120 protein-coding genes, 3 tRNA genes and 1 pseudogene (1 of these 124 cut by a window edge) are annotated in these 114742 nt (G+C 50.0%); 78 read left to right on the top strand and 46 right to left on the bottom strand.

From position 1 onward, the window contains the following. The 20 genes and pseudogenes from ACJHX7_RS02765 to ACJHX7_RS02860 all read left to right on the top strand — a co-directional run. On the top strand, window positions 1-289 hold a 289-nt coding region (locus tag ACJHX7_RS02765), incomplete at its 5' end, for a phage portal protein (protein WP_268646609.1). Next, window positions 267-917 carry an HK97 family phage prohead protease gene (locus ACJHX7_RS02770; protein ID WP_001193631.1) on the top strand — a complete coding sequence of 217 codons (651 nt, stop codon included), beginning with the start codon at window positions 267-269 and terminating at the stop codon, window positions 915-917. The genes ACJHX7_RS02765 and ACJHX7_RS02770, both read left to right, overlap by 23 nt. Window positions 918-931: 14 nt before the next feature. Continuing rightward, window positions 932-2137 (top strand): phage major capsid protein, encoded by a 1206-nt coding sequence (locus tag ACJHX7_RS02775; RefSeq protein WP_000257489.1) that lies wholly within the window; start codon window positions 932-934, stop codon window positions 2135-2137. 51 nt (window positions 2138-2188) lie between these two features. After that, complete coding sequence (locus tag ACJHX7_RS02780; RefSeq protein ID WP_000601355.1) at window positions 2189-2377, top strand: hypothetical protein; 189 nt, start codon at window positions 2189-2191, stop codon at window positions 2375-2377. 11 nt (window positions 2378-2388) lie between these two features. After that, window positions 2389-2694: a head-tail connector protein gene (locus ACJHX7_RS02785; protein ID WP_000983037.1), complete on the top strand. Its 306-nt coding sequence runs from the start codon at window positions 2389-2391 to the stop codon at window positions 2692-2694. 8 nt (window positions 2695-2702) lie between these two features. Further along, window positions 2703-3041, top strand: coding sequence for a phage head closure protein (locus ACJHX7_RS02790; protein WP_064670758.1), 339 nt, complete (start codon window positions 2703-2705; stop codon window positions 3039-3041). Then, a complete protein-coding gene (locus ACJHX7_RS02795) occupies window positions 3041-3487 on the top strand; it encodes an HK97-gp10 family putative phage morphogenesis protein (protein ID WP_000347790.1) in 447 nt (148 codons plus the stop codon). The genes ACJHX7_RS02790 and ACJHX7_RS02795 overlap by 1 nt, the downstream gene beginning before the upstream one ends. Then, complete coding sequence (locus ACJHX7_RS02800; RefSeq protein WP_001209399.1) at window positions 3484-3828, top strand: DUF3168 domain-containing protein; 345 nt, start codon at window positions 3484-3486, stop codon at window positions 3826-3828. The genes ACJHX7_RS02795 and ACJHX7_RS02800 overlap by 4 nt, the downstream gene beginning before the upstream one ends. Before the next feature lie 59 nt (window positions 3829-3887). Beyond that, window positions 3888-4592, top strand: a complete 705-nt coding sequence (locus ACJHX7_RS02805; RefSeq protein ID WP_000097533.1) for a hypothetical protein — start codon at window positions 3888-3890, stop codon at window positions 4590-4592. Between the two features lie 14 nt (window positions 4593-4606). Then, a complete protein-coding gene (locus ACJHX7_RS02810; protein ID WP_000164661.1) occupies window positions 4607-4978 on the top strand; it encodes a phage tail assembly chaperone in 372 nt (123 codons plus the stop codon). Window positions 4979-5001: 23 nt separating this feature from the next. Further along, complete coding sequence (locus ACJHX7_RS02815; RefSeq protein ID WP_000978930.1) at window positions 5002-5280, top strand: DUF4035 domain-containing protein; 279 nt, start codon at window positions 5002-5004, stop codon at window positions 5278-5280. Between the two features lie 46 nt (window positions 5281-5326). Next, a complete protein-coding gene (locus ACJHX7_RS02820) occupies window positions 5327-8554 on the top strand; it encodes a phage tail tape measure protein (RefSeq protein ID WP_089518165.1) in 3228 nt (1075 codons plus the stop codon). Next, entirely contained in the window at window positions 8532-8888 is a 357-nt protein-coding gene (locus ACJHX7_RS02825) for a phage tail protein (protein ID WP_040079256.1), read from the top strand. Before ACJHX7_RS02820 ends, ACJHX7_RS02825 begins: the two co-directional genes overlap by 23 nt. After that, a complete protein-coding gene (locus ACJHX7_RS02830) occupies window positions 8888-9586 on the top strand; it encodes a phage minor tail protein L (RefSeq protein WP_001152456.1) in 699 nt (232 codons plus the stop codon). The genes ACJHX7_RS02825 and ACJHX7_RS02830 overlap by 1 nt, the downstream gene beginning before the upstream one ends. A gap of 4 nt (window positions 9587-9590) precedes the next feature. Continuing rightward, window positions 9591-10334 (top strand): C40 family peptidase, encoded by a 744-nt coding sequence (locus ACJHX7_RS02835; RefSeq protein ID WP_064732855.1) that lies wholly within the window; start codon window positions 9591-9593, stop codon window positions 10332-10334. Continuing rightward, a complete protein-coding gene (locus ACJHX7_RS02840; protein WP_012311734.1) occupies window positions 10232-10879 on the top strand; it encodes a tail assembly protein in 648 nt (215 codons plus the stop codon). The genes ACJHX7_RS02835 and ACJHX7_RS02840 overlap by 103 nt, the downstream gene beginning before the upstream one ends. A 60-nt stretch (window positions 10880-10939) precedes the next feature. Further along, window positions 10940-14353, top strand: a complete 3414-nt coding sequence (locus tag ACJHX7_RS02845) for a host specificity protein J (RefSeq protein WP_410231521.1) — start codon at window positions 10940-10942, stop codon at window positions 14351-14353. A gap of 70 nt (window positions 14354-14423) precedes the next feature. Then, window positions 14424-15023 carry an Ail/Lom family outer membrane beta-barrel protein gene (locus tag ACJHX7_RS02850; RefSeq protein WP_032265607.1) on the top strand — a complete coding sequence of 200 codons (600 nt, stop codon included), beginning with the start codon at window positions 14424-14426 and terminating at the stop codon, window positions 15021-15023. A gap of 64 nt (window positions 15024-15087) precedes the next feature. Next, window positions 15088-18372, top strand: a complete 3285-nt coding sequence (locus ACJHX7_RS02855; protein WP_410231522.1) for a prophage tail fiber N-terminal domain-containing protein — start codon at window positions 15088-15090, stop codon at window positions 18370-18372. Between the two features lie 48 nt (window positions 18373-18420). Next, window positions 18421-18531, top strand: a pseudogene (locus tag ACJHX7_RS02860) (tail fiber assembly protein); the annotation flags it as partial. Window positions 18532-20142: 1611 nt separating this feature from the next. Here ACJHX7_RS02860 and zinT read toward each other — a convergent pair. The 4 genes from zinT to hiuH all read right to left on the bottom strand — a co-directional run bounded on the left by zinT (window position 20143) and on the right by hiuH (window position 23212). Continuing rightward, a complete protein-coding gene (zinT, locus tag ACJHX7_RS02865) occupies window positions 20143-20793 on the bottom strand; it encodes a metal-binding protein ZinT (protein ID WP_054496455.1) in 651 nt (216 codons plus the stop codon). Window positions 20794-21049: 256 nt separating this feature from the next. Then, window positions 21050-21685: a protein-methionine-sulfoxide reductase heme-binding subunit MsrQ gene (gene msrQ / locus ACJHX7_RS02870; protein WP_094029885.1), complete on the bottom strand. Its 636-nt coding sequence runs from the start codon at window positions 21683-21685 to the stop codon at window positions 21050-21052. Further along, a complete protein-coding gene (msrP, locus tag ACJHX7_RS02875) occupies window positions 21686-22690 on the bottom strand; it encodes a protein-methionine-sulfoxide reductase catalytic subunit MsrP (RefSeq protein ID WP_094029886.1) in 1005 nt (334 codons plus the stop codon). It lies immediately after the preceding gene. 108 nt (window positions 22691-22798) lie between these two features. Further along, on the bottom strand, window positions 22799-23212 hold the full coding sequence (gene hiuH / locus ACJHX7_RS02880; RefSeq protein WP_000920132.1) for a hydroxyisourate hydrolase: 414 nt from the start codon (window positions 23210-23212) through the stop codon (window positions 22799-22801). Window positions 23213-23344: 132 nt separating this feature from the next. Here hiuH and hprR point away from each other — a divergent pair, with 132 nt between their 5' ends. Together hprR and hprS are read left to right on the top strand one after the other, a co-directional pair. Continuing rightward, entirely contained in the window at window positions 23345-24016 is a 672-nt protein-coding gene (gene hprR / locus ACJHX7_RS02885; protein WP_001362894.1) for a response regulator transcription factor HprR, read from the top strand. Further along, window positions 24016-25374, top strand: a complete 1359-nt coding sequence (gene hprS / locus ACJHX7_RS02890) for a two-component system sensor histidine kinase HprS (protein WP_094029887.1) — start codon at window positions 24016-24018, stop codon at window positions 25372-25374. The genes hprR and hprS overlap by 1 nt, the downstream gene beginning before the upstream one ends. Window positions 25375-25481: 107 nt before the next feature. Here hprS and hchA read toward each other — a convergent pair whose 3' ends face one another. After that, a complete protein-coding gene (gene hchA / locus ACJHX7_RS02895; RefSeq protein WP_094029888.1) occupies window positions 25482-26333 on the bottom strand; it encodes a glyoxalase III HchA in 852 nt (283 codons plus the stop codon). A gap of 590 nt (window positions 26334-26923) precedes the next feature. Beyond that, entirely contained in the window at window positions 26924-28111 is a 1188-nt protein-coding gene (ompC, locus tag ACJHX7_RS02900; RefSeq protein WP_000824416.1) for a porin OmpC, read from the bottom strand. 648 nt (window positions 28112-28759) lie between these two features. On the opposite strand from ompC (ACJHX7_RS02900), the gene drpB reads away from it, so the two are divergent. From drpB to vsr, 4 genes are all read left to right on the top strand, one after another. Continuing rightward, window positions 28760-29041, top strand: coding sequence for a cell division protein DrpB (gene drpB / locus ACJHX7_RS02905; RefSeq protein ID WP_243040254.1), 282 nt, complete (start codon window positions 28760-28762; stop codon window positions 29039-29041). A gap of 38 nt (window positions 29042-29079) precedes the next feature. Continuing rightward, the gene (locus tag ACJHX7_RS02910; protein ID WP_094029889.1) at window positions 29080-29775 is read left to right on the top strand and encodes a phosphohydrolase; all 696 of its coding nucleotides are present in this window, start codon (window positions 29080-29082) and stop codon (window positions 29773-29775) included. A gap of 66 nt (window positions 29776-29841) precedes the next feature. Next, complete coding sequence (gene dcm / locus ACJHX7_RS02915; RefSeq protein ID WP_410231523.1) at window positions 29842-31260, top strand: DNA-cytosine methyltransferase; 1419 nt, start codon at window positions 29842-29844, stop codon at window positions 31258-31260. Continuing rightward, complete coding sequence (gene vsr, locus ACJHX7_RS02920) at window positions 31241-31711, top strand: VSPR family DNA mismatch endonuclease (protein WP_000228678.1); 471 nt, start codon at window positions 31241-31243, stop codon at window positions 31709-31711. Before dcm ends, vsr begins: the two co-directional genes overlap by 20 nt. Here the strand turns inward: vsr and yedA are convergent. Then, window positions 31700-32620 (bottom strand): drug/metabolite exporter YedA, encoded by a 921-nt coding sequence (gene yedA / locus ACJHX7_RS02925; protein ID WP_001212219.1) that lies wholly within the window; start codon window positions 32618-32620, stop codon window positions 31700-31702. The two genes, vsr and yedA, sit on opposite strands and share 12 nt — an antisense overlap. Window positions 32621-32792: 172 nt before the next feature. Between yedA and ACJHX7_RS02930 the strand changes: the two genes are divergently transcribed. From ACJHX7_RS02930 to dgcQ, 3 genes are all read left to right on the top strand, one after another. Then, window positions 32793-33710 (top strand): DUF808 domain-containing protein, encoded by a 918-nt coding sequence (locus tag ACJHX7_RS02930; protein WP_000922683.1) that lies wholly within the window; start codon window positions 32793-32795, stop codon window positions 33708-33710. A gap of 78 nt (window positions 33711-33788) precedes the next feature. After that, window positions 33789-33971 (top strand): YodC family protein, encoded by a 183-nt coding sequence (locus ACJHX7_RS02935; protein ID WP_000009307.1) that lies wholly within the window; start codon window positions 33789-33791, stop codon window positions 33969-33971. A gap of 170 nt (window positions 33972-34141) precedes the next feature. After that, window positions 34142-35836: a cellulose biosynthesis regulator diguanylate cyclase DgcQ gene (dgcQ, locus tag ACJHX7_RS02940; protein WP_094029891.1), complete on the top strand. Its 1695-nt coding sequence runs from the start codon at window positions 34142-34144 to the stop codon at window positions 35834-35836. On the opposite strand, the gene ACJHX7_RS02945 is transcribed toward dgcQ, so the two are convergent. Both ACJHX7_RS02945 and yodD read right to left on the bottom strand, forming a co-directional pair. Continuing rightward, a complete protein-coding gene (locus ACJHX7_RS02945; RefSeq protein ID WP_001602776.1) occupies window positions 35833-36648 on the bottom strand; it encodes a mannosyl-3-phosphoglycerate phosphatase-related protein in 816 nt (271 codons plus the stop codon). The two genes, dgcQ and ACJHX7_RS02945, sit on opposite strands and share 4 nt — an antisense overlap. Before the next feature lie 297 nt (window positions 36649-36945). Then, complete coding sequence (gene yodD, locus ACJHX7_RS02950) at window positions 36946-37173, bottom strand: peroxide/acid resistance protein YodD (RefSeq protein ID WP_000844800.1); 228 nt, start codon at window positions 37171-37173, stop codon at window positions 36946-36948. A gap of 162 nt (window positions 37174-37335) precedes the next feature. On the opposite strand from yodD, the gene dsrB reads away from it, so the two are divergent. Beyond that, on the top strand, window positions 37336-37524 hold the full coding sequence (gene dsrB / locus ACJHX7_RS02955; RefSeq protein WP_000867217.1) for a protein DsrB: 189 nt from the start codon (window positions 37336-37338) through the stop codon (window positions 37522-37524). A gap of 43 nt (window positions 37525-37567) precedes the next feature. On the opposite strand, the gene rcsA is transcribed toward dsrB, so the two are convergent. The 14 genes from rcsA to fliF form a co-directional block, all read right to left on the bottom strand. After that, window positions 37568-38191 carry a transcriptional regulator RcsA gene (rcsA, locus tag ACJHX7_RS02960; RefSeq protein ID WP_000104001.1) on the bottom strand — a complete coding sequence of 208 codons (624 nt, stop codon included), beginning with the start codon at window positions 38189-38191 and terminating at the stop codon, window positions 37568-37570. 289 nt (window positions 38192-38480) lie between these two features. Continuing rightward, window positions 38481-39266 carry a flagellar biosynthetic protein FliR gene (gene fliR, locus ACJHX7_RS02965; RefSeq protein ID WP_000983972.1) on the bottom strand — a complete coding sequence of 262 codons (786 nt, stop codon included), beginning with the start codon at window positions 39264-39266 and terminating at the stop codon, window positions 38481-38483. An 8-nt stretch (window positions 39267-39274) separates the two neighbouring features. Continuing rightward, entirely contained in the window at window positions 39275-39544 is a 270-nt protein-coding gene (fliQ, locus tag ACJHX7_RS02970; RefSeq protein WP_000187358.1) for a flagellar biosynthesis protein FliQ, read from the bottom strand. A gap of 9 nt (window positions 39545-39553) precedes the next feature. After that, window positions 39554-40291, bottom strand: coding sequence for a flagellar type III secretion system pore protein FliP (gene fliP, locus ACJHX7_RS02975; RefSeq protein ID WP_001253450.1), 738 nt, complete (start codon window positions 40289-40291; stop codon window positions 39554-39556). Further along, window positions 40291-40656, bottom strand: coding sequence for a flagellar biosynthetic protein FliO (fliO, locus tag ACJHX7_RS02980; RefSeq protein WP_001302429.1), 366 nt, complete (start codon window positions 40654-40656; stop codon window positions 40291-40293). The genes fliP and fliO overlap by 1 nt, the downstream gene beginning before the upstream one ends. A 2-nt stretch (window positions 40657-40658) precedes the next feature. Next, window positions 40659-41072: a flagellar motor switch protein FliN gene (fliN, locus tag ACJHX7_RS02985; RefSeq protein WP_001282091.1), complete on the bottom strand. Its 414-nt coding sequence runs from the start codon at window positions 41070-41072 to the stop codon at window positions 40659-40661. Beyond that, window positions 41069-42073, bottom strand: coding sequence for a flagellar motor switch protein FliM (gene fliM / locus ACJHX7_RS02990; protein ID WP_001295641.1), 1005 nt, complete (start codon window positions 42071-42073; stop codon window positions 41069-41071). The genes fliN and fliM overlap by 4 nt, the downstream gene beginning before the upstream one ends. A gap of 4 nt (window positions 42074-42077) precedes the next feature. Continuing rightward, window positions 42078-42542, bottom strand: coding sequence for a flagellar basal body-associated protein FliL (gene fliL / locus ACJHX7_RS02995; protein WP_000133119.1), 465 nt, complete (start codon window positions 42540-42542; stop codon window positions 42078-42080). Between the two features lie 104 nt (window positions 42543-42646). Continuing rightward, window positions 42647-43774: a flagellar hook-length control protein FliK gene (locus tag ACJHX7_RS03000; RefSeq protein ID WP_094029892.1), complete on the bottom strand. Its 1128-nt coding sequence runs from the start codon at window positions 43772-43774 to the stop codon at window positions 42647-42649. Next, complete coding sequence (fliJ, locus tag ACJHX7_RS03005) at window positions 43771-44214, bottom strand: flagellar export protein FliJ (protein WP_220415627.1); 444 nt, start codon at window positions 44212-44214, stop codon at window positions 43771-43773. The genes ACJHX7_RS03000 and fliJ overlap by 4 nt, the downstream gene beginning before the upstream one ends. Window positions 44215-44232: 18 nt before the next feature. Next, window positions 44233-45606 (bottom strand): flagellar protein export ATPase FliI, encoded by a 1374-nt coding sequence (fliI, locus tag ACJHX7_RS03010; RefSeq protein WP_000213294.1) that lies wholly within the window; start codon window positions 45604-45606, stop codon window positions 44233-44235. Beyond that, window positions 45606-46292: a flagellar assembly protein FliH gene (gene fliH, locus ACJHX7_RS03015; protein WP_085455385.1), complete on the bottom strand. Its 687-nt coding sequence runs from the start codon at window positions 46290-46292 to the stop codon at window positions 45606-45608. The genes fliI and fliH overlap by 1 nt, the downstream gene beginning before the upstream one ends. Then, on the bottom strand, window positions 46285-47280 hold the full coding sequence (gene fliG / locus ACJHX7_RS03020) for a flagellar motor switch protein FliG (RefSeq protein WP_000067950.1): 996 nt from the start codon (window positions 47278-47280) through the stop codon (window positions 46285-46287). Before fliG ends, fliH begins: the two co-directional genes overlap by 8 nt. Then, window positions 47273-48931, bottom strand: a complete 1659-nt coding sequence (gene fliF / locus ACJHX7_RS03025; protein ID WP_094029893.1) for a flagellar basal-body MS-ring/collar protein FliF — start codon at window positions 48929-48931, stop codon at window positions 47273-47275. Before fliF ends, fliG begins: the two co-directional genes overlap by 8 nt. 214 nt (window positions 48932-49145) lie before the next feature. Here fliF and fliE point away from each other — a divergent pair, with 214 nt between their 5' ends. The 4 genes from fliE (at window position 49146) to ACJHX7_RS03045 (ending at window position 51653) form a co-directional block, all read left to right on the top strand. Beyond that, complete coding sequence (gene fliE, locus ACJHX7_RS03030; protein ID WP_001301376.1) at window positions 49146-49460, top strand: flagellar hook-basal body complex protein FliE; 315 nt, start codon at window positions 49146-49148, stop codon at window positions 49458-49460. 333 nt (window positions 49461-49793) lie between these two features. Then, entirely contained in the window at window positions 49794-50126 is a 333-nt protein-coding gene (gene emrE, locus ACJHX7_RS03035; RefSeq protein WP_001070440.1) for a multidrug efflux SMR transporter EmrE, read from the top strand. Between the two features lie 168 nt (window positions 50127-50294). Then, window positions 50295-50846 (top strand): Raf kinase inhibitor-like protein YbcL, encoded by a 552-nt coding sequence (ybcL, locus tag ACJHX7_RS03040; RefSeq protein WP_001613319.1) that lies wholly within the window; start codon window positions 50295-50297, stop codon window positions 50844-50846. Between the two features lie 9 nt (window positions 50847-50855). Further along, complete coding sequence (locus ACJHX7_RS03045) at window positions 50856-51653, top strand: helix-turn-helix transcriptional regulator (RefSeq protein WP_094029895.1); 798 nt, start codon at window positions 50856-50858, stop codon at window positions 51651-51653. A gap of 501 nt (window positions 51654-52154) precedes the next feature. On the opposite strand, the gene ompC (ACJHX7_RS03050) is transcribed toward ACJHX7_RS03045, so the two are convergent. From ompC (ACJHX7_RS03050) to yedE, 4 genes are all read right to left on the bottom strand, one after another. Continuing rightward, window positions 52155-53237 (bottom strand): porin OmpC, encoded by a 1083-nt coding sequence (gene ompC, locus ACJHX7_RS03050; RefSeq protein WP_000737290.1) that lies wholly within the window; start codon window positions 53235-53237, stop codon window positions 52155-52157. 512 nt (window positions 53238-53749) lie between these two features. After that, window positions 53750-54418: an SOS response-associated peptidase gene (locus ACJHX7_RS03055; RefSeq protein WP_410231524.1), complete on the bottom strand. Its 669-nt coding sequence runs from the start codon at window positions 54416-54418 to the stop codon at window positions 53750-53752. A gap of 106 nt (window positions 54419-54524) precedes the next feature. Continuing rightward, window positions 54525-54758, bottom strand: coding sequence for a sulfurtransferase-like selenium metabolism protein YedF (gene yedF / locus ACJHX7_RS03060; protein ID WP_000790504.1), 234 nt, complete (start codon window positions 54756-54758; stop codon window positions 54525-54527). Next, complete coding sequence (gene yedE, locus ACJHX7_RS03065) at window positions 54755-55960, bottom strand: selenium metabolism membrane protein YedE/FdhT (protein ID WP_000118897.1); 1206 nt, start codon at window positions 55958-55960, stop codon at window positions 54755-54757. The genes yedF and yedE overlap by 4 nt, the downstream gene beginning before the upstream one ends. A gap of 186 nt (window positions 55961-56146) precedes the next feature. Here yedE and yedD point away from each other — a divergent pair, with 186 nt between their 5' ends. Beyond that, window positions 56147-56560: a lipoprotein YedD gene (yedD, locus tag ACJHX7_RS03070; RefSeq protein WP_001295642.1), complete on the top strand. Its 414-nt coding sequence runs from the start codon at window positions 56147-56149 to the stop codon at window positions 56558-56560. Window positions 56561-56593: 33 nt separating this feature from the next. Here yedD and amyA read toward each other — a convergent pair whose 3' ends face one another. The 4 genes from amyA to fliD form a co-directional block, all read right to left on the bottom strand. After that, window positions 56594-58081, bottom strand: coding sequence for an alpha-amylase (gene amyA, locus ACJHX7_RS03075; protein WP_094029898.1), 1488 nt, complete (start codon window positions 58079-58081; stop codon window positions 56594-56596). Window positions 58082-58158: 77 nt separating this feature from the next. Continuing rightward, complete coding sequence (fliT, locus tag ACJHX7_RS03080; protein WP_001600051.1) at window positions 58159-58524, bottom strand: flagella biosynthesis regulatory protein FliT; 366 nt, start codon at window positions 58522-58524, stop codon at window positions 58159-58161. Continuing rightward, window positions 58524-58934: a flagellar export chaperone FliS gene (gene fliS / locus ACJHX7_RS03085; protein WP_000270665.1), complete on the bottom strand. Its 411-nt coding sequence runs from the start codon at window positions 58932-58934 to the stop codon at window positions 58524-58526. The genes fliT and fliS overlap by 1 nt, the downstream gene beginning before the upstream one ends. Window positions 58935-58958: 24 nt before the next feature. Further along, complete coding sequence (gene fliD / locus ACJHX7_RS03090) at window positions 58959-60365, bottom strand: flagellar filament capping protein FliD (protein WP_410231525.1); 1407 nt, start codon at window positions 60363-60365, stop codon at window positions 58959-58961. A 265-nt stretch (window positions 60366-60630) separates the two neighbouring features. On the opposite strand from fliD, the gene ACJHX7_RS03095 reads away from it, so the two are divergent. The 8 genes from ACJHX7_RS03095 (at window position 60631) to sdiA (ending at window position 68292) form a co-directional block, all read left to right on the top strand. Next, entirely contained in the window at window positions 60631-62448 is a 1818-nt protein-coding gene (locus ACJHX7_RS03095; protein WP_027662894.1) for a FliC/FljB family flagellin, read from the top strand. Window positions 62449-62612: 164 nt separating this feature from the next. Beyond that, on the top strand, window positions 62613-63332 hold the full coding sequence (gene fliA, locus ACJHX7_RS03100; RefSeq protein ID WP_001087467.1) for an RNA polymerase sigma factor FliA: 720 nt from the start codon (window positions 62613-62615) through the stop codon (window positions 63330-63332). A 45-nt stretch (window positions 63333-63377) separates the two neighbouring features. Next, the gene (gene fliZ / locus ACJHX7_RS03105) at window positions 63378-63929 is read left to right on the top strand and encodes a flagella biosynthesis regulatory protein FliZ (RefSeq protein ID WP_001306737.1); all 552 of its coding nucleotides are present in this window, start codon (window positions 63378-63380) and stop codon (window positions 63927-63929) included. Between the two features lie 87 nt (window positions 63930-64016). After that, the gene (gene tcyJ / locus ACJHX7_RS03110) at window positions 64017-64817 is read left to right on the top strand and encodes a cystine ABC transporter substrate-binding protein (RefSeq protein WP_001296168.1); all 801 of its coding nucleotides are present in this window, start codon (window positions 64017-64019) and stop codon (window positions 64815-64817) included. A 104-nt stretch (window positions 64818-64921) separates the two neighbouring features. Next, window positions 64922-65908: a D-cysteine desulfhydrase gene (gene dcyD / locus ACJHX7_RS03115; RefSeq protein WP_001128215.1), complete on the top strand. Its 987-nt coding sequence runs from the start codon at window positions 64922-64924 to the stop codon at window positions 65906-65908. 14 nt (window positions 65909-65922) lie between these two features. After that, window positions 65923-66591, top strand: a complete 669-nt coding sequence (gene tcyL, locus ACJHX7_RS03120; RefSeq protein WP_001158220.1) for a cystine ABC transporter permease — start codon at window positions 65923-65925, stop codon at window positions 66589-66591. Further along, the gene (tcyN, locus tag ACJHX7_RS03125; RefSeq protein WP_001272994.1) at window positions 66588-67340 is read left to right on the top strand and encodes an L-cystine ABC transporter ATP-binding protein TcyN; all 753 of its coding nucleotides are present in this window, start codon (window positions 66588-66590) and stop codon (window positions 67338-67340) included. Before tcyL ends, tcyN begins: the two co-directional genes overlap by 4 nt. Window positions 67341-67569: 229 nt before the next feature. Beyond that, window positions 67570-68292, top strand: coding sequence for a transcriptional regulator SdiA (gene sdiA / locus ACJHX7_RS03130; RefSeq protein ID WP_001154255.1), 723 nt, complete (start codon window positions 67570-67572; stop codon window positions 68290-68292). Between the two features lie 66 nt (window positions 68293-68358). Here the strand turns inward: sdiA and yecF are convergent, their stop codons facing one another. Both yecF and yecU read right to left on the bottom strand, forming a co-directional pair. Next, window positions 68359-68583 (bottom strand): DUF2594 family protein YecF, encoded by a 225-nt coding sequence (gene yecF, locus ACJHX7_RS03135; RefSeq protein WP_000106474.1) that lies wholly within the window; start codon window positions 68581-68583, stop codon window positions 68359-68361. After that, a complete protein-coding gene (gene yecU, locus ACJHX7_RS03140) occupies window positions 68570-68746 on the bottom strand; it encodes a protein YecU (RefSeq protein WP_001307856.1) in 177 nt (58 codons plus the stop codon). The genes yecF and yecU overlap by 14 nt, the downstream gene beginning before the upstream one ends. Before the next feature lie 295 nt (window positions 68747-69041). On the opposite strand from yecU, the gene uvrY reads away from it, so the two are divergent. From uvrY to yecA, 7 genes are all read left to right on the top strand, one after another. Next, window positions 69042-69698, top strand: a complete 657-nt coding sequence (gene uvrY, locus ACJHX7_RS03145) for a UvrY/SirA/GacA family response regulator transcription factor (RefSeq protein ID WP_000611328.1) — start codon at window positions 69042-69044, stop codon at window positions 69696-69698. Beyond that, entirely contained in the window at window positions 69695-71527 is a 1833-nt protein-coding gene (uvrC, locus tag ACJHX7_RS03150) for an excinuclease ABC subunit UvrC (RefSeq protein WP_001283421.1), read from the top strand. Before uvrY ends, uvrC begins: the two co-directional genes overlap by 4 nt. 56 nt (window positions 71528-71583) lie before the next feature. Then, window positions 71584-72132 (top strand): CDP-diacylglycerol--glycerol-3-phosphate 3-phosphatidyltransferase, encoded by a 549-nt coding sequence (pgsA, locus tag ACJHX7_RS03155; protein ID WP_001160187.1) that lies wholly within the window; start codon window positions 71584-71586, stop codon window positions 72130-72132. A gap of 151 nt (window positions 72133-72283) precedes the next feature. Next, window positions 72284-72359: transfer RNA gene (locus ACJHX7_RS03160), tRNA-Gly, on the top strand. 54 nt (window positions 72360-72413) lie between these two features. Then, window positions 72414-72487, top strand: a tRNA-Cys gene (locus ACJHX7_RS03165). 12 nt (window positions 72488-72499) lie between these two features. Beyond that, window positions 72500-72586 (top strand) — tRNA-Leu (locus ACJHX7_RS03170). Between the two features lie 195 nt (window positions 72587-72781). Continuing rightward, a complete protein-coding gene (gene yecA / locus ACJHX7_RS03175; RefSeq protein WP_000847882.1) occupies window positions 72782-73447 on the top strand; it encodes a UPF0149 family protein YecA in 666 nt (221 codons plus the stop codon). A gap of 49 nt (window positions 73448-73496) precedes the next feature. Here the strand turns inward: yecA and tyrP are convergent, their stop codons facing one another. Further along, a complete protein-coding gene (gene tyrP / locus ACJHX7_RS03180; RefSeq protein ID WP_000797560.1) occupies window positions 73497-74708 on the bottom strand; it encodes a tyrosine transporter TyrP in 1212 nt (403 codons plus the stop codon). Between the two features lie 190 nt (window positions 74709-74898). Here tyrP and ACJHX7_RS03185 point away from each other — a divergent pair, with 190 nt between their 5' ends. Next, window positions 74899-75138, top strand: a complete 240-nt coding sequence (locus ACJHX7_RS03185) for a YecH family metal-binding protein (RefSeq protein ID WP_000377224.1) — start codon at window positions 74899-74901, stop codon at window positions 75136-75138. 37 nt (window positions 75139-75175) lie between these two features. On the opposite strand, the gene ftnA is transcribed toward ACJHX7_RS03185, so the two are convergent. Continuing rightward, entirely contained in the window at window positions 75176-75673 is a 498-nt protein-coding gene (ftnA, locus tag ACJHX7_RS03190) for a non-heme ferritin (protein ID WP_000917208.1), read from the bottom strand. Between the two features lie 171 nt (window positions 75674-75844). Continuing rightward, window positions 75845-76168: a YecR-like lipofamily protein gene (locus tag ACJHX7_RS03195; protein ID WP_001237875.1), complete on the bottom strand. Its 324-nt coding sequence runs from the start codon at window positions 76166-76168 to the stop codon at window positions 75845-75847. 262 nt (window positions 76169-76430) lie between these two features. Here ACJHX7_RS03195 and azuC point away from each other — a divergent pair, with 262 nt between their 5' ends. Both azuC and yecJ read left to right on the top strand, forming a co-directional pair. Then, window positions 76431-76517: a stress response protein AzuC gene (gene azuC, locus ACJHX7_RS03200; protein ID WP_010723106.1), complete on the top strand. Its 87-nt coding sequence runs from the start codon at window positions 76431-76433 to the stop codon at window positions 76515-76517. Between the two features lie 114 nt (window positions 76518-76631). Next, on the top strand, window positions 76632-76883 hold the full coding sequence (gene yecJ, locus ACJHX7_RS03205) for a DUF2766 family protein YecJ (RefSeq protein WP_000082120.1): 252 nt from the start codon (window positions 76632-76634) through the stop codon (window positions 76881-76883). Between the two features lie 78 nt (window positions 76884-76961). On the opposite strand, the gene ACJHX7_RS03210 is transcribed toward yecJ, so the two are convergent. Then, entirely contained in the window at window positions 76962-77465 is a 504-nt protein-coding gene (locus ACJHX7_RS03210; protein ID WP_000179469.1) for a non-heme ferritin-like protein, read from the bottom strand. A gap of 795 nt (window positions 77466-78260) precedes the next feature. Here ACJHX7_RS03210 and araF point away from each other — a divergent pair. The 5 genes from araF (at window position 78261) to otsA (ending at window position 84201) form a co-directional block, all read left to right on the top strand. Continuing rightward, window positions 78261-79250 carry an arabinose ABC transporter substrate-binding protein AraF gene (gene araF, locus ACJHX7_RS03215; protein WP_000548675.1) on the top strand — a complete coding sequence of 330 codons (990 nt, stop codon included), beginning with the start codon at window positions 78261-78263 and terminating at the stop codon, window positions 79248-79250. Window positions 79251-79319: 69 nt separating this feature from the next. Beyond that, window positions 79320-80834: an arabinose ABC transporter ATP-binding protein AraG gene (gene araG / locus ACJHX7_RS03220; RefSeq protein WP_001187819.1), complete on the top strand. Its 1515-nt coding sequence runs from the start codon at window positions 79320-79322 to the stop codon at window positions 80832-80834. A gap of 14 nt (window positions 80835-80848) precedes the next feature. Continuing rightward, complete coding sequence (araH, locus tag ACJHX7_RS03225; RefSeq protein ID WP_001306740.1) at window positions 80849-81835, top strand: arabinose ABC transporter permease AraH; 987 nt, start codon at window positions 80849-80851, stop codon at window positions 81833-81835. A gap of 166 nt (window positions 81836-82001) precedes the next feature. Next, window positions 82002-82802: a trehalose-phosphatase gene (otsB, locus tag ACJHX7_RS03230; RefSeq protein ID WP_075861804.1), complete on the top strand. Its 801-nt coding sequence runs from the start codon at window positions 82002-82004 to the stop codon at window positions 82800-82802. Next, on the top strand, window positions 82777-84201 hold the full coding sequence (gene otsA, locus ACJHX7_RS03235) for an alpha,alpha-trehalose-phosphate synthase (protein WP_001361494.1): 1425 nt from the start codon (window positions 82777-82779) through the stop codon (window positions 84199-84201). The genes otsB and otsA overlap by 26 nt, the downstream gene beginning before the upstream one ends. Before the next feature lie 6 nt (window positions 84202-84207). Here otsA and uspC read toward each other — a convergent pair whose 3' ends face one another. Continuing rightward, on the bottom strand, window positions 84208-84636 hold the full coding sequence (gene uspC, locus ACJHX7_RS03240; protein WP_000122421.1) for a universal stress protein UspC: 429 nt from the start codon (window positions 84634-84636) through the stop codon (window positions 84208-84210). Window positions 84637-85415: 779 nt separating this feature from the next. Here uspC and flhD point away from each other — a divergent pair. The 12 genes from flhD to cheZ all read left to right on the top strand — a co-directional run bounded on the left by flhD (window position 85416) and on the right by cheZ (window position 97220). Beyond that, window positions 85416-85766 carry a flagellar transcriptional regulator FlhD gene (gene flhD / locus ACJHX7_RS03245; RefSeq protein WP_001295647.1) on the top strand — a complete coding sequence of 117 codons (351 nt, stop codon included), beginning with the start codon at window positions 85416-85418 and terminating at the stop codon, window positions 85764-85766. Window positions 85767-85768: 2 nt separating this feature from the next. Then, on the top strand, window positions 85769-86347 hold the full coding sequence (flhC, locus tag ACJHX7_RS03250; RefSeq protein ID WP_001291591.1) for a flagellar transcriptional regulator FlhC: 579 nt from the start codon (window positions 85769-85771) through the stop codon (window positions 86345-86347). 126 nt (window positions 86348-86473) lie between these two features. Continuing rightward, complete coding sequence (gene motA, locus ACJHX7_RS03255; RefSeq protein WP_094029610.1) at window positions 86474-87361, top strand: flagellar motor stator protein MotA; 888 nt, start codon at window positions 86474-86476, stop codon at window positions 87359-87361. Continuing rightward, window positions 87358-88284 (top strand): flagellar motor protein MotB, encoded by a 927-nt coding sequence (motB, locus tag ACJHX7_RS03260; RefSeq protein ID WP_000795636.1) that lies wholly within the window; start codon window positions 87358-87360, stop codon window positions 88282-88284. The genes motA and motB overlap by 4 nt, the downstream gene beginning before the upstream one ends. A 4-nt stretch (window positions 88285-88288) precedes the next feature. Further along, window positions 88289-90253, top strand: coding sequence for a chemotaxis protein CheA (gene cheA, locus ACJHX7_RS03265; RefSeq protein WP_094029611.1), 1965 nt, complete (start codon window positions 88289-88291; stop codon window positions 90251-90253). Window positions 90254-90273: 20 nt separating this feature from the next. Continuing rightward, window positions 90274-90777: a chemotaxis protein CheW gene (cheW, locus tag ACJHX7_RS03270; protein WP_001430520.1), complete on the top strand. Its 504-nt coding sequence runs from the start codon at window positions 90274-90276 to the stop codon at window positions 90775-90777. 144 nt (window positions 90778-90921) lie between these two features. Then, window positions 90922-92583 carry a methyl-accepting chemotaxis protein II gene (gene tar, locus ACJHX7_RS03275; protein ID WP_410231526.1) on the top strand — a complete coding sequence of 554 codons (1662 nt, stop codon included), beginning with the start codon at window positions 90922-90924 and terminating at the stop codon, window positions 92581-92583. Between the two features lie 45 nt (window positions 92584-92628). Beyond that, a complete protein-coding gene (gene tap / locus ACJHX7_RS03280) occupies window positions 92629-94230 on the top strand; it encodes a methyl-accepting chemotaxis protein IV (protein ID WP_022645817.1) in 1602 nt (533 codons plus the stop codon). Between the two features lie 18 nt (window positions 94231-94248). After that, the gene (gene cheR / locus ACJHX7_RS03285) at window positions 94249-95109 is read left to right on the top strand and encodes a protein-glutamate O-methyltransferase CheR (protein ID WP_094029613.1); all 861 of its coding nucleotides are present in this window, start codon (window positions 94249-94251) and stop codon (window positions 95107-95109) included. A 2-nt stretch (window positions 95110-95111) separates the two neighbouring features. Beyond that, complete coding sequence (gene cheB / locus ACJHX7_RS03290; RefSeq protein WP_000036371.1) at window positions 95112-96161, top strand: protein-glutamate methylesterase/protein glutamine deamidase; 1050 nt, start codon at window positions 95112-95114, stop codon at window positions 96159-96161. A gap of 14 nt (window positions 96162-96175) precedes the next feature. Further along, window positions 96176-96565 (top strand): chemotaxis response regulator CheY, encoded by a 390-nt coding sequence (cheY, locus tag ACJHX7_RS03295; protein WP_000763867.1) that lies wholly within the window; start codon window positions 96176-96178, stop codon window positions 96563-96565. Window positions 96566-96575: 10 nt separating this feature from the next. Further along, window positions 96576-97220 (top strand): protein phosphatase CheZ, encoded by a 645-nt coding sequence (cheZ, locus tag ACJHX7_RS03300; RefSeq protein ID WP_094029614.1) that lies wholly within the window; start codon window positions 96576-96578, stop codon window positions 97218-97220. Between the two features lie 87 nt (window positions 97221-97307). On the opposite strand, the gene ACJHX7_RS03305 is transcribed toward cheZ, so the two are convergent. Continuing rightward, window positions 97308-98060: a hypothetical protein gene (locus tag ACJHX7_RS03305; protein WP_001103661.1), complete on the bottom strand. Its 753-nt coding sequence runs from the start codon at window positions 98058-98060 to the stop codon at window positions 97308-97310. Beyond that, on the bottom strand, window positions 98029-99537 hold the full coding sequence (dgt, locus tag ACJHX7_RS03310) for a dGTP triphosphohydrolase (RefSeq protein WP_022645816.1): 1509 nt from the start codon (window positions 99535-99537) through the stop codon (window positions 98029-98031). Before dgt ends, ACJHX7_RS03305 begins: the two co-directional genes overlap by 32 nt. Before the next feature lie 236 nt (window positions 99538-99773). Here dgt and flhB point away from each other — a divergent pair, with 236 nt between their 5' ends. From flhB to flhe, 3 genes are read left to right on the top strand one after another with little or no spacing between them, the layout of a single operon-like run. Next, on the top strand, window positions 99774-100922 hold the full coding sequence (gene flhB, locus ACJHX7_RS03315) for a flagellar biosynthesis protein FlhB (protein WP_001278919.1): 1149 nt from the start codon (window positions 99774-99776) through the stop codon (window positions 100920-100922). Continuing rightward, window positions 100915-102993 (top strand): flagellar biosynthesis protein FlhA, encoded by a 2079-nt coding sequence (gene flhA, locus ACJHX7_RS03320; RefSeq protein WP_094029615.1) that lies wholly within the window; start codon window positions 100915-100917, stop codon window positions 102991-102993. The genes flhB and flhA overlap by 8 nt, the downstream gene beginning before the upstream one ends. Then, window positions 102993-103385, top strand: a complete 393-nt coding sequence (gene flhe / locus ACJHX7_RS03325) for a flagellar protein FlhE (protein ID WP_085458820.1) — start codon at window positions 102993-102995, stop codon at window positions 103383-103385. The genes flhA and flhe overlap by 1 nt, the downstream gene beginning before the upstream one ends. Before the next feature lie 52 nt (window positions 103386-103437). On the opposite strand, the gene argS is transcribed toward flhe, so the two are convergent. After that, a complete protein-coding gene (gene argS, locus ACJHX7_RS03330) occupies window positions 103438-105171 on the bottom strand; it encodes an arginine--tRNA ligase (RefSeq protein ID WP_001025308.1) in 1734 nt (577 codons plus the stop codon). Between the two features lie 215 nt (window positions 105172-105386). On the opposite strand from argS, the gene ACJHX7_RS03335 reads away from it, so the two are divergent. From ACJHX7_RS03335 to torZ, 4 genes are all read left to right on the top strand, one after another. Continuing rightward, window positions 105387-105953, top strand: a complete 567-nt coding sequence (locus ACJHX7_RS03335) for a VOC family protein (RefSeq protein ID WP_094029659.1) — start codon at window positions 105387-105389, stop codon at window positions 105951-105953. Between the two features lie 13 nt (window positions 105954-105966). Then, window positions 105967-106713 (top strand): copper homeostasis protein CutC, encoded by a 747-nt coding sequence (gene cutC / locus ACJHX7_RS03340; protein ID WP_094029616.1) that lies wholly within the window; start codon window positions 105967-105969, stop codon window positions 106711-106713. Window positions 106714-107099: 386 nt separating this feature from the next. Then, window positions 107100-108200 carry a NapC/NirT family cytochrome c gene (locus ACJHX7_RS03345; RefSeq protein ID WP_001214336.1) on the top strand — a complete coding sequence of 367 codons (1101 nt, stop codon included), beginning with the start codon at window positions 107100-107102 and terminating at the stop codon, window positions 108198-108200. Window positions 108201-108224: 24 nt separating this feature from the next. Beyond that, entirely contained in the window at window positions 108225-110654 is a 2430-nt protein-coding gene (gene torZ, locus ACJHX7_RS03350) for a trimethylamine N-oxide reductase TorZ (protein ID WP_032171425.1), read from the top strand. 34 nt (window positions 110655-110688) lie between these two features. On the opposite strand, the gene cmoB is transcribed toward torZ, so the two are convergent. Genes cmoB through ACJHX7_RS03375 form a run of 5 tightly spaced genes read right to left on the bottom strand, consistent with a single transcriptional unit; the run spans window position 110689 to window position 114270 of the window. Then, window positions 110689-111660 (bottom strand): tRNA 5-methoxyuridine(34)/uridine 5-oxyacetic acid(34) synthase CmoB, encoded by a 972-nt coding sequence (gene cmoB / locus ACJHX7_RS03355; protein ID WP_000564726.1) that lies wholly within the window; start codon window positions 111658-111660, stop codon window positions 110689-110691. Further along, window positions 111657-112400 (bottom strand): carboxy-S-adenosyl-L-methionine synthase CmoA, encoded by a 744-nt coding sequence (gene cmoA / locus ACJHX7_RS03360; RefSeq protein WP_000019588.1) that lies wholly within the window; start codon window positions 112398-112400, stop codon window positions 111657-111659. Before cmoA ends, cmoB begins: the two co-directional genes overlap by 4 nt. Window positions 112401-112440: 40 nt before the next feature. Continuing rightward, entirely contained in the window at window positions 112441-112836 is a 396-nt protein-coding gene (locus tag ACJHX7_RS03365; RefSeq protein ID WP_000252980.1) for an MAPEG family protein, read from the bottom strand. 52 nt (window positions 112837-112888) lie between these two features. Continuing rightward, on the bottom strand, window positions 112889-113707 hold the full coding sequence (locus ACJHX7_RS03370) for a DUF72 domain-containing protein (RefSeq protein WP_000639274.1): 819 nt from the start codon (window positions 113705-113707) through the stop codon (window positions 112889-112891). Then, a complete protein-coding gene (locus tag ACJHX7_RS03375) occupies window positions 113704-114270 on the bottom strand; it encodes a hydrolase (protein ID WP_000891624.1) in 567 nt (188 codons plus the stop codon). Before ACJHX7_RS03375 ends, ACJHX7_RS03370 begins: the two co-directional genes overlap by 4 nt. Before the next feature lie 309 nt (window positions 114271-114579). Here ACJHX7_RS03375 and aspS point away from each other — a divergent pair, with 309 nt between their 5' ends. Then, window positions 114580-114742: the beginning of an aspartate--tRNA ligase gene (aspS, locus tag ACJHX7_RS03380; protein ID WP_001258662.1), read on the top strand. 1610 nt of this gene lie beyond the right edge of the window; only the first 163 of its 1773 coding nucleotides appear in the window; the start codon lies at window positions 114580-114582; its stop codon lies beyond the right edge, outside the window.

A 114742-nucleotide genomic window follows, 5' to 3' on the forward strand; every position in this document is an offset into this window, starting at 1 on the left:
GCGGATCAACACCGGACTGGTACGAAAAAGTAAGCAGGGCGTTTATTACGCCAAATTTAACGCCGGGGCGTTACTGCGCGGGGATATGAAGTCCCGTTTTGAAGCCTACGCCACCGGGATCAACTGGGGAATTTACTCTCCCAATGACTGCCGCGACCTGGAAGATATGAATCCGCGTCCCGGTGGGGATGTCTATCTCACACCGATGAACATGACCACGAAACCATCCGATGGCAGTAAAGCCGGTAAGCAGAAGGATAACGCCAATGCAGACGAAACAACGTCTTGATGTACCGCTGAGTCTGAAATCTGTCAGTGACTCCGGTGAGTTTGAAGGGTATGGCTCCGTCTTTGGTGTAAAGGACAGCCACGATGATGTGGTGATGTCCGGGGCATTTGCTGCTTCACTGCGGGCGTGGAGTGACAGAAAAGCGTTACCTGCGCTGCTCTGGCAGCACCGCATGGATGAACCCATCGGTGTTTACACCGAAATGAAGGAAGACGATGTCGGGCTTTACGTCAGGGGACGGTTGCTTATTGATGATGATCCCCTCGCAAAACGCGCACATGCACACATGAAGGCCGGTTCGTTAACCGGCCTTTCTATTGGGTACGTCCTGAAAGACTGGGAATACGACCGGAGCAAAGAAGCCTTTCTGCTGAAAGAAATCGACCTCTGGGAAGTCAGCCTGGTGACGTTCCCGTCTAACGACGAGGCGCGGATCAGCGACGTCAAGAACGCACTGGCCCGCGGGGAAATCCCCGAACAGAAAAAAATCGAAAGAGTCCTGCGTGATGTCGGACTCTCCCGTACCCAGGCCAAAGCATTCATGGCCGGGGGCTATGGCGCACTGTCCCTGCGCGACGCTGAGGATGTGGGCTCTGCACTGAATGCACTGAAAAATCTAAACTTCTAATCAGGAGAAATACGATGGCGGTTGATATTAAAGATGTCGAACAGGTCGCGCAGGAGCTGCAGCAGAAGTTTGACGACTTCAAAGCAAAGAACGACAAGCGCGTGGATGCGATTGAGCAGGAAAAAGGCAAACTTGCCGGGCAGGTGGAAACCCTGAACGGGAAACTCAGCGAGCTGGAAAACCTCAAAAGCGATCTTGAAAAAGAGCTGCTTGAGCTGAAACGTCCGGCAGGTGGTGCGCAAAATAAACTGGCCACCGAGCATAAAGAAGCGTTTGTGGGCTTCCTGCGTAAAGGCCGTGAAGATGGTCTGCGCGATCTGGAGCGCAAGGCATTACAGGTGGGCACCGATGAAGACGGCGGCTATGCCGTGCCGGAAGCACTGGATCGCAACATTCTCACCCTGCTGAAAGATGAAGTGGTGATGCGCCAGGAAGCCACGGTGATCAGCGTTGGTGGTTCCGACTACAAAAAACTGGTGAATCTGGGCGGCACGGCTTCCGGATGGGTTGGCGAGACTGACGCGCGCTCCCAGACTGCCACCTCAAAACTGGGCCTGATTGAACCTTTCATGGGGGAAATCTACGGTAACCCGCAGGCCACCCAGAAAATGCTGGATGATGCCTTTTTCAACGTGGAAGCATGGATCAACAGCGAGCTGGCAACCGAATTTGCCGAACAGGAAGAAATTGCCTTTACCACCGGCGATGGTACCAAGAAGCCGAAAGGGTTCCTGGCGTATGAGTCCACGGATGAAACAGACAAGGTCCGGGCGTTCGGCAAACTTCAGCATATTGTATCCGGCGAAGCGACGGCGGTGACCGCAGATGCCATTATCAAACTGATTTACACGCTGCGTAAGGCACACCGCACTGGCGCGAAGTTCATGATGAACAACAACAGTCTGTTTGCCATCCGTCTGCTGAAAGACAGTGAGGGTAACTATCTGTGGCGTCCGGGGCTGGAGCTGGGGCAGCCGTCCTCTCTGGCGGGTTACGCTATCGCTGAAAACGAACAGATGCCGGATATTGCCGCTGATGCGAAAGCCATTGCATTTGGTAACTTCAAACGGGGTTACACCATCGTTGACCGTATCGGTACCCGCATTCTGCGTGACCCGTACACCAATAAACCGTTTGTCGGTTTTTATACCACCAAGCGCACCGGCGGCATGCTGGTCGATTCGCAGGCCATCAAACTGCTGAAGATTGCAGCGGCGTAATCATTCAGGGGGCGCAGAAGTGCGCCCCCTGTTCTGACAGGTGAAAGAATCATGATCCTGAAACAAGATCTGAAATGGTCACCGGACGGTATGCGTGTTGAGATTATTCGGGCCGGTGAGTATGAAGATAAAGAATTACCCGAACGGGTACGCGAAATTGCCACTGCAGCTGGGATTGTCTCTGATAAGAGAACACCTGTTGCGCGGGGGGCTGATAAGTCTAAAAAACAGCATTCATAGAGGTTGCCCAAATGATGCCCACTCTGGAAGAGCTTCGTGTTCAGTGCCGGATTGATGATGACAATGAACAGGAGAATTCTCTTCTTATGATGTATCTGGCTGCTGCCAGGGAAGAGGCTGAAAAGTTTTTAAACCGGACGCTTTACGATGAAACTGTTTCTGAGCAGGATACGACCGGGCTTGTAATAACACCTCTGATAAAACTGCGTCTTATGCAACTGGTTGGCTACTGGTACGAGAACAGGGAAATGCAGGATGCAGTGCCTGATTTTTTCTATACCGGACTGCGGATGTATCGATTTCATCCCGGAACATAGGAGGATTCATGCAGGCAGGAAGATTACGTGATCGTGTGGTTATTCTGAATGTCACCACCGCCCGCTCTCCGTCAGGGCATCCGGTGGAGACGGTGACGGAGGGAGCTACCGTATGGGCAGAAGTTAAGGGTATCAGCGGGAGGGAGATAATCTCAGGCGGAGCAGAAACCGCTCAGGCTACGGTCAGAGTCTGGATGAGATTCCGGCGCGATGTGACAGCGACTTCACGTCTGAAAGTGCTGACCGGTGCATTTAAAGGGGCCATTCTGGGTATAGAAGGTCCACCAATACCGGATGCACGCGCTACCCGGCTTGAAATACTCTGCAGCCTGAAGGGGAATGTGTGATGGATTTCAGTCTTGATTTTTCCGGCCTGGCGGATATTGCACGGGATTTGGAGACGCTCAGCAGGGCAGAAAACAATAAGGTTCTGCGCGATGCCACCCGTGCCGGTGCTGAAGTTATGCGGGATGCAGTTGTTGAACGTGCGCCGGAGCGAACCGGGAAACTGAAGAAAAATGTGGTTGTTCTCACTCAGCGTTCAAAGCGTCGGGGGGAAATTATCTCGGGTGTCCACATTCGTGGACGGAACCTGCGAACCGGAAACAGTGATAACAGCATGAAAGCCAGTGATCCCCGAAATGCGTTTTACTGGCGCTTTGTGGAGCTGGGAACGATAAACATGCCCGCGCATCCGTTCATTCGCCCGGCTTTCGATACGACAGAGGAACTGGCAGCACAGATTGCCATACAGCGAATGAATCAGGCTATTGATGAGGTCTTAAGTAAATGAGAGAGACCACACTGTATTCCCTGCTGTCTCAACTGGCCGGAGGACAGGTTTATCCTTATGTGGTCCCGCTGACGGAGGGAAAGCCTGCGGTATCTCCGCCATGGCTGGTATTTTCTGTGGTGTCTGACACTGCGTCTGATGTGCTTGATGGTCAGGCTGAATCCAGAATTACCGTGCAGATCGATGTCTGGGCAACAGTACCTGATGACGCAGATGATATCCGTGAGCAGGCGCTTGATGCGGTAAGGCAACTTGCACCCTCCGTTATTTCTAAAACTCAGGGTTATGATCCTGATTCCCGTCTGAGCAGAGCCACGCTTGAATTTCAGGTAATAGCCTGAGGTCGTTAATGATTTTACCCACCCGCCGCTGGCGGGTTTTTTATTTTCAGGAGACGAGTATGTCCTCTAATTTTGAGCGTTCGCAACTGACGAAAATTATGATTTCGTCTGCACCGGTAACAGCAGAAACCCTGGATTCTGCCAGCTATCTTGGCCTGAGCTGTACAATCAAAGAGGTGCAGTTTACCGCAGGACAAAAGCAGGATATTGATGTCACCACGCTGTGTTCTGTTGAGCAGGAAAATATTAACGGCCTTGGTGCCGCGTCAGAGATTTCCATGTCAGGCAACTTTTACCTCAATGCTGCCCAGAACGCGTTGCGCAGTGCCTATGACAATGACACCACGTATGGCTTTAAAGTTATTTTTCCGTCAGGCAACGGATTTACCTTTATGGCAGAGGTGCGTCAGCATACCTGGTCTGCAGGAACTAATGGTGTTGTGGCTGCAACGTTTTCCCTGCGCCTGAAAGGTAAACCTGTGCTGACGACAGAGCCGCTGAAAGTGAAGGTCGATTTAAACAGCACGCTGCAGGTTTCTGCCGGAGCGAAACTCGAAATGGTGGTTGAGGCTGCCGGTGGTGTGCCGCCTTATTCTTATGTCTGGAAGAAAGGTAGTTCTCCTGTTTCCGGACAGACGGCGGCAACATTCAGTAAGGCATCAGCAGCATCAGGTGATGCCGGTGCGTATACCTGCGAGATTTCTGATTCAGCAAGCCCTGTTAACAAGGTGACCTCCACTTCCTGCACTGTTACCGTCAGTTAATGAGGATAGATGTGATGACTAAAAATATCCGCAATCTGGCACTGGCAACGATGTCGGGGTTTCGCCATAAAACTGTTGATGTGCCTGAATGGGAAGGGGCAACGGTTGTATTACGGGAACCTTCTGCAGAAGCCTGGTTGCGCTGGCAGGAGATCGTTAAAGCAAAAGATGATGAGACACCGTTATCCGTTGCGGAGCGCGCCCGCCGAAATCTGGAAGCGGATGTTGAACTGTTCATCGATGTTCTGTGTGATACCGGACTGCAACCTGTATTTTCAGAGGATGATCGTGAACAGGTGATTGCCGTGTATGGCCCGGTGCATGCGCGGCTTCTTCGGCAGTCTCTGGAACTAATCAGTGATGCCGGCGAGGTTAAAAAAAAGTAGCGCTTCCGGGGATGCGTTTTCTGATGATGCTGGCGCTCAGGATGGGGCGCACATTGTCAGAGTTACGCCGGGAAATGTCCGCATCAGAAATCATGATGTGGGCAGAATTTGACAGGTTCAGCCCGCTGGGGGACGAACGGGCTGATATCCGGGCTGCCCAGATTGTTTCAGCTGTTTACGGTGCGCAGGGGGTCAAAGTGCCACTGAATGATGCGCTTCTTCAGTGGGAGAAGGAGCAGACAGAAGGCGTATCAGATCCATTTGCTGGACTGGAAAACGCGCTTTTAATAGTGTCTCAGTGAGTCAACATAACCGCTTCGGCGGTTTTTTTTCGTCCGGAGAATGAGTGTGGCGACATTACGTGAACTGATTATTAAAATCTCGGCAAATTCCCGGTCATTCCAGTCAGAGATCTCCCGGGCTTCGCGTATGGGGCAGGATTACTACCGTACCATGCAGAACGGAGGCCGACAGTCCGCTGCTGCATCCCGTGAAATGCGGCGTGCACTGGCAGAAGTGACGGATCAGATAAATACAGCTAAATCTTCGGCACTGAACATGGCGGGGGCATTTGCCGGGGCTTTTGCTACCGGTCATCTTATTTCTCTCGCCGATGAGTGGAATTCAGTAAATGCCCGTCTGAAGCAGGCCTCACAGTCCAGTGATGATTTTCAGTCATCACAGCGTGAATTAATGGCGATCAGCCAGAGAACGGGGACGGCGTTTTCTGATAACGCCAGCCTTTTTGCCCGTTCTGCAGCTTCCATGCGGGAGTATGGTTACAGTTCTGAGGAGGTACTGAAAGTCACCGAGGCGATCTCCACGGGCCTGAAATTATCCGGTGCCAGTACAGCAGAAGCCAGTTCGGTGATCACGCAGTTCAGTCAGGCACTGGCGCAGGGAGTGCTGCGCGGTGAAGAGTTTAACTCGGTGAATGAGAACGGCGATCGTGTTATTCGTGCGCTGGCTGCGGGAATGGGGGTTGCCCGTAAGGATCTGAAGGCCATGGCGGATAACGGAAAACTGACCGCCGATAAGGTTGTTCCTGCACTGATTAGTCAGCTTGGGGCGTTGCGTGATGAATATGCAGCAATGCCTGATACGGTTTCATCCTCTGCAACCAAAGTTGAAAACGCCTTTATGGCCTGGGTTGGTGGTGCGAACGAGGCAAGCGGAGTGACGAAGACGCTCTCCGGTGTGCTGAATGGTATTGCAGGCAATATTGACACCGTGGCAACCGCTGCTGGTGCTCTGGTTGCCGTCGGGGTAGCCCGATATTTTGGCAATATGGCGTCGTCTGCTGGATCTGCAACTGCCGGATTAATTACTGCAGCCAGAAACGAAGTGGCTCTTGCTGAAGTGCAACTTCGGGGGACACAGATAGCAACCGCCAGGGCGCGTGCGGCGGTTTATCGTGCGCAACAGGCGGTTGTTGCTGCTCGCGGTACCGAAAGGCAGGCCGCAGCAGAAGCGAAGCTGACAGCTGCCCAGGCGTCACTTACCCGTAATATTGCGGCCAGAACAGCGGCACAGACAACGCTGAATACTGTCACGTCAGTGGGGAGTCGTCTGTTAAGTGGTGCGCTGGGGTTGGTTGGTGGTGTGCCGGGACTCGTCATGCTGGGGGCGACGGCCTGGTACACGATGTATCAGAATCAGGAGCAGGCCAGAGAATCTGCACGCCAGTATGCCGCAACAATCGACGAAATTCGCCAGAAAACGTCGGCAATGTCGCTTCCTGAAGCGTCAGATAATGAGGAAAAGACGCGGCAGGCACTTGATGAGCAAAACAGGTTAATTGACGAGCAGAAAAGTAAGATTAAATCCTTACAGGAAAAAATTGCTGGCTATCAGTATGTGCTGGCAAACCCGGGCTGGACAACCGATAACGGTTTTATGATTAACCACATGACGTCGGTAAAAACTGTCACAGAAGGGCTTGCAGAAGCAACAAATCAACTGGCAGTTGAACAGTCCCGTCTCACACAAATGCAGGGCAAAGCGCAATCCATTCAGGATGTGCTTGCCGGGCTGGAGGAGCGACGGGTGGCGTTGATCCGTCAACAGGCCGCGGAACAAAACAAAGCGTATCAGTCCCTGTTGATCATGAATGGGCAGCATACCGAGTTTAATCGCCTTCTCGGGCTCGGTAATGAATTACTTCAGCAGCGACAGGGGCTGGTGAATGTACCGTTACGGCTACCACAGGCAACCCTGGATGATAAACAGCAGACCGCACTGAATAACAGTGAGCGCGAACTGGCTCTGTCCCGCCTGAAGGGGGAAGCCCGTGAGCGTGCCCGCCTGGGTTATGCTGCGGATGATCTCGGCTTTGTGGGAGAGGCGTATCAGACAGCCAGACAGAATTATATCAATAACTCACTGGATGCCTGGCGAAATAACCAGGCAAATAAACCCAAAGCGCATAAAAAGACCGAAGCGGAAAAAACAGAAGATATTTATAAACGGCTGATTAAACAGCAAAAAGAACAAATAGCACTGGCAGGGCAGAATACTGAACTGGCTAAGATGAAATATCAGGTCAGTCAGGGCGAATTATCAACCCTGTCAGAAGCGCAGAAAAAAACGCTTTTGCAGAATGCAGCACTCATCGACCAGAAAAAGATTCGTGAGCAGCTTGCTGCGTATGAGAGCAGTCTGGCGGACAGTAATGCCAGTGCCCGGGCATCTGACGAAGCGCAGTTGCTGGGATATGGTGAAGGCTCACGGATGCGTGAACGACTCCAGGAAATGTGGAGTATCCGGCAGGCGTTTGAGCAGAAAAATAACGAGTTGCTGAGACAGTATCAGGCCGGAGAAATTGAAGAAGCTCTGTGGAAACAGGAGAAAGAACTGAATAAAAAATATCTGGAAGAGCGTCTCAGCGATCAGCAGGATTATTATGCAAAGGCCGATGCTTTACGTAATAACTGGAATGCCGGACTCCAGGAGGGACTGACCAACTGGGCAGACAGTGCCACCGATTATGCTTCACAGGCGGCAGATGCTGTCGTTTCCACGATGGACGGGCTGGTATCAAATATTTCCGATGCACTGGCCGGGAATGTTGTGGACTGGAGGAACTGGGGGAGTTCAGTTCTCCGGGAAGTTTCAAAAATTCTGATGAATGCAGCCATTGTTAACGGACTGAAATCACTCTCCGGTGCCGGAGGGTGGCTTGGTACGGTCGGCGGATGGATTTCGGGGGCAGTGGCAAACGCAAAAGGTGGTGTTTACACATCGGCAAATCTGAGTGCTTACAGTAACACTATTGTGGATACACCGACGTATTTTGCTTTTGCGAAAGGTGCCGGGTTGATGGGCGAGGCCGGGCCTGAAGCAATCATGCCACTGACACGGGCAGCGGACGGCTCTCTTGGGGTCAGGGCCATTGGAAATGTGAATGGTGGCGGTGGATTTGTTTACTCTCCCGTGTATCACATCAGCATTCAGAATCAAGGGAGCAATGGCGAGATAGATGCGCGCTCAGCCAGGGGACTGGTGGATCTGATCGACAGCAGGGTTGTGTCAATTATGCAGTCATCGCGTCGGGATGGAGGATTGTACAGTGCCTGAGCCTGAAGTTTTTAACTGGATCCCCCGTGAGGGGATGGAGACGACACGAAAGCCATCAGTTATTACGGTAAAGTTTGGTGACGGATATGAACAGCGACGGGCTGGTGGTCTGAATGCGGATCTGAAAACGTTTAAACCGGTATTTCGTGTCACAGATGAATATTCCCGTGCCGCGCTGGACAGTTTTTTATCCCGTCATGCCGGGATTCGTGCTTTTTTGTGGCGTCCGCCAAAACACAACAGGACTGTCCGGGTTGTCTGCAGGGAGTGGAGCATTTCGGATAATACCATGTATACCGATTTTAACTGTACCTTTGAAGAGGTCACTCACTGATGCAGGATATACAGCAGGAAACACTCAATGAGTGCACTAAAACGGAGCAATCCGCGCTGGTCGTGCTCTGGGAAATTGATCTGACAGAAGTCGGCGGAGATCGTTATTTCTTCTGTAATGAGCAGAACGAAAAAGGTGAACCAGTCACCTGGCAGGGGCGGCAGTATCAGGCTTATCCCATTCAGGGAAGCGGATTTGAGATGAACGGCAAAGGAGCCAGTGCAAGGCCAACGCTTAAAGTCTCTAATCTGTACGGCATGGTCACCGGGATGGCGGAAGATCTGCAGAGTCTGGTCGGCGGAACGGTGGTCCGGCGTAAGGTTTACGCCCGTTTTCTGGATGCGGTGAACTTCGTCAACGGAAACAGTGACGCCGATCCGGAGCAGGAGGTGATCAGCCGCTGGCGCATCGAACAGTGCAGCGAACTGAGCGCGGTCAGTGCCTCTTTTGTGCTGTCCACACCGACGGAAACGGATGGTGCTGTTTTTCCGGGGCGCATCATGCTGGCCAACACCTGCACCTGGATCTACCGCGGCGATGAGTGCGGTTATGATGGCCCGGCGGTCGCGGATGAATATGACCAGCCAACGTCCGATATCACGAAGGATAAATGCAGCAAATGCCTGAGTGGTTGCAAGTTCCGCAATAACGTCGGCAATTTTGGCGGCTACCTTTCCATTAACAAACTTTCGCAGTAAACCCATGACAGAGACAGAATCAGCGATTCTGGCGCACGCCCGGCGATGTGCGCCAGCGGAGTCGTGCGGCTTCGTGGTGAGAACGCCGGAGGGGGACAGATATTTTCCCTGCGTGAATATCTCCGGTGAGCCGGAGGCGTATTTCCGGATGTCGCCGGAGGACTGGCTGCAGGCAGAGATGCAGGGGGAGGTTGTGGCACTGGTCCACAGCCACCCCGGTGGTCTGCCCTGGCTGAGTGAGGTCGACAGGCGGCTGCAGGTGCAGAGTGATTTGCCGTGGTGGCTGGTCTGCCGGGGGGCGATTCACAAGTTCCGCTGTGTGCCACATCTTACCGGGCGGCGCTTTGAGCACGGGGTGACGGACTGTTACACGCTGTTCCGGGATGCATACCATCTGGCGGAAATTGAGATGCCGGATTTTTATCGCGGGGATGACTGGTGGCGTAACGGCCAGAATCTCTATCTTGACAATATGGAGGCGACTGGTTTTTACCGTGTCGCACTGACAGAGGCGCAGCCGGGCGATGTGCTGCTGTGCTGTTTTGGTTCATCGGTGCCGAATCATGCCGCCATTTACTGCGGCGACGGCGAGCTGCTGCACCATATTCCTGAACAACTGAGCAAACGAGAGAGGTATACCGACAAATGGCAGCGACGCACACACTCCCTCTGGCGTCACCGGGCATGGCACGCATCTGCCTTTACGGGAATTTACAACGATTTGGCCGCCGCATCGACCTTCGTGTGAAAACGGGGGCCGAAGCCATCCGGGCGCTGGCCATGCAGATCCCGGCGTTTCGTCAGAAACTGAGTGACGGCTGGTATCAGGTACGGATTGCCGGGCGTGATGCAGGTGAAACCGAATTGTCTGCCCGTCTTAATGAGCCGCTGGCAAATGGTGCCGTGATCCACATCGTTCCGCGTCTGGAGGGGGCCAAAAGTGGCGGTGTGTTTCAGGCGGTGCTGGGTGCGGCGCTGATTGCGGTGGCATGGTGGAACCCTGTGGGCTGGCTGGGGGCCGCGGCTGTATCGGGTATGTATGCAGCAGGGGCCAGTATGATCCTGGGTGGTGTGGCGCAGATGCTGGCACCGAAAGCCAGGACGCCCACGGCAGCCAGTACAGATAACGGCAAACAGAACACGTATTTCTCGTCACTGGATAACATGGTTGCCCAGGGCAATGTTCTGCCCGTTCTGTACGGTGAAATGCGTGTGGGGTCGCGGGTGGTATCTCAGGAGATCAGCACGGCAGATGAAGGTGATGGTGGTCAGGTTGTGGTGATTGGTCGCTGATGAAAAATGTTTTATGTGAAACCGCCTCCGGGCGGTTTTGTCGTTTATGGAGCGTGAGGAATGGGTAAAGGCAGCAGTAAGGGGCATACCCCGCGCGAAGCGAAGGACAACCTGAAGTCCACGCAGTTGCTGAGTGTGATTGATGCCATCAGCGAAGGTCCGGTTGAAGGTCCGGTGGATGGATTAAAAAGCGTGCTGCTGAACAGTACGCCGGTGCTGGACAGTGAGGGGAATACCAACATCGCCGGTGTCACGGTGGTGTTCCGGGCTGGTGAGCAGGAGCAGACTCCGCCGGAGGGATTTGAATCCTCCGGCTCCGAGACGGTGCTGGGTACGGAAGTGAAATACGACACGCCGATCACCCGCACCATCACGTCGGCAAACATCGACCGACTGCGCTTTACCTTCGGTGTGCAGGCACTGGTGGAAACCACCTCAAAGGGGGACCGGAATCCGTCGGAAGTTCGCCTGCTGGTTCAGATACAGCGTAATGGTGGCTGGGTGACGGAAAAAGACATCACCATTAAGGGCAAAACCACCTCGCAGTATCTGGCCTCGGTGGTGGTGGATAACCTGCCGCCGCGCCCGTTTAATATCCGGATGCGCAGGATGACGCCGGACAGCACCACAGACCAGCTGCAGAACAAAACGCTCTGGTCGTCATACACCGAAATCATCGATGTGAAACAGTGCTACCCGAACACGGCACTGGTCGGCGTGCAGGTGGACTCGGAGCAGTTCGGCAGCCAGCAGGTGAGCCGTAATTATCATCTTCGCGGGCGCATTCTGCAGGTGCCGTCGAACTATAACCCGCAGACGCGGCAATACAGTGGTATCTGGGACGGAACGTTAAAACCGGCATACAGCAACAACATGGCCTGGTGTCTGTGGGATATGCTGACCCATCCGCGCTACGGCATGGGGAAACGTCTTGGTGCGGCAGATGTGGACAAATGGACGCTGTACGTTATCGGCCAGTACTGCGACCAGTTGGTACCGAATGGTTTTGGCGGCACGGAGCCGCGCATCACCTGTAATGCCTGGCTGACCACACAGCGTAAGGCGTGGGATGTGCTCAGTGATTTCTGCTCGGCGATGCGCTGTATGCCGGTATGGAACGGGCAGACGCTGACGTTCGTGCAGGACCGACCATCAGATAAGGTATGGACCTATAACCGCAGTAATGTGGTGATGCCGGATGATGGCGCGCCGTTCCGCTACAGCTTCAGCGCCCTGAAGGACCGCCATAATGCCGTTGAGGTGAACTGGATTGACCCGAACAACGGCTGGGAGACGGCGACAGAGCTTGTTGAAGATACGCAGGCCATTGCCCGTTACGGTCGTAATGTCACGAAGATGGATGCCTTTGGCTGTACCAGCCGGGGGCAGGCACACCGCGCCGGGCTGTGGCTGATTAAAACGGAGCTGCTGGAAACGCAGACCGTGGACTTCAGCGTGGGTGCTGAAGGGCTTCGCCATGTACCGGGCGATGTCATTGAAATCTGCGATGATGACTATGCCGGTATCAGCACCGGCGGGCGCGTGCTGGCGGTGAACCACCAGACCCGGACGCTGACGCTCGACCGTGAAATCACGCTGCCATCCTTCGGTACCACGCTGATAAGCCTGGTTGACGGAAGTGGCAATCCGGTAAGCGTGGAGGTTCAGTCCGTCACCGACGGCGTGAAGGTGAAAGTGAGCCGTGTTCCTGACGGCGTTGCTGAATACAGCGTATGGGGGCTGAAGCTGCCGACGTTGCGCCAGCGCCTGTTCCGCTGCGTGAGTATCCGTGAGAACGACGACGGCACGTATGCCATCACCGCCGTGCAGCATGTACCGGAAAAAGAGGCCATCGTGGATAACGGGGCGCACTTTGACGGCGACCAGAGCGGCACGGTAAATGGTGTCACGCCGCCAGCGGTGCAGCACCTGACCGCAGAAGTCACCGCAGACAGCGGGGAATATCAGGTGCTGGCGCGCTGGGACACACCGAAGGTGGTGAAGGGGGTGAGCTTCCTGCTTCGCCTGACCGTGGCAGCGGATGACGGCAGTGAGCGGCTGGTCAGCACGGCCCGGACGACGGAAACCACATACCGCTTCACGCAACTGGCGCTGGGGCGGTACACGCTGACAGTCCGGGCGGTAAATGCGTGGGGACAGCAGGGCGATCCGGCGTCGGTATCGTTCCGGATTGCCGCCCCGGCAGCGCCGTCGCGGATTGAGCTGACGCCGGGCTATTTTCAGATAACCGCCACGCCGCATCTTGCCGTTTATGACCCGACGGTACAGTTTGAGTTCTGGTTCTCGGAAAAGCGGATTACCGATATCAGGCAGGTTGAAACCACAGCCCGCTATCTTGGTACGGCGCTGTACTGGATAGCCGCCAGTATCAATATCAAACCGGGCCATGATTATTACTTTTATATCCGCAGTGTGAACACCGTTGGCAAATCGGCATTTGTGGAGGCCGTCGGTCGGGCGAGCGATGATGCGGAAGGTTACCTGGATTTTTTCAAAGGCCAGATAACCGAATCCCATCTCGGCAAGGAGCTGCTGGAAAAAGTCGACCTGACGGAGGATAACGCCAGCAGACTGGAGGAGTTTTCGAAAGAGTGGAAAGACGCCAACGATAAATGGAATGCCATGTGGGGCGTCAAAATTGAGCAGACCGAAGACGGTAAGCATTATGTCGCGGGGCTTGGCCTCAGCATGGAGGATACAGAGGAAGGCAAACTGAGCCAGTTTCTGGTTGCTGCTAACCGTATCGCGTTTATTGACCCGGCAAACGGGAATGAAACGCCGATGTTTGTGGCGCAGGGCAACCAGATATTCATGAACGACGTGTTCCTGAAACGCCTGACGGCCCCCACCATTACCAGCGGTGGCAGTCCTCCGGTATTTTCCCTGACATCAGACGGAAAGCTGACCGCTAAAAATGCGGATATCAGTGGCAGTGTGAATGCGAACTCCGGGACGCTCAACAACGTCACGATAAATGAAAACTGTACGATTAAGGGCATGCTGGAGGCGAATCAGGTCAGAGGTGATTTTGTTAAAACAGTATCCAAATCATTCCCGAAAAAGGCTGGTACGTGGGGTAACACGGAAACACCAGACGGGACGGTTACAGTCACCATCAGCGATGATCATAACTTTGACCGTCAAATCATTATTCCGCCCATTATCTTTAACGGTATAGCGTATGATGATCCGGGAAGTGGTGATAACCCGGGAGGTACAAGGTACACGGGGTATGGTTTTGAAGTTCGCAAAAACGGCGTATTAATCGCATCCAGAGAAACTAAAGGGGCCATTCCCGGTAGTTACAGTGCGGTTATTGATATGCCGAGTGGCAGGGGAAGCGTCACTCTGGAGTTTAAGATTTTCCAGAAAGGCAATCAGGGGGCAGGCAATATCACCGACTGTACGGTGATTGTGACCAAAAAGGCTGCTTCCGGCATCAGTATTCGTTGAAATTGTTATAACCCCAATAAAGGGCGTCAGGAATGACGCCTTTTTTATTGCAGAAAAGCGAGAGGTAATTATGCGTAAAGTTTGTGCAGCCATTTTGTCCGCAGCCATCTGTCTGGTCGTATCCGGTGCGCCTGCATGGGCGTCTGAACATCAGTCCACGCTGAGCGCGGGGTATCTTCATGCCTCGACGAACGTTCCCGGCAGCGATGATCTTAACGGGATTAACGTGAAATACCGCTATGAGTTTACGGACACGCTGGGGATGGTGACGTCATTCAGCTATGCAGAAGACAAGAATCGCCAGCTGACTCATTACAGCGATACCCGCTGGCATGAAGATTCCGTGCGTAACCGCTGGTTCAGCGTGATGGCGGGGCCGTCTGTGCGCGTGAATGAATGGTTCAGCGCGTATGCGATGGCGGGTGTGGCTTACAGCCGTGTTTCGACTTTCTCCGGGGATTATCTCCGCGTAACTGACAACAAGGGGAAAACGCACGAAGTGCTGACCGGAAGTGATGACGGTCGCCGCAGCAACACGTCTCTGGCGTGGGGGGCTGGCGTGCAGTTTAACCCGACCGAATCCGTGGCCATTGATATTGCTTATGAAGGCTCCGGCAGTGGTGACTGGCGCACTGACGGTTTCATCGTGGGTGTCGGTTATAAATTCTGATTAGCCAGGTAACACAGTGTTATGACAGCCCGCCGGTTCAGGCGGGCTTTTTTGTGGGGTGAATATGGCAGTAAAGATTTCAGGTGTACTGAAAGACGGTGCAGGTAAACCGGTACAGAACTGCACAATCCAGCTGAAAGCAAAACGTAACAGCACCACGGTGGTGGTGAACACGGTGGCCTCAGAAAATCCGGATGAAGCCGGGCGTTACAGCATGGACGTTGAGTACGGTCAGTACAGCGTTATTCTGATGGTGGAAGGCTTCCCGCCATCGCATGCCGGGACCATCACCGTGTATGAAGACTCACAACCGGGTACGCTGAATGATTTTCTCGGTGCCATGACGGAGGATGATGCCCGTCCGGAGGCACTGCGCCGCTTTGAACTGATGGTGGAAGAGGTGGCGCGTAACGCGTCCGCAGTGGCACAGAACACGGCAGCCGCGAAGAAGTCAGCCAGCGATGCCGGCACATCAGCCCGTGAGGCGGCAACCCATGCGACTGATGCTGCAGGCTCAGCACGTGCAGCCAGCACATCAGCCGGGCAGGCCGCGACGTCGGCTCAGTCAGCGTCTTCCAGCGCAGGAACGGCATCAACAAAGGCTACTGAAGCATCAAAAAGTGCTGCCGCTGCAGAGTCCTCAAAAAGCGCGGCGGCTACCAGTGCCGGTGCGGCGAAAACGTCAGAAACGAATGCTGCAGCGTCACAAAAATCTGCAGCCACTTCTGCATCCACCGCGACCACGAAAGCGTCAGAAGCTGCCACCTCAGCCCGGGATGCGGCGGCCTCAAAAGAGGCAGCGAAATCATCAGAAACGAGCGCAGCCTCGAGCGCCAGTAGTGCAGCCTCTTCGGCAACGGCGGCAGGAAATTCCGCGAAGGCCGCAAAAACGTCTGAGACGAATGCGGATAACAGCGCACAGGCGGCAGCGGCCTCACAAACTGCATCGGCAAACTCCGCGACAGCAGCCAAAAAATCAGAAACCAACGCGAAAAATAGCGAGGCAGCAGCAAAGAGCAGCGAAACTAATGCTAAATCCAGTGAAACAAACGCGGCGAAATCTGCAGCGGACGCACTTAATTATCGCAACCAGGCACAATCCGTTGTTGGTAACAATATTGGTCTTGGTGAAGTTGCTATGACCTGCACTGATATCTCTGTTGAGCCATCAGGTTATATTGGATTTATCAGGATTTACATCTCAGCGAAAGGTTATCCATCAGTAGCGTCTAGTGCCGGGGATAATCTTATTTCTGGTTATATAGTTAGATCAGAAGTGTCAACAAAAAGATATTCCGGTCTATTTGTTGGTTCAGATACAAAATCATTGTATTCGTACATTTACAGCCAAAGTTCTGGCCCGCAATGGATACGTCATACCCGCAGAGATGAATTAAGCCGCTTTGGTCAAAATGAATCAACAACTCGTATGTATGGTCCAACTGGTGATCGTTTCTTTGAAATCCATACTAACGGGAGTTGGGGGGTTTATGATTCTTCTTCTGGACAATGGTCTCCGTTAGGTTTAGCCCAGGGTGGTACTGGTGGAAGAACTATCGAGCAAGCACGTGCGAACTTGCGGGTAATGTATGAGCAAAAAGCTGGCCTTGCTAATACTGACCTAAACACCCTTACCGGTGAATATTCTGGTTTCTATCAACAACCAACGAGCGCTTACGCAACAGAAGAATTAAATTACCCAATCGGTCTGGCGGGCGCTTTAATAGTGCTCCAAACGAGAGCCAACACTGCTTCTTCCTGCGTTCAGGTGTACCACCCTTATAATAATCCGGGAATTACTTATAGACGAATATATGAAGGAGGTAGCGGTACCTGGTCTGAATGGAAGAGAGATGTATCAACAGAAAGGGTTGAAGAGGGAAAAGAAACAACTTACGTATATTCTACGTATTCTTCAGGCGCACCACGCTTACAGGTTTCCAAATCTGGTTTGTGGGGTTGTCATAATGGCACTGGCTGGTTGCCATTAGCTGTTGGGCAAGGAGGTACAGGTGCGACAACAGTAGAAGATGCGCGAAACAACTTAAGTCTTGGCGAAAGTAGCGCAGTTAAATTTAAAAACCTTACTTTAACCGAAGCGCTCGACACGACATTAGGACTGCTTACAAAAACAGGACGAGACTGGAACACGCAGCATACTGATAACATTAATAAATTTATACCAATTGCAGGCAGTACAAACGGCCCGGCAGGCTCTATGGTTCTTGGCGGCATTCATGTTCAATTTAGTAAAAATTATGCTGTGCAGTTCGGAGGCCGCAATTCCGGTTTTTGGGGAAGAACAATTGAAAATGGAACGACGCAGGAATGGAAGAAATTACTAACAGTAGACGATCTCAATTCATCTACCGATCTTGCTGTCAGGTCATTAACCACATCTAACCCGGTAAAATCTGGCGGAGGGCGAATTGATGTCCTTGGAAGCACGTCAGACTATAGCAAAATGGATTGCTTTGTACGTGGGTTTGATAGCACCGGTAATTCTCTCGCGTGGGCGTTGGGTTCATCAGTCGGCGTAAGTAAGATGCTGTCGCTAAAAAATTTCTTTAGCGGAGCTGAGATACTGCTAAATGGTAATGACGGCGCGGTTCAACTCAAAACAGGTGCTGTTAACGGGGCTAAAGCGCAGGCGCTCACTATCAACAAGGATGAGGTTAATTCAACTGTTGATTTAACTCTTACAAAACAAACAGGGACTGGCAATCGTTTTGTTTTACAGAACTTAGGTAATACAGAACTATCATTTGCCGCAAAAGTATGGGGATCAAGTGATCGACAAAACGTTTTTGAGGTTGGAACGTCTGCCGGATACCTGTTTTATGCGCAAAAAACGTCAGCAGGCCAGTTGTTTGATGTAAATGGCGCTATTAATTGCACAACGCTGAATCAGTCATCGGATCGCGACCTTAAAGACGATATTCGTGTTATCAGTGACGCAACAGAAGCTATCCGTAAAATGAACGGGTACACCTACACGCTTAAAGAAAACGGTATGCCTTACGCTGGTGTTATTGCACAGGAGGCAATGGAGGCAATACCGGAAGCGGTAGGCTCATTCACTCATTACGGTGAAGAGTTGCAGGGACCAACGGTTGACGGCAATGAATTACGTGAAGAAACACGTTATCTGAATGTTGACTACGCCGCCGTGACTGGCTTACTTGTTCAGGTCGCCCGTGAAACAGATGATCGCGTTACCGCGCTGGAAGAGGAAAACACAACGCTACGTGAAAATCTGGCAACAGCAGACACCCGGATCACCACTCTGGAAAATCAGGTAAGCGAACTGGTTGCACTTGTCCGGCAGTTAACAGGAAGCGAACATTGATATCCTTCAAGCCCTGAAGGAGGCTGTTCCTGGTACGTTCAGACTGTTGTTGAGCTGGAAATCGCAACGGAGGAAGAAACTTCGTTGCTGGAAGTCTGGAAAAAGTATTGGGTGTTGCTGAACCGTGTTAATACATCAGTAGTACCGGATATTGAATAGCCAGTAGCACCTATAGGGTAAATTCGTAATGATTACCTAAATACGTTATTCTTTTGTTCAAAAAGTGATTTTGCTATAGGTAGGGAGTATGTTCTTGGATTAAGAATAAAAAATCGCCATGAAAGAGCTTCATGGCGAGTACATAAACGTACAAAATGTGATGAAAGTAGAGTGGCGTAAGCCACTATATTAAGATATGACAATAGCGAACAAAAGTAAATAACATTTTATGGACGTTTAATTGTTAATTATAAAAACTAGAGTGCCCGATATTGTTTATCTTGCTTTAAAATAATGTACTCAAACCAAATTTTTGAGCTAAAAGCTCAAATAATATAAATGCAATGATAATGTTTAATAAGACAATTAGCTTGCTTTGTATTTTCATTTCGGAATACTGTTAAGTAACTTTGATGACCCTAACAATAGATCGGAATTTTCTTAGAGTCAATGGTCACTGTTTTTGTTTGCAAAGCAAATGTTTTGGTGGTTATAAGTTGTCTTAATATAGTCACGCATGCAACTTGTTCCATGCGGAGATTAAAGATTGGAATATAACGCGAAGATGGAATTAAATTACATTTGCAATAATCAATTTATTATTACTCAATAATTACCGATATTATTATTGTAAATTAATCATTAGAGTGCAAAAAGAAATGTAACGGCAAAATAAGAGGACGATAGCTGAGAAAAAAGCGTGCTTTCCCAATCTGGGGCAAATCACGTCTGAATGACACCTGAAAACAGGTAGTAGCCTCAAGAAGGCTTGGAATATTCTTCTTTAATGTTATGTAATTCATTGATTTTTCGTGTACGATTTTAAGACATTTATTCCAAGAAAAATTTTTAACTCTTTGATTTTTCGACTCTGTATCATCGGTCTCGAAAACCGGAGTAGGGGCAACTCTACCGGGGGTTCAAATCCCCCTCTCTCCGCCACTTTATCAATGACTTATCTCCCGACTTCCCGCCTTGCTTTTCCTAAACAGAACAATCGTAGAATATTCTTGAAGGGGTAGATCGTCACTGTTTTCTGTTCGATACTGTGACATTCAGCACTTGATTCGCTATGGATCTGACAGGAAGGTTTCGAGCGAAAATCTGCAATTATTCAGTCGTTTTCTTATCGGTCACCATTATTCTTTTAGACATTGATCCTACAAAGCTGCCGCAAAGTTGGTGGTGGGAACTGAAGTTGCGTAGAGAAGGGGTCAATAATTGAGCAAAAAAAGGAACGCGGCCGTCAGATTAAAGCCGCGGGACAAAGTCCATAATTTCCAAGAGTTGTTGAATTTCCCAGCTTTTTTGAAAGCCCTTGTATCATACTAACAAGTAAAAAAGGTTTAAATACCAAAATTAACCTATATTTCTGGTTAGCTTTACCATGACAGATGACTTGCTCCTGGAGACATTGGCGCTGCCAGTCTGTATTGGTGAGTTGTGTATTTATTGTTCGCCGTTTTCTCGGTTTTTTTCTACAGACATAATAAAAAAGACACGTCTCAAGCATGAGCGTGTCTGAGTTTGTTTTATTTATTTGTCTTGGTAAATTATTGTCGTTACTACCAGGCACTGTTCTGTTAAATAATTGAAGTCAGCGCAAAAAAATCAATGAGACATCATTTCCTCGACCACTTCTTCGCTACTCAACTGATAGGGATAATACGTTGGCCAGTTTTCCATTTCATTTAATAAAGATTGCTGTGAATCATTACCCATAAAAATGTGAAAATGAGATGATTTTCGTGGTGCAATTATATGATCGCTAAATTGAATATATTTAGGGGCTTTGCTTTCAGGATCTTTACATTCGAATAAGTAACGAACGCCTTTCTTGCCTGATTTATAGGTGAGTATTTTGTATCCATCGTAATCATATTTACAGGATGTTGTTGAATTATTTCTATGGAATTCAACAATGCCGTCCTCAATGCCAATCATCTCGATATCTGTCGCATAACCTTTGTGATAATAATCTTTAATTTCAGCAAATGTTTTAGTTTTATCTGCATCCGCTTTCTTCTGAAAGACGGGGTCAAGTTTGCCACTTTGCAGTAAAGGATAAACGGATTGCCAGACTCCATCCCAGTCACTGAGCGTTCGATTTTGTACATTGGCATCATCAAAAACACCATTAGCAGCTTTTTGTTCGATCTCTGTTAAAGGTTTGCCGTGTGAGTGATGACCATGCGAAAAGGCAGGAGCGCTAACAATAAAGACGCCTAAAGCAACAGCCAGTTTATGAAGACGAATCGCCAAAACAGTTTCCTCCAGAGTTATTGTATATTACGTGTAATGTTATATTGTAACACATGGCGAAATGCAATAACTCTTAGGAAACGAGAGCATAGTTTTCTCAGGTGTATTTTCCTATCTTATTGAAATAAAATAAATTATGTCGATGATTTGAGGTTGATGACAAACGAAACATAACTTGATGCGATCTGTGTGGGCCGGATAGGGCGCTCACGCCGCATCCGGCAGGGATAACGCGTACTTTGTTGGCAATATGAAGTTATAGAGATAATTTGTTGTGAACCTGCTTGCGTAACCGGTTGAAAAGGGAAAGCAACTTCTTATACCGTAAGGCTAAAAGCAGTACAGCCAGCCCAGCGTAGATGAGTGGCTGCGGTGAAATAATCTTCACTGACCACAGATAATGTATTGGGGCCAGGATCGCGACAAGATAGACGAAGTTATGCAACTGTTGCCAGTGTTTGCCGAGTTTTCGCTGCATCGCCTGGGTTGAAGTGAACGCTAACGCAAGCAAAATTACCCAGCTGATAATACCTAACGTTAAATAAGGCCGGGTAATTAACTCCTTACCTAATAACGCCAGATTATTCACGCCCAGCTCCAGCAATGCGTAACTGGTTAAATGCAGTGTCGCCCAGGCAAAGCACCATAATCCTAACAGGCGGCGAGTGCGTATCAATAACGGCTGTTTTGCGTAGCGTGCAAGAGGTGTGATTAACAAGGTCGCCAGCAAAAATTTCAGTGCAGTGCGACCAGTAAAATGCTGAATATCTTTCACCGGATCGGCACCCAGTCCACCGTGATTGATCGCCCAGGCCAGCCAGAGAAACGGCAACAATCCGGCAAGATGCAGGCTAACTTTCAGCCATGTCACCTGTTTTGCTGTCAGACGCATTCAGAAATTCTCCCGCAAATCCAGGCCACGATACAGCGATGCCACCTGGTCGGCGTAACCATTAAACAGTAGTGTTGGCTGGCGCTGAACATCGAGAATGCCGCCTGAACCAATAAATCGTTCGGTAGCCTGTGACCAGCGCGGGTGATCAACATGCGGATTAACGTTGGCGTAAAAACCGTATTCGTCAGGCGCTGCCAGATTCCAGGTGGTTGGCGGACGCTCGCGGGTCAGCTTAATACTGACGATCGATTTAATCCCTTTAAAGCCATATTTCCACGGCACAATCAGTCGCACCGGCGCGCCATTTTGCGGTGGTAACGCCTTGCCATAAACACCTACGGTCATCAGTGTGAGCGGATGCATTGCTTCGTCGAGACGCAATCCTTCGACATAAGGATATTTCAGCCCGCCGCCGATAAAGCGGTCCTGCTGGCCTGGCATCTGTTCCGGCGCATAAATCGTTTCGAAAGCGACATACTTCGCATTGCTGGTGGGTTCGGCAAGCGCCAGCAATTTGTGTAGCGGAAAACCAATCCACGGCACCACCATCGACCACGCTTCCACGCAGCGCATACGATAAATACGCTCTTCCAGCGGGAAGCGACGGGTTAAATCATCGTGATCGAGGGTCAATGGTTTTGCCACTTCGCCGCTGATTTTCAGTGTCCATGGATCGGTTTTCAGGCTACCAGCATTAGCGGCGGGATCGGCTTTATCCAGCCCGAATTCATAGAAGTTGTTATAACCGGAAACTTTATCTGCTGGCGTCAGTGGCAGGTTATTTTGCCAGGTGGCAGGCTTGCTGAACTCCAGCGGTTTTCCGGCGGGGGCGGGCGGACGATCGTTCCCTTTAAACCAGCTAAGCAGATCGGCATGCGCAGCGTGAGGCAAAGAAAATGCAGCTGCGCTGATGCCCAGTGCTTTTAACACCTGCCGACGCTTCATAAAGAATACCGACTCGGCCGTAACATCTGATTCTTTTAAAAATTGATTCTTTTTCATAAGCCATCACACTTTTTTGTCGTTAGCCAGCAAGAGCCGTTTACTGTTAATCTGTCAGGGAGTGTCCTCCCTAACAGTAGCAGAGATCTGCTTTTACATATTTATGCATTAACTGCCACGATAGGTTGAATACCCATATTGGCTGAGTAACAAAGGCACATGATAATGCTCGTTCACTTTATTAATATGAAATTCAACGGGGATCTCAGGGAAGAAACTTTCAAGATTTTGTTTCTTGAAATAGTCCCCGGTTTTAAATACGACACGGTAATCGCCAGTAGTCGCAGTTTGCTCGGGCCACAGTGCCTTAATTCGTCCATCCTTATCTGTTTTGGCGGTATTAAGTTGTAACCAGCCGTTATCCGCTTTCTTTTCAAGAGTGACTGTCACGTCGGCAGCGGGTTTTCCTGTTTGCTGGTTCAAAATATGCACGCTAAGAATGTTTTGTTGTGCAGCATAGACCAAAGAAGGTAATGAAAATGCAGCCGTTACTACGGAGAGTACTAAATAACGCTTTAACATGTTTATATCCTTGTCATGTGAATGAGTTTTGAGGATAGCGAAAAAACGTCCAGGGTAACCTTACAGCAGCATTACAATTTTGTAATGAACCAGGCTGTTTCTATAACATATGATTTATGGCATATTATTTTCATGAAGATTCTACTTATTGAAGATAATCAAAGGACCCAGGAATGGGTAACGCAGGGGCTTTCCGAAGCGGGTTATGTCATTGATGCCGTTTCAGATGGCAGAGATGGGCTTTATCTTGCGCTGAAGGATGATTATGCATTGATCATTCTGGATATTATGCTTCCGGGTATGGATGGCTGGCAGATCTTACAAACGTTAAGAACAGCAAAGCAAACCCCTGTTATTTGCCTTACTGCAAGGGATTCTGTCGATGACAGAGTCAGAGGGCTGGACAGTGGAGCAAATGATTATCTGGTAAAACCTTTTTCATTTTCTGAGTTGCTGGCAAGGGTTCGGGCACAATTAAGGCAACATCACGCTCTGAATTCATCATTAGAAATCAGCGGCTTAAGAATGGACTCTGTTAGTCAAAGTGTGAGCAGGGACAATATCAGTATTACACTGACGCGCAAGGAGTTTCAGTTACTTTGGCTACTGGCCTCCAGAGCTGGCGAGATTATCCCCAGAACGGTTATTGCGAGTGAAATTTGGGGAATCAACTTTGATAGTGATACCAATACGGTGGACGTCGCCATTCGCAGGCTCCGCGCAAAAGTTGATGATCCTTTTCCTGAAAAGCTAATCGCCACAATCCGGGGGATGGGCTATTCATTCGTAGCGGTAAAAAAATAATGAAAAGATTATCTATAACCGTCCGTTTAACCTTGCTTTTTATATTGCTGCTGTCTGTTGCTGGCGCTGGAATTGTCTGGACTCTCTATAATGGCCTGGCAAGTGAGTTGAAATGGCGCGATGATACAACACTCATTAACCGGACAGCGCAGATCAAGCAGTTGTTAATTGATGGGGTAAATCCAGATACGTTACCTGTGTACTTTAACCGGATGATGGATGTTAGTCAGGATATCTTGCTCATTCATGGTGATGGCATCAATAAAATTGTTAACCGGACAAATGTCAGTGATGGCATGTTAAATAACATACCTGCTAGTGAGACAATCAGCGCAGCTGGCATTTACAGAAGCATTATTAATGACACAGAGATAGATGCTTTACGAATTAATATTGATGAAGTTTCGCCATCATTAACGGTTACTGTGGCTAAATTGGCTTCAGCCAGACATAACATGCTTGAACAGTATAAAATTAATAGCATTATAATTTGCATTGTTGCCATTATACTGTGCTCAGTATTAAGTCCGTTGTTAATCAGAACGGGGTTACGAGAGATCAAAAAGTTGAGTGGTGTAACGGAAGCGCTGAATTATAACGATAACCGGGAGCCTGTTGAGGTTAGCGCATTACCGAGAGAACTAAAACCTCTTGGGCAGGCGTTGAATAAAATGCATCATGCTTTAGTCAAAGATTTTGAGCGTCTAAGTCAGTTTGCTGACGATCTCGCTCATGAACTTAGAACACCAATTAATGCATTACTGGGTCAGAATCAGGTTACGCTCAGTCAAACCAGAAGTATCGCTGAATATCAAAAAACAATTGCCGGAAACATTGAAGAGCTGGAAAATATTTCGCGGTTAACAGAGAACATACTGTTTCTTGCCAGGGCAGATAAAAATAATGTTTTGGTGAAACTGGACTCGCTTTCTCTCAATAAGGAAGTCGAAAATTTGTTGGACTATCTTGAATACCTTTCAGACGAGAAAGAGATTTGCTTTAAGGTCGAGTGCAATCAGCAAATCTTTGCGGATAAAATTTTACTACAACGAATGTTATCGAATCTTATTGTTAACGCTATTCGATATTCGCCAGAAAAATCGCGTATTCAGATAACCAGTTTTCTTGATACCAACGGTTCTCTTAATATTGATATCGCCAGTCCTGGAACGAAAATTCATGAGCCTGAAAAACTCTTCCGTAGATTTTGGCGGGGAGATAATTCGCGTCATTCCGTAGGTCAGGGACTTGGTCTTTCTTTAGTCAAAGCGATTGCCGAATTGCATGGGGGAAGTGCTACTTATCACTATCTCAATAAGCATAATGTGTTCCGGATTACGTTACCGCAAAGAAATTAACATAGGGCTTCAGTACGCCATAAATTAACCATGAAAAAACGCAGCCTCGTCGTGAGTATTAACGTGGCTGCGATTGATTATGCGCTTACATTACAATGTAACAGGGATTAACTCGAGTAAGCGGCCAGCATTTCCTGCGCCGCCAGTTTACCCAACGCATTCGCTGCGAAAGGACTGTCGCCGGTGAGAAGTTTACGGTCCTTATGTACTCGCCCGGTGATGTCGTCATTAATGATGTTCATGCCCATTTTCTTCAGTTCTTCGCCGAAGTACCAGGTGAGATGACCCGGCATATAGCCTATCTCTGGCGTTTGTTTGTCTGCGGCGTCCGGGAATGCGCAAATGGAATAACCATTCAGTGGGTTATCGCCGTGGCGAAGCGCCAGAAAAGCCGCCGGGCCGTGGCAAAGGGAGATAACAAAACGGTCATTTTCAATAGCCCACTGCAGAGCGGCGGCTACGTCTTCACTTTCTGGCAAACCGATGAGTGCACCATGACCACCGGGAACAAAGATCGCTGCATATTCGCTGTCTGCGTTCAGGCTGGCGACAACATCCGCTAATTTCTTCGGATTGCGGAACAACGATTTATGCTGCTCAAAGAATGGCATTACTTTTTCATCTTTGTGCGGCATAGCCCAGTATTCAAACTTGGTCATCAGACCGGAAATGGTCGCCACTTCGAATTCGAAACCTGCAGCATGGAGATGATACAACGGCAGCAACGTTTCAATCGGATGATTGCCCGTTGAGAAGAGTTTGCCGTTATCAGTCGGCAAATAGCGTTCATCAGCGGCGATCACCAGAATTTTATGTTTACCGCGATACGGTTTTGGATAGTCCACGCCATCAAGATCAGAGACGGGACTCGTATATTGGCTAAGCGAATATTCTGAAGGGAAGAATGCATTATCTTCAGCAATATCGACCTGTGGATTTTTACTTTTTTGAACAGTCATAGTGTATTCCTTATTGTTGCTTAGTTAGGGTAGTCACTATATTTGCGACTGAGCTGGCCGCTATTTTTAACCAGGCTGGAAAATTGAGTCAATATATCGAAAGCGGTAGTCGGCGGGCGTAAGTATGTAATGATGATGCTGCACTGGTGTTGAATATTATTCACGCCAAATTTTCCTTATTGAGCAACGCCGTCGCAATTGGCCTCAATGATTTTAGACCATTATCAGAGGTACGGGCGGCAGGGAGAGATTTAGTTATGTGGAATATTATGGTGCTGATGAATATTTATATCCCGGATTGGCAGAGAAAAAGCTTTTTTCATGCACTATTTTTGCAAATATTTCTATATGGACGGCGGTTTTGTTGCGGATTAATTCATAAAGAAATGCATTTGGGTGTTGGCTGGAAGAGACGCTGGTAGATTTTATTGAGCCAGGAAGGGCGGGGTAATGTGCTGTATCGATATGCTTTGGCAATTGCGTGTGCCACAGATGGAGATGAAATGCCAATAAAAAAGCCTGAGTTCGATGAGGGACGAACTCAGGCTATTGTTAAGTTTTACAGTAACACGCCGCGGCGCGTTGGCTGATTAGAACTGGTAGACTAAGCCCACAGCTACGATATCATCGGTAGCGATGCCGTTTTCTTTGTAGAAGTCGTCGTCGTTGTCCAGCAGGTTGATTTTGTAATCAACATAGGTGGACATATTTTTGTTGAAGTAGTAGGTAGCGCCAATATCAACGTATTTAACCAGACTTTTGTTGGCGTAATGATGATTACCCTTGCTATCGTAGTTATCACTACTTACACCGCCTAAATCCTTACCTTTAGATTGCAGGTAAGCGATGGACGGGCGCAGACCAAAGTCGAACTGGTACTGTGCAACAACTTCAAAGTTCTGAGTTTTGTTAGCAATAGCATCAGCATCACCGTAACCAGTCATGTTACGAGTTTCAGCATACATGGTTGCTAAGTAAACGTTATTAGCGTCGTATTTAGCACCAACGGTCCATGCTTCAGCCGTTTCACCGCCAGCAGTTGCATCGAAGCGGTCGCCATAACGAGTATTATGGGTACCTTTATGAACCTGGTTATCGGTACGGTCTGAGTTAGAATAAGCTGCACCCAGACTTAAACCGAAGTCAAAGTCGTAGGAAGTGGACATACCGAAGCCGTCGCCATTTTCTTTGGTAATGCCACGTCCTTTACCATTACCAGAACCTTCCTGGCCGAATGGACCACTGCTTTCATTGTTACCCTGATATTGCAGAGCGAAGTTCAGACCATCAACCTGACCAAAGAAACCATTGTTACGATAGGTAGCAACGTTGTTAGCACGACCATTCATGAAATTGTCGGCGCCAGCGTAGGTATCACCACCAAATTCTGGCAGCATATCGGTCCAGGCTTCAACGTCATAAACGACACCGTAGTTACGACCATAGTCGAAGGTACCGTTTTGACCAAAACCTAAACCCGCAAATGCGAGACGAGTAGCAGTATTGCCCTTATCACTTTCAGGGCCGTTTGCACCAATGTTGAATTCCCACTGACCGTAACCCGTAAACTGGTCAGCGATTTGGGTTTCGCCTTTGAAACCAATACGAGCATATGACATGTCGCCATCGCTACTAGAATCATCAGAGAAGTAGTGCAGACCATCTACTTTTCCGTACAAATCCAGTTTATTACCATCTTTATTATAGACTTCAGCCGCATTTGCTGCGCCAGCAACTAATAACGCCGGGACCAGCATTGCCAGAACTTTTCTTTTCATTATGTATTCCCTTGTGATTATAATCTTCATGAATATATCAATAAGTGCTGTTATCCAAAAAAAGCACATTTGGATACTATTCTATGAAGTTCATTTTATTTTAAAGATTACATGTAACAAGTGTATTTAAAAGATTTCAAAATGTTTCCAATCTATTTGATATAATTCAGAATTATGAATTCTAAATATAAATATTCATGAAAATTATAAATGTATATCAATATGTTATGAGTTGAGCGGAAACATGGGGGGTATCAATGATTGTTGCGCTAAACGGCTGGCGTGATCTCGCGCACATTAATGAAGGCATAAAAAAAGCCGGCATCATGCCGGCCCAAAAAATATAAACAAGACGATAAAAGGCTAATAACGGAAGCATCATGACACAGAATAATAAAAAGGTATAATTGTAATCAGTGCTAATATATTGATTAAATGAATTAATAAAGCCGATATCAAAGATAAATAAAATCGCTCAAAACGATTTTTCCTGTATTCACTGCCGTTGCGCAAAATTTATCTATTTGTTCAAAAAATGATTGAGTCTTGACTGGCTCATCCAATGTGGAAAAATGTGATTTTTATCACATAATAGTTCTAAGTCTGAATTTTCCGGGTTATCTCAAAATGGAATACGGTTCGACAAAGATGGAAGAGAGACTCTCTCGCAGCCCTGGCGGCAAATTGGCTTTGTGGGCTTTCTATACATGGTGTGGCTATTTCGTCTGGGCAATGGCGCGATACATCTGGGTGATGAGCCGGATCCCCGATGCCCCCGTGTCGGGATTTGAAAGTGATTTAGGATCTACCGCGGGGAAGTGGTTAGGAGCACTGGTCGGATTTCTGTTTATGGCCCTGGTTGGTGCCTTGTTAGGCGGCATTGCATGGTACACCCGACCTCGTCCCGCACGCAGCAGACGCTATGAATAAAAACTGCTAAGGTTGCGACCCTTGGCAACGGAGCGCGTATGGACTTACAACACTGGCAGACACAGTTCGAAAACTGGTTGAAAAACCATCATCAGCACCAGGACGCGGCCCATGACGTGTGTCATTTTCGCCGCGTCTGGGCTACGGCACAGAAGCTGGCGGCAGATGACGATGTCGATATGCTGGTGATTTTAACCGCCTGTTATTTTCACGATATCGTGAGCCTGGCGAAAAATCATCCGCAACGGCAGCGTTCTTCAATCCTGGCGGCAGAAGAGACGCGTCGCCTGCTCCGTGAAGAGTTCGTGCAATTTCCGGCGGAGAAAATCGAGGCCGTTTGTCATGCCATTGCCGCTCACAGTTTCAGCGCGCAAATCGCCCCCTTAACAACGGAAGCTAAAATCGTCCAGGATGCGGATCGGCTGGAAGCCCTGGGGGCGATTGGCCTGGCGCGCGTGTTTGCCGTTTCAGGGGCATTGAGCGTGGCGCTGTTTGATGGTGAAGATCCGTTCGCACAGCATCGCCCGCTTGATGATAAACGCTACGCGCTGGATCATTTCCAGACTAAGTTGCTGAAGCTACCGCAAACCATGCAAACCGCAAGAGGCAAGCAGCTGGCGCAGCACAACGCGCAATTTTTAGTCGAGTTTATGGCGAAGCTCAGTGCCGAACTGGCGGGGGAGAATGAAGGTGTCGATCACAAGGTGATAGATGCGTTTTCACCCGCGGGCTGAGCGCGTGGCCCTAAATGGCTGTAATTATGTTAACCTGTCGGCCATCTCAGATGGCCGGTTAAATCTATGCAGGAAAATATATCAGTAACCGATTCATACAGCACCGGGAATGCCGTTCAGGCAATGCTGGAGAAACTGCTGCAAATTTATGATGTTAAAACGCTGGTGGCGCAGCTTAATGGTGTGGGTGAGAATCACTGGAGCGCGGCAATTTTAAAACGTGCACTGGCGAATGACTCGGCATGGCACCGTTTAAGTGAGAAAGAGTTCGCCCATCTGCAAACGTTGTTACCCAAACCACCGGCACATCATCCGCATTATGCGTTTCGCTTTATCGATCTATTTGCCGGAATTGGCGGCATCCGTCGCGGTTTTGAATCGATTGGCGGACAGTGCGTGTTTACCAGCGAATGGAACAAACATGCGGTACGCACTTATAAAGCCAATCATTATTGCGACCCGGTGACGCATCATTTTAATGAAGATATCCGCGACATCACCCTCAGCCATAAAGAAGGCGTGAGTGATGAGGCGGCGGCGGAACATATTCGTCAACACATTCCTGAACACGATGTATTACTGGCGGGTTTTCCTTGTCAGCCATTTTCGCTGGCTGGCGTATCGAAAAAGAACTCGCTCGGGCGGGCGCACGGTTTTGCCTGCGATACCCAGGGCACGCTGTTCTTTGATGTGGTGCGCATTATCGACGCGCGTCGTCCGGCGATGTTTGTGCTCGAAAACGTCAAAAACCTGAAAAGTCACGACCAGGGTAAAACGTTCCGCATCATCATGCAGACGCTGGACGAACTGGGCTATGACGTGGCTGATGCAGAAGATAAAGGGCCGGACGATCCGAAAATCATCGATGGCAAACATTTCCTGCCGCAGCACCGTGAACGCATCGTGCTGGTGGGTTTTCGTCGCGATCTGAATCTGAAAGCCGATTTTACCCTGCGTGATATCAGCAAATGTTTCCCTGCGCAGCGAGTGACGCTGGCCCAGCTGCTGGACCCGATGGTCGAGGCGAAATATATCCTGACGCCGGTGCTGTGGAAGTACCTCTATCGTTATGCGAAAAAACATCAGGCGCGTGGTAATGGCTTCGGTTATGGAATGGTTTATCCGAACAATCCGCAAAGCGTCACGCGTACGTTGTCTGCGCGTTATTACAAAGATGGCGCGGAAATTTTAATCGATCGCGGCTGGGATATGGCCACGGGTGAAAAAGACTTTGACGATCCGCTGAATCAGCAACATCGTCCACGTCGGTTAACGCCTCGTGAATGCGCGCGCTTAATGGGTTTTGAAGCGCCGGGAGAAGCGAAATTCCGCATTCCGGTTTCGGACACTCAGGCTTATCGCCAGTTTGGTAACTCGGTGGTCGTGCCGGTCTTTGCCGCGGTGGCAAAACTGCTTGAGCCAAAAATCAAACAGGCGGTGGCGTTGCGTCAGCAAGAGGCACAACATGGTCGACGTTCACGATAAGGCCACTCGCAGCAAAAATATGCGCGCGATTGCTACGCGTGATACGGCGATTGAGAAGCGCCTCGCCAGTTTGTTAACCGGGCAGGGCCTGGCGTTTCGCGTTCAGGACGCGGATCTCCCCGGACGCCCGGATTTTGTCGTTGATGAATATCGCTGCGTGATATTTACCCACGGCTGCTTCTGGCATCATCATCACTGCTATCTGTTTAAAGTGCCTGCGACTCGAACCGAGTTCTGGCTGGAGAAGATAGGTAAAAATGTTGAACGCGATCGCCGCGATATCAGTCGCTTGCAGGAACTCGGCTGGCGCGTACTGATTGTCTGGGAGTGTGCGTTACGTGGGCGCGAGAAGCTGACGGATGCGGCGCTTACCGAGCGTCTGGAAGAGTGGATCTGCGGCGAAGGTGCCAGCGCGCAGATCGACACGCAGGGGATTCATTTACTCGCTTGATGCATCCTGAATAACTGGCGCGACAACGGGTTTGGCCGGGAAGAGATATTTTCCCAACGTGACCAGTACCACCGCGAAAACAATTACGCCGAGCGCCAGCCATTCAATCTTCGACAGCGTTTCGCCGCCCAGTCCCGTACCCAGCAAGACCGCGACCACTGGGTTAACGTAGGCGTAGCTGGTGGCGAGAGCCGGACTGACGTTGCGGATTAAATACATATAAGCGTTAATAGCGATAATCGAACCAAACAGCGCCAGATAGCCGACCGCAAAGAAGCCTGAAAGGGAAGGGAGCGCCGTCAGTTTTTCACCCGCAATCATCGACGCAATCATTAACACCACGCCTGCTGCCAGCATCTCAATCGCACCCGCCATCATCCCTACAGGTAAGGTAATGCGCGAGCCATAAACCGAGCCAAACGCCCAGCTAATCGAACCGATTAAAATCAGAATCGCGCCCCACGGATTGCCGCTTAAATTTCCACCGCTATTGAGCATGATGATTCCGGCAAGCCCAATGGCGATACCCACCCATTCCAGTTTGCGCGTTTTAATGCCAAACAGGCGGCTGAAGCACAGGGTAAAGAGGGGCACGGTTGCAACCACAACGGCGGCGATGCCGGAAGGAACATTTTGATGTTCGGCAACCGTCACCATGCCATTACCGACAGCCAGCAATAACAGGCCAATCAGCGCGGCATTGAGCAGCGGACGTAGCGGGGGGAGCTTGTGTCCGCGCAGTAGCAAAAATGCCAGCAATAAAATACCGGCTGCCAGGAATCGAACGCCCGCCATCATTAATGGAGGCCAGCTTTCCACGCCAATCCGAATGACAAAATAGGTTGAGCCCCAAATGATATACAACGCAAACAGCGCGCCAAAAAGCGGTAACAACTGGCGGAAACGCATAATCCCTCACGGTGGAAATAAAAAGGTGGTTCATAGTAAACGTGAAAATCATTCTGCTGGCGAGAGATATAATTGCACTTGATTGTTAAATAAATGTTGACCTGTGAAGCAAGTATCAGAGCTGCCGTTTTTGCTTCATACTTACACCCTTCAACAATAAAAATGAGAGGGAATGCTTTTGGCCGGGAGTAGTTTACTGACGTTGCTCGATGATATCGCCACACTGCTGGACGATATCTCCGTGATGGGCAAACTGGCGGCGAAGAAAACCGCCGGTGTATTAGGGGATGACTTATCGCTCAATGCGCAACAAGTTTCAGGCGTGCGGGCCAACCGGGAACTTCCCGTGGTCTGGGGCGTGGCGAAAGGATCGCTGATCAATAAAGTGATTCTGGTGCCGCTGGCGCTGATCATCAGTGCGTTTATCCCGTGGGCGATTACGCCACTGTTGATGATTGGTGGCGCGTTTCTCTGCTTTGAAGGGGTAGAGAAAGTGCTGCATATGCTGGAGGCGCGTAAACATAAAGAAGATCCGGCGCAGAGTCAGCAGCGTCTGGAGAAGCTGGCGGCGCAGGATCCGCTGAAGTTTGAAAAAGACAAAATAAAAGGGGCGATTCGTACCGATTTTATATTGTCTGCGGAAATCGTCGCCATCACGCTGGGGATTGTGGCAGAGGCACCGTTGCTTAATCAGGTGCTGGTGCTTTCAGGCATCGCGCTGGTAGTGACCGTGGGCGTCTACGGTCTGGTAGGGGTTATCGTTAAGATTGATGACCTGGGGTATTGGCTGGCGGAAAAATCCAGCGCGCTGATGCAGGCATTAGGTAAAGGGTTATTGATTATCGCGCCCTGGCTGATGAAAGCATTATCGATTGTCGGCACGCTGGCGATGTTCCTCGTCGGCGGCGGGATTGTGGTACATGGTATTGCGCCGTTGCATCACGCCATTGAACATTTCGCCGGGCAGCAAAGTGCAGTGGTGGCGATGATATTACCGACTGTTTTAAATCTGATTCTTGGATTTATCATCGGCGGCATCGTGGTGCTGGGAGTGAAAGCCGTAGCGAAAATGCGCGGTCAGGCACATTAATACTCGCACAGGCTATTATGCAAAATTCGCCATCTTCAACTAAGGTGAACAAGTTTCACTCGAAAAAAGGAGGCGAGTATGAGCTTTATGGTTAGTGAGGAAGTTACGGTTAAAGAGGGCGGCCCGCGGATGATTGTCACTGGATACTCCAGCGGTATGGTTGAGTGTCGTTGGTATGACGGTTACGGGGTCAAGCGGGAAGCTTTTCATGAAACCGAGCTTGTTCCGGGGGAGGGGAGTCGTTCTGCGGAAGAAGTTTGAAAGGGTATCATTAACACCAGGCCGGATCACATCCGGCCTGGTGTGCCAATGCCTGCAATGAATGATAGTCGCGTCTTATCATGCCACCATTATAAAATTATCGCTGTTTTGCGGTACGTTATCGCCGGGTTATGCCAGAATCATAAAAAAGCAGGTTGGGAGCCGTCAGGGTGCAGCACGAGACAAAAATGGAAAACCAGAGCTGGTTGAAAAAACTCGCACGCCGCCTGGGGCCTGGTCATGTGGTTAATCTCTGCTTTATCGTGGTATTGCTTTTTTCCACCTTGCTGACCTGGCGCGAAGTGGTAGTGCTGGAAGATGCCTATATCTCCAGCCAGCGTAATCATCTGGAAAACGTAGCCAACGCGCTCGATAAGCATTTGCAGTATAACGTCGACAAACTGATCTTTTTGCGTAATGGCATGCGCGAAGCTCTCGTAGCGCCACTGGATTTCACCTCTCTGCGTAATGCCGTAACCGAGTTCGAACAGCATCGCGACGAGCACGCCTGGCAAATCGAACTCAACCGACGACGCACCCTGCCAGTCAATGGCGTATCGGATGCATTAGTCAGCGAGGGGAATCTCCTGTCTCGCGAAAATGAAAGCCTCGACAATGAAATTACCGCTGCACTGGAAGTTGGTTACTTGCTGCGACTGGCGCACAACTCCTCGTCGATGGTTGAACAGGCGATGTATGTCTCGCGTGCCGGATTTTACGTTTCGACGCAGCCGACCTTGTTTACGCGCAATGTACCAACGCGTTATTACGGCTATGTCACCCAACCCTGGTTTATCGGCCATTCGCAACGAGAAAATCGTCACCGCGCGGTACGCTGGTTCACTTCGCAACCGGAACACGCCAGCAATACTGAACCGCAGGTTACCGTCAGTGTTCCGGTAGACAGTAATAACTACTGGTATGGCGTGCTGGGGATGAGTATTCCCGTGCGTACTATGCAGCAATTTTTAAGAAACGCCATCGATAAAAACCTCGATGGTGAGTATCAGCTCTATGACAATAAGCTGAGATTTTTGACCTCTTCCAATCCTGACCATCCAACAGGGAATATTTTTGATCCTCGTGAACTGGCCTTGCTGGCGCAGGCAATGGAACATGACACGCGGGGCGGCATTCGTATGAACAGTCGTTATGTTAGCTGGGAACGTCTGGACCATTTCGACGGTGTGCTGGTGCGCGTCCATACGCTAAGCGAAGGCGTGCGGGGTGATTTCGGCAGTATCAGCATTGCATTAACCCTGCTGTGGGCGCTCTTTACCACCATGTTACTCATCTCCTGGTATGTGATTCGCCGGATGGTCAGCAACATGTATGTTTTGCAAAGCTCGTTGCAGTGGCAGGCGTGGCACGACACCTTAACCCGCTTATATAACCGTGGCGCACTGTTCGAAAAAGCCCGTCCGCTCGCTAAATTGTGTCAGACGCACCAACATCCTTTTTCTGTCATTCAGGTCGACCTTGACCATTTTAAAGCGATTAATGACCGCTTTGGCCATCAGGCGGGCGACCGTGTTCTTTCCCATGCTGCCGGATTAATTAGCAGTTCCTTGCGTGCGCACGACGTTGCCGGGCGGGTCGGTGGTGAGGAGTTTTGTGTGATTCTGCCTGGCGCGAGTCTGACGGAGGCTGCGGAGGTCGCAGAACGTATTCGCCTGAAGTTAATTGAAAAAGAGATGTTGATCGCCAAGAGTACGACGATACGCATCAGTGCCTCGCTGGGGGTAAGCAGCAGCGAGGAAACCGGTGATTATGATTTTGAACAACTCCAGTCACTGGCCGACCGTCGGCTTTATCTCGCTAAACAGGCCGGGCGCAATCGGGTATGCGCGAGCGATAACGCTTAACGGGCGGAGAAAAAATGGTCCAGCCCTTCACGCCAGCCTTCCGGTCCTTCACGCTGCGTTCGCCAGACGCGGGCCGGATCCTCATCATGCAGATGCACCCCTTCACGGTTTAACCCTTTCACAATCACCGCGTAATCCATTACCTCCAGTAAGGGCGCATCGTTTGGCCCATCGCCCAGGCCAAGTGTGGTTGGGCGTTTGCCTGACAATTGTTGATAGGTCGCGATAATCCAGTTGGCAGCCTGATCTTTTCCGGCAGAGGTATCCAGGACGTGCCAGAAGCGCGCACCCTGCATAAACTGCAAGCCCAGTTCGTTCAGACGAGCGGTAAATTGTGCCATACGCTCGTCACTGTCGCGCCAGATTAGCGTTACCGACGCCTCATGTAGCTGCGTCAGCGCCGCCTGGCTACGGCTTAATCCCGTCCATTCGGCAATGGTTGCATCGTCGACATCATCAAAAGTTGTGAATTTAAAATGTTCTTTCTCGCGTAGCGTATTTAAAACCTGGCTGATTTCGCCATGGCTAATACCTGAGATGATGCGTGGAAAACCGTCTATATCCTGCCATTGCTCAGCAAGCTGGATCACTGCGCCATTTTCGGCAATCAGCGGTAAACCTTGTAGCCCCAACGTTTTTTGCAAGTACAGCATTTCGGCTGATGTCTTACTGCTACAGAGAATGACGGGAACATTCGCTTCGCGTAAACGGCTGAGCCAGGGGGCAGCTGGTTGCCAGTCATAACTATGACTGTCCAGCAGGGTGCCATCAAGATCGCTAAAAACCAGTAGTGGTTGTTGAATTGAAAGCATGGTTGCGCAGTACTCCCCTTACCAGGATGATTCTCAAAACAGCACAAATTATCAAAGATGATTTTTTCGGGAGCGATCCCGTTGACGCCAGAGCCACCAAGGGGTGACGCGCGTCACATTTCTATTCATAAGTAGCGTTAATCATTCATATCACGAATATTTTCTTGTCAGCGAAAAAAATTGCGGATAAGGTGATGAACACATCAGATTTCCTGGTGTAACGAATTTTTTAAGTGCTTCTTGCTTAAGCAAGTTTCATCCCGACCCCCTCAGGGTCGGGATTTTTTTATTGTGCATTCAACGATTCACTTCAGAGACGCTGAAGTCATGAATATCCAGTTCGAAGGCATCCGCCAATTCACGCCATGTATGATATTCACGTCCATCGACGCTAACGTGTTCAGAATCGTTCTGGCTGCGATGAACTTCGCTTTCGCTAATTTCATTGATCGCCGCCAGCAGGGCATCGACATCGACGCTGACCTCACGTTTTGCGGTATCGCTGTACTCTTTTGCGGTTTTCATCATCTTTCCTCGCAACCGTTACTCTGTTGTTGCGGCCAGTCGTTAAGTCCGCCTGGCATCTCTTAAGTATAGACCGTCGAGAAAATCAGCACTCGCGCGCGCCTGGCGCTGCCAGAAAAACGAAATTGTTCTACACTGGCACAAAGCCACAGGAGGAAAACGATGAAGGTGAATGATCGGGTAACAGTCAAAACGGATGGCGGTCCGCGTCGTCCTGGCGTGGTACTGGCAGTTGAGGAGTTTAGTGAAGGCACAATGTACCTGGTTTCGCTGGAAGACTACCCGCTCGGCATCTGGTTCTTTAATGAAGCAGGGCATCAGGACGGTATCTTTGTGGAGAAAGCAGAGTAATCTAATTCAGCCTGACTGGTGGGAAACCACCAGTCAGAATGTGTTAGCGCATGTTGACAAAAATACCATTAGTCACATTATCCGTCAGTCGGACGACATGGTAGATAACCTGTTTATTATGCGTTTTGATCTTACGTTTAATATTACCTTTATGCGATGAAACGGTCTTGGCTTTGATATTCATTTGGTCAGAGATTTGAATGGTTCCCTGACCTGCCATCCACATTCGCAACATACTCGATTCGGTTCGGCTCAATGATAACGTCGGCATATTTAAAAACGAGGTTATCGTTGTCTCTTTTTTCAGAATATCGCCAAGGATATCGTCGAGAGATTCCGGTTTAATCGATTTAGAACTGATCAATAAATTTTTTCTGACCAATAGATATTCATCAAAATGAACATTGGCAATTGCCATAAAAACGATAAATAACGTATTGGGATGTTGATTAATGATGAGCTTGATACGCTGACTGTTAGAAGCATCGTGGATGAAACAGTCCTCATTAATAAACACCACTGAAGGGCGCTGTGAATCACAAGCTATGGCAAGGTCATCAACGGTTTCAATGTCGTTGATTTCTCTTTTTTTAACCCCTCTACTCAACAGATACCCGGTTAAACCTAGTCGGGTGTAACTACATAAATCCATAATAATCGTTGACATGGCATACCCTCACTCAATGCGTAACGATAATTCCCCTTACCTGAATATTTCATCATGACTAAACGGAACAACATGGGTCACCTAATGCGCCACTCTCGCGATTTTTCAGGCGGACTTACTATCCCGTAAAGTGTTGTATAATTTGCCTGGAATTGTCTTAAAGTAAAGTAAATGTTGCGATATGTGAGTGAGCTTAAAACAAATATTTCGCCGCAGGAGTATCCTGGAAGATGTTCGTAGGTATTATTTTTCGGATAATCCTTAGGATAACATGATAAACGTTACGGAATTATATTAATGGCAATTCACTAATAATATCAGCCAGCAAATTAAACATCTCACTGAATAAATGTTCGCAAAAAGGCGCAATTAACGGCATTAATGCCGCCATTAAAGAGATACCGACAGTCAGAGTTAATGGAAATCCAATAACAAAAATGGATAATTGCGGGGCCATACGATTAAGTAAGCCTAATGCCAGATTCAGGGTCAGCAGCAGAGTAATGAGCGGTAATGCCAGCATCAGCCCGTTAAGGAAAATCAAACTCCCTGCTTTGGTGAGTGCCAGAAACGCATTGCTGTTCAACGGTTCGCCACCAATTGGCAGGGTGTGAAAGGTATCGGCCAGCAGTGAAATCAACCATAAATGACCGTTAAATGTCAGGAACAGCAGTAACGCCAGCATATCCATGATACGCGCTAAAACGGGCATATTGAGATGGCTGGCCGGATCGACAAACGTCGCAAATGACAGCCCCATTTGCAGACCGATAATTTCACCAGCGGTTCGCACAGCGGCAAAGGCAAATTGCATGGTAAAACCAAGCGCAATGCCGATCAGGATCTGCTGCACGGCCAGCCACAGAGCAAAGAACGAAAAAACAGGAACATCGTTGGCAGGTAATGATGGGGCAATAGCGAACGTGATCATCATTGCCAGACCCAGTTTTACCCGTTTCGGCACGCTGCGTTCGCTCAGAATTGGTGCGGTAGAAATGAGCGCCAGCACGCGCAGTAACGGCCAGAAGTACAGGCTTAACCAGGAAAGCCATTGATCGCTTGTTACCTGCATCATTGTACGGCCTACCCGATGATATACGGCAGGTTAGTGAACAAGGTGCGGACGTAATCCAGCAACAGATTGAGCATCCACGGTCCGGCAATAATAATGGCGATAAATACGGCGATGATTTTCGGAATAAACGACAGCGTCATTTCGTTAATCTGGGTGGCGGCCTGCAAAATACTGATGATAAGACCCGTGACCAGCGCCACCAGCAACAGTGGGGCAGCCAGTGCCAGCGCGACTTTCATCGCTTCAGTCCCCATCATCATGACCGATTCAGGTGTCATTTTGCCTCTCTAGCTGTAAAAGCTCTGCGCCAGCGAACCGACCAGCAATTGCCAGCCATCCACCAGTACAAACAGCATCAGTTTAAAGGGCAGAGCAATGGTGGCTGGGGGAACCATCATCATCCCCAATGCCATCAACACGCTGGCAATCACCAGGTCGATAATCAAAAAAGGAATGAAAATCGTGAAGCCTATCTGAAATGCGGTTTTCAACTCGCTGGTCACGTAGGCCGGGAGCAAAATGCGCATCGGCACAGCTTCAGGTCCCTGCAACGGGCCGGTATTCGCCAGTCTGGCAAACAACCCTAAATCCGCCTCGCGGGTCTGACGCAGCATAAACTCACGCAGCGGCTGCGCCCCTTTTTCCAGCGCCTCCTGCATTGATATTTTCTCTTCGCTGAATGGCTGGTACGCATCGACATAAATTTTATCGATCACCGGCGACATAATAAAAAAGGTCAAAAACAGCGCCAGTCCCAGCAATACCTGGTTAGGTGGCGCGGAGGGTGTTCCCAACGCGTTACGCAATAAACCAAAAACAATGATGATGCGGGTGAAACTGGTCATCATCAGTAAAATTGCCGGAATAAACGTCAACGAGGTGATGAACACCAGCGTCTGCACCGGGAGCGACCAGCTTTGTCCACCGCCAGGCAGCGGCTGGCTGGTGATACCCGGTAGTTGCGCGAAGGCGAGGGGCGTAACCAGCCAGAGAAGGACAGGTGCGACAGACAACAAACGACGCATCAGGATCTCCCGCTACGCTTAAGCAAGTTTTTCATGACCGACTGAAAATCGGTCTGCGGTATCTCTTCCGTTGGTGCTGAAGGGGGAAGTTTATGCAGCAGATTGATTTGCCCTGCGGTAACGCCGAGCACCAGCCGTGCATCTTCCACATCGACCACCACAACCCGTTCACGCGCGCCCAGCGAAGCACTGGCGCTAATTTTCAGACCGTTAACGCCAGTGCGTTTCGGGGCAAATCCCAGCCGTTTTACCAGCCAGGCAGCAGCGAGGATCAGGGCAATAATGGCGATGAGTGCGCCGCTCACCTGCAGCAGTGGCGCAGCAGAAACCGGCGCGGAAGATTGCACAGTAGCGTGGTTATTCATCACTAACGGCTCAGGCGGCGCATCCGCTCAGACGGAGTAATGATATCGGTGATCCGCACGCCATATTTATCAGCGACTACGACAACTTCGCCCTGAGCAATTAAATAACCGTTGATCAGAATATCCAGCGGTTCGCCCGCCAGACCGTCCAGCGCCACGACTGATCCTTGCGTCAGACGCAATAACTCTTTGATGGTCATTCGTGTGCGGCCCAGCTCGACGGTCAGCTTGACCGGAATATCCATAATCAGGTCGATATCCTGCAACGTTCCGCTGACATCACCACCGCCAAATTGCTGGAACACCGCGTCGGCAGCGCTTTTGCCACTGGTTGATTTTTGTTCGCTCAACGCTTCAGCCCACAGATCGTCCATTGCGCCGTTGTTGTCATCGGCCGGATTATTCATGTCACTCATTTGGGCTGTTCCTCGTTCAGAGAATTTAAAATCGGGTTAATCAAATGTTCTATCCGTAACGCATACTGACCGTTGAGGGTGCCGTACTGACTGGTCAGAACCGGGACGCCGTCAACATGGGCGATGATGCGATCGGGTTTTTCTATCGGCAGGACGTCGCCGGGTTTCAGTTTTAAAATCTGCGACAGGCGTAGCGAGATATCGGCAAAGTTGGCCACCAGTTCCAGCTGTGAATGCTGCACCTGGCGCACCAGGTTATCGCGCCAGTTCTGATCTTCATTACGCGAGTTTTCCAGCGGCGGGTTAACCAACAATTCCCGTAGCGGCTCGATCATGCTGAATGGCAGGCAGATATTAAATTCGCCGGTCAGGTTGCCAATCTCCACATGGAACGGCGTGTTAACCACAATGTCGTTCGGCGAGGTGGTGATATTGGTAAATTTCACCTGCATTTCCGAACGCACGTACTCAACTTCCAGCGGATTAATCGCCTTCCATGCGTCGCTATAGCCTTCAAGCGCCAGTTTCAACATGCGGTTGATGACGCGCTGTTCGGTATGGGTAAACTCACGGCCTTCCACTTTGGTCGGGAAGCGTCCATCGCCGCCAAACAGGTTATCCACGGCGATAAACACCAGACTCGGTGAGAACACCACCAGCCCTGTGCCGCGCAGCGGTTTCAGATGGATAAGGTTCAGGTTGGTCGGCACCGGCAGGTTGCGGGCAAATTCATGGTACGGCTGAATGCGAATGGCCCCGACGGTAATATCCGGGCTACGGCGCAGCAGGTTGAACAGCCCCATACGAAAATGGCGAGCAAAGCGCTCATTAATGATTTCCAGCGCCTGCAAACGTTCGCGCACAACCCGTCGTTGAGTATTCGGATCGTACGGACGAATGTCACTTTCGCCGCTAACACTGGCTGTCGGTTCGTCTTTGACTTCGCTGTCACCATTCAACAGCGCATCAATTTCAGCTTGAGAAAGAATACTATCGCCCATGTCGTTATCGCAGAATAAAAGCGGTATACAGCACGTCGGTGACATCCTGTTTCGGTTGCCCGGCAACAAGCGGGGTGGAAAGTGTGGTTTTAATCTCGGCAATCAGGTTTTTCTTGCCTTCTTCTGTCGCCAGTACGGCAGCATCCTGACGCGAAAACAGTAACAGCAAACGGCTACGGACTTCCGGCAAATACTCACTTAGCCGCGAGCGGGTAGCTTCATCTTTGAGTCGCAGGGTTATGCCGATATAAAGCACGCGATCCGCATCGCCCAGATTGACTGTAAAGGTATCCAGCGCATAGAAGACCGGGGAGGGCACGACGCGTTGCTGCGCTTTGTCTTCAGCGGCAACCTGATGCGAATGCCAGTAGCTGTAACCTGCGCTGGCACAGGCCGCGAGGGTAATGAATACCAGAATCGGGATCCAAAGCGATCGCTTGCTTTTCTTGCTTATCGCGTAATCAGTCATGTGTTGCGGTCTTCCTGTGTCGCTACTGCTTATCGGCTAATTATCCTGCGTCTTGAGCGCAACAAAGCGGGGAAAAGACGCGGATTACGGTGCTACCTCTGACGTTAGGCGAAAATATCAACGCCGCTGTTGCCTGTTACACGCCCTTGTAAAGAGACGGGAACCGGAAGCGTATCGTCGTCTTCCCCCGCCAGAGGTTCATGGTTTGCTGTGCGTTGGCTTTGCTGTTGTTGGGAAGCGGCCTGCTGCTGACCACTAAAGCTTTCGCCACTGATGTTGCTTTGCCCTAACTGAATGCCACTTTCGGCCAGCTGCGTACGCAGTACCGGCAGCGCTGCTTCCAGGGCGGCGCGTACGTGCTGATACGGCGAAACCATCTGGATTTGCGCCTGGTTATCATCCACTTTGAGGGAGATTTGCACTTCACCTAAATCCTGTGGGTGCAGACGCAACTCTGCACTTTGTTGCCCCTGGCGGGTGAACAGCGAAATATGCTGGCTTAATGATTGTTGCCATTCGTGAGAACCCAGCGGTGCACTCAAGACAGGCGCGGCGACGGTGGGCAGTGGCTGTGTCTGGTGTGGAGTGATTAGCGGGCTGGCGGCAGCGGTCACCGGTGAAGGTGTGCTGATGACTTCCGCTTTACTCTGGGCTTCTGCTACCAGCGCTGTTAATGGCTGAGCTGGCGTGCCGGGGGCGTCATCAGGCTGTGCTGTAGTGAGTTGCGCAGAAGTCAGTTTTGTGAAAAGCGTTGGTTTCTCTGTCGGTAACACGGTTGACGGTGCATCAGTCACTTTGGGCGTATTGTCAAAACCCGGCAACATCGCAAAAAGGGCACTCAGGCTTGCGGTGACGTCTTCATTCAGATCATCCGCTTTTTCGTCTTTTGCCGTATTGTTGTCAGCCGCCGCAGCCAACGTTATCGTCTGAGCGGTGGTTAACGGTGTTAATGTGGATTGTTCGTCGTTGATGACAGGCGGTGTTTCATCCACAGGGATCAGTAAATCTGCTTGTTGCGCGTCTGAAAGAATATCGCTGACCAGCGGCTCGCCTTTTGCCGTGGGCTTATCTGTTGCCACCAGCAACTGGGGAGTCGCTTTGTCGGTTGTTGCCTCGCCTGTTAATGCTTCGCTCAACAACGCGAGAAAATCTTGTGCAGCATCGCTGGCTTTGCCGCCAGGCAATGTGGCGTTATCAACGTCAGCGGTAATCAAGGGCGCTATGCGAATCATTCAGGTTTCCTCATGGCGGCGCGCTGGGCGAACTCATCCATCTTTTTCTGATCGAGGCGGTTTTCTGCAAGCAGTGCCGCCGTGGATTGCCGTTCCTGCAGTGTCTGCCAGGCCTGCAAACGTTGTTTCTTTTCTCGCCAGCTGTTCAGGGCAATGTCAACTTTCTGCGTCCACTGATTAAGTTGCTGGCGATGCTGAGTAATGGCTTTTTCCAGCGTCTGGATAAACTGCTGATAGTTGAACCAGCGGTTGCTGGTCATCCCGGCACTCATATCGCTATTGAGGTTATTGCGATATTCATTCTGATAATCGATCAGCATTTTGAGCTGTTCTTCCGCCTGCTGACATCCGCGACGCATTTCACCCAGCAGGCGCGCGGCATCCTCTACCTCTTTTTCTGCCAGATCTTTCAGGGTCGCCAGCGCACCATGTTCTGCCATCTGCCGTTATCTCCTGGGTTATGACACTGTCGGGAAAATACGCTCCAGCCCCTGGAGAGACGCTTCCCAGTCCGCGCGTTCAAAAATGCCTTGTTGCAAATAGCCCTCCAGCTGCGGCCACAGGGCGATGGCTTTATCGAGCATTGGATCGCTGCCTTTGGCATACGCACCGACGCTAACCAGATCGCGGTTACGCTGAAAACTCGACAACAGCTGTTTGAAGGTGCGCACTCGCGCATAATGTTGCTCGCTGATCAACGCCGTCATTGCGCGGCTGATCGACGCTTCAATATCGATAGCCGGATAGTGCCCGGCTTCCGCCAGTCGGCGAGACAGCACAATGTGACCGTCGAGGATTGCCCGCGCGGAGTCGGCAATGGGGTCCTGCTGGTCATCGCCTTCGGTGAGCACGGTATAAAACGCGGTAATCGAGCCGCCGCCGCTAATACCATTTCCGGCACGCTCGACCAGTGCCGGTAATTTGGCAAACACCGACGGTGGATAACCTTTAGTGGCAGGTGGTTCGCCAATCGCCAGCGCAATTTCACGCTGGGCCATCGCGTAGCGGGTGAGGGAGTCCATAATCAGCAACACATGCTGACCACGATCGCGAAAATCTTCGGCAATGCGCGTGGCATAGGCGGCACCCTGCATTCGCAGGAGCGGAGAAACATCCGCTGGAGCGGCAATCACCACGGAGCGTGCACGTCCTTCGGCACCGAGGATATTCTCAATAAAATCTTTTACTTCGCGCCCTCGTTCACCAATCAAACCCACGACAATGACATCGGCGCGGGTGTAACGGGCCATCATCCCCAGCAGCACACTTTTACCAACGCCGGACCCGGCAAACAGCCCCATACGCTGCCCGCGCCCGACGGTAAGCAGGGCATTGATTGGGCGCACGCCGGTGTCCAGCACATGTTCAATCGGTGTACGTTGCAATGGGTTAAATGGCGGGGTAATCAGCGCACCGGTTTCCGTCGTATCGGGGGAGGGGAGGCCATCGAGCGGTTTACCGCTGCCGTCCAGAACGCGACCTAATAACGCCGGACCGAGCGGCAACTGCTTGCCGCTTTGCAGCCCTTCAGCCGAAATGTTTTTGGCATAAACACGCGCGCCGGGCAGGACACCTTCCACTTCCTCCAGCGGCATTAAAAACAGCCGTTGACCGTTAAAGCCAACGACTTCGCTTTCTACTTCGTGCGTTTCGCTGCCGTTCTGGCGTTCAATGACACAGGTTGCGCCGAGCGGCAATTGTAATCCGGTGGCTTCCAGCACCAGCCCGGTAGCGCGGGTTAATCGCCCATAGCGACGTACCGCAGGCAACTGCGCCATTTTGGCTTCGAAGTTATCCAGCGTGGTTAGCCAGCGAGTCAGGCGCGTGGTCATTACACCACTCCTGGTGCTGCCAGACGGCAGAGTTCTTGCCAGCGGGTGGCGACACTGGCGTCGAGATCGCCTTCATCGGCGGAGACTTTACAGCCGCCAGGATGGAGGGTGGGATCGCCCCGCAAGCGCCAGCCATGCAAACTTAAAGTTGCGCCGAGCATATCATCAACACGTTGCAGATCATCGGGGTGCACGCGCAGCTGCGGTTTACCGCTGAACAACGGTTCTTGCTGCAACAACTGTTGGATCTGTTTGATCAGTGCCGAGTTGTCCACCGTTGGCGTCTGACCGATCACCTGGCGTGCCGCCTCCAGCGCCATCTGCATCAGGCGCGAAGCAATCACACTATCAAGCGCATCAAGGGTAGTTTGAAATTCGCTGACCAGTTGCTGCATCCGGGCATGAATTGGCGCTTGTTGAGACTTCGCCTCTGCCAGACCTTGTTCCAGCCCCTGGGCCAGGCCTTCCTGATAGCCCTGCTCATGACCTTGCTGGAGACCTTCGGCAATCCCCGCCTGATAACCCTGCTCGTGGGCCTGCATTTTCAGTTGCGCCAGTTGCTGCTCAAGGCTGGGTTCGGCCTCTTCAATAATGGTTTCTTCCGACTCGACCATTGGCACAAACTCTGCCGGTGGTGGCGCGAGATCGTCCGGCGTCCAGGTTTTCCACGGCAGATTATCAGACATAGGTATCCTCGCCGCTGCCAATCACCATCTCGCCAGTTTCGGCAAGACGGCGCACAATCAGCAGAATCGCTTTCTGTTCGTTTTCCACCTGCGACAGACGCACCGGACCACGGTTGGCGAGATCGTCGCGCAGAATATCGGCGGCACGCTGCGACATATTGCGCAGGAATTTCTCGCGCAGTGGCTGCTCGGCCCCTTTCAGCGCGATCAGCAGCGATTCGGAATCCACTTCCTGCAACAGACGCTGAATGCTGCGATCATCGACATCCACCAGATTCTCGAACAGGAACATCTCATCGATGATTTTCTGCGCCAGCTCGCCGTCGAATTCACGCACGGCGGTAATAACGGCTTCTTCCTGCTGCGTTTTCATCAGGTTGATAATTTCGGCTGCCGTTCTCACGCCGCCCATTTTGCTGCGCTTGAGATTCTGACCGTCGAGCAAGCCATTCAGTACTTCGGTCAGCTCCGCCAGCGCGGCAGGCTGCACGCCGCCAAAGGTGGCGATACGCAACATCACGTCGTGGCGCAGACGTTCATCGAACAACGCCAGAATATCGGCGGCCTGGGCGCGCTTCAGATGCACCAGAATGGTGGCGATAATTTGCGGATGCTCATCGCGAATCAGATCGGCGGCGCTCTGCGGCTCCATAAAGTTGAGCGTTTCAATACCGCTGGCGGTATCGCGGGTTTCGAGAATATCCTCCAGCAGGCTGGCGGCACGTTCTTCACCCAGAGCTTTGACCAATACCGAACGCAGATAATCGTTGGCGTTGATATTCAGTGCGGCAAACTGTTCAGCTTCTTGCTCAAACTCCGCCAGCACATCGGTTAACTGCTTGTTGGAGATCTGCGTGACGTTCGCCATTGCAGCGCTCAGAGTTTGCACTTCGCGCTGGGAGAGGTGCTTGAACACCTCTGCCGCCCGGTCTTCGCCAATGGTCATCAGCAGGATGACGCTTTTATCGGTGCCTGTCAGGTTACTCATGATCGTTATTTATCCACTGGCGAATGACCAGCGCCACCACGCGCGGATCGTTATCAGACATTTCACGGATACGCTGGCTCATGACTTCTGCCCCCAGTCGTTGGTTAGCGCGCCGTTGTTGGAGTTGTTCGTCTTTGCTCAGACGGACTTCCACCGCATCTTCCACTTCCTCGCGGGCCTGCGCCTGTTGCTGCACAGTCTTCACCGCCTCGGCGCGACGTGTTAGCTGCGGGCGTACCGCTTTCCGCCACAGCAGCCACGCCACCAGCAGTACCAGCAACCAGCGACCGGCAGCAAGTAACTGATCGATAAACGCTTGCTGTTGCCAGAACGGCAGTTCTCCGCCGCTTTCGTCACTGCTATTGAACGGCGAGTTGACGACATTGAGCGAGTCACCGCGTTTTTCAGAAAAGCCCATCGCCTCGCGGGTCAGATCTTCAATTTGTTTCATCTGTTCGTTGCTGAGAGGCAATGGTTTACCGTCTGGCAAGGTTTTGTAATTCACCACTACCGCGACTGACAGACGTTGCACATCGCCCACGTTCATTTTGGTATGACGAATGGTGCGATCGACTTCGTAGTTACTGGTTTCATTCCGCTGTGTGCTACGCGGCCCACTATTGCTGGTGGTGCTCGCCTGCTGCTGGCGGTTATTTTGATTTGCCGGAGGCGTGCTGATTGGCGCGTTATTCGCAGGTGCCGGTTGATTCGACAACGCCCCCGGTACGCCGCCCGGATAACCGGAACCGCTTTGCTCGCTCTCATTAAGCTGGCGTGAACGAAGCGCCGCCTGAGATTCATCACCGTTAGGGCGATACTGTTCTTCCGTTTGTTCTTTACTGGCGAAGTCCAGTTGCGCCGTGACCTGGGCGTGAATATTACCGTTACCAACAATAGGCGACAGGATCGCTTCAATACGCCGCTGAATACGGCCTTCGACATCGCTGGCATATTTCAACTGAGCGTCATTAAGATCGCGCCCGCTGGTGTTGGACTGGGTTAACAGATGTCCGCCCTGATCCACCAGCGTGACGTTTCCCGGCGGCAGACCAGCCACCGCGCTGGAAACCAGATGTACAATGGCGCTAATTTGTCCTTCATCGAGTGCGCGGCCGGGTAACAGATTTACCGTCACTGATGCAGAAGGGGATTTTTGCTCACGGACGAATAAAGACGGTTTCGGCATTGCCAGATGTACGCGCGCCCCTTTTACCGGGCCGATAGTTTCGATGGTACGAGAAAGCTCGCCTTCCAGCGCCCGCTGATAATTCACCTGTTCGCTGAACTGGCTGATACCAAACTTTTCCTGATCGAGCAGTTCGAAACCGATCGCGCCGCCTTTGGGCAAACCTTGTTGCGCCAGGCGCAGGCGCAGTTCGTGAACTTTATCTGCCGGAACTTCAATAGCGCCGCTGGCTTCGCTGAAGCGGTAAGGAATATTCATTTGCGTCAGTTGGCTGACAATTGCGCCACCATCCTGATCGGAAAGATTGCTGAATAATGTGCGGTAGTCGGGGGCTTTCGCCCACAGGATCAGTGCGACCATGACCGCTACTGCTGCGGAACCGGCAACAATCAATGGAATTTTCGGATTCGCACGCAGGCGATTAAGCCACTCAAGAGATTTTGTCTGGGCTGCAGTCGCATTCATCGCGCACCTCGTGGCTGATTATGGACGGCGTTATTGGCAAAGTGGAACAAGACTCACTCCCGGGTCAGCAAACTCGAAAAATTGACGCTCCCATTATTTGTGCTTTCGTTTTTTTCTATCCGCCAATAAACCCGTTTTTTTGTTGCTATTTAGCGCCTTTGTCTTATTGACTTACTGGTAGGCTTTGCTACCAGAAATTATCCGGGAGATGAAAATGTCAGCGATACAGGGGATTGAAGGGGTTATCAGCCAGTTACAGACCACGGCGATGAGTGCGCGTGCGCAGGAATCACTGCCGCAACCGACCATTAGTTTTGCCGGGCAGCTGCACGCCGCGCTCGATCGCATAAGCGATACACAAACAGCCGCCCGCACGCAGGCAGAAAAATTCACTCTCGGTGAACCCGGCGTGGCGTTAAACGATGTGATGACCGATATGCAAAAAGCCTCAGTTTCTATGCAAATGGGGATTCAGGTGCGTAATAAGCTGGTAGCGGCGTATCAGGAAGTGATGAGCATGCAGGTGTAGGTTGTGTAACCTGTTGTTGATTACATCCGATCTCACCGCGTGGGGCATGGATGGGGCAAACTCACTCAATTTCTGGTTTAAAATGGATACCTGATCCTGGTTGTTTTCTGCCATCCACGATCCGTAAACGCGATAACATGTTTTGTCTTCGCTTTGCTCCCAGGAAGAGTGAACCCTTTCGTTAGCCTGGGGTTCCTTCTGATCATTATTGTTCCTGCCTTTATCTCTTGCCACGCCAGAGCCCCCTGGATACACATACACCAGGATGAAAACGGTGAGTTGTGTTCAAACTGTAGTACAATTCTCTCCAGTATGAACAGGAAAGAATATGCTATGAACCCTTATATTTATCTTGGTGGCGCAATACTTGCAGAGGTCATTGGTACAACCTTAATGAAGTTTTCAGAGGGGTTTACACGGTTATGGCCCTCTGTTGGCACAATTATTTGCTATTGTGCATCATTTTGGTTATTAGCTCAGACACTGGCTTATATACCTACAGGGATTGCTTATGCTATCTGGTCAGGAGTCGGTATCGTTCTGATTAGTTTGCTTTCCTGGGGATTTTTTGGTCAACGACTGGACCTGCCAGCCATCATAGGCATGATGTTGATTTGTGCCGGTGTGTTAGTCATTAACTTGTTGTCACGAAGTGCACCGCATTAAAAAATAATCATCCTTGAGATAACAGGAATCTGATTTGTGCATATTATGGCTAATGTTCGGGGCAACTTTATAATTATGATTGCATTTGCGCGATCATTGCGCCTTTATGCATAATGAGATTAAGGCACATCAAATAAAATAACGATAGGTCACAACAATGAGGTTTTTATGAAAAAACTTATCGTTTCAAGTGTATTGGCATTCATAACATTTTCTGCGCAGGCCGCAGCATTTCAGGTCACTAGTAATGAAATAAAAACAGGAGAGCAACTTACAACGTCTCATGTATTTTCTGGATTTGGGTGTGAGGGGGGTAATACATCGCCCTCATTAACCTGGTCTGGTGCTCCAGAAGGCACCAAAAGCTTTGCCGTAACTGTGTATGATCCAGATGCGCCTACAGGCAGTGGATGGTGGCACTGGACTGTTGCTAATATTCCAGCAACTGTAACATATTTGCCCGCTGATGCAGGAAGACGTGATGGTACAAAACTTCCGACTGGTGCTGTTCAAGGCCGAAATGATTTTGGTTATGCAGGATTTGGTGGAGCATGTCCTCCCAAAGGAGATAAACCCCATCATTACCAGTTTAAAATATGGGCTCTAAAAACTGATAAGATTCCTGTGGATTCTAATTCCAGCGGAGCGTTAGTTGGTTATATGCTTAATGCCAATAAAATTGCAACCGCTGAGATAACACCCGTTTATGAGGTAAAGTAGGATAAGAGTATGCTGGCAAAAGATAGGACTAACCTAAAGATTGAAGAAATACGGATGCATAAACATCATGAGATTCACAGGGTTAAGCCTCTTATGCCAGCTTTATGTCGTATTCGTCAGGGAAAAAAAGTTATCAATTGGGAGACGCATAGTCTAACTGTTGATAATAATCAGATAATATTATTTCCCTGTGGATATGAATTTTATATTGCGAATTATCCAGAAGCAGGTCTTTATCTTGCAGAAATGCTTTATTATCCCATTGATCTAATTGAAAAGTTTCAAAAACTTTATGCGATAACTGATCAAATTCGTAACACGACAGGTTTCTGCTTACCTCAGAACCCCGAGTTAATATATTGTTGGGAGCAACTAAAAACATCTATTTCCCGAGGCTTCTCAACGCAAATTCAGGAACACTTAGCAATGGGCGTTCTACTTTCATTAGGTGCACATCATGTTAATTGTTTACTTTTATCAGATAGTAAACAATCATTAATAAGTCGTTGTTATAACCTAATGCTATCCGAACCTGGAACAAAATGGACAGCAAACAAGGTAGCGAGATATCTCTACATTTCTGTTTCCACATTGCATCGCCGTCTGGCAAGCGAGGGAGTAAGTTTTCAAAGTATATTGGACGACGTGAGGTTAAATAATGCGTTGTCTGCTATACAAACGACAGTAAAACCCATCAGCGAGATTGCCTGGGAAAATGGTTACAAGTGTCCTTCTCGTTTTACTGAAAGGTTCCATAATCGTTTTAAGATAACACCAAGAGAGCTAAGAAAAGCGTCCAGAGAGTAAAAGTATTTTATGAAGGAGCAACAGCATCGATTTTTATTTTGGAAAATAAATACGGCATACTCAACCTATTGGAGCCTTAACAATCCGGTGACTTCTGCGCTAATCGGGGACGTTTATAAGCACATATAATTGATACTATCTTCCTCCATCACAATTTCAGAAATGCACGTGTGATTTTTTGCATCCGGCGTTTGGACTATGTGGAGCTCAAGAGTGGGAAAGTTACAAGAGGTTGAGGGGATAATTAAAGGGATGCTTATGACATTAGATATCAGGTTAGGTACGGATATCGTTGCTATTAAATCTAATTGATACGTTAATTGTTCACTGAGTATTATTAAAAATGGGGCGTTGAAACGCCCCAGAAAATAAAGGGTAATATATAACAGAAGGTTTATATAGTCAGAAGCAAGATAGTGCTTCTAAGGAAAGTGGCTTGAGGGGGCCACTTATATGTTGTGGGAGGCAAAGCCTCCCACAACATATCTTTGAGTAATCAGATTAGAACTGGTAAACCAATCCTACAGCAACGATATCATCGGTAGCAACGCCAGATGCTTTCGTGAAATCGCTCTTATCAATCAGGTTGATTTTGTAATCAACAAAAGTGGACATATTTTTGTTGAAGTAATAGGTTGCACCTACATCAATATATTCAACCAGGTCCTGATCACCCCACGCACCCAAGTCTTTTCCTTTAGATTGCAGGTAAGCAACGGACGGACGCAGACCGAAGTCGAACTGATATTGTGCAACTACTTCGAAGTTTTGTGCTTTGTTGGCAATATGGTTATTACCAAAAACAGTCATGTTCTGGGTTTCAGAATAGGTGGTAGCCAGATAGATGTTGTTCGCATCATATTTCAGACCAGCTGCCCATACTTCAGCATTTTGACCAGATGCATTCAGGCTGTTGTTACCGTAGATAACCTGATCATTAGTGCGGTCAGATTTAGCATAGGTTGCACCTACACCGAATCCTTCATACTCATAAGTAGTGGAGAAACCGAAACCATCACCGTTAGCTTCAGTTACGTCAGTGCGGTCATTTTTACCCTGATACTGAGCAGCAAAGTTCAGACCATCAACCAGACCAAAGAAGTCGTTGTTACGATAGGTTGCAACACCTGTGGTGCGACCAGTCATGAACACATCTGTTTGGGTCCAGGTATCGCCACCGAATTCTGGCAGAACGTCGGTCCATGCACCGATATCGTATGCTACACCGTAGTTACGGCCATAATCGATGGAGCCGTAGTCACCGAATTTCAGGCCAGCGAAGGCAAGACGGGTTTTATCTTTGGAAGAACCTTGAGATTCAGCACGGTTGCCTTTGAATTCATATTCCCACTGACCGAAACCAGTCAGTTGATCGTTGATTTGAGTTTCGCCTTTGAAGCCCAGACGAACATAAGTTGTGTCGCCATCATCTGCATCGTTAGAAGAGAAGTAGTGCTTAGCATTAACTTTTCCGTACAGATCCAGCTTGTTACTGTCTTTATTGTAAATCTCTGCTGCCTGAGCAGACATCGCCATCAGTACTGATGCAGCTACAGCAGAAATTGCCACTGTTAATTTTTTCATCGTGAGCCCTTTTATTTGAACTATTATTTAAAAATGATGTCACTGCACTACAAATATTCATCCAATCAATGAGATTATTTCAAGATGTAAGTTTTAGTTTCTCATTTAAATTGTGAAGTAGATCCCTATTTTTATCTGAACTGTTTCTATTGCACACAATGCATGACTATTTTGTGAACGAATATAAATTTGGTAGTCAAATTATATTAAAGGTTGTTATTTATGATTGACTCATAATTTATTTATTTAATTTAAATAGCCTAAAAATAACCATGGAAATTATTTTCATGATATTTGTTTAGATTTATTAATGTAATTGAGGTGATTTTATTTAATACGCAATATAGCGCCGCTTGATATTAGTTCTATTTTTTTTGCGTAAGATAGATGAGACAAACTGAGACGCATAATGGTTTGCAAGGCTCTAATACTTTGATGTTGAGGATGTGATGGGGCATGTACGGGGCATAGTACAATGATGTCCATGCAGGTGTAGATAATCTCCAGGCTTATCAAACAGGTTGAATTAACTCCGCGCCCTGGTTTTTGACATTACCTACCGCGCGCGATACCGGGTGCCAGGTGAACTGGTTTGCTGGAACACAGCCACTGGCAGCAATTTCAGAGGCTTCTTTACCGCTAATCTCTTGCCGCATCCATTCCCGCGCAGCTTCTGGCGACAGTACCAGCGGGCGGCGGTCATGAATATCTACCAGACCCTGGTCTGCTGCTACAGTGACAATTAAAAATCCTTCGGCTTCGTCACCACGCTCAAACGGTGTGCTACCTATCGCGGCTATAAAAACAGGTTGTCCATCAGCGCGATAGATAAAATAAGGCTGTTTTTTGTCGCCTTCTTTTTTCCACTCAAACCAGCCATCGGCAAAACAGATTACCCGACCATGTTGCCAGAGCGGTTTAAACATACGACTGGTTGCGGCAGTTTCTACGCGGGCGTTAATCAGCGGCGGTTTATCCCACCATCCGGGAGCATATCCCCAGAAAACCGGATCCAGATGAAGGTGTTCATCACGTTCACTGAGCAGAAGGACTTTGGTTCCCGGCGCGACGTTGTATCTGCCAATGGGTTCGGGATCATAGGGAATATCGCGTTCAATATCTTCCGCGAGAAGCGCAAGGTAATCTTCACGCGTTTGGGATTGGGCAAAGCGTCCACACATAGAAACCTCCTGAGATCATACTGAAAAGAATAGGAGAGGGGGCGGGTAAAATCTATGTGTCAGAGGCAACGATGTTCCCGCTGTGGGCCACAGCGGGAATGAGGGATTACTTCTGAATTAAATAACGAATGGTCGGCCCGTCTTGCTGAATATCCAGCACCGTATAGCCGTGATTACGTGCATCCAGTGGAATATTATTGATTGACTGCGGACAGTCGCTCACCACTTCCAGGATCTCACCTTTTTTTAATTGCGGCATCGCCTCAAGGGTGGCGACTGCCGGATAAGGGCAGGGTTCACCCACCATATCAAGACGGTAATCAGGAACGATATTTTTCATGCGATCTCCTTAGCAGTCTGCGGTGCCGCACGGCGGAAGAAGCGTTTTTCCCAGCCGATAATCAACATCAGAGCAGCAAACAACAGCAAATATGTCACCAGCAGGCCGCCCATCGGGCCAAAGGTTTTCAGGAGGTTGATTTTGTCCCAGTCGGTGGCCAGCGCCGGAGCGAAATCATCCCAGTAATACGCCAGAATCGTTGAGCCGATCACGTTGCCCAGACCGACCCACCAGTAGTGCACCTGGCCTTCTACCGCGCGGTACATCCAGCCGGTTTCGCAGCCGCCTGCCAGCACGATGCCAAAACCAAACAGTAAACCACCAATTACCGCGTTTGGTCCCGCCCACATGATTTTGGGTTCAACGCCTAACTGTACGTAACTGAAGATCCCGATGGCACTCACCGCCATACCGATAATGATTGCTTTCGCCATATGGGTACGTCCGGTGATCCACATATCGCGGAACGCCGAAGTAAAGCAGATTTGCGCACGTTCAATCAGTAAACCAAAGCCGACGCCAAACAGCATTGCCAGCCCCAGTTTGGGCTGGTTCATCGCCGTCAGCAGCGCCCAGCCCAGCATGCCGAAAAAGACCAGCATCCCGAGACGAAAACGACGCCGCGCCTGATCCGGTTTTTGCGTCAGCGGTGAGGCGGCAGAAACTTTCTGCATTTTCACGGGAATACGGAAGATGGGCAGCAGGGTAAAGCGCGCGCCAAACCATGAACCAATGGCAGTGGCGATGGCAAAGAACCAGGCATGCAGCGAGAACTGAGGAATGCCGGTAAAGAACGCCGCCAGGTTACAGCCCATTGCCAGACGCGCGCCAAAACCGGCGATAATGCCGCCAATGATGGCCTGCATAATGCGGATACGGCTGCGCGGCATGCGTAGTTTGACATTGTTGGCCCACAGCGCTGCGGCAAAGCAGCCGCCAAACATACCGAGGATCATCATCCCGTCGATGCGGGTTAATGGCGATCCTTCCAGATGGATAATTTTAAAATAACCCCACTCTTCAGCATGGACGCCAAACAGCTGCAGGAGCTGACCGCCCCAACGGGTAAATTCACCCGTGACAGCCCAAAAGGTGCCAGTAATGCCAAAATAGTAAGTGGAGAGAATACCCGCCGCGATGACCGCAGGGATGGGTGCCCAGAATTTAATCAACCAGGCGTGTTTGAATTGCTGCCATGACATGAATGTAGCCTCTGAACTCAGAAGGTTTGAAACAAGAGTCGCGAATCATACACCATGCAAATTTATTTTCGGGGTAATAATTCACAAAAATAATGGTTAGATCAAATTTCTCTCTGAACCTGGAAAGGCTGGCGACATCAGGGCTTTAATGCCACAATCCTCTTTTCTTCTCATGCAGGACGAATGATGAAAAAACTCGCAATTGCAGGCGCGCTCATGTTGCTGGCGGGCTGTGCCGAAGTCGAAAACTATAACAATGTCGTGAAAACCCCCGCGCCGGACTGGCTGGCGGGCTACTGGCAGACCAAAGGGCCGCAACGTGCGCTGGTCAGTCCGGAAGCGATAGGCAGCCTGATTGTCACTAAAGAGGGCGATACCCTCGATTGCCGTCAGTGGCAGCGGGTGATTGCCGTGCCGGGCAAGTTGACATTGATGTCTGATGATCTCACTAACGTTACCGTAAAACGTGAGCTGTACGAGGTTGAGCGTGACGGTAACACCATTGAGTACGATGGTATGACGATGGAGCGTGTGGATCGCCCGACGGCAGAGTGTGCCGCCGCGCTGGATAAAGCGCCGTTACCGACGCCACTGCCGTAATGAAATCTCCCCGGCTTGCCGCCGGGGATGAATTTAAATCACCTCTTCGATAACCCACACGCTGACGCTGCCGCCGTTGCAAAAGAAGGTCGCTTCGCCGTTTTCGTCGGTTACTACGCTCTCTTGCCGGTTCCCCAGAAAATCACGCCAGGTTTTATTGCCGTAATTCTCTCCCAGATGAATGGTTTTTTCGCCATCATCCCCGTTCGACATGACCACCACGCAGCCGGGATATTCGTCAGTGCCACTGCGGCTAAAGGCAATGCAGTTCGGATGGTCGAAAAATAACGTCTGTACACCGTGGGCGAAACGCTGACGGGCGAGAATTAACTCATCAAGTTGTTCGATTATTGGCATATCTATCGGATAGGTTTGCCCGTCACCGCCGACATCTTCGTAATGCGCGCCATAGAGGTCAGGATAGAACACCGAAGGAACGCCATTTTCCCGCAACAAAATTAAGGCATACGCCAGCGGTTTAAACCACGGTTCGACCGGCGCTTCGAGGGCTTGCAACGGTTGGGTGTCGTGGTTGGCAACGAGGGTTACGGCGTGGAAAGGATCGGCTTCCACTAATGTACCCGTGAAAATCTGCGTCATGTCGTAGTCGCGCCCCATGCGCGATGCTTCATGGAATTTCATCTGCAGCGGCGCATCAAACAGCATGGTTTTGCCTTCCACCTGATCAATATACGTTTGCAGTTTATCGACTTCATGCGACCAGTATTCAGCCACAATAAATAGCGGCTTTGGTGCAACTTCCTGTACGTGTTCGATCCACTCTTTATAAAACCACGCCGGAATATGTTTGACCGCATCAAGACGAAAACCGTCGCATTGCGTTTGTTCCATCACCCAGCGCGCCCAGTATTTAATCTCTTCCGTCACGGCATGATTGCGGAAATCGATATTCTCACCCATCAGATAATCGAAATTACCGAGTTCATCATCAACCTGATCGTTCCAGCCTTCGCCGGTGTAGTCGTTAACAATTTTAAATATGCCATCTTCATTGGGGTTTTCGATATGGTCGATACCGCTAAAACATTTGAAATCCCAGATAAACTGCGAGTATTGCCCGGCACGCGCGGGGAAGGTGTAACGCGTCCAGCCTTCGCACTCAATGATTTCTTCGTCAATTTGCGTACGGTCATCAGCATTTACACGTTGCACGCGAATAGCTTCTTTTTCATCCGCGCCCATTTTGTGATTGACTACCACGTCCAGCAGTACCGCAATGTCATTACGTTTCAGGGCGTCAATGGCGGCCAGCAGTTGTGCTTTATCGCCATATTTAGTAGGGATGCTGCCTTTCTGATCAAACTCGCCTAAATCAAATAAATCATAGGAGTCGTAGCCGACCGAATACCCGCCCGATGCGCCTTTATAGGCGGGCGGCAACCAGACCATATTGATACCAATATCATTAAAACCGTCGGCGCGCTCGGCCAGTTCAGGCCAGAGCTTACCGCCTTCCGGGTAATACCAGTGAAAACATTGTAACAGCGTGGGATTACGCATTCTTCGACTCCATTCAAGGGGAACATTAGAAGCGTAGCCGTAATCGGATTATTCGCGAGCCATCGACTCGTTCAGATTCAAAAGAGGTTATCCTGCGGAGCCAGCACAAAGCCGCCCTGATCGCCATAGGCACTTAACACCGATTTTTGCACCGATGACTGACCGACCAGTTTCGCCAGTTCGTCCATCCGAATCTGTAATAACTGCTTTACCTTGCTTTCGTTATCGAGAATCAGGCGCAGCATCGGGCGGAGCTGCTCCTGCATCGTAGTGGACGGGGCAACCTCTTCAGTCAGGTGTGCGATCTCCTGCACCGCATTCACATACGCCATTTCGCTGGCGATGAGTTCGTCCCATTGTTCTTCCGTTGCCAGGCGTAACATGAGCTGGCTTTTTTCGACGAGTTGTTGCCAGGCGAAATACAAATGCGGTGCATGGTTCATCAGACTGGGTCCTGAATCAAAGAAGGGGAGAGTAACGACTCTTTCCAGGCATCGGCAATATTGCGCATTAATGTTTCCACTTCTTCGACTGCGGAGACATCGTTGCGTAAATTGGCTTGCAGCAAACGCCTGACCATATAGCTATAAAGAGCAATCAAGTTTTGGGTTAGTTCGTCTTTGCTCTCTTCATCAAGACTCACCCGCAGTCCGTTCTCAATGATGTTGATCGCTTTTGACAAAGAGACGCCTTTGCCTTGCTGATTGTTGTCCTGCATAAACAGGCGCGCTCTAACCAGTGCGCTCAGCACTCCATCAAATAGCATGGTGACCAGCTGCTGCTGGCTGGCGCTCATTACGGCGCTTTCGACGCCAATTTGTGCATAGGCCTGGGTGCCTTTTGCCGCGTACATGACCTGTCTCCCGATGAATATTGATTACTTGGAATTACTGTTGTTTTCGAACTGCTGAGTTAAGTAGCTGCTGGTGCTATTTAACGAGGTCATTAAAACGTCCAGTTGGGTAAATTGTTCTTTGTAGCGAGCGACCTGTGCATCAATGCGATCGCTGGCGGCGTTGTAGTCTTTAGTTAACTTATTCAGGGTTTTACTAACGCCATCGGTAGCGGCTTTAATAATGCCTGTTGTCGAAAACCAACTGGTCAGGTTGCTGCCGATGGTGGTCGTGATGCCGGTTTTTTTACCATCGCCAACAATCAATGCACCTACGCCGCTGGCATCTTTTTTCAGTGCAGCGGTGAGTTTGTCGGCATCCAGTTCCAGTTTGCCATCGCTGGGATCGGTCGTGATACCAATCTGCGCCAACGTTTTATAGTTGGAAGAACTAACGGTATTACTCAGCATCGATTTCAACTGCGTCTGGATCGTCCGCAACGTGGAGTCGCCGAGCAGTGCGCCATTGCTAGAACTCTGGCTATCAGCTCCCGCATCTACGGCGGTGTATTTGGTCAGGCTGCTGAAGGTATCTATTAGCGAGTTATAGGCATTCACCCAGTCTTTAATCGCCGTTTGCGCTTTGGAGGTGTCCTGAGTGATGGTCAGCGTCTGGTTGCCCGTGGTGACATCGTTCAGGTTCAGGGTGATGTTTTCCAGCGCGTCGCTGATGGTGTTGCTGCTGTTCTCAATGGCGACGTTGTTGACCGTCAGCTGCGCATTCTGGGCGGCGACCGAGACCTCCATGCCGTTGCTGCTGGCACTGGCGTCATAGCTCATAAAACTTTGTAGCGCATCATCACCGCTAACCGAGAGCGTCATCGCATTGTCAAGGCCGGTGTCATTTGATGTGACTGACAGACGATATTCACCGTTACCCACGTTAATGATGCTCGCGCTAACACCCGCTTTTGCGTTGTTGATGGCATCACGGATCCCGCTTAACGATGAGTTAGCCGCGCTGATATCAATGGTAATCGGATCTTTGTCGCCGCCTTGTTGAATGGTGAGTTTGCTGTCGCTGGTGGCGATCGCCGTTTTCGTATCGTCTCTGGTGGTGCGCGTGGTCAGGGTTTGCGCCTGCGCCAGATGGGTGACGCTGATGGTGTATTTCCCGGCGATGGCGTTACCCGCGGTGGTGGCACTGAACGCGGTGGTGCTGCTGGTGGTGCTGGTGGCGGAAAAAAGATCGGCTTTAGACAATGCAGTATTGGCGGTCTGGAAAGTCGTCAGCGCGCTTTTCAGCGTACCGTAGGCGCTAAGTTTAGCGGTAAACGACGATTGCTGATTTGAAATAGGGGTTAGCGTCGCTTTTTGCGCGGCGGTGAGGCTATCAAGGATTGAACTTAAATCCAGACCTGACCCGACTCCCAGCGATGAAATACTTGCCATGCGATTTCCTTTTATCTTTCGACACGTAAAACGAATACCGGGGTTATCGGCCTGAATTGCGCAAAGTTTACGTTTAATTGTTTTTTTTAATAGCGGGAATAAGGGGCAGAGAAAAGAGTATTTCGGCGACTAACAAAAAATGGTTGTTTGTGAAAAAAATTCTAAAGGTTGTTTTACGACAGACGATAACAGGGTTGACGGCGATTGAGCCGACGGGTGGAAACCCAATACGTAATCAACGACTTGCAATATAGGATAACGAATCATGGCACAAGTCATTAATACCAACAGCCTCTCGCTGATCACTCAAAATAATATCAACAAGAACCAGTCTGCGCTGTCGAGTTCTATCGAGCGTCTGTCTTCTGGCTTGCGTATTAACAGCGCGAAGGATGACGCAGCGGGTCAGGCGATTGCTAACCGTTTTACTTCTAATATTAAAGGCCTGACTCAGGCTGCACGTAACGCCAACGACGGTATCTCTCTGGCGCAGACCACTGAAGGCGCACTGTCTGAGATTAACAACAACTTACAACGTGTGCGTGAGTTGACTGTACAGGCGACCACCGGTACTAACTCTGATTCTGACCTGGCTTCTATTCAGGACGAAATCAAATCCCGTTTGTCTGAAATTGACCGCGTATCCGGGCAGACCCAGTTCAACGGCGTGAACGTATTGTCTAAAGATGGCTCCCTGAAAATTCAGGTTGGCGCAAATGATGGTCAGACTATCTCTATCGACCTGAAGAAAATTGACTCTGATACTCTGGGTTTGAATGGTTTCAACGTTAATGGTTCTGGTACCATAGCAAACAAAGCGGCCACAATCAGTGACTTGACTGCTCAGAAAGCCGTTGACAACGGTAATGGTACTTATAAAGTTACAACTAGCAACGCTGCACTTACTGCATCTCAGGCATTAAGTAAGCTGAGTGATGGCGATACTGTAGATATTGCAACCTATGCTGGTGGTACAAGTTCAACAGTTAGTTATAAATACGACGCAGATGCAGGTAACTTCAGTTATAACAATACTGCAAACAAAACAAGTGCTGCGGCTGGAACTCTGGCAGATACTCTTCTCCCGGCAGCTGGCCAGACTAAAACCGGTACTTACAAGGCTGCTACTGGTGATGTTAACTTTAATGTTGACGCAACTGGTAATCTGACAATTGGCGGACAGCAAGCCTACCTGACTACTGATGGTAACCTTACAACAAACAACTCCGGTGGTGCGGCTACTGCAACTCTTAAAGAGCTGTTTACTCTTGCTGGCGATGGTAAATCTCTGGGGAACGGCGGTACTGCTACCGTTACTCTGGATAATACTACGTATAATTTCAAAGCTGCTGCGGACGTTACTGATGGTGCTGGTGTCATCGCTGCTGCTGGTGTAACTTATACAGCCACTGTTTCTAAAGATGTCATTCTGGCACAACTGCAATCTGCAAGTCAGGCAGCAGCAACCGCTACCGACGGTGATACTGTCGCAACGATCAACTATAAATCTGGTGTCATGATCGGTTCCGCTACCTTTACCAATGGTAAAGGTACTGCCGATGGTATGACTTCTGGTACAACTCCAGTCGTAGCTACAGGTGCTAAAGCTGTATATGTTGATGGCAACAATGAACTGACTTCCACTGCATCTTACGATACGACTTACTCTGTCAACGCAGATACAGGCGCAGTAAAAGTGGTATCAGGTACTGGTACTGGTAAATTTGAAGCTGTTGCTGGTGCGGATGCTTATGTAAGCAAAGATGGCAAATTAACGACAGAAACCACCAGTGCAGGCACTGCAACCAAAGATCCTCTGGCTGCCCTGGATGCTGCTATCAGCTCCATCGACAAATTCCGTTCATCCCTGGGTGCTATCCAGAACCGTCTGGATTCCGCCGTCACCAACCTGAACAACACCACTACCAACCTGTCTGAAGCGCAGTCCCGTATTCAGGACGCCGACTATGCGACCGAAGTGTCCAACATGTCGAAAGCGCAGATTATCCAGCAGGCCGGTAACTCCGTGCTGGCAAAAGCCAACCAGGTACCGCAGCAGGTTCTGTCTCTGCTGCAGGGTTAATCGTCTGAATGCCTCTCAAACCCCGCCACCGGCGGGGTTTTTTACATTCGGCTTTTTGCGTAACCCCCAAATAACCCCTCATTTCACCCACTAATCGTCCGATTAAAAACCCTGCAGAAACGGATAATCATGCCGATAACTCATATAACGCAGGGCTGTTTATCGTGAATTCACTCTATACCGCTGAAGGTGTAATGGATAAACACTCGCTGTGGCAGCGTTATGTCCCGCTGGTGCGTCACGAAGCATTGCGCCTGCAGGTTCGACTGCCCGCGAGCGTGGAACTTGACGATCTGCTACAGGCGGGCGGCATTGGGTTACTTAATGCCGTCGAACGCTATGACGCCCTACAAGGAACGGCATTTACAACTTACGCAGTGCAGCGTATCCGTGGCGCTATGCTGGATGAACTTCGCAGCCGTGACTGGGTGCCGCGCAGCGTGCGACGCAACGCGCGTGAAGTGGCACAGGCAATAGGGCAACTGGAGCAGGAACTTGGCCGCAACGCCACGGAAACTGAGGTTGCGGAACGTTTAGGGATCGATATTGCCGATTATCGCCAAATGTTGCTCGACACCAATAACAGCCAGCTCTTCTCCTACGATGAGTGGCGCGAAGAGCACGGCGATAGCATTGAACTGGTTACTGATGATCATCAGCGAGAAAACCCGCTACAACAACTGCTGGACAGTAATCTGCGCCAGCGGGTGATGGAAGCTATCGAAACGTTGCCGGAGCGCGAAAAACTGGTATTAACCCTCTATTACCAGGAAGAGCTGAATCTCAAAGAGATTGGCGCGGTGCTGGAGGTCGGGGAATCGCGGGTCAGTCAGTTACACAGCCAGGCCATTAAACGGTTACGCACTAAACTGGGTAAGTTATAACGTCAGTAAATGCCGCACTTTAATTTTGACTACCAGGAGTTCTTAATGATGGTGCAGCACCTGAAAAGACGGCCATTAAGCCGCTATCTTAAAGACTTTAAACACAGCCAGACCCATTGCGCGCATTGCCGTAAATTACTCGACCGCATTACCCTCGTTCGCGACGGCAAAATAGTGAATAAAATCGAGATTTCCCGCCTGGACATGCTGCTTGATGAAAATGGCTGGCAAGTGGAACAAAAATCATGGGCGGCATTGTGCCGATTCTGCGGTGATTTACATTGCAAAACGCAGAGTGATTTTTTCGATATTATCGGCTTTAAGCAATTTCTTTTTGAGCAAACTGAAATGAGCCCAGGTACGGTGCGTGAATATGTCGTTCGTCTGCGCCGTTTGGGTAATCATCTACACGAGCAAAATATTTCCCTCGATCAGCTGCAGGACGGTTTCCTTGATGAAATCCTCGCCCCGTGGCTGCCCACCACCAGCACCAACAATTACCGCATTGCGTTACGGAAGTATCAACACTATCAGCGTCAAACGTGTACCGGACTTGTGCAGAAATCCTCCAGCCTGCCTGCTTCTGATATATATTAAATAAGAATAAGATGTAGCGGAGTTGTTTTTGTGTTTACAAACAATGGCTCTACACTGCAAACAGACATAACAACATTCGGGGTGAATATGAAATTAGCACATCTGGGACGTCAGGCATTGATGGGTGTGATGGCCGTGGCGCTGGTTGCGGGCATGAGCGTTAAAAGTTTTGCAGATGAAGGTCTGCTTAATAAAGTCAAAGAGCGCGGCACGCTGCTGGTAGGGCTGGAAGGAACTTATCCGCCGTTCAGTTTTCAGGGGGATGACGGCAAATTAACCGGTTTTGAAGTGGAATTTGCCCAACAGCTGGCAAAACATCTTGGCGTTGAGGCGTCACTAAAACCGACCAAATGGGACGGTATGCTGGCGTCGCTGGACTCTAAACGCATTGATGTGGTGATTAATCAGGTCACCATTTCTGACGAGCGCAAGAAAAAATACGATTTCTCTACCCCGTACACCATTTCTGGTATTCAGGCGCTGGTGAAAAAAGGCAACGAAGGCACCATTAAAACGGCTGATGATCTGAAAGGCAAAAAAGTGGGTGTCGGTCTGGGCACCAACTATGAAGAGTGGCTGCGTCAGAATGTTCAGGGCGTCGATGTGCGTACCTATGATGATGACCCGACCAAATATCAGGATCTGCGCGTAGGCCGTATCGATGCGATCCTCGTTGATCGTCTGGCGGCGCTGGATCTGGTGAAGAAAACCAACGATACGCTGGCAGTAACCGGTGAAGCATTCTCCCGTCAGGAGTCTGGCGTGGCGCTGCGTAAAGGAAATGAAGACCTGCTGAAAGCGGTGAATGATGCAATTGCGGAAATGCAAAAAGATGGCACTTTGCAAGCCCTTTCCGAAAAATGGTTTGGTGCTGATGTGACCAAATAATCAGCATAATGACAAAAAAGGGCGCTTTCACTAGCGCCTTTTTTATTTACGCGTTTTCAGCGTGCATAATAAGAAAATCACAACAACACACATCGGAGGCTGTTATGCCACTGCATAATTTAACCCGTTTTCCACGGCTGGAGTTTATCGGCGCGCCAACGCCGCTCGAATATCTGCCGCGCTTTTCTGATTATCTTGGACGGGAAATTTTCATCAAACGGGATGACGTCACTCCCATGGCAATGGGCGGCAATAAATTACGTAAGCTGGAATTTCTCGCGGCAGATGCTCTGCGTGAAGGTGCCGATACGCTGATTACTGCCGGGGCGATCCAGTCTAACCATGTGCGCCAGACTGCCGCAGTCGCTGCGAAACTCGGTCTGCACTGCGTGGCGCTGCTGGAAAATCCTATTGGTACAACCGCGGAAAACTATTTAACCAACGGCAATCGTTTGTTGCTGGATCTGTTCAATACCCAGATTGAAATGTGCGACGCACTGACCGATCCCAATGCCCAACTGGAAGAGCTGGCGACGCGAGTCGAAGCACAAGGCTTTCGCCCGTATGTCATTCCGGTTGGCGGTTCTAATGCTTTGGGCGCGCTGGGTTATGTGGAGAGTGCGCTGGAAATCGCGCAACAGTGTGAAGGGGCGGTTAATATTTCGTCGGTGGTGGTCGCATCGGGCAGTGCCGGAACTCACGCCGGACTGGCTGTTGGGCTGGAACACCTGATGCCTGAAAGCGAGCTGATTGGCGTGACCGTGTCGCGTTCTGTTGCCGATCAATTGCCGAAAGTGGTTAACCTCCAACAGGCGATTGCGAAAGAACTGGAGCTGACCGCATCAGCGGAAATTTTACTCTGGGATGACTATTTTGCACCTGGCTACGGCGTGCCGAACGACGAAGGCATGGAAGCAGTGAAATTGCTGGCGCGGCTGGAAGGCATTCTGCTTGATCCTGTGTATACCGGAAAAGCGATGGCGGGGCTGATTGACGGTATCAGTCAGAAACGCTTCAAAGATGAAGGGCCGATTTTGTTTATTCATACCGGCGGCGCGCCTGCGCTGTTCGCCTATCATCCCCACGTTTAGCTCCGGGAACGCTCATGCAAGAAAGTATACAACTGGTTATTGATTCCTTGCCGTTCCTGTTGAAAGGGGCTGGGTATACCCTGCAACTCAGTATCGGCGGCATGTTTTTTGGCTTACTGCTAGGGTTTATTCTCGCGCTGATGCGCCTGTCGCCAATCTGGCCCGTGCGCTGGCTGGCGCGTTTTTATATCTCTATTTTTCGTGGTACGCCGCTCATCGCACAACTGTTTATGATCTATTACGGCTTGCCGCAGTTTGGCATCGAACTAGATCCCATTCCGTCAGCAATGATTGGTCTGTCGCTAAACACTGCCGCCTATGCTGCCGAAACGCTGCGTGCCGCCATTTCTTCTATTGATAAAGGTCAGTGGGAAGCTGCTGCCAGTATTGGTATGACGCCGTGGCAGACCATGCGTCGCGCGATTTTGCCACAGGCGGCGCGGGTGGCGTTGCCGCCGCTGTCGAACAGCTTTATCAGCCTGGTAAAAGATACGTCGCTGGCCGCGACAATCCAGGTGCCGGAGCTGTTCCGTCAGGCGCAGTTGATTACCTCGCGCACGCTGGAGGTGTTCACCATGTATCTGGCGGCTTCGCTCATCTACTGGATTATGGCGACTGTGTTATCGACGTTGCAGAACCATTTTGAGAATCAACTTAATCGCCAGGAGAGGGAACCCAAATGAGTGCCATTGAAGTTAAGAACCTGGTGAAAAAATTCCACGGTCAGACGGTGCTGCACGGTATCGACCTCGAGGTAAAGCCTGGCGAAGTAGTGGCAATTATCGGTCCGAGTGGTTCCGGTAAAACCACGTTGCTACGCAGCATAAATCTGCTGGAACAACCGGAAGCGGGAACCATCACCGTTGGCGATATCACTATTGATACTGCACGTTCATTAAGTCAGCAAAAATCGCTGATTCGCCAGTTGCGTCAGCACGTCGGGTTTGTCTTCCAGAACTTTAATTTGTTTCCGCATCGTACGGTGCTGGAAAACATTATTGAAGGACCGGTGATCGTCAAAGGCGAACCGAAAGAAGAGGCCACGGCGCGCGCTCGCGAGCTGTTAGCGAAAGTTGGGCTGGCCGGTAAAGAAACCAGCTATCCACGTCGTTTGTCTGGCGGTCAACAGCAGCGAGTTGCGATTGCGCGTGCGCTGGCAATGCGTCCTGAGGTGATTTTGTTTGACGAGCCAACGTCGGCGTTGGATCCAGAGCTGGTGGGCGAAGTCCTGAACACCATCCGCCAGCTGGCGCAGGAAAAGCGCACAATGGTGATTGTGACGCACGAAATGAGCTTTGCCCGGGATGTTGCGGACCGGGCGATCTTTATGGACCAGGGGCGGATAGTCGAGCAGGGGGCCGCAAAAGCGTTATTTGCCGATCCTCAGCAGCCTCGCACCCGCCAGTTCCTGGAGAAGTTTCTGCTGCAATAATAAGAAAAAATAAGCCCCGACGATTCACCAGTCGGGGCGGTGCGCCACTTCAAACGTGATAAAACTGCTTAACAAATCAGCATAACTCATTAATAACATAAGAGAATGCGATGGCTTGCAAAAGTAATTCATTGCCTGAATAATATAAATTATATATAAATCTTATTTATGTGATAGTTTGAATTATCATTATAAATGATACTCACTCTCAGGGGCGTTGCGGTTTACTATGCAGGATACGGATTTTTTCAGCTGGCTTCGCACGATGCTGTTGCGTTTTCAGAGGATGGAGGCCGCAGAAGAGGTCTACCATGAAATAGAGCTTCAGGCTCAGCAGCTGGAGTACGATTACTATTCGTTATGTGTTCGCCACCCGGTACCATTCACGCGACCTAAAGTGGCTTTCTACACCAATTACCCTGAGTCGTGGGTTAGTTATTATCAGGCAAAAAATTTTCTCGCAATTGATCCTGTGCTGAACCCTGAAAACTTTAGTCAGGGCCATTTAATGTGGAATGATGACTTATTCAGCGAAGCACAGCCGTTATGGGAAGCTGCGCGCGCACATGGTTTACGCCGCGGTGTCACTCAGTATTTAATGCTGCCAAATCGGGCGCTGGGCTTTTTGTCCTTTTCCCGTTGCAGCACGCGCGAAATACCCATTCTTAGTGATGAACTGCAATTAAAAATGCAGTTACTGGTGCGCGAAAGTTTGATGGCTCTAATGCGTTTAAATGATGAAATAGTGATGACGCCAGAGATGAATTTCAGCAAGCGCGAAAAAGAAATTCTGAAATGGACGGCGGAAGGGAAGACATCAGCAGAGATAGCGATGATTTTGTCAATCTCTGAGAATACGGTCAATTTCCATCAGAAAAACATGCAGAAAAAAATCAATGCACCGAATAAGACCCAGGTGGCCTGTTACGCGGCCGCTACTGGCTTAATTTGATCGCTTTTCTTTCTGCGTGCCAGATGCAAAAACCGGCTGAAAGACACGCTCTCAGCCGGTTTTATATTACTGACGGTAGGCTTGTTTAATTTGCTTAACCGTTTTGGAAAATACTGCAGCCTGGGTTTCGTCTTCGATCAGCGCAAGCTGTTTTTCCATCTTTAACATCACGCGGCCCGCGTCAGCTTGTCCCATCGCCTGCAGCATCAGCGTCAGCATCGCTTTCAGGCAGGAGACTTCATTTGCCAGTTCTTGATTATTCTCGGCAGTAGAAAAATCAGGCGTACTCATTTATTTTCCTCGTCATGTTGCAATGAAAATTTGCGGTGAAAAATGTTAAGGCGGCGGAGTATACCATAAGCTTTGCTAAAAATAGCAGTGGTTGTTTTTTGAGCGTGATATCAACAGTACTATAAAATACGTTAATATAATGACCAATAAATATTTTTATCATGAATGTTTTTTGCCCGTATTGTTCGGGTTAATTAATGTTACATATTCAGCGGGCTGATTTTCATTTTTGCTGAATAAAGTCAATTTTTGTCACATTTCATCGCCGGGCTTACTGTGAAACGATCCCGGAAGCCGTTGGTGACGGGCGTGACCATAACTGTGGACAATCGAATTGACAAAAACGAGAGAAAAATCGAATACCCACCATTTTTAACGTTTCAAAGTTGCAATAAAAACCGCTAATATACGAATGACTAACTATCAGTAGCGTTATCCCTATTTCTGGAGATATTCCTTTGATCAACGTTCTACTTGTTGATGACCACGAACTGGTGCGCGCAGGGATACGACGCATTCTGGAAGATATAAAGGGTATAAAAGTCGTCGGTGAGGCATCGTGCGGTGAAGACGCCGTTAAATGGTGCCGGGCAAATGCCGTTGACGTGGTGCTAATGGACATGAGTATGCCGGGCATTGGCGGTCTTGAGGCGACGCGTAAAATCGCGCGTTCCACAGCTGATGTCAAAATCATCATGCTTACCGTCCATACAGAAAACCCTTTACCAGCGAAAGTCATGCAGGCCGGAGCTGCGGGCTACCTCAGCAAAGGCGCGGCTCCGCAGGAAGTCGTGAGTGCGATTCGTTCTGTCTATTCAGGGCAGCGTTACATTGCTTCTGATATCGCTCAACAAATGGCGTTAAGCCAGATCGAACCAGAAAAAACAGAAAGCCCATTTGCCAGTTTGTCTGAACGTGAATTGCAGATTATGCTGATGATCACCAAGGGCCAGAAGGTCAATGAGATCTCAGAACAGCTCAATCTCAGTCCGAAAACGGTGAACAGCTACCGCTATCGTATGTTCAGTAAACTAAACATTCATGGCGATGTTGAGCTGACTCACCTGGCAATTCGCCATGGTCTGTGTAATGCGGAGACATTATCAAGTCAGTGAGTGATCAGTTTGACGCAAAAGCGTTTTTAAAAACCGTAACCAGCCAGCCAGGCGTTTATCGCATGTACGATGCTGGTGGTACGGTTATCTATGTCGGCAAAGCGAAAGACCTGAAAAAACGGCTTTCCAGCTATTTCCGTAGCAACCTCGCTTCGCGCAAAACCGAAGCGCTGGTCGCCCAGATCCAGCAAATTGATGTCACGGTTACTCATACAGAAACCGAAGCGCTGTTGCTGGAACACAACTACATCAAACTCTATCAGCCGCGTTACAACGTTTTGCTACGCGATGATAAATCTTATCCTTTTATCTTCCTGAGTGGCGATACCCACCCGCGTCTGGCGATGCATCGTGGTGCGAAGCATGCCAAAGGTGAATATTTCGGCCCGTTCCCGAATGGTTATGCCGTACGTGAAACACTGGCGTTACTGCAAAAGATATTCCCCATTCGCCAGTGCGAAAATAGTGTTTATCGCAATCGCTCGCGTCCGTGTCTGCAATATCAGATAGGGCGCTGTCTGGGGCCGTGCGTTGAAGGACTGGTGAGTGAAGAAGAATACGCTCAGCAGGTCGAGTATGTGCGCTTGTTTTTGTCTGGCAAAGATGATCAGGTGCTTACGCAACTCATTAGTCGTATGGAAACTGCAAGTCAGAATCTGGAGTTTGAAGAAGCGGCGCGGATTCGCGACCAAATTCAGGCGGTGCGACGTGTCACCGAAAAACAGTTTGTTTCCAATACCGGCGACGACCTTGACGTTATTGGAGTGGCGTTCGATGCGGGTATGGCTTGTGTCCACGTATTGTTCATTCGTCAGGGCAAAGTGCTCGGCAGCCGCAGCTATTTCCCGAAAGTGCCTGGCGGTACGGAACTGAGCGAGGTGGTGGAAACCTTCGTAGGTCAGTTCTATTTACAAGGCAGCCAGATGCGCACCTTACCGGGTGAGATCCTGCTCGATTTTAATCTTAGCGATAAAACGCTGCTCGCTGATTCCCTTTCAGAACTGGCGGGACGCAAGATTAATGTTCAAACCAAACCTCGTGGCGATAGAGCGCGTTATCTGAAACTCGCGCGCACCAATGCGGCGACGGCCTTAACCAGCAAACTTTCGCAGCAATCTACCGTTCACCAGCGGCTGACCGCGCTTGCCAGCGTGTTGAAATTGCCGGAAGTGAAGCGGATGGAGTGCTTTGACATCAGCCATACCATGGGTGAACAAACCGTCGCTTCCTGTGTGGTGTTTGATGCTAACGGCCCGCTGCGTGCGGAGTATCGGCGCTATAACATTACTGGCATCACGCCGGGCGATGATTATGCGGCGATGAATCAGGTGCTGCGTCGGCGTTATGGTAAAGCCATTGACGACAGTAAGATCCCGGATGTGATCCTTATCGACGGCGGCAAAGGCCAGCTTGCGCAGGCGAAAAATGTCTTCGCCGAACTGGATGTCTCATGGGATAAAAATCATCCGCTGCTACTTGGCGTTGCCAAAGGAGCAGATCGTAAGGCTGGGCTGGAAACGCTGTTCTTTGAGCCGGAAGGTGAGGGATTTAGTTTGCCGCCAGATTCTCCCGCGCTGCATGTTATCCAGCATATTCGCGATGAATCACACGATCACGCGATTGGTGGGCACCGTAAGAAACGGGCGAAGGTCAAAAATACCAGTTCCCTGGAAACCATTGAAGGCGTCGGGCCAAAACGTCGGCAAATGTTGTTGAAATATATGGGCGGTTTGCAAGGTTTACGTAACGCCAGCGTTGAGGAAATTGCAAAAGTGCCGGGTATTTCGCAAGGTCTGGCAGAAAAGATCTTCTGGTCGTTGAAACATTGATGTCTCTGTAGCAACATAGGGGTAATCTTACTGACAACAGATAGTTACCCGTCATTATGCAATTTAATATCCCTACGTTGCTTACACTGTTCCGTGTCATCCTTATCCCATTCTTTGTATTGGTCTTTTATCTGCCTGTCACCTGGTCGCCGTTTGCCGCCGCGCTCATTTTCTGCGTCGCGGCGGTGACTGACTGGTTCGATGGTTTTCTGGCACGCCGCTGGAACCAGAGTACCCGGTTTGGTGCTTTCCTTGACCCTGTCGCAGATAAAGTTCTCGTGGCTATCGCCATGGTGCTGGTAACCGAGCATTATCACAGCTGGTGGGTGACCTTACCGGCGGCAACGATGATCGCCCGTGAAATTATTATTTCTGCGCTACGCGAATGGATGGCGGAGTTGGGTAAACGCAGTAGCGTGGCTGTCTCCTGGATTGGGAAAGTGAAAACCACTGCCCAGATGGTGGCGTTGGCCTGGCTGCTGTGGCGTCCGAACATTTGGGTTGAGTACGCCGGTATTGCACTTTTCTTTGTGGCTGCTGTACTGACGCTGTGGTCAATGTTGCAATATTTGAGCGCTGCGCGTGCAGATTTGCTTGATCAGTGATCGTTTCGGCGCAATTTTCAGCAAACGATCAAAAGTGGTGAAAAATATCGTTGACTCATCGCGCCAGGTAAGTAGAATGCAACGCATCGAACGGCGGCACTGATTGCCAGACGATAATAAAATCAAGTGATTAACTGATTGCTTGATGAATGCGGGAATAGCTCAGTTGGTAGAGCACGACCTTGCCAAGGTCGGGGTCGCGAGTTCGAGTCTCGTTTCCCGCTCCAGTTTAAAAGACATCGGCGTCAAGCGGATGTCTGGCTGAAAGGCCTGAAGAATTTGGCGCGTTAACAAAGCGGTTATGTAGCGGATTGCAAATCCGTCTAGTCCGGTTCGACTCCGGAACGCGCCTCCACTTTCTTCCCGAGCCCGGATGGTGGAATCGGTAGACACAAGGGATTTAAAATCCCTCGGCGTTCGCGCTGTGCGGGTTCAAGTCCCGCTCCGGGTACCATGGGAAAGATAAGAATAAAATCAAAGCAATAAGCAGTGTCGTGAAACCACCTTCGGGTGGTTTTTTTGTGCCTGCAACTTGTCGTTACACCCTCCTTAATTATTAATCACCGGCAAAGCCACTCAAAAAGTATCTCTGTTACGGACCGACATGTAAGATAGGTGCTGGCGAGTTGAGATCCACAAGGAAAAGCGTATGAAAACGGGACCGTTAAACGAAAGTGAGTTGGAATGGCTGGACGATATTCTGACCAAATACAACACTGACCACGCCATCCTTGATGTGGCGGAACTGGACGGTTTATTGACGGCGGTGTTGAGTTCTCCGCAAGAGATTGAACCGGCACAGTGGCTGGTTGCCGTATGGGGTGGGGCTGACTATGTGCCGCGCTGGGCGTCAGAGAAAGAGATGACACGCTTTATGAACCTGGCTTTTCAACATATGGCCGATACCGCAGAGCGTCTGAACGAATTCCCGGAGCAGTTTGAGCCGTTATTCGGCTTGCGAGAAGTCGATGGCAGCGAGCTGACGATTGTTGAGGAGTGGTGCTTTGGCTATATGCGGGGCGTGGCACTTTCTGACTGGTCAACGTTGCCCGATTCGTTAAAACCAGCGCTGGAGGCGATTGCGCTGCACGGTACTGAGGAAAACTTCGAGCGGGTAGAGAAGATGTCGCCAGAAGCGTTTGAAGAGAGCGTAGATGCCATTCGACTGGCGGCGCTTGATCTACATGCGTACTGGATGGCGCATCCGCAGGAAAAAGCTGTTCAGCAACCGATCAAAGCAGAAGAGAAACCGGGGCGTAATGATCCTTGCCCGTGCGGTAGTGGTAAGAAATTTAAGCAGTGCTGTCTGCATTAAGAGGTCAAATTGGGTGTCAGCGTTAATTCTGGCACCCAATAAGATCTAATCATCCCACTTCTGGTAACAAGCCTGCCGCAATCAAAAATTGCACGCCAATCACAGCAATACCACAGAGAAACACCACCACCAGCGCCGGACGACCACCTTTCACCCGGTAACCCGCCTGAGGATTGTGCTTTCTGCTTTGCCAGGTCAACAGCGAAGGGATAATCAATGCCAGTACCGCCAGCGCCACACCGGCGTAACCCAGCGCCATCACAAATCCTCGTGGATAAAACAGTGCAAACGCCAACGGCGGCAGAAAGGTAATTGCACCAGTTTGCAATCGTCCACCAACGGTATTTGAACGCTGAAACAAATCAGCCAGATAATCAAATAAACCTAACGCAACGCCGAGAAATGACGTGGCGAGGGCTAAATCAGCAAATAAATGCACCGCCAGCTCAACATGCGGAGAGGCTACCATTTCGCGTAACGCCTGTAACAGCCCGTTTAATCCGGCATGATTAGCCAGCAATCCCATAAAGGTTGTTGAATCAATGCTGCCAAGGGTCGCCACCTGCCAGAAAATATATGCCACCAGGGGGATCGCACTACCGATTATAAACACCCAGCGTAGTTTACGAATGTTGCCATCCATATAGCTGACAATACTCGGCACGCTACCGTGAAAACCAAACGACGTAAAAATCACCGGGATTGCAGATAGTGCGAGCCCCTGTTGCAACGGCAGGGTTAAAAGATTCACTTTGTGAATATGCGGCAGCAGTAGTACCAGCATTACCACCAGAAAAATAATCTTGGCGCTGAACAGAAAACGGTTAAACAAATCGACCAGCGATGTCCCGACACAAACCACGCCACCGGCAACAAAAGTGAACAACAGCACGCCAGCGGTTGCCGACATTGAAATACCTGTCCAGTCGCTGATGCTGGAGGCCAACAATTCACCGGCACCGCTGATGTATGCCGCAGTCAGAGCATACATTAAGAACATCATACTGAAGCCTGTCAGCCACTGACCGTAGCGTCCCAGATAGCGTTTTGCCAGCGTGCCCAGGCCGGTATCTGCCGGGACATGCTGGTACACCTCCAGCAGTAATAGCGCCGTGTAGCACATCAACGCCCAAAGCCCAATCAACAAGATTAACGTGACGCTAAAACCGACACCTGCCGCAGCCAGCGGCATTGCCAGCATGCCTGCGCCAATTGTGGTTCCCGCCACGATAAAAACACTTCCCAGAGTTCTGTTTTTCACGCTTTCTTCTGTCCTGACGATCTTTATGAGTGATATCTGCGGCGCAGGTTAAGGCATAACGGCTGGTTCGTCAAACCGGCGTTACATATGGTGTAAATATAAATGTACAATAAAATGCGTTCAGTCCTGCGCTGGCGCAAAGTCTTGGTAAGCGGCAATCGCTACGCTAGCCTTTTTTTGAGGAGGAACGATGGACTCTATTCACGGTCATGAAGTGTTAAATATGATGATTGAATCAGGTGAGCAATATACGCATGCCAGTCTGGAAGCTGCGATTAAAGCGCGTTTTGGTGAACAGGCACGTTTTCACACTTGCTCGGCAGAAGGGATGACAGCGGGAGAGCTGGTAGCGTTTCTGGCAGCAAAAGGCAAATTTATACCTTCGGAAGAAGGTTTTTCGACCGATCAGAGTAAGATTTGCCGTCACTGATTTGAAACGGCGGCAGTAAACCTGCCGCCGGAGAACATTAGTTTTGTGTGTCGAGGGTAGAGAGTTCTTTGTCGATAAAATACAGACCTTCGCCGCTTTTGCCTGCCAGGCTTAATTTATCAATAATCGATTTGAACAGTTTCTCTTCTTCATGCTGCTCAGAAACATACCATTGCAGGAAATTAAATGTTGGGTAGTCCTGATTGGTCATCGCAGCATGAGCCAGTTCGTTAATTTTCTGCGTGATTAATTGTTCGTGTTTATAGGTTTCCTGGAATAATTCATCAAGTGAGGAATATTCAGCAAACGGAGATTCAACGGTATTAATACGCGGTAAATTGCCGGTATCAGTCAGATAATCAAACAGACGCTGCATATGCGTCATCTCTTCCTGGGCGTGACGGCGCAGGAACGCGGCAGCACCTTCGAAGGTATGATAGCTGCACCAGGCGCTCATTTGCTGATAAAGCAGTGAAGAGTACAGTTCCAGGTTCATCTGCTCATTAAGTTTTTCAATCATTTCTGGTTTCAGCATGATAGTGCTCCACAAAGGTTATATTTGTTGCTGTGGCGTCACTATAATTTGTTATTTTATTATTTGCAAAAGGTAAAATATAAACTTCATTTATTAAAAATACGAATGGGAATAAAACGCATTACCGCTATTTATTTAATCAGCGAAGATCCCCCTCGCTGATTAAAACATTTAGAGAAAGACAGGGAAGGCGGAATGATGGCACTGATATGACAAAGTGAATTCCGTATTCAAACATAAGGAACCCGCAAAAAGGCTACAGTTGCCTACTGGCTGACCAAAGGGGATCGCGTGGGTATAGCCTTCCTGCTGGCATGCGCGATCGGCGATCCCGCGACTGACATAACGATCGGTACGGGCATGCTGCAAAAAAGCCTGATCATAAACCAACCGTACAATACCTGTTGCCGCGTCAACTTCGCTCACATGGGCCTGGCGAGTAACCGTACACCCCGCCAGCGTTATTAATGAAAGAGTCAGAATCAGAAGTCTCATGGTCCAGCCAGAAGAGTAAGAGAAAGCACTATTTTACGTGTTACAGCGCTGCGACAATGGCCGAAAAAGACGCCTGGCAGGCGCTATTTCTTGCCATCTGTAGGTGTCAGAAATGGGGGGGCTGCTTTTTGATTATCATTTTTATAACATTAAAGGGGTATTTATGTGATTTACATCACATAAAGATTGATTTTTGTGATGATTGTCATATTATAAGTGCAAAGACAATAACACCTGCATAACAAATAGTCGGAGTGCCGCGATGAAACTGCGCAAGATCCTGAAAAGTATGTTCAATAACTATTGCAAGACGTTCAAAGACGTACCGCCAGGCAATATGTTCCGATAACAAAAAACCTGCTCCGGCAGGTTTTTTTGTGTCCTGGTGACGGTGGATGTGACTATCGCTGAAGATGTGAAGCCGCTACTATAACGGCTTTCAAAATGCTATCAGGAGTTTACGATGTCCCAGCCGCTGAATGCCGATCAGGAACTGGTTTCTGATGTGGTTGCTTGCCAGTTGGTTATCAAACAAATTCTCGACGTTCTGGATGTAATCGCGCCCGTTGAAGTTCGCGAAAAAATGTCCAGCCAGCTGAAGAATATCGACTTTACTCACCATCCCGCCGCCGCAGACCCGGTCACCATGCGGGCAATCCAAAAAGCCATCGCGCTGATTGAACTCAAGTTTACCCCACAGGGCGAATCCCATTAAAAAACCGCTGCTTCAAAAAGATGAGGCAGCGGTTTCTCAAAAACTTCATCGGCGCAATTGCATTAGCGCCGATGACGATCAATGCAGCTGATGCGACACGACATTCAGAACATGTTGGTCAGTCTGCACAGGGCACATACCAGCAAGTTTCGCACTGCGCACTTCATCAAGAATGGTTTGCAGCAACAGGCCATCATGCTGCTGTTCTTTTTCCAGATCGCGCAGGAAATTGACGGTTGAATCATCATTCAGTTCTTTAGCTTCATCGGCTAACTGTGCCAGCGTGCTTGAACGTTGCTCGTATTCTTCCATCGTTTTTTGGAAAAGTTCTTCCAGTGAGTTCAGTTTTTCACCGGGAACATCAATGGCTTTAACGATGGGAGTAGCGCCGACACTCTTCATAAAGTTAAACATGCGCATCATTTGGGTCACGTTACTCTGTGCCTGGGCGCGAAGGAAAGTGGCGGTGCCGTTCAGACTCTGTTCAGAACACCAGTTACTCAGGTGAAGGTAGAGATTGGATGCGTAAAACTCGCGGTTCATTTGAGAGTTGAGTTTGAGAAGCATTCCAGCGGTTGCCATACCTAATATCCTTATATCCAGAAGTGGAGAGGTGCAAGATAAATCAAAACACCATAATTACTGTTTGCAGAATAATTCCTTTCTGCCGGTCCGAAATGTGATCGTGGAGTCAATTCTGACGATGATCTGAAATAAGAATAACGTCTGAATGGGTATAAGAAAATGCTTAAATCATCAAGTTTATATATTTTTACATTTCATTGATGAAATCAATGTAACTGCAATGAATTTTAATGATAGTGATTTTTGTATCTTGTTGATATTAATCGGTGAATTTGAATTCATGATGAAGCAATGATTTTTTAAAACGTTTTTTCATTTTTGCGATATGGCTCTCAGTATACGTGTTCTGTTAATTAATGAACACGGTGATAATTAATTGCGAAATGAATGACGCGCTTTTTCCACATCTTTGAGTTGCGGTTATTACACCATTTCAAAAACTCAACGCCAGGTAATGTGGCCTATTGACTGGTTAAAAAAAAGACATCCCGCTGGGTACCAAAGACAACAAGGATTTCCAGGCTAATCTTATGGATTAATCTGCTGTGCACTAGACAATTTGTCAGACAAATTGGCTTTTCCTTATGTCTTTTCCCGCTAAATTTATGCACGTTCTCACTGTAATTCTGCGATGTGATATTGCTCTCCTATGGAGAATTAATTTCTCGCTAAAACTATGTCAACACGGTCACTTATCTTTTAGTTAAAAGGTAATGCTTTGTTTTCCGATTAATTTAACGAAAGTCATTCGTTTTTGCCCTACACAAAACGACACTAAAGCTGGAGAGAACCATGCACAAATTTACTAAAGCCCTGGCAGCCATTGGTCTGGCAGCTGTTATGTCACAATCCGCTATGGCGGAGAACCTGAAGCTCGGTTTCCTGGTGAAGCAACCGGAAGAGCCGTGGTTCCAGACCGAATGGAAGTTTGCCGATAAAGCTGGGAAGGATTTAGGGTTTGAGGTTATTAAGATTGCCGTGCCGGATGGCGAAAAAACATTGAACGCGATCGATAGCCTGGCCGCCAGTGGCGCAAAAGGTTTCGTTATTTGTACTCCGGACCCGAAACTCGGCTCTGCCATCGTGGCGAAAGCGCGTGGCTACGATATGAAAGTCATTGCCGTGGATGACCAGTTTGTTAACGCCAAAGGTAAGCCAATGGATACCGTTCCTCTGGTGATGATGGCGGCGACTAAAATTGGCGAACGTCAGGGCCAGGAACTGTATAAAGAGATGCAGAAACGTGGCTGGGATGTCAAAGAAAGCGCGGTGATGGCGATTACCGCCAACGAACTGGATACCGCCCGCCGCCGTACAACGGGTTCTATGGACGCACTGAAAGCGGCCGGATTCCCGGAAAAACAAATTTATCAGGTACCTACCAAATCTAACGACATCCCGGGGGCATTTGACGCTGCCAACTCAATGCTGGTTCAACATCCGGAAGTTAAACATTGGCTGATCGTCGGTATGAACGACAGCACCGTGCTGGGCGGCGTACGCGCGACGGAAGGTCAGGGCTTTAAAGCGGCCGATATCATCGGTATCGGTATTAACGGTGTGGATGCGGTGAGCGAACTGTCTAAGGCACAGGCAACCGGCTTCTACGGTTCCCTGCTGCCAAGCCCGGACGTACATGGCTATAAATCCAGCGAAATGCTTTACAACTGGGTAGCAAAAGACGTTGAACCGCCAAAATTTACCGAAGTTACCGACGTGGTACTGATCACGCGTGACAACTTTAAAGAAGAACTGGAGAAAAAAGGTTTAGGCGGTAAGTAATTTGCCGGAAAAATTCCCCTCTGCATGATGCAGAGGGGGTGTGAACGACCAGTGATTCACGGAGACGTTATGCAACAGTCTACCCCGTATCTCTCATTTCGCGGCATCGGTAAAACATTTCCCGGCGTTAAGGCGCTGACGGATATTAGTTTTGATTGCTATGCCGGTCAGGTTCATGCGTTGATGGGTGAAAATGGCGCAGGAAAATCAACTCTCTTAAAAATCCTCAGCGGCAACTATGCGCCAACCACGGGTTCTGTAGTGATTAATGGGCAGGAAATGTCCTTTTCCGACACGACCGCAGCACTTAACGCGGGGGTGGCGATTATTTATCAGGAACTGCATCTCGTGCCGGAAATGACCGTCGCGGAAAACATCTATCTCGGCCAGCTGCCGCATAAAGGCGGCATAGTGAATCGTTCATTGCTGAATTATGAGGCAGGTTTACAACTTAAACATCTTGGTATGGATATTGACCCGGACACGCCGCTGAAATATCTCTCCATTGGTCAGTGGCAGATGGTTGAAATCGCCAAAGCGCTGGCGCGTAACGCCAAAATTATCGCCTTTGATGAGCCAACCAGCTCCCTCTCTGCCCGTGAAATCGACAATCTTTTCCGCGTCATTCGTGAACTGCGAAAAGAGGGGCGGGTGATCTTATACGTTTCTCACCGTATGGAAGAAATATTTGCCCTCAGCGATGCCATCACCGTCTTTAAAGATGGGCGTTATGTCAAAACCTTTACCGATATGCAGCAGGTTGACCACGACGCACTGGTACAGGCGATGGTTGGGCGCGACATTGGCGATATCTACGGCTGGCAACCGCGTAGTTATGGCGAGGAGCGGCTGCGTCTTGATGCTGTGAAAGCACCAGGCGTGCGTACGCCAATAAGTCTGGCGGTTCGCAGTGGTGAAATTGTCGGTCTGTTTGGTCTGGTCGGGGCAGGGCGTAGCGAATTAATGAAAGGCATGTTTGGCGGGACGCAAATCACCGCCGGTCAGGTTTATATCGACCAACAGCCGATCGATATTCGTAAACCGAGCCACGCCATTGCCGCAGGCATGATGCTCTGTCCGGAAGATCGCAAAGCGGAAGGCATTATTCCCGTGCACTCCGTTCGCGACAATATCAACATCAGTGCCAGACGTAAACATGTGCTTGGCGGTTGTGTAATCAACAACGGTTGGGAAGAAAACAATGCCGATCACCACATTCGTTCGCTCAACATCAAAACGCCGGGCGCTGAGCAACTGATCATGAATCTCTCAGGCGGAAATCAGCAAAAAGCCATTCTGGGCCGCTGGTTATCGGAAGAGATGAAGGTCATTTTGCTGGATGAACCTACGCGTGGCATTGATGTTGGTGCTAAGCACGAAATATATAACGTGATTTATGCGCTGGCGGCGCAGGGTGTGGCGGTGCTGTTTGCCTCCAGCGACTTACCTGAAGTCCTCGGCGTTGCCGACCGGATTGTGGTGATGCGGGAAGGCGAAATCGCCGGTGAATTGTTACACGAGCAGGCAGATGAGCGTCAGGCACTGAGCCTTGCGATGCCTAAAGTCAGCCAGGCAGTTGCCTGAGAAAGGAGAGTATGATGTCTTCTGTTTCTACATCGGGATCTGGCGCACCTAAGTCGTCATTCAGCTTCGGGCGTATCTGGGATCAGTACGGCATGCTGGTGGTGTTTGCGGTGCTTTTTATCGCCTGTGCCATTTTTGTCCCAAATTTTGCCACCTTCATTAATATGAAAGGGTTGGGCCTGGCAATTTCCATGTCGGGGATGGTGGCTTGTGGCATGTTGTTCTGCCTTGCTTCCGGTGACTTTGACCTTTCTGTCGCCTCCGTAATTGCCTGTGCGGGTGTCACCACGGCGGTGGTTATTAACCTGACTGAAAGCCTGTGGATTGGCGTGGCAGCGGGTTTGTTGCTGGGCGTTCTCTGTGGCCTGGTCAATGGCTTTGTTATCGCCAAACTCAAAATAAATGCCCTGATCACGACACTGGCAACGATGCAGATTGTTCGAGGTCTGGCGTACATCATTTCAGACGGTAAAGCGGTCGGTATCGAAGATGAAAGCTTCTTTGCCCTTGGTTACGCCAACTGGTTCGGTCTGCCTGCGCCAATCTGGCTTACCGTCGCGTGTCTGATTGTCTTTGGCTTGCTGCTGAATAAAACCACCTTTGGTCGTAATACCCTGGCGATTGGCGGGAACGAAGAGGCTGCGCGTCTGGCGGGTGTACCGGTTGTTCGCACCAAAATTATTATCTTTGTTCTCTCTGGTCTGGTATCAGCGATAGCCGGAATTATTCTGGCTTCACGTATGACCAGTGGGCAGCCAATGACGTCGATTGGTTATGAGCTGATTGTTATCTCCGCCTGCGTTTTAGGTGGCGTTTCTCTGAAAGGCGGCATCGGAAAAATCTCATATGTGGTGGCGGGTATCTTAATTTTAGGCACCGTGGAAAATGCCATGAACCTGCTTAATATTTCTCCTTTCGCCCAGTACGTGGTTCGCGGCTTAATCCTGCTGGCAGCGGTGATTTTCGACCGTTACAAGCAAAAAGCGAAACGCACTGTCTGATGCTTTTTTCCACAACAATTTAGCGTTTTTTCCCACCACAGCCAGCCGCCACAACGGTTGGCTGTTCTTCGTTGCAAATGGCGACCCCCGTCACACTGTCTATACTTACATGTCTGTAAAGCGCGTTCTGCGCAACACAATAAGAAAAGAGAAGGAGGAGAACCGGGTGACAGAACCGTTAACCGAAACCCCTGAACTATCCGCGAAATATGCCTGGTTTTTTGATCTCGATGGAACGCTGGCGGAAATCAAACCGCATCCCGATCAGGTCGTCGTGCCTGACACTATTCTGCAAGGACTTCAGCTACTGGCAACCGCAAGTGATGGTGCATTGGCATTGATATCAGGGCGCTCAATGGTGGAGCTTGATGCACTGGCAAAACCTTATCGCTTCCCATTAGCGGGCGTGCATGGGGCGGAGCGCCGTGACATCAATGGTAAAACGCATATCGTTCATCTGCCGGATGCGATTGCGCGTGATATTAGCGTGCAACTGCACACGGCTATCGCCCAGTTTCCGGGTGCGGAGCTGGAGACGAAAGGGATGGCCTTTGCGCTGCATTATCGCCAGGCTCCGCAGCATGAAGACGCATTAATGACATTAGCGCAACGTATTACTCAGATCTGGCCACAAATGGCGTTACAGCAGGGAAAGTGTGTTGTCGAGATCAAACCGAAAGGTACCAGTAAAGGTGAGGCGATTGCTGCTTTTATGCAGGAAGCTCCCTTTATCGGGCGAACGCCCGTATTTCTGGGCGATGATCTGACCGATGAATCTGGCTTCGCAGTCGTTAACCGGCTGGGCGGAATGTCAGTAAAAATTGGCACAGGTGCAACTCAGGCATCATGGCGACTGGCGGGCGTGCCGGATGTCTGGAGCTGGCTTGAAATGATAACCACCGCATTACAACAAAAAAGAGAAAGTAACAGGAGTGATGACTATGAGTCGTTTAGTCGTAGTATCTAACCGGATTGCACCACCAGACGAGCACGCCGCCAGTGCCGGTGGCCTTGCCGTTGGCATACTGGGGGCACTGAAAGCCGCAGGTGGACTGTGGTTTGGCTGGAGCGGTGAAACAGGGAATGAGGATCAGCCGCTAAAAAAGGTGAAAAAGGGTAACATTACGTGGGCCTCTTTTAACCTCAGCGAACAGGACCTTGACGAATACTACAACAAATTCTCCAATGCCGTTCTCTGGCCCGCTTTTCATTATCGGCTCGATCTGGTGCAATTTCAGCGTCCTGCCTGGGATGGCTATCTACGCGTAAATGCGTTGCTGGCAGATAAATTACTGCCGCTGTTGCAAGACGATGACATTATCTGGATCCACGATTATCACCTGTTGCCCTTTGCGCATGAATTACGCAAACGTGGGGTGAATAATCGCATTGGTTTCTTTTTGCATATTCCTTTCCCGACACCGGAAATCTTCAACGCGCTGCCGACATATGACACCTTGCTTGAACAGCTTTGTGATTATGATTTGCTGGGGTTCCAGACAGAAAACGATCGTCTGGCGTTCCTGGATTGCCTTTCTAACCTGACCCGCGTCACGACGCGTAGCGCAAAAAGCCATACAGCCTGGGGCAAAGCATTTCGAACGGAAGTTTACCCGATTGGCATTGAGCCGAAAGAAATAGCCAAACAGGCTGCCGGGCCACTGCCGCCAAAACTGGCGCAACTTAAAGCGGAATTGAAAAACGTACAAAATATCTTTTCTGTCGAACGGCTGGATTATTCCAAAGGTTTGCCAGAGCGTTTTCTCGCCTATGAAGCGTTGCTGGAAAAATATCCGCAGCATCATGGTAAAATTCGTTATACCCAGATTGCACCAACGTCGCGTGGTGATGTGCAAGCCTATCAGGATATTCGTCATCAGCTCGAAAATGAAGCTGGACGAATTAATGGTAAATACGGGCAATTAGGCTGGACGCCGCTTTATTATTTGAATCAGCATTTTGACCGTAAATTACTGATGAAAATATTCCGTTACTCTGACGTGGGCTTAGTGACGCCACTGCGTGACGGGATGAACCTGGTGGCAAAAGAGTATGTTGCCGCTCAGGACCCAGCCAATCCGGGCGTTCTTGTTCTTTCGCAATTTGCGGGAGCGGCAAACGAGTTAACGTCGGCGTTAATTGTTAACCCCTACGATCGTGACGAAGTTGCAGCTGCGCTGGATCGTGCATTGACTATGTCGCTGGCGGAACGTATTTCCCGTCATGCAGAGATGCTGGACGTTATCGTGAAAAACGATATTAACCACTGGCAGGAGTGCTTCATTAGCGACCTAAAGCAGATAGTTCCGCGAAGCGCGGAAAGCCAGCAGCGCGATAAAGTTGCTACCTTTCCTAAGCTTGCGTAGGAGCGGTTAATCTCCCGTAAGTGGAACTAACAGCACATCGACCTCACTAGAGGCAATCACTCTTTTCGCCGAGCAGGATGCTCGCGAAAAGAAACTGTGATTGTGATTACCGCAAATCACCAAATCGAAATGATGTTTGCGACAAACCTCCAGAATATGTTCGCTTAACTCACCGTAGGCAATAAACGTCTCGTCAACGGGATACCCCGCATCCTGAATTAACTTATCAAGAAAGCTTTGCGTTTCTTCCTGCATCACGCTGCGTAAATCTTCAAGCATCGGCGCGGCTAATTGATTGTACATTTCCGGGTCGGAAGCGAGAGTAATTAAACTGATGTGTCCCTTTACTGGCCTGGCGATAGATACCGCTTTTGCCAGCAGTTGCTGACTTTCCGGTGTAACCGCAACGGCGACAAGAATATTGCTATAGCTCATAACCTGTTCCTTATTCTGTGAACTTCAGGTGACATTAAAGCTTTACTCCTAATGGAGAAACGACGCAATCCCAACTCAGTCAAACAGGTAAATATTAGTCTGGTCATTAGTAAAGACAATTAATCAATCACTCTTGGTTATCATATGATTTCAACTGTAATTATAAGAAAATAATGTACTGATTCTCCATATTAAACAAGTGGTTAATATATGTAAAACATTTTATTAACATTAAGTTGATTGTTGCCTTTCTTTGTATTTAATTAGTTTGTTGTGCGGTAAGTGTCTGTTTAAAAATAGCTTATCGGGTATTGCATGAAAGTGATTATTTATAGCAGATGATTATTTACGGTGAGTTATTTTAACTGTGCGCAACATCCCATTTCGATTATTCCTGTTTCATTTTTGCTTGCTAGCGTTGCGAAAAACTTTTTAACAGATTGAAATACACCCAAAACAAAAGTATGACTTATACATTTATGTTAAGTAATTGAGTGTTTTGTGTGATCTGCATCACACATTATTGAAAATCGCAGCCCCCCTCCGTTGTATGTGCGTGTAGTGACGAGTACAGTTGCGTCGATTTAGGAAAAATCTTAGATAAGTGTAAAGACCCATTTCTATTTGTAAGGACTTATTAAACCAAAAAGGTGGTTCTGCTTATTGCAGCTTATCGCAACTATTCTAATGCTAATTATTTTTTACCGGGGCTTCCCGGCGACATCACGGGGTGCGGTGAGACCGCATAAAAATAAAGTTGGTTATTCTGGGTGGGAATAATGCATACCTCCGAGTTGCTGAAACACATTTATGACATCAACTTGTCATATTTACTACTTGCACAGCGTCTGATTGTTCAGGACAAAGCGTCCGCTATGTTTCGTCTCGGCATAAATGAAGAAATGGCGACAACATTAGCGGCACTGACTCTTCCGCAAATGGTTAAGCTGGCAGAAACCAATCAGCTGGTTTGTCACTTCCGTTTTGACAGCCACCAGACGATTACTCAATTGACGCAAGATTCCCGCGTTGACGATCTCCAGCAAATTCATACCGGCATCATGCTCTCAACACGCTTGCTGAATGATGTTAATCAGCCTGAAGAAGCGCTGCGCAAGAAAAGGGCCTGATCATGAGTGAAAAAAGCATTGTTCAGGAAGCGCGGGATATTCAGCTGGCAATGGAATTGATCACCCTGGGCGCTCGTTTGCAGATGCTGGAAAGCGAAACACAGTTAAGTCGCGGACGCCTGATAAAACTTTATAAAGAACTGCGCGGAAGCCCACCGCCGAAAGGCATGCTGCCATTCTCAACCGACTGGTTTATGACCTGGGAACAAAACGTTCATGCTTCGATGTTCTGTAATGCATGGCAGTTTTTACTGAAAACCGGTTTGTGTAATGGCGTCGATGCAGTGATCAAAGCCTACCGTTTATACCTTGAACAGTGCCCGCAAGCAGAAGACGGACCGCTGCTGGCATTAACCCGTGCCTGGACATTGGTGCGGTTTGTTGAAAGTGGATTACTGCAACTTTCCAGCTGCAACTGCTGCGGCGGCAATTTTATTACCCACGCTCACCAGCCTGTTGGCAGCTTTGCCTGCAGCTTATGTCAGCCGCCATCCCGGGCAGTAAAAAGACGTAAACTTTCCCAGAATCCTGCCGATATTATCCCACAACTGCTGGATGAACAGAGAGTACAGGCTGTTTAACTGATACGGTGTGGCGCAACATTCCAGCAGCGGTAACGACGTACCGCTGCTTTTTTTTGCCCCAATCGCGCGTTAACGCCTGACGACTGAACATCCTGTCATGGTCAACAGTGGAAGGATGATGTCGTGCTTATCTTATTAGGTTACCTGGTTGTTCTCGGTACAGTTTTCGGCGGTTATTTGATGACCGGTGGAAGCCTTGGAGCACTCTATCAACCCGCTGAACTGGTGATTATTGCCGGTGCAGGGATTGGGTCGTTTATCGTCGGCAATAATGGCAAAGCGATTAAAGGCACGCTGAAGGCGCTGCCGTTGCTGTTTCGTCGCTCCAAATACACCAAAGCAATGTATATGGATCTGCTGGCTCTGCTTTATCGGTTGATGGCGAAATCGCGGCAGATGGGGATGTTTTCGCTGGAACGTGATATTGAACATCCCCGTGAGAGCGAGATCTTCGCCAGCTACCCACGCATCCTTGCGGATAGCGTCATGCTTGATTTTATCGTCGATTATCTGCGCCTGATTATCAGCGGTCACATGAACACCTTCGAAATCGAAGCCCTGATGGATGAAGAAATTGAGACGCACGAAAGCGAGGCAGAAGTCCCGGCGAACAGTCTGGCGCTGGTCGGGGACTCACTTCCGGCGTTTGGTATTGTCGCGGCTGTAATGGGGGTCGTTCACGCGTTAGGTTCAGCCGATCGTCCTGCCGCCGAGCTGGGGGCGCTTATCGCACATGCGATGGTGGGGACTTTCCTCGGCATTTTATTGGCTTACGGATTTATTTCCCCATTAGCGAGTGTTTTACGTCAGAAAAGCGCCGAAACCAGCAAAATGATGCAGTGCGTCAAAGTCACACTGCTATCTAATCTGAACGGTTACGCACCGCCTATCGCCGTTGAGTTTGGTCGCAAAACGCTCTATTCCAGCGAACGTCCGTCGTTTATTGAACTGGAAGAGCATGTACGTGCGGTGAAAAATCCGCAACAACAGACGACAACCGAGGAAGCATGAAGAATCAAGCGCATCCGATTATTGTCGTCAAACGACGCAAAGCCAAAAGCCACGGAGCAGCACATGGATCGTGGAAGATTGCTTATGCCGACTTTATGACCGCAATGATGGCCTTTTTTCTGGTGATGTGGCTGATCTCTATCTCCAGTCCAAAAGAGCTGATTCAGATTGCGGAGTACTTCCGGACTCCGCTGGCGACAGCGGTTACGGGCGGCGATCGCATTTCTAATAGTGAAAGCCCAATTCCCGGTGGGGGTGATGATTACACCCAAAGTCAGGGGGAAGTGAATAAGCAGCCGAACATCGAAGAGCTGAAAAAACGCATGGAGCAAAGTCGATTGCGGAAATTGCGGGGTGATCTCGACCAGTTGATTGAATCCGATCCGAAACTGCGGGCGTTACGTCCACATCTCAAAATCGATCTGGTCCAGGAAGGTCTACGTATTCAGATCATCGATAGCCAGAATCGCCCGATGTTCAGAACTGGCAGTGCCGACGTCGAACCCTATATGCGCGACATTCTGCGCGCCATCGCGCCCGTACTGAACGGTATTCCCAACCGAATTAGCCTCTCGGGTCATACCGATGATTTTCCCTACGCCAGCGGTGAGAAAGGTTACAGCAACTGGGAGCTTTCTGCCGATCGTGCCAATGCATCCCGCCGCGAACTGATGGTTGGCGGGTTGAATGGCGGCAAAGTGTTACGTGTCGTCGGCATGGCGGCAACGATGCGCTTAAGCGATCGCGGACCTGATGATGCCGTCAACCGTCGCATCAGCCTGCTGGTACTGAACAAACAAGCCGAACAGGCCATTTTGCATGAAAACGCCGAAAGCCAGAATGAGCCAGTAAGCGCCCTGGAAAAACCTGAGGTTGCACCACAGGTCAGTGTTCCCACAATGCCATCAGCCGAACCGAGGTGACAGCGTGAGCATGGATATAAGCGATTTTTATCAGACATTTTTTGATGAAGCGGACGAACTGTTGGCTGATATGGAGCAGCATCTGCTGGTTTTGCAGCCGGAAGCGCCAGATGCCGAACAATTGAATGCCATCTTTCGGGCTGCCCACTCGATCAAAGGAGGGGCAGGAACCTTTGGCTTCAGCGTTTTGCAGGAAACCACGCATCTGATGGAAAACCTGCTCGACGAAGCCAGACGAGGTGAGATGCAACTCAACACCGACATTATCAATCTGTTTTTGGAAACGAAGGACATCATGCAAGAACAGCTCGACGCTTATAAACAGTCGCAAGAGCCGGATGCCGCCAGCTTCGATTATATCTGCCAGGCCTTGCGTCAACTGGCATTAGAAGCGAAAGGCGAAACGCCATCCGCAGTGACCCGATTAAGTGTGGTTGCCAAAAGTGAACCGCAAGATGAGCAGAGTCGCAGTCAGTCGCCGCGACGAATTATCCTTTCGCGCCTGAAGGCCGGGGAAGTCGACCTGCTGGAAGAAGAGCTGGGGCATCTGACAACGTTAACTGACGTGGTGAAGGGGACGGATTCTCTCTCGGCAATATTAACGGGCGACATCGCCGAAGATGACATCACAGCGGTACTCTGTTTTGTGATTGAAGCCGATCAGATTACCTTTGAAACAGTAGAAGTCTCGCCCAAAATATCCACCCCACCAGTGCTTAAACTGGCAGCCGAACAAGCGCCAACCGGTCGCGTGGAGCGGGAAAAAACGACGCGCAGCAGTGAATCCACCAGCATCCGTGTAGCGGTAGAAAAGGTTGATCAATTAATTAACCTCGTCGGCGAGCTGGTCATCACCCAGTCCATGCTTGCCCAGCGCTCCAGTGAACTGGACCCGGTTAATCATGGTGATTTGATTACCAGCATGGGGCAGTTACAACGTAACGCTCGTGATTTGCAGGAATCAGTGATGTCGATTCGCATGATGCCGATGGAATATGTCTTTAGTCGCTATCCCCGGCTGGTGCGTGATCTGGCGGGAAAACTCGGCAAGCAGGTAGAACTGACGCTGGTGGGCAGTTCTACTGAACTCGACAAGAGCCTGATAGAACGCATTATCGACCCGCTGACCCACCTGGTACGCAATAGCCTCGATCACGGTATTGAACTGCCAGAAAAACGGCTCGCCGCAGGTAAAAACAGCGTCGGAAATTTAATTCTTTCTGCCGAACATCAGGGCGGCAACATTTGCATTGAAGTGACCGACGATGGTGCAGGGCTAAACCGTGAGCGAATTCTGGCAAAAGCGGCCTCGCAAGGTTTGACTGTCAGCGAAAACATGAGCGACGACGAAGTCGCGATGCTGATATTTGCACCAGGCTTCTCCACGGCAGAGCAGGTCACCGACGTCTCCGGGCGCGGCGTCGGCATGGACGTCGTTAAACGTAATATTCAGGAGATGGGCGGTCATGTCGAAATCCAGTCGAAGCAGGGTACTGGCACTACGATCCGCATTTTACTGCCGCTGACGCTGGCCATCCTCGACGGCATGTCCGTTCGCGTTGCGGATGAAGTTTTCATTCTGCCGCTGAATGCTGTCATGGAATCACTGCAACCCCGTGAAGCCGATCTGCATCCACTGGCCGGCGGCGAGCGGGTGCTGGAAGTGCGGGGTGAATATCTGCCCATCGTCGAACTGTGGAAAGTGTTCAACGTCGCGGGCGCGAAAACCGAAGCTACCCAGGGAATTGTGGTGATCTTACAAAGTGGCAGTCGCCGCTACGCCTTGCTGGTGGATCAATTAATTGGTCAACACCAGGTTGTGGTTAAAAACCTTGAAAGTAACTATCGCAAAGTCCCCGGCATTTCTGCTGCGACCATTCTTGGCGACGGCAGCGTGGCACTGATTGTTGATGTCTCCGCCTTGCAGGCGATAAACCGCGAACAACGTATGGCGAACACCGCCGCCTGAATGAGTAAAAAGGTAACAATATGACCGGTATGACGAATGTAACAAAGCTGGCCAGCGAGCCGTCAGGCCAGGAATTTCTGGTATTTACCCTTGGTGATGAAGAGTACGGTATTGATATCCTGAAAGTGCAGGAGATCCGTGGCTACGATCAGGTGACACGGATTGCGAACACGCCAGCGTTTATCAAAGGCGTCACGAATCTGCGCGGCGTTATTGTGCCGATTGTCGACTTACGAATTAAGTTCAGCCAGGGGGATGTGGACTATAACGACAACACGGTAGTTATCGTCCTGAATCTCGGACAGCGGGTGGTCGGCATCGTGGTTGACGGCGTTTCAGACGTGCTTTCATTGACGGCGGAGCAAATTCGTCCGGCACCGGAATTTGCCGTGACGCTTTCAACAGAATATCTCACTGGACTGGGCGCACTGGGCGACCGGATGTTGATTCTGGTGAACATCGAAAAACTGCTGAACAGCGAAGAGATGGCGCTGTTAGATAGCGCGGCGTCAGAAGTGGCGTAATTCTCCTGATTTCCTCAATTGAAATGAACCCGATGATCTGCGCATCGGGTTTTTTATTTCAATTTCGCGGCGGGTGGCATCAGCAATAAAGTTTCCCCCTTCCTTGCCGATAACGAGATCAACTTGTTTTCAGGAAGGTGCCTTATGATTAACCGTATCCGCGTAGTCACGCTGTTGGTAATGGTGCTGGGGGTATTCGCACTGTTACAGCTTATTTCCGGCAGTCTGTTTTTTTCTTCCCTTCACCATAGCCAGAAGAGCTTTGTGGTTTCCAATCAATTACGGGAACAGCAGGGCGAGCTGACGTCAACCTGGGATTTAATGCTGCAAACGCGCATTAACCTGAGTCGTTCAGCGGTGCGGATGATGATGGATTCATCCAATCAGCAAAGTAACGCCAAAGTTGAATTACTCGATAGCGCCAGGAAAACATTGGCCCAGGCCGCGACGCATTATAAAAAATTCAAAAGCATGGCACCGTTACCTGAAATGGTCGCTACCAGTCGTAATATTGATGAAAAATATAAAAACTATCACACAGCGTTAACTGAACTGATTGATTATCTTGATTATGGCAATACTGGAGCTTATTTCGCTCAGCCAACCCAGGGAATGCAAAATGCAATGGGCGAAGCGTTTGCTCAGTACGCCCTCAGCAGTGAAAAACTGTATCGCGATATCGTCACTGACAACGCAGATGATTACCGATTTGCCCAGTGGCAACTGGCGGTTATCGCGCTGGTGGTGGTATTGATTCTGCTGGTGGCGTGGTACGGCATTCGCCGTATGTTGCTTACACCGCTGGCAAAAATTATTGCGCATATTCGCGAAATCGCCGGTGGTAACCTGGCGAATACCCTGACCATGGACGGGCGCAGTGAAATGAGCGACCTGGCGCAGAGCGTTTCACATATGCAACGCTCTTTGACTGACACCGTCACTCATGTGCGTGAAGGTTCCGATGCCATCTATGCCGGTACCCGTGAAATTGCGGCGGGCAACACCGATCTTTCCTCCCGTACTGAACAGCAGGCATCCGCGCTGGAAGAAACTGCCGCCAGCATGGAGCAGCTCACCGCGACAGTGAAGCAAAACGCCGATAACGCCCGCCAGGCCTCGCAACTGGCGCAAAGTGCCTCCGACACCGCCCAGCACGGCGGCAAAGTGGTGGATGGCGTTGTGAAAACGATGCATGAGATCGCCGATAGTTCGAAGAAAATTGCCGACATTATCAGCCTTATCGATGGTATTGCCTTCCAGACTAATATCCTCGCGCTGAATGCCGCTGTTGAAGCCGCGCGAGCGGGTGAACAGGGCCGTGGTTTTGCCGTGGTGGCGGGCGAAGTACGTAATCTTGCCAGTCGCAGCGCCCAGGCGGCAAAAGAGATCAAAGCCCTCATTGAAGACTCCGTCTCGCGCGTTGATACCGGTTCGGTGCTGGTCGAAAGCGCCGGGGAAACAATGAACAATATCGTCAATGCTGTCACCCGCGTGACTGACATTATGGGCGAGATTGCATCAGCATCGGATGAACAGAGCCGTGGCATCGATCAAGTCGCATTGGCGGTTTCGGAAATGGATCGCGTCACGCAACAGAACGCATCGCTGGTGCAGGAATCAGCTGCCGCCGCAGCTGCGCTGGAAGAACAGGCCAGTCGTTTAACGCAAGCGGTTTCCGCGTTTCGTCTGGCAGCCAGCCCACTCACCAATAAACCGCAAACACCATCCCGTCCTGCCAGTGAGCAACCACCGGCACAGCCACGACTGCGAATTGCTGAACAAGATCCAAACTGGGAAACATTTTGACGAGTATTTACTAACGCGGTCATTGCCGCCTGATGGGGAGCGTTGATGTTTAATCGTATTCGAATTTCGACCACGCTGTTTTTAATTTTGATTCTCTGCGGGATCTTGCAGATTGGCAGTAACGGCATGTCTTTTTGGGCATTTCGCGACGATGTGCAACGACTGAATCAGGTCGAGCAGAGCAATCAGCAACGTGCGGCTTTAGCGCAAACTCGGGCGGTAATGTTACAGGCCAGTACCGCGCTGAACAAAGCGGGCACTCTGACGGCGCTTAGCTATCCGGCGGATGACATTAAAACGTTGATGACGACGGCGCGCGCCAGTCTGACGCAATCCACCACGCTGTTTAAAAGTTTTATGGCGATGACTGCGGGCAACGAGCACGTCAGGGCGTTGCAAAAAGAGACGGAGAAAAGTTTTGCCCGCTGGCACAACGATCTCGAACATCAGGCGACCTGGCTTGAAAGTAATCAACTTTCGGATTTCCTCACTGCGCCGGTGCAGGAATCACAGAATGCGTTTGACGTTAACTTTGAGGCCTGGCAGCTGGAGATCAACCATGTGCTGGAAGCTGCCAGTGCGCAAAGCCAGCGTAACTATCAGATTTCGGCGCTGGTGTTTATCAGCATGATTATTGTTGCGGCGATCTACATCAGCAGTGCGCTGTGGTGGACGCGCAAGATGATTGTTCAACCACTGGCCATTATCGGTAGCCATTTTGACAGCATTGCTGCGGGTAATCTGGCGCGTCCGATTGCGGTGTATGGTCGCAATGAGATCACCGCCATTTTTGCCAGTCTGAAGACCATGCAGCAGGCTTTGCGTGGGACGGTAAGTGATGTGCGTAAGGGAAGCCAGGAGATGCACATTGGTATCGCGGAGATTGTCGCAGGCAATAACGATCTCTCAAGTCGTACCGAACAGCAGGCGGCATCGCTGGCACAAACGGCCGCCAGTATGGAGCAATTAACCGCCACGGTAGGGCAAAACGCCGATAACGCGCGCCAGGCGTCGGAACTGGCAAAAAATGCCGCGACAACGGCGCAGGCGGGCGGTGTTCAGGTCAGTACCATGACTCACACCATGCAGGAGATCGCCACCAGTTCGCAAAAAATTGGCGACATTATCAGCGTTATCGACGGCATTGCTTTCCAGACCAATATTCTGGCCCTGAATGCGGCAGTGGAAGCGGCTCGCGCCGGAGAGCAGGGGCGTGGTTTTGCGGTAGTGGCAGGTGAAGTGCGCAATCTTGCCAGCCGAAGCGCCCAGGCGGCAAAAGAGATCAAAGGGCTGATCGAAGAGTCAGTCAATCGTGTCCAGCAGGGTTCGAAACTGGTGAATAACGCCGCCGCGACCATGACTGATATTGTCAGTTCGGTGACCCGCGTGAACGACATTATGGGAGAAATTGCTTCGGCCTCGGAAGAACAACGGCGGGGGATTGAGCAGGTTGCACAGGCTGTCAGCCAGATGGATCAGGTGACACAGCAGAACGCCTCCCTGGTAGAAGAAGCGGCGGTGGCAACGGAACAACTGGCGAATCAGGCCGACCATCTTTCTTCGCGTGTGGCGGTATTTACCCTTGAAGAACATGAAGTAGCACGACATGAGTCGGCGCAGTTACAAATTGCGCCAGTGGTATCCTGAAGTGATTGAGAAGGCGCTATGACTTCATCTCTGCCCTGTGGGCAAACGTCTTTATTGTTACAGATGACCGAGCGCCTGGCGCTTTCCGACGCGCATTTTCGGCGGATAAGTCAATTGATCTATCAACGAGCCGGGATCGTCCTGGCCGACCATAAACGCGACATGGTTTACAACCGACTGGTTCGTCGTTTGCGTTCGCTGGGACTGACGGATTTCGGCCATTACCTGAACTTGCTGGAATCTAATCAGCACAGCGGTGAGTGGCAGGCGTTTATCAATTCGCTGACCACGAATCTGACGGCATTTTTCCGTGAGGCGCATCATTTTCCTCTGCTCTCGGATCACGCACGTCGCCGTTCTGGCGAGTATCGCGTATGGAGCGCGGCGGCTTCGACCGGCGAAGAGCCGTACAGCATTGCGATGACGCTGGCTGACACATTGGGCACCGTGCCCGGACGCTGGAAAGTGTTTGCCAGCGATATCGACACCGAAGTGCTGGAAAAAGCCAGAAGCGGTATTTATCGCCATGAAGAGTTGAAAAACCTGACGCCGCAGCAACTGCAACGGTATTTCATGCGAGGGACGGGACCGCATGAAGGGCTGGTACGCGTGCGTCAGGAGCTGGCGAACTATGTTGATTTTGCCCCGCTGAATTTACTGGCGAAACAGTACACCGTGCCGGGGCCGTTTGATGCGATCTTCTGTCGTAACGTCATGATCTACTTCGATCAAACTACCCAGCAGGAGATTTTGCGCCGCTTTGTTCCGCTCCTTAAACCCGACGGATTGCTGTTTGCGGGTCACTCTGAAAACTTTAGCCACCTTGAGCGCCGCTTCACGCTGCGTGGTCAGACGGTGTATGCGCTAAGTAAGGATTAACGATGAGCAAAATCAGGGTGTTATCTGTCGATGATTCGGCACTGATGCGCCAGATCATGACAGAAATCATCAACAGCCATAGCGACATGGAAATGGTGGCGACCGCCCCTGATCCGCTGGTTGCGCGTGATTTGATTAAGAAATTCAATCCCGATGTATTGACGCTGGATGTTGAAATGCCGCGGATGGACGGACTGGATTTCCTCGAAAAATTAATGCGTTTGCGTCCAATGCCCGTAGTGATGGTTTCTTCCCTGACCGGCAAAGGGTCAGAAGTCACGCTGCGCGCGCTGGAGTTGGGGGCGATAGATTTTGTCACCAAACCGCAACTGGGTATTCGCGAAGGAATGCTGGCGTATAGCGAAATGATTGCTGAAAAGGTGCGTACAGCAGCAAAGGCGAGCCTTGCAGCACATAAGCCATTGTCGGCACCGACAACGCTGAAAGCGGGGCCGCTGTTGAGTTCTGAAAAACTGATTGCGATTGGTGCTTCAACGGGGGGAACTGAGGCAATTCGTCACGTCCTGCAACCGTTACCGCTTTCCAGCCCGGCACTGTTAATTACCCAGCATATGCCGCCCGGTTTCACCCGCTCTTTTGCCGACAGACTTAATAAGCTTTGCCAGATCGGGGTTAAAGAAGCCGAAGACGGAGAGCGCGTCTTGCCGGGACATGCCTATATCGCGCCGGGCGATCGGCATATGGAGCTGGCGCGTAGTGGCGCAAATTACCAAATCAAAATTCACGATGGCCCGGCGGTTAACCGTCATCGGCCTTCGGTAGATGTGTTGTTCCATTCTGTCGCCAAACAGGCGGGGCGTAATGCGGTTGGGGTGATCCTGACCGGTATGGGCAACGACGGCGCGGCAGGAATGTTGGCGATGCGTCAGGCGGGGGCATGGACCCTTGCACAAAACGAAGCAAGTTGCGTGGTGTTCGGCATGCCGCGCGAGGCCATCAATATGGGTGGTGTCTGCGAAGTGGTCGATCTTAGCCAGGTAAGCCAGCAAATGTTGGCAAAAATTAGTGCCGGACAGGCGATACGTATTTAAATCAGGAGTGTGAAATGGCGGATAAAGAACTTAAATTTTTGGTTGTGGATGACTTTTCCACCATGCGACGCATAGTGCGTAACCTGCTGAAAGAGCTGGGATTCAATAATGTTGAGGAAGCGGAAGATGGCGTCGACGCTCTCAATAAGTTGCAGGCAGGCGGTTATGGATTTGTTATCTCCGACTGGAACATGCCCAACATGGATGGCCTGGAATTGCTGAAAACGATTCGTGCGGATGGCGCGATGTCGGCATTGCCAGTGTTAATGGTGACTGCAGAAGCGAAGAAAGAGAACATCATTGCTGCGGCGCAAGCAGGGGCCAGTGGCTATGTGGTGAAGCCATTTACCGCCGCGACGCTGGAGGAAAAACTCAACAAAATCTTTGAGAAACTGGGCATGTGAGGATGCGACTATGATGCAACCATCAATCAAACCTGCTGACGAGCATTCAGCTGGCGATATCATTGCGCGCATCGGCAGCCTGACGCGTATGCTGCGCGACAGTTTGCGGGAGCTGGGGCTGGATCAGGCCATTGCCGAAGCGGCGGAAGCCATCCCCGATGCGCGCGATCGTTTGTACTATGTTGTGCAGATGACCGCCCAGGCTGCGGAGCGGGCGCTGAACAGTGTTGAGGCGTCACAACCGCATCAGGATCAAATGGAGAAATCAGCAAAAGCGTTAACCCAACGTTGGGATGACTGGTTTGCCGATCCGATCGACCTTGCCGACGCCCGAGAACTGGTAACAGATACGCGGCAATTTCTGGTAGATGTCCCCGTGCATACCAGCTTTACTAACGCGCAACTGCTGGAAATCATGATGGCGCAGGATTTTCAGGATCTCACCGGGCAGGTCATTAAGCGGATGATGGATGTCATTCAGGAGATCGAACGTCAGTTGCTGATGGTGCTGTTGGAAAACATCCCGGAACAGGAGTCGCGTCCAAAACGTGAAAACCAGAGTTTGCTTAATGGACCTCAGGTCGATACCAGCAAAGCCGGTGTGGTAGCCAGTCAGGATCAGGTGGACGATTTGTTGGATAGTCTTGGATTTTGATTTGTATTGCCTTAACTTCGGCCTGCGCGATGATGCCAGGCCGATAGCAGGGGGGCGGGTATCGTTCAGGAAGTATGTGGAGGATGGTTATTTGTAATTTGATAATTTTAGATCAGCGAAGCGTGATTGTTGCGCCAGTAAATTTATCAACGCATTAAATTGTGAACGAGAAAATGACGATGACTGGTAGTGCAGTACATCGTAATGATGCCAAACTTCATAACGTTTTTTCGTCAGTTCATGGTGCAAGAAATGACAGAGTTCCGGACCTAAACTCTTTACCTGCTTAGTAAAAATAGTGCGTAAAATTTTCGTTACCGAACCGCTTGGATTGGGGTTAGTATGAAGAACAAGTTCAAGATGTCTGCGATTTAAGTCGGTCAAATAATTATCTTTACTGATAATTTTTTCACTACGTAGATCATAGAGCACGGCATCCCAACTCATCAGCGTAGTGTTTAACAGACTTGATTCATCCTCACAAAATATAAGTTTTTCCCGAAATGCCCATGTCTCATTGAGGTTCCAGATATCAAATTCGAAGTCGTGATAACGAAAACGGATCCCACCGAACTTATTAAAACGCAGTTGTTTGACGGGCAGTTCAGCCAATGTCCGGAAGAGTTCCTCACGGGAGCGACCGATGACGATATCAAGGTCTGAAGAGAATCCCTCGACGCCAAACAAGCCTAAGTCACGCACCATCCCGCCAAAAATCCAGGCCGGACAGGAACAGGCCAGAGTATCAAGTAATACTCTGGCTTTCTTATGCTCATCACTAAGCGTAAAAAAATCGGCGATACGCTGTTCAAGCTGTTGGGTGTTTGAGACCACATTCATACAGTGATTTTAGCTCATCGTGAAGGCGCATTAAATAACTATCCGTCATGCCTGAGATTGCGTCGGTAAGCAACTGCGCTTCTTTATAAAGAATAGGGAGTGTATTGGCGGGATCTTCAAACACACGGCGATAATTTTCAGAGATTGTCCCGTAAGCATAGCGACCAAAGGGAGTATCCGACAGGTATTCTTCACGAGAAACAAAAAGGTTATCTGTAGACGCGGACTCGCGTTCTCCGTCTCGTTCTTTCTTTGTTTTGTGTCCATGGATGCCAATCCAGAGCATATCCATCAAGTTAGTAATGTAATTAGATCCCCTAAGTTCCAGTTGCAAGACTGAACGATGAAGGTAGCCTCGTGTTCGGTCGAACATTTTCAGGGCAGTGCAGAGAGCGTGACCTTTGCTTTGCGAGATTAAATCTTTGAACGGGCAGTCACGCTGCATCAGCGTGGGTAATTGTTCGCGAAAGGCTTCTACTACGGCATTAATCAATGCACTGGTGGCATAAACTCTGAACATTTGCATACTGAGTTCATTAATTTCCGCCGGTGAAAGTGCATTTCTTTGCTCTTTCCAGGCGTCATTTTTGGCCTCTACAGCTTCAATAACATGTTGAATTACATCGTTCGGCTCGGATTGTGACATCAAAAAATCACGCAAATCCTGGTATGAGGCAAATCCTTTCTTGATGGTATCTTCTGCGTCAAGCACAGAGTAGGCAATATCGTCGCAAGCTTCCATTATCCAGGTAAATGGGTGGCGGCAACCGGCATCATTACCTGGTACGCCAAGGCCCGTTTGCTGCCAGACATCCATGACAACCTCATGCTCAGAATAGAAAAAACCGTGCTTTTTCCAATGTTTGTCCGATGAATATGAAGCTCGGGGATATTTGATCAGTGCAGCCAGCGTGGCATAGGTCAGATTCAGACCAAAGTTATCGTTAATAATTTGTAATTTGGTAACCAGGCGCAGGGTTTGTGAGTTTCCATCAAATTGCAGAAAGTCGTTATATATTTCGCTGTTTACTTCTTTATCAAGAAGGCCAGGAAGATTTTTATTAAACCATGCGCGCATCGCTGCTTCACCTTGATGCCCAAATGGTGGATTACCGAGATCGTGTGCCAGTCCGATCGCTGCTAACAGAGCAGGAACGTCGCGTTCAACGACAATCCTCGTGGGTATTTCGCCAAAGATGTGTTCCTTCATCTCGAAAGCGAGTCTCATTCCTATTCCGCGAGAAAAGTTTGCTACTTCGTGAGAATGAGTCAGCCTCGTCCGTATACTGTCATTTTGATCTAACGGGAAAACTTGTGTTTTATCCGCAAGCCGACGAGTTGGCGCAGCAAAAAGTAATCGGTCGTAATCTCGCTCGATCTCTTGTCTTCCGCTAGCAAGGGGATGTAAAAATTCTATGCTGGTTTTTTTTAGATTATCTTTCCGACGGTTGCAGTTAAGCAATTGTTGCCATTCCATTTGATCGCCTTTGTAATAATTTAATTATTAGCAAACTAACAGAGAGGCGGTGGGCGATTCTATAGGCTAAATGGCTAAATATCAGAACTGGAAAATGGTTCGCAAAACGTTCTGCAACTGAACCTATTTTTTGCATAAACGCCCTAAATCCCGCCTGTTTTGCCCCTTACTCAAACCATTGAACGCTTTGCGCTCTGGCATCATTTACGCTTAATACTCTTTCCAGGATTGGCGACGTGTCTGACGAGAGCGACGACAAAACAGAAGCCCCCACACCTCACCGACTAGAAAAAGCGCGGGAAGAGGGGCAAATCCCGCGTTCCCGTGAACTGACCTCGCTGCTGATTTTGTTAGTGGGTGTGTGTGTTATCTGGTTTGGCGGTGTGTCGCTGGCCCGTCGATTGTCGGGCATGCTCTCCGCTGGGCTGCATTTTGATCACAGTATTATCAATGACCCGAATCTGATCCTCGGGCAAATTATTCTGCTGATCAGAGAAGCCATGCTGGCGCTGCTACCGCTGATTAGCGGCGTGGTGCTGGTGGCGATTATTTCTCCGGTTATGCTGGGGGGGCTGGTATTTAGCGGCAAATCCTTGCAGCCGAAGTTTTCCAAACTCAACCCGCTACCGGGCATTAAACGGATGTTCTCGGCACAGACTGGCGCGGAGTTGCTTAAGGCAATTTTGAAAACCATCCTGGTTGGCAGCGTGACGGGGTTTTTTCTCTGGCATCACTGGCCGCAGATGATGCGCTTAATGGCCGAGTCTCCGATTACCGCCATGGGTAATGCGATGGATCTGGTAGGGCTATGCGCACTGCTGGTGGTGCTTGGTGTTATTCCGATGGTGGGATTTGACGTCTTTTTCCAAATCTTCAGCCACCTGAAAAAGCTGCGAATGTCGCGGCAGGATATTCGTGATGAGTTCAAACAAAGCGAAGGCGACCCCCATGTTAAAGGGCGGATACGTCAGATGCAGCGAGCTGCCGCGCGGCGTCGGATGATGGCCGATGTGCCGAAAGCGGATGTCATTGTCAATAACCCAACCCACTATTCGGTAGCGTTGCAGTATGACGAAAACAAAATGAGCGCACCGAAAGTGGTCGCTAAAGGTGCAGGACTGGTCGCGCTGCGCATTCGTGAAATTGGTGCTGAAAATAACGTCCCTACGCTTGAAGCGCCGCCGCTGGCGCGAGCGCTGTATCGACATGCGGAGATCGGTCAACAAATCCCGGGTCAACTGTACGCCGCGGTAGCGGAAGTGCTGGCCTGGGTCTGGCAACTGAAACGCTGGCGTCTGGCTGGTGGACAGCGCCCTGTACAACCTACTCATCTTCCGGTGCCGGAAGCCCTGGATTTTATTAACGAGAAACCGACCCATGAGTAATCTGGCCGCGATGCTGCGCCTGCCCGCAAACCTGAAATTGACACAATGGCAGATCCTTGCCGGACCGATTTTGATCCTGTTGATCTTGTCGATGATGGTGCTGCCACTGCCCGCATTCATACTCGACCTGTTGTTTACCTTCAATATTGCCTTGTCGATCATGGTGTTGCTGGTGGCGATGTTTACCCAGCGCACGCTTGAGTTTGCTGCGTTTCCGACCATCCTGTTGTTTACCACGCTGTTGCGTCTGGCACTTAACGTGGCTTCAACCCGTATCATTTTGATGGAAGGGCATACTGGCGCGGCGGCGGCTGGAAAGGTGGTCGAAGCGTTCGGTCACTTCCTCGTTGGTGGCAATTTCGCTATCGGTATCGTGGTGTTCGTCATTCTCGTGATCATCAACTTTATGGTTATCACCAAAGGTGCCGGGCGTATCGCAGAAGTGGGTGCGCGCTTTGTTCTCGATGGTATGCCGGGTAAGCAGATGGCGATTGACGCCGACCTTAACGCCGGATTGATTGGTGAAGATGAAGCGAAAAAACGCCGCTCCGAAGTGACTCAGGAAGCCGATTTTTACGGTTCAATGGACGGGGCAAGTAAGTTTGTTCGCGGCGATGCCATCGCCGGGATCCTCATCATGGTCATTAACGTTGTCGGCGGGTTGCTGGTCGGCGTGCTGCAACATGGCATGAGCATGGGACACGCGGCGGAAAGTTATACGCTATTGACCATTGGCGACGGTCTGGTGGCACAAATTCCGGCGTTGGTGATTTCTACCGCCGCGGGGGTCATCGTTACGCGTGTCAGCACCGATCAGGATGTTGGCGAGCAGATGGTGAATCAGCTTTTCAGTAACCCAAGCGTTATGTTGTTAAGCGCCGCCGTGCTCGGTTTACTCGGCCTGGTGCCTGGAATGCCAAACCTGGTATTTTTGCTGTTCACTGCCGGATTGCTGGGGCTGGCCTGGTGGATCCGTGGACGTGAACAAAAAGCGCCTGCCGAACCAAAACCGGTAAAAATGGCAGAGAATAATACCGTTGTCGAAGCGACGTGGAACGATGTACAACTGGAAGATTCTCTGGGAATGGAAGTGGGTTATCGCCTGATCCCGATGGTCGATTTCCAGCAGGATGGTGAGTTGTTGGGCCGTATACGCAGTATCCGCAAGAAATTTGCCCAGGAGATGGGGTTTCTGCCGCCAGTGGTGCACATTCGCGACAATATGGATCTGCAACCTGCCCGCTATCGCATTTTGATGAAAGGCGTGGAGATAGGCAGTGGTGATGCTTATCCGGGGCGTTGGTTGGCGATTAACCCTGGTACCGCTGCCGGGACGTTACCTGGTGAGGCGACCGTCGATCCGGCATTTGGCCTGAATGCTATCTGGATTGAAAGTGCGCTTAAAGAACAGGCGCAGATTCAGGGGTACACCGTGGTTGAGGCCAGCACGGTGGTGGCAACGCATCTTAACCACCTCATTAGCCAGCATGCCGCAGAGCTGTTTGGTCGTCAGGAGGCGCAACAGCTGTTGGATCGCGTCGCCCAGGAGATGCCAAAGCTGACGGAAGATCTCGTTCCTGGCGTCGTAACGCTCACCACACTGCATAAAGTGCTGCAAAATCTCCTCGATGAAAAAGTGCCGATTCGCGATATGCGCACCATTCTCGAAACGCTGGCGGAACATGCGCCCATCCAGAGCGATCCACATGAATTAACCGCCGTCGTGCGCGTGGCGTTGGGACGGGCGATTACCCAGCAGTGGTTTCCTGGCAAAGATGAAGTCCATGTTATTGGCCTCGATACACCGCTGGAACGTTTGTTACTACAGGCGCTGCAGGGCGGGGGCGGACTGGAGCCAGGGTTGGCGGATCGTTTACTGGCGCAAACTCAGGAAGCGCTATCCCGTCAGGAGATGTTGGGTGCGCCGCCAGTTTTATTGGTGAACCACGCGCTGCGACCATTATTGTCTCGCTTCCTGCGCCGCAGTCTGCCGCAGTTAGTGGTACTGTCGAATCTGGAACTGTCTGATAACCGACATATCCGCATGACGGCGACAATTGGCGGTAAATGATGAGAACCTTATTAGCAATATTATTGTTTCCGCTGCTGGTGCAAGCCGCGGGGGAGGGGATGTGGCAGGCGAGTAGTGTGGGCGTTACGCTGAATCACCGTGGTGAGTCGATGTCATCAGCGCCTCTTTCTACTCGACAACCTGCTTCAGGATTGATGACGCTGGTGGCGTGGCGTTATCAGCTTATCGGTCCGACACCTGCAGGATTGCGGGTTCGCTTGTGTTCGCAATCTCGTTGTGTCGAATTAGAAGGGCAGAGTGGAACCACCGTGGCCTTTTCCGGTATACCGGCGATAGAACCGTTGCGATTTATCTGGGAAGTGCCTGGCGGTGGGCGGTTAATTCCGCCGCTAAAGGTACAACGGAATGAAGTGATTGTGAATTATCGTTAATGATAAAAAAGCCGATGTCTGCCATGACATCGGCTTTTGCCGTATAACGCGATTACATACGCTCTACTGTCTCAATACCCAGCGTATCCAGACCCAGCTTCAGCGTCTTCGCCGTCAGTTGTGCCAGTTTCAGACGGCTGTTACGCACTTCTTCGTTTTCTGCGCTGAGGATCGGGCAGTGCTCGTAGAAGCCAGAGAACAGACCGGCCAGATCGTACAGGTAAGCACACATCACATGCGGCGTGCCTTCACGGGCAACCACAGTGAGGGTTTCTTCAAACTGCAGCAGGCGAGCTGCCAGTTGTGCTTCACGATCTTCACGGATGATTACCGGAGCTGCAGCCAGTTGCTCTTCGTCAATTTCTGCTTTACGGAACACGGATAATACACGCGTGTAAGCATACTGCATGTATGGCGCGGTATTACCCTCAAACGCCAGCATGTTGTCCCAGTCGAAGATGTAGTCCGTGGTGCGGTTTTTGGAGAGATCCGCATATTTCACCGCACCAATACCAACCGCGTTAGCCAGTTTTTCCAGCTCGTCGGCTGGCATATCCGGGTTCTTTTCTGCCACCAGACGGCGTGCACGCTCCAGGGCTTCATCCAGCAGGTCTGCCAGTTTCACTGTACCACCCGCGCGGGTTTTGAACGGTTTGCCGTCTTTACCCAGCATCATGCCGAACATGTGGTGTTCCAGCGGTACGGATTCCGGTACATAGCCTGCTTTGCGGACGATAGCCCACGCCTGCATCAGGTGTTGATGCTGACGGGAGTCGATGTAATACAGCACGCGATCGGCATGCAGTGTTTCATAACGATATTTCGCACAGGCGATATCAGTGGTGGTGTAGAGATAGCCACCATCTTTCTTCTGAATGATCACGCCCATCGGTTCGCCTTCCTTGTTTTTGAACTCATCAAGGAATACGACGGTCGCGCCTTCACTTTCTACTGCCAGACCTTTGGCCTTCAGGTCCGCCACGATACCCGGCAGCATTGGGTTGTAGAGGCTTTCACCCATCACGTCATCACGGGTCAGCGTCACGTTGAGACGATCGTAGGTGATCTGGTTCTGCGTCATGGTGATGTCGACCAGTTTGCGCCACATCTCGCGGAAATATTCGTCACCGCTTTGCAGTTTTACCACGTAGTTACGTGCACGCTCGGCAAACTCTTCATCTTCGTCGTAATGCTTTTTCGCATCGCGGTAGAAACCTTCAAGGTCAGCCAGCTCCATTTCACCGGCGTTTTCCTGCTGCTGCTTTTCCAGCCATGCAATCAGCATACCGAACTGAGTGCCCCAGTCGCCGACGTGGTTTGCGCGAATCACTTTGTGACCGAGGAACTCCAGAGTACGAACTGCTGCGTCACCAATAATGGTAGAGCGCAGGTGACCGACATGCATCTCTTTCGCCACGTTTGGCGCAGAGTAGTCAACCACAATGGTCTGTTTTTCTGGCGTAGCAACACCGAGACGATCGGACGCCAGCGCCTGCTGAACATGATCAGCCAGGAATGCCGGATCAAGGAAAATGTTGATAAAGCCTGGACCGGCGATCTCAACTTTGCTGGCGATACCGTTAAGATCCAGATGAGTCAGCACCTGCTCTGCTAATTGTCGCGGTGCCATACCCAGTTTTTTAGCAACTGCCATCATGCCGTTAGCCTGATAGTCGCCGAACTGAACTTTTGCTGACTGACGAACCTGCGGTTCGCAATCCGCAGGCGCGCCTGCCGCAATCATGGCCTGACGGACTTTTTCTGAGAGAAGAGCCTGAATATTCACCGGAATACCTTACATTGATGAAGCGAGCAAAATTTGCCCGCACCAGTTAAAGAAATTAGGGCGGGAGTATACTGCAAATGGCTGTTTTCGTCAGCAACGTGCGCGTGGCGTATTGCCGTTTTCACTATTGCATCAGAAGCGGCGTGAAATCAGCGGTTGGTTGGCGCAGGGCAACAGGGTAAATTAACGCTTTTACTGGAAGACGAAGAGTGATTATGGCGAACTGGCATTCTATCGACGAGTTGCAGGATATTGCATCGGATTTACCGCGATTTACCCACGCATTAGATGAACTTTCCCGCCGTCTGGAGTTGGATATCACTCCACTGACTGCCGATCACATTTCTTTGCGTTGCCATCAAAACGTCACCGCTGAACGCTGGCGTCGCGGGTTTGAACAGTGCGGCGAGCTTTTGTCAGAAAATATGATCAATGGCAGGCCGATTTGTCTGTTTAAATTGCATGAACCGGTACAGGTTGCGCACTGGCAGTTTTCCATTGTGGAGCTACCGTGGCCCGGGGAAAAACGTTACCCGCACGAAGGTTGGGAACATATTGAAATCGTTCTGCCGGGTGATCCAGAAACGCTGAATGCCCGTGCGCTGGCATTGCTTTCTGATGAAGGACTCAGCCTGCCGGGGATCTCAGTTAAAACCAGTTCGCCAAAAGGTGAGCATGAACGATTACCGAATCCGACGCTGGCGGTCACCGATGGTAAAACAACCATTAAGTTTCATCCGTGGTCCATTGAAGAGATCGTTGCCAGCGAGCAGTCGGCGTAACTAAGGAGCAAAAATGGCATTACTGGAAATTTGCTGTTACAGCATGGAATGCGCGCTAACGGCGCAGCAAAACGGCGCTGACAGAGTTGAATTATGCGCAGCTCCAAAAGAGGGGGGCTTAACGCCGTCGTTGGGGGTACTGAAATCCGTGCGCCAGCGGGTGACGATCCCTGTGCATCCGATTATCCGCCCACGGGGTGGTGATTTTTGCTACAGCGACGGTGAGTTTGCCGCCATTCTTGAAGATGTGCGCACAGTCCGCGAATTAGGTTTTCCTGGACTGGTGACGGGCGTTCTCGAGGTTGACGGGAATGTCGATATGCCACGAATGGAAAAAATAATGGCTGCTGCCGGTCCGCTGGCAGTGACTTTTCATCGCGCCTTCGATATGTGCGCTAACCCTTTAAATACACTCAATAATCTTGCGGGATTGGGCATTACCCGGGTACTGACATCAGGGCAAAAATCAGACGCACTGCATGGTTTATCAAAAATTATGGAACTTATTGCCCATGGTGATGCTCCAATCATTATGGCCGGAGCAGGAGTCCGTGCGGAAAACCTGCACCACTTCCTCGATGCCGGAGTGCTGGAAGTCCATAGCTCCGCGGGAGCGTGGCAAGCCTCACCGATGCGTTATCGTAATCAAGGATTGTCCATGTCATCAGATGCACACGCGGACGAGTATTCGCGTTATGTCGTAGACGGGGCGGCGGTTGCTGAAATGAAAGGAATCATTGAACGCCATCAGGCCAAATGATTTTTACCGTTGCATCATGTCGCCCAATATGATGCTTGCTCGTACCAGGCCCCTGCAATTTCAACAGGGGCCTTTTTTTATCCATGAGTAGTATAAAAAATGAACGATTACCGCGATCTGTTGAGCGGGTGACAGTGCACATAGCGTTGTGCTAAAAATATTTTATATATTCACATTAATTATGTAATTTAAATTACTAAAACTGACAAATATATATTCTAAATAACAACTGGGTTATTCCTTAGCAATTAATGATTACATTGTAATAAATCATATTCTTTATCGATTATTTCAGGCATTGTTGTGCCGAATTATGCAAGCGGTCAATTCGTTGTATATTTAATTATACAATGATTTCGGTGTTCTGGAATTAATTAGAGGAATCTATGCGAGGGAAAAAACGCATTGGGTTATTATTTTTGCTGATAACGGTTGTGGTTGGTGGCGGCGGGTTATTACTGGCGCAAAAAGCCTTACATAAAACGTCGGATACAGCATTTTGCCTTTCCTGCCACTCGATGAGTAAACCTTTTGAGGAATATCAGGGAACTGTCCACTTTTCTAACCAGAAAGGGATACGTGCGGAATGTGCCGATTGCCATATTCCAAAGTCAGGGATGGATTATTTATTTGCTAAATTAAAAGCATCTAAAGATATTTATCATGAATTTGTTAGCGGCAAAATAGACAGTGACGATAAGTTCGAAGCACATCGTCAGGAAATGGCCGAAACAGTATGGAAAGAATTAAAAGCATCGGATTCTGCAACGTGCCGTAGTTGCCATTCTTTTGATGCGATGGATATTGCCTCGCAAAGTGAATCTGCGCAGAAAATGCATACCAAAGCGCAAAAGGACGGTGAAACGTGTATTGATTGTCATAAAGGCATTGCCCATTTCCCGCCAGAAATAAAAATGGATGACAACGCGGCGCATGAACTGGAAAGTCAGGCTGCCACTTCTGTGACCAATGGCGCACATATTTATCCTTTCAAACCTTCCCGCATAGGCGAACTGGCCACTGTGAATCCTGGTACCGATCTCACCGTCGTTGATGCCAGTGGCAAACAGCCGATCGTTCTGTTGCAGGGTTATCAAATGCAGGGCAGTGAAAGCACGCTCTATCTGGCGGCAGGTCAACGTCTGGCGCTAGCCACATTAAGTGATGAAGGTATCAAGGCGCTAACGGTAAACGGGGAATGGCAGGCTGACGAATACGGTAATCAATGGCGTCAGGCGTCATTACAAGGGGCGCTAATCGATCCCGTATTAGCGGATCGTAAACCGTTATGGCAATACGCTGAAAAACTCGATGACACCTATTGTGCTGGCTGCCATGCCCCTATTGCCGCCGACCATTACACCGTCAATACATGGCCGTCCATTGCCAAAGGAATGGGTGCGCGAACCAGCATGAGCGAAAACGAACTGGACATTTTGACGCGGTACTTCCAGTACAACGCCAAAGATATTACCGAGAAACAGTGATCCTCGTTGATCAGGGAGGAAGTTATGACATTAACAAGACGTGAATTTATTAAACATAGCGGTATTGCGGCAGGGGCGCTGGTGGTGACATCGGCTGCACCGTTACCTGCATGGGCAGAAGAGAAGGGCGGCAAAATTCTCACCGCGGGCCGTTGGGGAGCGATGAACGTAGAAGTGAAGGACGGCAAGATTGTTTCTTCGACAGGCGCGCTGGCGAAAACCATACCGAACTCCTTACAGTCTACGGCGGCGGATCAGGTACACACCACGGCGCGTATTCAGCATCCGATGGTGAGAAAAAGCTATCTCGATAATCCACTGCAACCGGCGAAAGGTCGTGGCGAAGATATCTATGTACAGGTGAGCTGGGAACAAGCATTAAAACTGATTCATGAGCAACACGATCGTATTCGTAAAGCTAACGGACCATCGGCCATTTTTGCCGGATCTTACGGCTGGCGCTCTTCTGGCGTGTTGCATAAAGCGCAAACCTTACTGCAACGTTATATGAACCTGGCGGGCGGTTATTCCGGGCATAGCGGCGATTATTCAACCGGGGCGGCACAGGTGATCATGCCGCATGTGGTGGGTTCCGTGGAGGTGTATGAACAGCAGACCTCCTGGCCGCTGATTCTGGAAAACAGCCAGGTTGTGGTGCTGTGGGGGATGAACCCGCTGAATACCTTAAAAATTGCCTGGAGCAGTACCGATGAGCAAGGGCTGGAATACTTCCATCAGCTGAAAAAATCTGGCAAACCCGTGATTGCCATTGATCCTATCCGCTCCGAAACCATCGACTTCTTTGGCGATAACGCCACCTGGATCGCCCCAAATATGGGTACCGACGTGGCGTTGATGTTAGGGATTGCGCACACCTTGATGGTACAAGGTAAGCACGATAAGGCCTTCCTGGAAAAATACACCACCGGCTACCCGCAGTTTGAAGAGTATCTGACAGGTAAGAGCGATAATACGCCGAAGAGCGCGGCCTGGGCGGCGGAAATTACTGGCGTACCGGAAGCGCAGATAGTCAAACTCGCTGAACTAATGGCGGCGAATCGCACAATGCTGATGGCAGGCTGGGGAATTCAGCGCCAGCAATATGGTGAACAGAAACACTGGATGCTGGTGACGCTGGCGGCGATGTTAGGGCAGATTGGTACACCGGGCGGCGGTTTTGGTTTCTCTTATCATTACTCCAATGGTGGCAACCCGACGCGTGTTGGCGGCGTGCTGCCTGAAATGTCTGCGGCGATTGCCGGACAGGCCAGCGAGGCCGCTGATGATGGCGGAATGACGGCGATTCCTGTTGCCCGTATCGTCGATGCGCTGGAAAATCCTGGCGGCAAATATCAGCATAACGGTAAAGAACAAACGTATCCGAATATCAAAATGATCTGGTGGGCGGGTGGCGGTAACTTTACCCATCACCAGGATACTAATCGTCTGATCAAAGCCTGGCAGAAACCGGAGATGATCGTCGTTTCTGAATGCTACTGGACCGCAGCTGCTAAACATGCAGATATCGTATTACCGATCACCACATCGTTTGAGCGAAATGACTTAACGATGACCGGTGATTACAGCAACCAGCATATTGTGCCGATGAAGCAGGCTGTCGCTCCGCAATTTGAAGCGCGTAACGATTTTGATGTGTTTGCCGATCTTGCTGAATTACTCAAACCTGGCGGAAAAGAGATCTATACCGAAGGTAGAGATGAAATGGCGTGGCTGAAATTTTTCTATGATGCCGCTCAGAAAGGTGCGCGTGCGCAACGCGTGACTATGCCGATGTTTAATGCTTTCTGGCAGCAAAATAAACTGATCGAAATGCGCCGCAGCGAGAAGAACGAACAGTACGTTCGTTATGGTGATTTCCGCGCCGATCCGGTGAAAAATGCGCTGGGTACGCCAAGCGGCAAAATTGAGATTTACTCCAAAACGCTGGAAAAATTTGGCTATAAGGATTGCCCGGCACACCCAACCTGGCTTGCGCCTGATGAGTGGAAGGGTACCGCCGACGAGAAGCAGTTGCAGCTTCTGACCGCACATCCGGCACACCGTTTACACAGTCAGCTTAACTATGCGGAACTGCGTAAAAAATATGCGGTTGCCGATCGTGAACCGATCACTATTCACACCGAAGATGCTGCTCGCTTTGGTATTGCGAATGGCGATCTGGTGCGTGTCTGGAACAAACGTGGTCAGATCCTGACAGGCGCGGTGGTGACTGACGGGATCAAAAAAGGCGTGGTATGCGTGCATGAAGGTGCATGGCCAGATCTGGAAAATGGCTTGTGTAAAAACGGCAGTGCGAACGTGTTAACGGCGGATATCCCCAGCTCGCAGCTGGCAAATGCCTGTGCCGGTAACTCTGCGCTGGTGTATATCGAAAAATATACGAGCAATGCGCCGAAGTTAACGGCGTTTGATCAGCCAGCTGTTCAGGCATAAGACGTGAAAAGCGCCCGGAAACGGGCGCTAATCTTTACGGCTTGCGCGCAATCAGCACCGCGCGTTTAGGTGCCGGATAACCTTCAACTGTCTTACTCGGATCATGCGGGTCGAGGAAATCGGCCAGCGATTCAGTAACCATCCATTCGGTGCGTCGCTGTTCTTCTGTGGTGGTAACGCTCACATCCGCAATGCGAATATCAACAAAACCACACTTCTTCAGCCAGTTTTTCAGCGCCAGCGCGGAAGGGATGAAATAGACATTACGCATTTGCGCGTAACGATCGCCCGGCACCAGCACCGTGTTCTCATCACCATCAATAACCAGCGTTTCAAGCACCAGTTCACCTTCATTCACCAGTTGGTCTTTTAACTGCCAGAGATGCTCCAGCGGTGAACGACGATGATAAAGCACGCCCATCGAAAAGACGGTATCAAAGGCTTTCAGTGCCGGAAGTTGTTCAATGCCTAACGGCAGCAGATGCGCACGTTGATCGTTACCTAACAATTTACGCACTGCTTCAAACTGGCACAGAAACAGTTGCGTAGGGTCGATCCCCACCGCCAGATGTGCGCCTGCGCCAATCATGCGCCACATGTGATAACCGCTGCCGCAGCCGACATCAAGAATGGTGCGCCCGGTTAAATCAGAAAGATGGGGCAGAACGCGATCCCATTTCCAGTCGGAACGCCATTCGGTATCGATGTTGACGCCATACAGTGAGAACGGCCCTTTGCGCCACGGCATCAGGTTGCGCATCAGCGTTTCAATGCGTTTAATTTGCCCTGCGCTCAGTGGCTCTTCGCTTTCTGCCGTAACGCTATGCAATAAATCAAGACGATACGGTTTAATTTCAGGTAGAAATTCCACCGCGTTGGACCACTGTTTAAACAGACCGTGCTGCTGTTCGCGCTGCCAGTTAGCAATCTGCGCGGGCAGCGTTTCCAGCCAGTGTGAAAGATGATTTTTGGCAATCAGAGAATAAAAGTTACCAAAGTCGATCATGCAGCGTCCTCTGCTTTTAATGCCACCAGTGAACCAAAGTTAAAGCACTGGAACCACAGCTCGCTATGCTCAAAACCGGCTTTATGCAGGCGTGCTTTATGGGTTTCCACAGAATCGGTCAGCATCACGTTTTCCAGCATGCTGCGCTTCTGGCTGATCTCCAGTTCGCTGTAACCGTTAGCGCGTTTAAAGTCGTGGTGCATGTTGAACAGCAATTCACCAACTTTGGCATCTTCGAAACTGAATTTTTCCGAAAGCACCAGCGCACCGCCCGGGTTCAGCCCTTGATAAATTTTATCCAGTAACGCCTGACGCTCGGAAGGTTCCAGGAATTGCAGGGTAAAATTCAGCACCACCATCGATGCGTTTTCAATGGCGATATCGCGAATATCACCTTCAATAACGTCTACTGGCGTCGGGGCTTTATAGGCGTCAATATGACGACGGCAGCGTTCAATCATCGCCGGGGAGTTGTCGATGGCAATAATTTTGCAATTATCATGATGAATGTTGCGACGCACCGAGAGCGTCGCCGCGCCCAGAGAGCAACCCAGATCGTAAACCTGCGTACCAGGTTGAACGAAGCGCTCGGCTAACATACCAATCATGGAAATAATATTGGAATAGCCGGGAACGGAACGCTGGATCATATCCGGGAAGACTTCAGCTACCCGTTCATCAAAGGTCCAGTCGCCCAGTCTGGCGATAGGGGCAGAAAATAGCGTGTCGCGGTGAGACATAACGTAAAAATCCGGGAAAAAGAAAGTGGCGTATTGTGCGCTAACGCAGGGAGAAAACCAACTCCCAGGGCATATACCAAAGATTCGCCAGCACCATCAGCAACAGCGCACACCAGGTGGCGCTCATGCCAGAACGTCGCCAGCGGAACAGACGGTGATGAAAACCGTAATAATGCATCAGACGACCAGCAAGCAAAACGATGCCGCAAATATGCACCATCCAGGTTTCTGCGCCATTCATTTCCATAAACAGCATCAACACAATCGCGATGGGAATATATTCCACCGCGTTACCATGAATGCGAATAGCGCTTTGCAGTTCGCTAAAACCGCCGTCGCCATAGGCAACGCGGTACTGCATTCGCAGGCGAACGACATCAAAAGAGAACTTCATTAATAACAACGCACTTAAAACGGCATACAGCGCGCTTACCATACAAACTCCCTTTAAAATGGCCGATGGCACCTGTCTATGATAGGTGGCAAATTCAGAAAAGAGAAGATTGCTGTGGAATAGCCGGAACTGCTCCGATCTCTGGAAGCGTTTTACGTAAGTCTTCCCACAGGGTATGTACCAGTTCCGGGGCCTGGGCAATATCTGGCGTATGTAAAAAAAGATAAGGCGTAGTGGTCTGATGCCACTGCGCTAATTTTTGTAACCAGACCTGAAATAATTCCCGGTTTTGCGTCATATCATCACTACCGATAAAACGGATCAGCGGATTTGTCGCCGTCAGTACAGCATGTACCGGAACTTTAGGTTTTTTTCGTTGAGCGTCGCGAATAGCTTCACTGTGTGGACGTGCTGCATGAACCGGGCGGCTGTCTAAAATCACCCGATTAACGCCGCGCTGATGTAAACCGCGATTAAGCGTTTGTTCCTCTTCCCCTTTGGCGAAAAACTGTGGATGGCGGACTTCCACACCATAATTAAATTCGCCGGGAAGAGAATCGAGAAAATGCCAAAGCGCAGGCAGCTCCCGTGGGCCGAATGTGGCAGGCAGTTGCAGCCAGTATTGTCCAATGCGCGGAGCCAACGGTGACATGCGGGTCAAAAATTCAGTCACTAAATCATCGCAATGCCGTAATGCTGCCTGATGCGAAATGGTCGCCGGAAACTTAAAACAGAAGCGGAAGTCATCTGTGGTCTGCTCACGCCAGCGCAGGACAACCTCGGGTTTCGGCAGGGCATAAAGCGTGGTGTTACCCTCCACACAGTTAAAGTGGCGGGCATACTCTTCAAGGCTGGTGATCCCCAACCGCACCCATTTAGGATGTGACCATTGCGGCAGACCGATGTAAATCATAATGCGTTGAGGATCTCTTCAACGCAGCGCACACGGGCAATGCGCGGGTAGATATGGTTGATACTGTTATTGTGCTGCTCGGCGCTAGCGGCACTACAGGCATCTTCGGCAATCACCAGATTAAAGCCAAGTTCCCAGGCATTGCGGGCGGTGGATTCAACACCGATATTGGTCGAGATCCCACATAAAACAATGGTATCGATACCCCGGCGGCGTAATTGCAACTCCAGATCCGTACCGTAAAACGCACCCCATTGACGTTTGATGATTTCGATATCGCTGTCGGTTGCACCTAATGCTACAGGATGTTGCCACCAATTTTCGGGCAACACTTTAGCGGGGGAAGGGGCATCAACCGGCTGTTTTAATGCTTCGGCGTAATCGGCAGACCAGCCAACACGCACCAGAAACACGGGCTGACCGCTGGCGCGAAATTTCGCCGCCAGCTTCCCGGCGCGATTAACCACCTCATCGGCAGTATGTGGACCACCGGCAAAAGGTAAGATGCCTTCTTGTAAATCAATCACCACCAGCGCGGTGGTTTTAGCATTAAGTTCAAGCATGATGACTCCTGACAAAACAAAATCGTGCCTCTCACCTTAATGCGATTAGCCGATGGCGGAACGACAAATTTTGTTAATTTTTATGAGTTCGGGCAACACCTTTATAGCAAACTGGCGTAGAGTCTGATTTCAGGCCCGATATAAAGTGGTAACGAGGCGTTCCAGCGCGGGCCAGGCTCTTACGGTGCGGCAGAATTTCCAGTATAATAGCCGCCTTTTTTCATTCAGTTGTGACATACAGCTAACGCTGCGACTTGGTCACCTGCGCAGCAGGGGGCATCCGCCGGCAGCTAAGTTAAGGGATATCTCATGCGTACAGAATATTGTGGACAGCTCCGTTTGTCCCACGTGGGGCAGCAGGTGACTCTGTGTGGTTGGGTCAACCGTCGTCGTGATCTTGGTAGCCTGATCTTCATCGATATGCGCGACCGCGAAGGTATCGTGCAGGTATTTTTCGATCCGGATCGTGCGG

This window comes from Escherichia sp. WS1451 (assembly GCF_046487365.1).
GTDB classification, from domain to species: domain Bacteria; phylum Pseudomonadota; class Gammaproteobacteria; order Enterobacterales; family Enterobacteriaceae; genus Escherichia; species Escherichia coli.

Bases quoted from the DNA above. Each gene is read 5' to 3' on its own strand.
- fliJ (WP_220415627.1), bottom strand. From the start codon at position 44,214: ATGGCAGAACATGGTGCGCTGGCGACCCTGAAAGATCTGGCAGAAAAA.
- msrQ (WP_094029885.1), bottom strand. From the start codon at position 21,685: ATGCGTCTGACAGCAAAACAGGTGACATGGCTGAAAGTTAGCCTGCAT.
- fliN (WP_001282091.1), bottom strand. From the start codon at position 41,072: ATGAGTGACATGAATAATCCGGCCGATGACAACAACGGCGCAATGGAC.
- hchA (WP_094029888.1), bottom strand. From the start codon at position 26,333: ATGACTGTTCAAAAAAGTAAAAATCCACAGGTCGATATTGCTGAAGAT.
- ACJHX7_RS02850 (WP_032265607.1), top strand. From the start codon at position 14,424: ATGCGTAAAGTTTGTGCAGCCATTTTGTCCGCAGCCATCTGTCTGGTC.
- cheB (WP_000036371.1), top strand. From the start codon at position 95,112: ATGAGCAAAATCAGGGTGTTATCTGTCGATGATTCGGCACTGATGCGC.
- pgsA (WP_001160187.1), top strand. From the start codon at position 71,584: ATGCAATTTAATATCCCTACGTTGCTTACACTGTTCCGTGTCATCCTT.
- fliR (WP_000983972.1), bottom strand. From the start codon at position 39,266: ATGATGCAGGTAACAAGCGATCAATGGCTTTCCTGGTTAAGCCTGTAC.
- cutC (WP_094029616.1), top strand. From the start codon at position 105,967: ATGGCATTACTGGAAATTTGCTGTTACAGCATGGAATGCGCGCTAACG.
- ACJHX7_RS02815 (WP_000978930.1), top strand. From the start codon at position 5,002: ATGATGCTGGCGCTCAGGATGGGGCGCACATTGTCAGAGTTACGCCGG.
- yodD (WP_000844800.1), bottom strand. From the start codon at position 37,173: ATGAAAACCGCAAAAGAGTACAGCGATACCGCAAAACGTGAGGTCAGC.
- hprR (WP_001362894.1), top strand. From the start codon at position 23,345: ATGAAGATTCTACTTATTGAAGATAATCAAAGGACCCAGGAATGGGTA.
- msrP (WP_094029886.1), bottom strand. From the start codon at position 22,690: ATGAAAAAGAATCAATTTTTAAAAGAATCAGATGTTACGGCCGAGTCG.
- ACJHX7_RS03055 (WP_410231524.1), bottom strand. From the start codon at position 54,418: ATGTGTGGACGCTTTGCCCAATCCCAAACGCGTGAAGATTACCTTGCG.
- amyA (WP_094029898.1), bottom strand. From the start codon at position 58,081: ATGCGTAATCCCACGCTGTTACAATGTTTTCACTGGTATTACCCGGAA.
- drpB (WP_243040254.1), top strand. From the start codon at position 28,760: ATGGAAGAGAGACTCTCTCGCAGCCCTGGCGGCAAATTGGCTTTGTGG.
- ACJHX7_RS02790 (WP_064670758.1), top strand. From the start codon at position 2,703: ATGCAGGCAGGAAGATTACGTGATCGTGTGGTTATTCTGAATGTCACC.
- fliG (WP_000067950.1), bottom strand. From the start codon at position 47,280: ATGAGTAACCTGACAGGCACCGATAAAAGCGTCATCCTGCTGATGACC.
- rcsA (WP_000104001.1), bottom strand. From the start codon at position 38,191: ATGTCAACGATTATTATGGATTTATGTAGTTACACCCGACTAGGTTTA.
- ompC (WP_000824416.1), bottom strand. From the start codon at position 28,111: ATGAAAAGAAAAGTTCTGGCAATGCTGGTCCCGGCGTTATTAGTTGCT.
- ACJHX7_RS02780 (WP_000601355.1), top strand. From the start codon at position 2,189: ATGATCCTGAAACAAGATCTGAAATGGTCACCGGACGGTATGCGTGTT.
- yecA (WP_000847882.1), top strand. From the start codon at position 72,782: ATGAAAACGGGACCGTTAAACGAAAGTGAGTTGGAATGGCTGGACGAT.
- cheZ (WP_094029614.1), top strand. From the start codon at position 96,576: ATGATGCAACCATCAATCAAACCTGCTGACGAGCATTCAGCTGGCGAT.
- ACJHX7_RS02785 (WP_000983037.1), top strand. From the start codon at position 2,389: ATGATGCCCACTCTGGAAGAGCTTCGTGTTCAGTGCCGGATTGATGAT.
- ACJHX7_RS03375 (WP_000891624.1), bottom strand. From the start codon at position 114,270: ATGCTTGAACTTAATGCTAAAACCACCGCGCTGGTGGTGATTGATTTA.
- tar (WP_410231526.1), top strand. From the start codon at position 90,922: ATGATTAACCGTATCCGCGTAGTCACGCTGTTGGTAATGGTGCTGGGG.
- ACJHX7_RS02810 (WP_000164661.1), top strand. From the start codon at position 4,607: ATGACTAAAAATATCCGCAATCTGGCACTGGCAACGATGTCGGGGTTT.
- ftnA (WP_000917208.1), bottom strand. From the start codon at position 75,673: ATGCTGAAACCAGAAATGATTGAAAAACTTAATGAGCAGATGAACCTG.
- yedE (WP_000118897.1), bottom strand. From the start codon at position 55,960: ATGTCATGGCAGCAATTCAAACACGCCTGGTTGATTAAATTCTGGGCA.
- emrE (WP_001070440.1), top strand. From the start codon at position 49,794: ATGAACCCTTATATTTATCTTGGTGGCGCAATACTTGCAGAGGTCATT.
- ybcL (WP_001613319.1), top strand. From the start codon at position 50,295: ATGAAAAAACTTATCGTTTCAAGTGTATTGGCATTCATAACATTTTCT.
- yecU (WP_001307856.1), bottom strand. From the start codon at position 68,746: ATGATAAAAATATTTATTGGTCATTATATTAACGTATTTTATAGTACT.
- cheY (WP_000763867.1), top strand. From the start codon at position 96,176: ATGGCGGATAAAGAACTTAAATTTTTGGTTGTGGATGACTTTTCCACC.
- fliF (WP_094029893.1), bottom strand. From the start codon at position 48,931: ATGAATGCGACTGCAGCCCAGACAAAATCTCTTGAGTGGCTTAATCGC.
- dgt (WP_022645816.1), bottom strand. From the start codon at position 99,537: ATGGAATGGCAACAATTGCTTAACTGCAACCGTCGGAAAGATAATCTA.
- ACJHX7_RS02855 (WP_410231522.1), top strand. From the start codon at position 15,088: ATGGCAGTAAAGATTTCAGGTGTACTGAAAGACGGTGCAGGTAAACCG.
- ACJHX7_RS02800 (WP_001209399.1), top strand. From the start codon at position 3,484: ATGAGAGAGACCACACTGTATTCCCTGCTGTCTCAACTGGCCGGAGGA.
- ACJHX7_RS02835 (WP_064732855.1), top strand. From the start codon at position 9,591: ATGACAGAGACAGAATCAGCGATTCTGGCGCACGCCCGGCGATGTGCG.
- ACJHX7_RS02840 (WP_012311734.1), top strand. From the start codon at position 10,232: ATGGCAGCGACGCACACACTCCCTCTGGCGTCACCGGGCATGGCACGC.
- fliM (WP_001295641.1), bottom strand. From the start codon at position 42,073: ATGGGCGATAGTATTCTTTCTCAAGCTGAAATTGATGCGCTGTTGAAT.
- ACJHX7_RS03195 (WP_001237875.1), bottom strand. From the start codon at position 76,168: ATGAGACTTCTGATTCTGACTCTTTCATTAATAACGCTGGCGGGGTGT.
- cmoA (WP_000019588.1), bottom strand. From the start codon at position 112,400: ATGTCTCACCGCGACACGCTATTTTCTGCCCCTATCGCCAGACTGGGC.
- ACJHX7_RS03095 (WP_027662894.1), top strand. From the start codon at position 60,631: ATGGCACAAGTCATTAATACCAACAGCCTCTCGCTGATCACTCAAAAT.
- fliT (WP_001600051.1), bottom strand. From the start codon at position 58,524: ATGAACCATGCACCGCATTTGTATTTCGCCTGGCAACAACTCGTCGAA.
- ACJHX7_RS03365 (WP_000252980.1), bottom strand. From the start codon at position 112,836: ATGGTAAGCGCGCTGTATGCCGTTTTAAGTGCGTTGTTATTAATGAAG.
- fliE (WP_001301376.1), top strand. From the start codon at position 49,146: ATGTCAGCGATACAGGGGATTGAAGGGGTTATCAGCCAGTTACAGACC.
- ACJHX7_RS03000 (WP_094029892.1), bottom strand. From the start codon at position 43,774: ATGATTCGCATAGCGCCCTTGATTACCGCTGACGTTGATAACGCCACA.
- yedF (WP_000790504.1), bottom strand. From the start codon at position 54,758: ATGAAAAATATCGTTCCTGATTACCGTCTTGATATGGTGGGTGAACCC.
- ACJHX7_RS03185 (WP_000377224.1), top strand. From the start codon at position 74,899: ATGGACTCTATTCACGGTCATGAAGTGTTAAATATGATGATTGAATCA.
- cheR (WP_094029613.1), top strand. From the start codon at position 94,249: ATGACTTCATCTCTGCCCTGTGGGCAAACGTCTTTATTGTTACAGATG.
- ACJHX7_RS02945 (WP_001602776.1), bottom strand. From the start codon at position 36,648: ATGCTTTCAATTCAACAACCACTACTGGTTTTTAGCGATCTTGATGGC.
- vsr (WP_000228678.1), top strand. From the start codon at position 31,241: ATGGTCGACGTTCACGATAAGGCCACTCGCAGCAAAAATATGCGCGCG.
- cmoB (WP_000564726.1), bottom strand. From the start codon at position 111,660: ATGATCGACTTTGGTAACTTTTATTCTCTGATTGCCAAAAATCATCTT.
- fliS (WP_000270665.1), bottom strand. From the start codon at position 58,934: ATGTACGCGGCAAAAGGCACCCAGGCCTATGCACAAATTGGCGTCGAA.
- flhD (WP_001295647.1), top strand. From the start codon at position 85,416: ATGCATACCTCCGAGTTGCTGAAACACATTTATGACATCAACTTGTCA.
- ACJHX7_RS02930 (WP_000922683.1), top strand. From the start codon at position 32,793: ATGCTTTTGGCCGGGAGTAGTTTACTGACGTTGCTCGATGATATCGCC.
- ompC (WP_000737290.1), bottom strand. From the start codon at position 53,237: ATGAAAAAATTAACAGTGGCAATTTCTGCTGTAGCTGCATCAGTACTG.
- araG (WP_001187819.1), top strand. From the start codon at position 79,320: ATGCAACAGTCTACCCCGTATCTCTCATTTCGCGGCATCGGTAAAACA.
- dcyD (WP_001128215.1), top strand. From the start codon at position 64,922: ATGCCACTGCATAATTTAACCCGTTTTCCACGGCTGGAGTTTATCGGC.
- ACJHX7_RS03210 (WP_000179469.1), bottom strand. From the start codon at position 77,465: ATGGCAACCGCTGGAATGCTTCTCAAACTCAACTCTCAAATGAACCGC.
- yecF (WP_000106474.1), bottom strand. From the start codon at position 68,583: ATGAGTACGCCTGATTTTTCTACTGCCGAGAATAATCAAGAACTGGCA.
- ACJHX7_RS02770 (WP_001193631.1), top strand. From the start codon at position 267: ATGCAGACGAAACAACGTCTTGATGTACCGCTGAGTCTGAAATCTGTC.
- dsrB (WP_000867217.1), top strand. From the start codon at position 37,336: ATGAAGGTGAATGATCGGGTAACAGTCAAAACGGATGGCGGTCCGCGT.
- flhC (WP_001291591.1), top strand. From the start codon at position 85,769: ATGAGTGAAAAAAGCATTGTTCAGGAAGCGCGGGATATTCAGCTGGCA.
- motB (WP_000795636.1), top strand. From the start codon at position 87,358: ATGAAGAATCAAGCGCATCCGATTATTGTCGTCAAACGACGCAAAGCC.
- hiuH (WP_000920132.1), bottom strand. From the start codon at position 23,212: ATGTTAAAGCGTTATTTAGTACTCTCCGTAGTAACGGCTGCATTTTCA.
- fliD (WP_410231525.1), bottom strand. From the start codon at position 60,365: ATGGCAAGTATTTCATCGCTGGGAGTCGGGTCAGGTCTGGATTTAAGT.
- ACJHX7_RS02825 (WP_040079256.1), top strand. From the start codon at position 8,532: ATGGAGGATTGTACAGTGCCTGAGCCTGAAGTTTTTAACTGGATCCCC.
- ACJHX7_RS03305 (WP_001103661.1), bottom strand. From the start codon at position 98,060: ATGAATGTGGTCTCAAACACCCAACAGCTTGAACAGCGTATCGCCGAT.
- ACJHX7_RS03370 (WP_000639274.1), bottom strand. From the start codon at position 113,707: ATGATTTACATCGGTCTGCCGCAATGGTCACATCCTAAATGGGTGCGG.
- ACJHX7_RS02805 (WP_000097533.1), top strand. From the start codon at position 3,888: ATGTCCTCTAATTTTGAGCGTTCGCAACTGACGAAAATTATGATTTCG.
- uspC (WP_000122421.1), bottom strand. From the start codon at position 84,636: ATGAGCTATAGCAATATTCTTGTCGCCGTTGCGGTTACACCGGAAAGT.
- flhA (WP_094029615.1), top strand. From the start codon at position 100,915: ATGAGTAATCTGGCCGCGATGCTGCGCCTGCCCGCAAACCTGAAATTG.
- araH (WP_001306740.1), top strand. From the start codon at position 80,849: ATGTCTTCTGTTTCTACATCGGGATCTGGCGCACCTAAGTCGTCATTC.
- hprS (WP_094029887.1), top strand. From the start codon at position 24,016: ATGAAAAGATTATCTATAACCGTCCGTTTAACCTTGCTTTTTATATTG.
- ACJHX7_RS03345 (WP_001214336.1), top strand. From the start codon at position 107,100: ATGCGAGGGAAAAAACGCATTGGGTTATTATTTTTGCTGATAACGGTT.
- ACJHX7_RS02830 (WP_001152456.1), top strand. From the start codon at position 8,888: ATGCAGGATATACAGCAGGAAACACTCAATGAGTGCACTAAAACGGAG.
- dcm (WP_410231523.1), top strand. From the start codon at position 29,842: ATGCAGGAAAATATATCAGTAACCGATTCATACAGCACCGGGAATGCC.
- ACJHX7_RS02775 (WP_000257489.1), top strand. From the start codon at position 932: ATGGCGGTTGATATTAAAGATGTCGAACAGGTCGCGCAGGAGCTGCAG.
- ACJHX7_RS02910 (WP_094029889.1), top strand. From the start codon at position 29,080: ATGGACTTACAACACTGGCAGACACAGTTCGAAAACTGGTTGAAAAAC.
- flhe (WP_085458820.1), top strand. From the start codon at position 102,993: ATGAGAACCTTATTAGCAATATTATTGTTTCCGCTGCTGGTGCAAGCC.
- ACJHX7_RS02795 (WP_000347790.1), top strand. From the start codon at position 3,041: ATGGATTTCAGTCTTGATTTTTCCGGCCTGGCGGATATTGCACGGGAT.
- yecJ (WP_000082120.1), top strand. From the start codon at position 76,632: ATGTCCCAGCCGCTGAATGCCGATCAGGAACTGGTTTCTGATGTGGTT.
- tcyN (WP_001272994.1), top strand. From the start codon at position 66,588: ATGAGTGCCATTGAAGTTAAGAACCTGGTGAAAAAATTCCACGGTCAG.
- otsA (WP_001361494.1), top strand. From the start codon at position 82,777: ATGAGTCGTTTAGTCGTAGTATCTAACCGGATTGCACCACCAGACGAG.
- fliQ (WP_000187358.1), bottom strand. From the start codon at position 39,544: ATGACACCTGAATCGGTCATGATGATGGGGACTGAAGCGATGAAAGTC.
- araF (WP_000548675.1), top strand. From the start codon at position 78,261: ATGCACAAATTTACTAAAGCCCTGGCAGCCATTGGTCTGGCAGCTGTT.
- ACJHX7_RS03335 (WP_094029659.1), top strand. From the start codon at position 105,387: ATGGCGAACTGGCATTCTATCGACGAGTTGCAGGATATTGCATCGGAT.
- fliI (WP_000213294.1), bottom strand. From the start codon at position 45,606: ATGACCACGCGCCTGACTCGCTGGCTAACCACGCTGGATAACTTCGAA.
- azuC (WP_010723106.1), top strand. From the start codon at position 76,431: ATGAAACTGCGCAAGATCCTGAAAAGTATGTTCAATAACTATTGCAAG.
- yedA (WP_001212219.1), bottom strand. From the start codon at position 32,620: ATGCGTTTCCGCCAGTTGTTACCGCTTTTTGGCGCGCTGTTTGCGTTG.
- sdiA (WP_001154255.1), top strand. From the start codon at position 67,570: ATGCAGGATACGGATTTTTTCAGCTGGCTTCGCACGATGCTGTTGCGT.
- fliZ (WP_001306737.1), top strand. From the start codon at position 63,378: ATGATGGTGCAGCACCTGAAAAGACGGCCATTAAGCCGCTATCTTAAA.
- tcyJ (WP_001296168.1), top strand. From the start codon at position 64,017: ATGAAATTAGCACATCTGGGACGTCAGGCATTGATGGGTGTGATGGCC.
- yedD (WP_001295642.1), top strand. From the start codon at position 56,147: ATGAAAAAACTCGCAATTGCAGGCGCGCTCATGTTGCTGGCGGGCTGT.
- tcyL (WP_001158220.1), top strand. From the start codon at position 65,923: ATGCAAGAAAGTATACAACTGGTTATTGATTCCTTGCCGTTCCTGTTG.
- fliP (WP_001253450.1), bottom strand. From the start codon at position 40,291: ATGCGTCGTTTGTTGTCTGTCGCACCTGTCCTTCTCTGGCTGGTTACG.
- ACJHX7_RS02845 (WP_410231521.1), top strand. From the start codon at position 10,940: ATGGGTAAAGGCAGCAGTAAGGGGCATACCCCGCGCGAAGCGAAGGAC.
- ACJHX7_RS02935 (WP_000009307.1), top strand. From the start codon at position 33,789: ATGAGCTTTATGGTTAGTGAGGAAGTTACGGTTAAAGAGGGCGGCCCG.
- fliH (WP_085455385.1), bottom strand. From the start codon at position 46,292: ATGTCTGATAATCTGCCGTGGAAAACCTGGACGCCGGACGATCTCGCG.
- cheW (WP_001430520.1), top strand. From the start codon at position 90,274: ATGACCGGTATGACGAATGTAACAAAGCTGGCCAGCGAGCCGTCAGGC.
- fliO (WP_001302429.1), bottom strand. From the start codon at position 40,656: ATGAATAACCACGCTACTGTGCAATCTTCCGCGCCGGTTTCTGCTGCG.
- fliL (WP_000133119.1), bottom strand. From the start codon at position 42,542: ATGACTGATTACGCGATAAGCAAGAAAAGCAAGCGATCGCTTTGGATC.
- ACJHX7_RS03045 (WP_094029895.1), top strand. From the start codon at position 50,856: ATGCTGGCAAAAGATAGGACTAACCTAAAGATTGAAGAAATACGGATG.
- torZ (WP_032171425.1), top strand. From the start codon at position 108,225: ATGACATTAACAAGACGTGAATTTATTAAACATAGCGGTATTGCGGCA.
- tap (WP_022645817.1), top strand. From the start codon at position 92,629: ATGTTTAATCGTATTCGAATTTCGACCACGCTGTTTTTAATTTTGATT.